Raw genomic sequence first — 115,343 nt, 5'->3', positions numbered from 1 at the left:
AGTTGGTCGGTTCGTTTCGCTGCCGGCTTCAAAAGAACCCGCTCGGCCGCGCGAAGGAGGTCTCTGGCCAACCTCGGCGCAAGGGTGCCCTGACCACGTTCCACGATCAGCCCGAACGTACCGGTGAGACCCGCGACCCAGCGCACCTGAGTGAAGAACTGACAGTTCCGGGCAAGGGTGAGCAGAACATCGTCGTACTTAAGAAGAAAGGTGTTCACAGCGTCGGCCAACCCTGGGTTCAGCGGTCCGACTACTATTTCCCCCAACTGAGACTCGACGGAGAAGCAGTCACCGTCCAGCACCCTGAGCGCGTCGTCCAAAGCCATCCGCGGAAGCACAACCCCGCCGTTGCCAGCATAGGCTTCTGTCGCGGAGTACAGGTCGTCGAGAGCTACCGGCCGTTGCCCGAAGCTCGCCCGGACGAAGAGAACCGCTCTCTGCAACGGGGTGAACTGATACCGGATCGCATGTCGCCAGAGCTCTTCCGGGTCTCTTAGCGCCGCTTCGATCCGGGCAGGGACGTTGATGTCGAGTTCGGGGGCAGGCTGCGGATCGAAGGGGTCGCATAGAGTTCCCGAGAAGAGGCTCCGGTTAGGCTCCAGTCCCAGTTCGCGAACCATAATCGCGATGGCCGTCTCAGTGAGGCGCGGATTGAAGTAAGAACGCCTGACGATCGAGAGGTAGCGCCACGAAGGCGAGCTTCTGGCAACCGGTCGCAGCGCCGAATAGTACAGCTGGTTGTAGAGGATGTTGCTTTTTTCGAACTCGGAGAGACCGGTCGAGCTGACCGAAACCTTGACGACGTCGAACGGCTTCCGATCGAGCTTCTCGTAATTCTGCTGAGCCTGCTTCAGGATGTAGTCGCGGGTAGTCAAGATGAAGACTTTGTCCCGGTCCGCCTGAACGGCCGAAATCAGGCCGAGGAGTTCCGACTCGCCACCGGAACGCAGCTTCGCTTCGAGACTGTTCTGCCCCAGGAAGTCGTCCAGGAATAGAACCTGCCGCTTGCCCCTCACCATCTGTGCTTCAATCTCCCGTACGTCCGCGACGCCCGCGATCGGCTCCCAGCCTTGGGCCATCAAGCGCAGGATCAGAAGACGCGCTGTCGTTGTCTTTCCAACTCCGGGAGGCCCAGCGAGAACACAGACTCCGTATCTCTCCAGCCGATCCATCGCCTCATGAAGGTAGACCGTCTCAACGAAGGTAGCACTCAACCTCTCGATCTCCGTCTTCAACGAGTCGGAGCGAAGATTTTCCATCTGGCGCAGGAGAATGGAGAGGGTCTCGCCGCTCGAAAGCCACAGTTTGAGATGTGCCCGCTCGACGGCGGGGTGTTTACGGAGTAGCCGCGCGATATCGTCCCGGCCTAGAATGTCCCGCTCGCTCACTCTTCCATTGAAGAGCGTGACAATGCTCTTCTTGTTAAGCCGAGTCAATCGCGCCGAGGTAACCACGACATATCTGGCCGCGGTCTGGACGATCGGCTTCCCCGCCTCCTTCTTAAGGTCCTGTTTCAAAGCTTGGTAATTTGCGTTCGGACGGTGCTTGCACTGAACGACCAATTCTTCGCCGTCACGCAATTCCACCTCGCCGCGTTGTGGACCCAAAACCCGCAGATCAACTCCGCCGTCCCGGCCTCGGGGGAAATACTCGACGGTTGCATCCCACTCCGCCGAAAGAAGGTCGGCCATCACCTGCTCGAAGTCGAAGTCAGAAAGCTTCTCGAAGTTTTCCACGCAAGCACACCCCAGCGAAATCCTCTGTCCCCGGCAGCGCCCAGACTACCGGCGCCTTCGTTCACTCGGACAGGTCGGGATCTCCGCCCAGTACATGCAGGGCCGCCGGCAGGGCCGACCGATTGGCACGGCTGCATTGATGGAACGTCCAAACGATCGGATCAGCCGCCGGCCATGCGTGTCGCCGGTGACGAGCTGTCACGCTTGGTATCCATCCGCGATCGCCGGTGGCATCCTGAACTGCCGCTAAGAAGGCGCGGCGGTCGGAGTAGGTCCGACACGCCCATCTAGTCCTGCCGGCTCCGCCGGCCAGTCTTCGATTCTAGGAGGCTGCTTCGTAACAGCGACCCCCGCCGCGACGAGACGGCCGAACGTGCCTGCGAGCGGCGATACGGTCCGGGCGTCGCGCAGGCTGAAGCGCCCGAGGTGGAAAGCCTTGTCAACGCCGGCTGAACTTTGACCCCTCTGTTCCGGGCGGGTTCCAGGGCGGGTTCCAGTACTTGTCGCAACACACCTGATCATGTGAGGCGTGTTGATGGGACGACGAGGACGGAAGCGCCGGCTCGACCTGGAGACGGAGTGCTGGCGGCTCCTGCAGTCAGGCGTGGGGACGTTCGAGGCCTGCCGGATTGTCGGGATCGGCCGCAAGACCGGCTATCGGTGGCGCGCCGAGAATGGTGGCGTGCCGCCAGCCCGATTGGGCGAGGACGTCCGGTCAGGCAGGTACCTGTCGTTGTTGGAACGGCAGCGGATTGCCACCCTGCGCAGGCAGGGCCTGACGATCAGGGCGATCGCGGAGCAGTTGGGCCGGGCGCCGTCGACGGTGAGTCGGGAGTTGCGCCGCAACGTGCGTCCGCACGACCAGGGCGTCTATGACGGCGATCTGGCGCACGCCCGGGCCCGGCAGCGGGCTCGGCGCCCGCGTGGAGGCCGCCTACTCGCCGACGCCGGTCTGCGGGCCATTGTCCAGGCCAAGCTGGAAGAGGATTGGAGCCCGCAGCAGATCGCTGCTTGGCTTCGGCAGGCATATCCCGACCAGCCCTCGTGGCACGTCTGCCACGAGCTGATCTACCAGGCGCTCTACCGCGCCGGTGGAGGTGGACTCAGCCGCCAACTTACTCGCCGACTTCGCACTAGTCGGCCGCTGAGGAAGCGGCGTCGTCGAGCCGATCAGCGCCGCTGCCGCTTTGTGGCTCCCACGCTGTTGATCGACCATCGGCCGGCCGCCGCCCTGCACCGCACCCGCATCGGTGACTGGGAGGGAGACCTCATCGTCGGTCGGCAGAACCAGTCCGCCATCGCCACCCTGGTCGACCGCACCAGCCGATACCTGCGGCTGGTGCACCTGCCCGTCGACCGCACCGCCGAATCCGTCCGCGACGCACTCCTCGCCGTACTGGCGGGACTTCCCGAGGCCGCGCGCCTCACTCTGACCTGGGACCAGGGCGCAGAGATGGCCCACCACCAGCAGATTGCACCGCTGCTGCGTGACGGGGTGTTCTTCGCCCACCCCGGCCGGCCATGGCAGCGTGGCACGAACGAGAACACCAACGGCCTGTTGCGTCAGTACTTCCCCAAGCGCACGGACCTGTCGCAGCACACCGCCGCCGATCTCCGCACCGTCGAGCAACGTCTCAACAACCGGCCCCGCAAGACCCTCGGCTGGCGCACCCCGGCCGACGTCTTCCACGCCGCTCTGGCACCCTGATGATCGTCACCGTTGCGACGACTGCTCGAATCCGCCCGGAACCACGGGGTCAGTTTTCAGGCGGAGACGACAGTCAGCGGCACCCCTCGCCGAACTTCGGCCTACGCGCGAGTTCAGTCACGTCCTCTCCCCCGGACGGACGGTGGTTCGCCCAACGACGAGACCGGCATTGGTGGATCGGCGACCTCACCGGGACCACCGATCGGGCCGCCCCGCTAGGGTACGAGCTGCGGCAGTGGTCCACCGACGGACAGGCGCTGCTGCGCGTCGGCGTCGACTCCACGATCGGCCGCGCCCATCAACACGCGGCGCGCCTGGGGTCCCCCGGATCTTGGTCATTCACGTACCGTGGTCCTACCTCGCGTGGCGGGAAAATCACGGAAAGCGTTGACCGAGCAGGAAGCCGGGGGGCGAATGCAACAGAGCAGCAGGCGTGAACGCCTCAAACTCGCGAGTCTGGGCTTCCTGGGCGACGATTCCGTCTTACGTGAACAGGCTGATCGTGCGCTGCGCGAGACGGGACGTGAACTGCGACCCGAGGAGTGCTCCGGGGCGGACCGGACCGGCTCCGTCCGGGTGGTGGTTGACACCCAACGAGAGGTCTCATCTATCGCGATCGCTCGCGACTGGCGCAGCCGGCTCGGCCCCAGCGGGTTCGCCGATGCGCTTTTCGAGGCGTACGCCGCCGCCGTGCAGGCTGCCCTCGAACTGGCGGCGCTCCTGCGTATGCAGACGGAGCAGCGAGGTCCTGCAGCGCCGGAACGGGAGCCGCTCGGCGCGAGCTCCGATCGGGACGTCGACGAGCACACCTGGCTGCGCGACACCTGGCGGACGCTCAACGGCCTCGACGCGGATTTGGACGCTGCCGCTCGCCTCACCAGGCGGACGGACGAGTCGAGCATGTCGAGCCCCAACGGCTGCCTGACGTTGCGCATCCGCGGAGGCGGCATCACCGGCATCACCGGCGACGTCCGGCGGATCGCACAGACAGACGCGGGTCAGCTGCAGTTCGAAGCCCGTTCCCTCTTCCGCGCGTTCGCGCTGACCCGCTCCCGACGGACTGGATCGTGAGGTAGCGACATGGTTGACCTGAACGTCATCACCGACTCGCTCCGCGATGAGGGAGGTAAATGGCTGACGCTGTCGGACCGGGTCGCCGCCATCAAGGTCGCTGCGGAGCAGTTGCATCTCGACCCGTCGGCCTTCTTCATCGGTGATGCGAACGTCATCGTCCACTCGCTGGCATACAGGGATTTCCACACCTTCATGGTCGGCGTCCTGAATGGGGCGGTGACCGAATTCGAGCAGGTGGGTAAGGCCCTGCGGCATATCGCCGACGAGTACGACCGGGCCGACGAGATCGTCTCATTGGACCTCAACAAGATTTACAAGGTCTAGCGACCCAGCGCGCGACGTTCGGAGAGGGCACGGAGCACCCCATGCAGCCAGGCACCAATGATCTTGAGTACGGGGAACCGTTCAACAAGGCGTTCGACCACATGCGCGCCGGCATCGACACGGCGATCGGCACATTCAACGAGATCGTCGAGCAGGTACAGCAGTGGAAGTGGCTCCTCGGACCCGCAGCACTCTTGTGGATCAAGCACAGCCTGGAGAGCACCAAAACGTCACTGAACGCCGTCCTCGACCGCGTCGAGCAGGCCTTGGAGCATCAACTGCCGGTGCTCTCGCTGATCGAGGTCAGCTTCCGCTGGGTCAACGACGTGAAGACCCCGGTCTCCGAGCTGTCCTCTGCCACCACCGATCCGGCGAACGAGAACCTTCCCAAGTGGACCGGCGACGCGGCGAGTGCCTACAACGCCAAGGCACTCAAGCAGAAGGCCGCGGTCGACGAGGCCGTCGTCAAGTCGGAGTTCATCAGCCAGTGGCTGTTCACGATCGCCAAGGCGAACGTCGACTACGCCGTTGAACTCGCGAAGATCGTCACGGGCCTGGTCGGCAAGCTGGCGCAGGCGGCGAGTGAAGGGGTGACCGTCATCGACCTACCGTGGGCCATCTCCACCCTCGCCGAGTCGGTCGGAGACATGGTCACCGCTGGCCTGGACGTTCTGCTGACCATCGGCCAGCGTTTCGTCGACGCACTGGGCAACGTCCGGGACATCGCGACGCAGGTCGGCGATCATTCGAAGCTACCTGGGGGGCGGTGGCCGGAGGCCGTCCGGGGATGACCGACGGGGGCATCACACCGTGGGTACGGCCACCTGGGTCGCCTTGAGCACCGTCAGTGCCTTCGATGCGAGTGTTTCGGTGGCGGCGTACGAGGTTCCGCCGACGGCCAGCCAGACCTTCACCACCAGGTTGCCTGTGCGCGCGCGGACCATGTACTCGGCGTACTTGAAGCCCGGCTCGGAGCGTCTGGTGAAGGCTTCGGCCTCGTCGCCCACGCCGGTGATGACGCCGGCCGGATTCATCACCGTCACCTGCGCCGTGGCCCGGTAGAGCAGCCGAGCCTCCTGCTCGCTGCCGGGCGTGGCCGCCTCCACCCGCAGATTCGCCTGATACCCGTCCTTCGTCCGCATCTCGAACAGACACGACGCACCAGGCTGCCCCAGCGGCGGCTTCGGATCGGTGCGGGTCACTGTCAGGAACAGTTCCGCCAACGGCCGAAGATCAGTACGCTTGCACAGCTCCAGATCCTGGGCTCGATAGATGGGGCCTGCCGAGGCAGTAGGCGCGGTGGAGGCAGCGCTGCTCGTGGCCGGCCCGGCGGTCGGCGCACTCACCGGGGCCGAGGCACCGTCGCAGGCGGCAGCGGCGAGCACCGCAACGAGCGCCACGACAAGACGAGGAACACCGGCCAGCGCAGACACGTCTCGAACATACCGGCTGGGCGGCTGGCAGACTGCCCGAGCGACGAGCCACTATGGTGCCGGGTATGACCGCCGAGACCCCGGAGCACATCGCCCGGACCCGCATGGTCACCGCCCGGGCGGTCCTACAGGGCCAAGCTGATCTTCGGACGTACCCCTATCGTCTCTTGGCGGTGGTCTCCCATCACGGCGTCAGCGGCGAGAAGGTCAGCGAGGCGGTCGCTGCCGCCGAGGTCCTCGGCCAGTTCGGCTGGGACCTCGTCAACATCTCAGAGTTCGCCTCCAACAAGATCGTCTACGCCTTCCTGCGGCGACGGTGACGATGACTCCCGGACCCTGCTGACCTGACGCGGCTGAGCAGGTGACCGCCACCGGACCGTAGCGTTCCGTGGATCTGCTGATCGCACTACTGGCGTGTCGAGCCGCCCAGCGATCTACAAGAGGCTTAACGGCGTCGTTGCGTTTACTGGATCGTTGTGCGCGTTGAACCTGGTATCGGGTCGGCGGTCAGATCGCGTGGGCGAGTTCGGTGGACGCTGCGGCGGTCCGCGTTGTCGGCCGAGCGTCGACGGCGAGTTCGTAGTGTCCGCGTCGTAGGTTCTGCATGAAGGCGTGTCCGGCGATGATCACTTGTGCTGTCTTGTCGGTTCGTAGCCCGCGCATCGATCGCAGCCGGTGTTTGAGCCGGCTGTGATCGGCCTCGATCGGATTGTTGGCGTACTGCTCGACGTGGTGCTACGAGGACGGGATCAGTTCGTCGAGCACGCCGGGGTAGACGGCGGCGGCGTCTGTGACGACCTCGCTGGGTGTCGCCTTCATCGTCGATAGGGTCCGGCGGAAGAACCTGCGGGCCGCGTCGGCGTCGCGGCGCGTCGAGACGAGCACGTCGATGACCTGCCCGTACTGGTCGATCGCCCGGTACACGTAGCGCCATACCCCGTTGACCTTGACATACGTCTCGTCAACGAACCGCCTGTCGCCGGGTGAGTGGCGGCTGAAGCGGGCCGCGTCGGCCAGCAGCGGGGTGAACCGCTGTACCCATCGGTAGACGGTGACGTGGTCGACCTCGACGCCACGTTCGACCAGCAGCTCTTCAACGTCCGGAGAGGACAGGTTGAACCGCAGATACCAGCGGACCGCGAGGACGATCACCTCGGGCGGGAACCGGAACCCGGCGAACGCCGACTTCGGCGGCATCCACGGGCGAGAGCGGATCGACGAAATCACCGCTCAAGCCTGCCTCGGCCCTGCCCACGCTAAATGCAACGGTGCCGGCTGATGTCGTGCGGAAGGCCGGGTCCGGCCGCCTTCCGCTGGGACAGCTATCGAGTCACGTCGGGTCGTGGGCGGCGTTCGTTGGCAGTTCGTCCCGGGTCGGTTGGGAAGGTATCGAAGAGCCGCCTGGCTGCGTCGTTTCCCCTGCGTGCGCGTCGGCGGGCGGTCCGGTCCACACCTGGCATATGTGTTCTGTCAGTTCCGCTGCCCGCGCCTCGATATCGGCATCACGCCACGCGTCAGGATGGTCCTTGATCAAGTCCTTCGACAACACCAGCAGGCTGTACTTCTCTAGGAGACTGCGCTTGCCCGAGCCGACCTCACCGCCGGAGGTCATGCCCGCAGCCTCCGTGTCGGTCCACGGTCGATTCGACAAGGCGCCGTTGAGACTTTTCGCTACCAGGGTGAGGTTGCCAAGGGTCTGGATGCGTCGGTTACGGTCCGCCGCCTGCTCGGGCGTGAGCCGCGGCTCGGGGTTCCAGTGGGTCTGCCACGACTGGGGCATGACGTGTTCGATCTCGAGCTTGGCCGGGAGTGTGATGTTCTCGTGGAACTTGGTGCGAAGCTTCTTCTCGATCGCCTCCAGCACCACACGCAGACGCGACTGCCGCAGGTATCCGTAAAGCTTGAGCGAGGGAAGCTCAGCCTTCATCGTGGCGTCGGTAGGCCACAGACGCGCATCTGCCCGCTGGTCCGCCAGGAAGTTCCGAACGGTGTCGCCCGCCGTGTCGATCGGTGACCGGTCGAGGAGCTTAAGGATGGAGACCATGGTCTTGTTGACGTCCTTCATCGTCATCCGAAGCAACGTCCGGCGCATGACCCAGCTCTCCAGCGCCCCGAGGGCAATCTCTATCTGCTTCTCGGGCACCTTATGGTTGTCCGACAGCAGCCACAGCAGCAGCGGGCTTGTCGCGGCGAGCCCCATCGTTTCAATGACCCGGGAGTAGAAGGATCCCTGTGCCGTGTCCTCGGGGAGATTCGCCAAGGCACGGTAGGTGTCAGCGTCCTTTCGGAATTCACTCAGGAGCTTGTTGGCGCCGTCAGGGCTGGACATGTAGGGCCCGGCGTGCTCGGTGAACACCCGGAAGACTTGCTCGGTCTTCACCTCGTCTCGCAACCGCATGGTGAGCCAGTACTGCACGAAGATGTCGATGCGGGACCGCTGGTGGCGGCCCTGCACGATCTCAGCCCGCCACCAGTCATCGTCGAAGTCGACCCAGTGTGTCTCCGACCAGTCCTCGACGTCAGCGCCGACCTTCACACCCCGCTGGAACACCCAGTTCTTGATCAGGTCGGCTTTGAGAAGCGGCGTCCCGCGGTCATTCAGTGTCTCGAAGATCAGTTGGGAGTCGTCGTGGCCCGTCAGATTGATAGCGACGATGTATAGCCCGTCTCGCAGCGTTGCCGATAGCGCTTCCGCACGCGCCTGCTCGGAGCCCGGTGGGGTGTTGCCATCGTCGTCAGGCGTTCCGGTGAGCCAGGCGTGAGCCTCGTTGGAGAAGAACTCGTGGGCAGAGATGATCCGGTGCTCCCCTGCCCAGCCGGGCTTAGGGTCCATCGCTTGGGCGAACGCAGGTCGGTCATGCTTGGACGGCCATAGCTTGAAACGCTCGGGCTTGCCCTTGAAGGCCGACGAGCGGTTGAGAATGAGCTCTTCGAGGTCTTCAGCGAGGAGGTCGTGCCCACGCTCGGCGACTGCCGCCTGGACGGCATCGATCATCAGTTGGATCGTGGTCATGCGCTGCTGCCCGTCGATCACCATGTGTCGAGTGACATCCCCGACGACCGGGGGCTTCGACTCGTAGACAACCGCGCCTAAGAAGTGGTGTGGCACAGTTGGCTCGGCACCGGCGGCGACGACGCGACTCTCGGCGACCCGAACCACGTCGGCCCACAGCGGCGCCCACTGATCTTCCTCGTTCCAGACATATGGCCGCTGGAACGGCGGGATCTCGTAGTGCATCTTGCCGTCGAACAACTGACGGGGACTCAGCGCGTCTGCCTTCACAGGTGCCACTCCACCCACTCAACCACTACGGGGACAGACGTCATCCTGCCAAAGGGCACCGACAGCGTGTGCCCATGTCGGTGGGCGGTCACCGCAGGTTAGCTCAAGTGTGCAGAAGCTGACGACCAAGAAACCCTAGCCCTGAATCCAGCGAACCTGGATTTCGAGGACGTTCGCTGGGCTGGTGCGGGAGTTGCTGCCGCTCACAAATGTGACTGTGCCCGGTTCAGCTGAACCCACCCACATGCCCAACGTGAGGTCGCAGAGGTACTGGTCCAGCCCGATGGCGGTGTGTCGTACATCCGTGTATCGAAGGGTGAACGTCTGCTGGGCGTTGCGGCACCGCTCCGCCCCGACAGCCTGCAGGAACTTCGCGGGTACGACGAGGACGTCGCCTGACTTCCTGATCAGCCAGTAGGCGGCAGTGGGGCTGACGGCGAGCAGGTCATGCAACTGCCTTACCTCAATCCGCCAACTGTCGTACTGTCCCGTCCGGCGGATGAAGAGGTTCGTCTTCTTGACCTGGACTACCTCGCCGAAGCGGACGTGTAATTCGCCGCCGACGCTGACGGTAACCAGGATCCCGAGGTCCGCGCCGATCCGCCGCTCCTCGCTCTTCGGCACGGTTCGCTGCTTGATCGAGATGAGCGCCTTGTGGGCACCGTCACCCAGAACAGCGAGGGTACGTCCTAGCTCGCTCAAGTGCCGTTCGAGCAGCGCCAACAGCCGCTGTGTGAGGCCCTCCTCCTCAGCAGCGCCCTGCGCATCGACAACTTTGGTGAAATTCCGGAGAGCGGCCTTGGCGCCCCCGCGTACCAAGTCTTCCAAGTCCATGTCCGCGAGCCAGGTAGCTGCCGGTCCAGCCAGGGGCCGCGGAAAGACGTCACGGTGACGGTCCACTTGCATCGCAAGGACGTTTGCCGCGCATGTCCCAGCGTCCTGGTAAGCACCTTCCAAGCGTGCTTGCAGGCCACGCGCTCGGAGGCTGACGCGGGGCACTGGGATGGTGGCGGCTACATCTAGCGCAGCTACGACCTGTGAGTGCTCCTCCGCCAACCAGGCGGTCATGGTGATATCGAGATCATCGACCTCCGGCCCGACAAGAAGTAGCCAGGGCAAACAGCGCGCCCACTTTTCAGCGTTGTCGCGGGCGAAGTTTTCGATCCCCCTGAGCGCCCCGCCGCGCTCGATGCGCCGGTCATGGCCGAGCTGCGCCAGGAGCGTGAGGTTCCGCCACAGGTCAATCTCAATCTGCGCGACCGGCGCTGTTGCGACCGGGACGTCAGGGACGGCGACCCTGCCATGGTGTCGGATGCTTTGTCCTAGCTGACGCAACGCCTCCTGCCCACCAAGAACGCCAAGGTTTATCCGAGCCGCTGTCAGCCGCTCCAAGGCGAGCTGGAGGATCGGACCGTCGCACTCGGAGAGACCACTGCTGCCGAAAGGCAGGCCACCGGCTGTCAAGATCTTGAAGGAACCGCACTGCCGTAGAAACCACTGGTCAACCTCGGTCGCGTGTGCACGGACCAAGTGCTCAAATATGCGTTTGTCCGTTGTCGTTGGACTCCAATATCCGCCCGTCGTAACTGGGCAACGCGGGTCACAGCAGTCTTCAGCGTCTGACACGAGCGAAGCATAAGACAGGGACGGAAGAGCTGGTCTGATCCTGCGTCGGCGTCCTTGATCGATAGATAGCGAGGTCTCCGGTAAAGGAAGGCGCTGGTATAGCTGGTCCAGAAGGCGGCGGAGACCGGGCGGGTGGCGCGCGTTGCGGTCGCGTACGCGGTGATGGCGCGTCGGTCGCGCAGCGCGGCTTGGATCGCCTGCCGGGGCCAGCTCGGGTGTGACCGAACGGAGCGCGTGTACTGCCCGGTCGAGCTGAGGCAGCAGGCTGCCCACCGTGAACAGCCGAACGCCGGGGATGTGGCCTGCGGTTGGCTACGTGATCCCGTCATGCATCGCGCCCGCGCTCCGCCAGCCGTTCGCGACCGAGGTCATCGAGCAGCACCGGCATACGTGGACCTCGGGCGTGTGTGCTCAACCGCCCCGACGCGAGCCTGACTCATTCCGCTCCGGATGTCGCCCCCGATGGATACCTTGGGAGGCCGGCACGTGCGCCGATCGACTTCGACGGCAGATCCGCCACTAGGGGGAACGAGTGACCCGCCCTGTCTGGGAGCAACTCAACCCGCTCGACTTCAACGACGGTGTTTTGTACTTACCCGCCATGGTGGAGTTGCAGCCTCGCCTGCCTCTCTGGGGGCACCCTGGCCAGCCCGGTCTGCGTGAGCGCGTGGCCACCGATCGTCCTCACGGGATCAGTGGCCAGAAGCTGCTGTGCCTGCTCTGCATGCACAGCCGAGCCCGGAAGGGCCTAATTCCGGCACCGGTGTGGATGACCCTCGTCGAGGGTCCCTACGGGGCAATCTTCCGACACGAGGACGGCCGCTCGCCGCACCCGGAGCACGAGCCCGAATCCGACACCCACAAGGCGCTGAAGGAGCGCAAGGCCCGCACCTGGCAGTCCGTCGGCGGCACCGTCGAGGTCGAGGTGTGGCGGCCGCGCGCCCACCGACGCCCGGACGTGGTGGCCGCCGGTCCGGTCCTAACCGTGGCAGGCGAGGTCCAGCACTCTGTGGCGACCCGTCAGACCATTCAGAGCAGGCAGAAGGCGCTCCGCAAGGCCGGCGACCGAGTGGTATGGACTACCGACCGCGGTGCCGGCGACATCACCTTCCTGCACCCGGTCCCGCACCTGTCTGTGCCCGCGCTCAGCGATCATCGGCTGTACCTGTCCGAGACCCGGCTTGAGATCGGCGCGGGCGCCATCACGTTCGAAACCCAGAGGTGCGGCTGGGCGGACCTCTGGACCGGCACGAGCCGCTGCCCGGTCACCCGCAGGACCGTACCGTGTGGCAGCCTGCACCAGTACCCGACGTTCAACCCGCACAGCTACAGCAGGGAGAAGGTCGCCACGACTGCGGTGTACCCGTGTGGTTCGCGCCTGCACCTGGACCATCTGCTGGAGGGCATCCTGCACGGGTCGTGGTTGCCGTACAAGAACCGCGACCGCATTGCGTGGATCCCGGCCGCCGCCCACGAGGACGTCGCTACCGAACGAGGCGGGACTGTGGAACTGGCGGAGAGCGGCATCGCCGAGCGCCGGGACCGGACGACCGAACGAGCCTGCGAGCGCCGAGCCGGAGCGGTCGTCGCCCAGGCTGAGGCACCCGAGGTGGAGAACCTGACCCCGTGCTGCGGCGAGAAGCGGCCCGGCCGTGCCGGACAACCATTGGCTCTTGCCTGCAATCTCTGCCGCAACTCCCCGACCTACTACCGCCGAGACCAACTCGACCGCGAAGCGGCACAGGACTGACGCCACGAGCTGTGCCGCCTCCGCTCCACCGGGTGGCTCAGCGATCGCCGTCGACGAGCAGCAACGGCACGTCGTAGACGGATAGGTCGGCCCGTGGCCGCAGGTACCGCACCCAATGCCGTCACCGATGGTGCGCATACGCAGGGCCGACGTCGATCTCCGCTGCCCAACAACAAGCAGAGCCACCCGGCCTGCCCCATGACTCACCGAGCACGTTCCGAGCGCTACCACCATTTCCGTTCGTTTAGGCGGTGGGGCGTGACAGGCTGCCGGCCGTCCGAGAGCATCGCGATCCCGTGGCCGCAAAGAGTGGAGACTCAGTCGATGGCACCTTCGATCATGTCGGTCAAGTCGAGGATGTCAGGGACGGCGCCTAGAACGGTGACCTCGACCAGTGCGCCATCGCGGCCGAACCGGCGGCGGTACTCGTCATAGGGGTAGTCGCCGATCGGCACCCAGGATCGGTGTCCTCGCATCGGGTGGTTCTTCTGCGTCACCGCCCCAGAGTTGAGCCGGCAGAGTTCGATTCGTGAGCCGTATCGCTCGACGAGGGCGCGGGTGTCGACGTGCAGGACGACTTGGTCCTCGGCGCGATACTCCTTCGCTTGACGCAACCGGTCCAGTCGCTCCGCGCTGGCCCAGAAGAAGACCCGAGAGTTGATGGCGGCGAGGTACTCGGCCAGCGACGAGTCAGGATCGATCTTCTCCGCGACGAATTTCATCGGCTTCTGATCGCGGATCACGGCCGGCGGCAGGCCGGACGCGCGCAGAACGGTGGACCGCTTGCGAGGTGCGCTCAAGAGTCGCTCACGCTCGCCAGCGTCGAGGCCGTACAAATCGATCAGTTGCCGCGTGGACAGCAGGCCGTGTCGTTGCACCGATGGCCATGCAGTCGCCGACATCGTGTGGAAGACCTGCGGATGGCGCGCGATCAGTTCCTCGACGTCCATGCCGCCGATGATGCCGCACGTCTGCGAGTACGTGCATCTGTGATCCGGTCGAGATCCTCCCATCACCCGGTTGACGGGCGGTCTGCAGCGCTGGCGGTCTGCGCCGTTACCCCTACGCTTGCCGAGACACCGCTATCCGTAACGACCGACCCGCGTCTATGGGCGGATGCTCAGGGTCAGGAAGGCTTGAGCGGCTGCTCGCGAGTGGTGCCTGGGTTGGCAGGGTATGAAAGGTGTCGGTTGGCCGTGGGAGACTCTCGCACCGTGGATGTTGACGAGTTTGGGCGGTCGTGGAGTCGGCCGGAGCGGGTCTCGACGGGCAGACCGGCGACGATGGTGAGGCCGTTGCCGCGGCACTGGTGACCCGCTTGGCCGCAACTCCCCTGACGGACTGGCTGACCATCCCGCGGTACCACAAGCCGCGGCCGAGGAAGACGACGGCGCGCTGTTCGCCGAGTCGGTGAACTACGTAGCCAGCGAGGCCTACGAACAGGTCACAGGTGGTGACGACGACGCCTTCTACGAGGCGATGAGGGCCCGCCAGCCCGTTGCGGTCGGCATCGACGAGGCCCGGGAGCCCGACATGGGTGAGGACTTCGACTTCGACGATGATGACGAGATGCGGCGTCGGCTGCCCCGGCTGGCCGAGTTGTTTCTCGAGCCCAGCGAGGATTGATCTCGGCAGCTGCGGCCTGGAGAGAAGCTTTCAACCACGAACAAGGACCGTTGAAGCATGCGTTAAACACGCCCTGGCCGGGATGAAGTTATTTTGTCGTGTTCACTGAACTTCCTGAACGATCTGATCAGTTCCCGCGCTGACGCGGCCCGAAGTGCTCATCGGTCCGCCGCCAACGCAACAGCGCCTATCAGGCCGATTTGTGCCCACCAATTAGGCCTTAAGTCGACAACCGGTTCGCCTGATCTTTGAGTCGCTCGGCATGCTCATCCCGCTCGGGGCCAAACGAGAGGAGATCTGCCGCCGCTTCCCGTAAAAGTTCTGGATCATCCGGGCGCTGGAGCGAACGGCCACCTTTCACACTCCACGAGCAGGGCAACCTCCAGGACGACCAAGGATCAAGCCTGAACACGGCTCTCGGCGGCGCAGCCGCCCGCTCCGCAGATGCTTCTCTGCCCTGAACTGCTCGCCGCTGCGGCATGCACGGCACCGTGCACGCTCAGCCTTGACCACCTACTGCGAAGGCCGCCCATCGGAACGACTCACCGCCTGGCGGTACGGCAACTGAGCTCCCCCGCGCGACTACTCCAGCTCTCCTACGAGCTCTTACTCGGTTGGCAGAGCGTGGTGGTTGGACTCCAACTGCGCCGCTACGTCGACCGCGGATGGCTGCAGTTCAGGCAGGGAGCCGATGCCCAGGAAAGCCGCGAGAACCGGGAGCGGATCCATCCGCTCGACGTGCATCAACAGAGCTACCGCAATCTCCTGAGGGCTGTGGGCGTCGCCGGCTATTTGGTTCATCTGCGCCGCGACGTTCGCCATGGCCCTCTCGTCCGGATGGTCTATGGACAGCGGACTGAGCAACCTTGCGAGAGTATCTTCATGGAGGTAGACAGCATCACGGGCCATCTGGGCCAATGCGAGCTGGCGGTGGCGGGGACTGGGGTGGCTCAAGGCAACCTCGTACAGCCGCTCCCGGTCGATCGTCTCGTCTCTCGACTTCATCGGATTGAGGAGCAGCTCGAACAGCCCACCGGCAGCAGATTGGAGCGTGTGGTGCTGAATTGACAGCGAGGTGTCGCCGCAGTGACGCCAGTAGGGTAGCAACGGGTAGAGGTGTTCCCGGACGTCAATCGTGGTCTGTACGAAGGCCGAGCGACGCAGGGCTCGTCCCATCTGGGAATCGCTGTCTAGGCCGACGTTCTCCACGCTGCTCATCAGGGTTGGGTCGGGCCGGTCGTCAGCTGGCCAGGGAAGGGATTGAAAGACCCCGACCGGCGCGCCGTCCTCGGTGCGCACCATCAGCTTCGTGGGGTTCGTCGCTAGGTCCCACTCCACTCTCAGCGTCTGCCACAAGCGCTTACGGTCCTCCGGATCCAGCTGGCTTTGCCACAGTAGCGCCTGCGCCCGCCACCGCACGGCCACTGGGTCCCCCACCAGCTCCATGGCGTCCACTGGATCGTCCGCCAGAACAACCGCGAAGCAGACGAGGTTGGCTGAGTAGGTGGCGTGCCGCGCGGCCACCGGCTTGCGGCGTGGTTCGTATCCGGCGAGCGACCAGCGTGGGTGGGAGTAGCCGGACTCGACGAGCAGTTCGAGCACCAACTCCCGGCACCGATGGCGCGAATCCGGGCCCAATCGTTCTAGGAGTCCGCGGCTGAACTCCCACAGGGGCGCTCGGCGGGCAACGGTGATGAACGACGTCGCGGCGTATAGGAAGCCGGCGTCGAGGCTCACGCCGGGCCGCCGACGCTGGCGGGAACGGTCCTCGGCCAGTTCAGTCAGCGCGTGAACGATCTGGCGGGCGGCCAAAAACTCGCCGAACGTCGCATGCAGGAACTCAAAACTGCGCTCCACGGCTTCGACGCCGCGGCTGACCTGGGACTCATGGATGAAGAAGAACCGACCGACGAGCAACTGCCCGACGCTCAGCGCCTTCCGCAGGGACTCGGGCCGCGCGGGCCCCAGGTCCTCCGGATCGAGCAGGTGCACGATGTCCGCCTCGAGCTCCGCCTCGGAGATGACATCGCTGCCTCGGTTCAGCATGGCCAGAGCCACAGCACACAGTCGCCGCCACTCCCGCTCGATCTCCACACCTCGCTGTTCGGGGCTGAGACCGACGTCATGCTTGTCGACCTCCCGGGCTACGAAGTCGGCGAAGAGCCGCTCGTAGAGGTCAAGGCGGCCGATACCCCGGTCGGCAGCCTGCAAGGCGTTGGCACCCGCGTCGTAGAGGACGAGCAGCAGCAGCAGCAGCGGCTGCCGAGCCAGCTCCCCGTACTGCACGACATTTTCCGCCGTCAGAACGTCTAGGCCGCGTTGCTGCAGGCCGGCGCTGTTCACGGCGTTCCACATGGCGAGCCATGCAGTGAGTTGCGCATCGTCGAAGGGTTCGAGACGCACGACTACGGTGCCGGGCGGGAACCGAGCCCGGTCCGCCACGACCGTCCGACTCGTCACCAGGACGGCGACCGGTCGCTGTAGGTCCGCTTCCCGAAGCTGGAACTCCTGGAGCTGTTCAAGGTAGTCGGCGCGGTTGACGCCGGTGGCTTGGAGCAGCTCGTCAAAGCCGTCCATGATGACGACCGGCAATGCTGATCCCGATCGCCGCACCAGCTCTGGCCAGCTCACCGCTTCCCCAAGGGCCTGGTAGAGAGCGCGTTCGATCTGCTGCTGGACGGACGAGTCTGCGTGGACGTTGCGCAGCTCGACCCGGACGACGAGGAACTCTCTCTCGGGCAATTCGGCGGCGAGCACCTCGGTCAGCACCGACTTACCCGCCCCGGGCTGCCCCAGGATCACCGCCGGCTGCTCGATCGCTCCGTGCCCGGTCAGGTGCCCCAACAGGAAGTCCGGCACATCGGCGACCGCCGGCTTGTCGCGCCACCAGGTCTCGGTGGCAGGCAGATCAGTCGGGCCCGCCACGGAAACCAACCCTCTAGGCTTTACGTACGCCCGCTCAAGCGAGGGGAAGGTGACATGAGCGGGAGCATCCGAGGAACTGAAAACGGAACGCGCGAGCCGAGCCCGGTGCCGTGCGCCGAGGCCTGCAAGGACGCTGTCGACGGCTACGTTCCCCGCCTCGCGCAGCGCGCTCAGCTCCGCCCGCAGGACCGCTACGCCCTCGGCCAACGCCGCACGAGTGGCCTGTGCCTCGACCATGCCCGACCACACCCGGAACTCCGGTGCCTGCACCGCGAGCATCCGGTACGCCTCCAGGTACCGGTCTCGCGCCACGCCGGGCAGCTGTTGACGCATCAGCCGTGCTGCCTCGTGTAACGGTGCTCGGTCGTACGCGCGCAGGCCGGTGAGAAAGGCGTGCACACGGCCTGTCACCGTCCGGTAGTGCTGTTCCAGAGCCGTCAGCGTCGATTCGAACGGCAGATGTGGGGCAGGCATGGGCGGCGGCTGGTCGATCAGAGCCGTAACCATCTCGGCGTACTTCTGTGCTGCTGGCGTCTTGGTCGCAAGAGCGACCTGTTCGTCTCCGGTCAGCTTCGCGCGAGCCGGATCCAGCTCTGGCAGCTCGCTCAGAACCTGGTCCAGAGCCTCGAAGAACGAGGTCACCACAATCACCGAGTGGGCGGCGACCAACCGCTGCGTTCGGTCGAACCGGCTCAGCCCATGTGCCCGCTCCTGGATTCGACCTACCACTGCATTGCCCCAGGTCTTCAGCTCATCGCGCAGCGCAAAGAGGTCGACACCACCCACCGTCGCGACCGTAACCGCTCCCGCAGTGACGCCGGCCAACCGACTGAGCCAGCCCACCTCGTCCGTCTCGCCGCCAAGCAGCCGAACCGCGTCAACGAAGGCAAGTTTCTTGGCCGCCATTCACCGAAATGTAGCCGTGTGAGTCAAGTCTGGAAGAGTCAGTCGCCAACTGGTATCCCTGCATGGTCGCCCGTGCGGGCTAAGCCGAGACAGGCTGGTGTTGCGGCGGGAGTTCGACAGCGAGCCCCAGGGCACTGGCGTTGGTGCAGCGTCTCCTCGCCGCCGACTCTGGAGGCAGGGGGCGCGAGCAGCTCGGTGACGCGGCATCTCTCCCGCCCCAGTGGATGGCGCCACCCGGCGGGCGGTCCCGTCCCGCAGGGCGGGCCGCCCGCCAGAACCGCACGGTCAGGAGCTGCAGGTGTTGAGCATGCTCTGCAGGGCGGACTTCTCCGACGTCTGCAGGGTGAGGCTCCAGTTGTACTTCACGGTGATCCACATTTTGCTGTAGGTGCACCGGTACGACGACAGCGGCGGCTGCCAGGTGGAGGGGTCCTGGTCGCCCTTGGACTGGTTGACGTTGTCGGTCACTGCGATCAGCTGCGGGCGGCTCAGGTCGTTGGCGAAGCTTTGCCGACGGCTGGTCGTCCAAGAGCTGGCGCCGGAGCGCCATGCCTCGGCCAAGGGGACGACGTGGTCGATGTCGACGTCGGAGGCGGCAGTCCAGGTCGCGCCGTCGTAGGGGCTGTACCAGCGGCCGGAGGTGGCCGCGCAGGAGCTGTCGACGACGACGGAGGTGCCGTCGCGCTTGAGGACCTGCTCGCGAGTGTTGCAGCTACCGCTGATCGTGATCCAGTGCGGGAACAGGTCGCGGGAGTAGCCACTGGTCGAGCCTTGGGTTGCCACGGTCAGGGCGTTGAGCTGCGACTGGGCCGTCGCCTTCGACGGGATCCCGGGCGGCGTAGCGGACGCGGGCTGCGCGCTGACGCCGACCAGGGCGGCGACGGCGGCGAGGACGACCACGGCGCCGTGGCGCGTGACGCGTGGGAAACGGGCTGAGACGTGGGTTACCCGCATGGGGGCCTCCTCGGCGCTGGGTGGACGGCAACCGTCTCTGACGATCATGTCCATCGAAAGGCGTGTTTGTGAAGAGGCGAGAAGCAGCTACGAAACTTCGAAGCACTTCACCGGTGTGCGGGCACGAGCTGGGCGGACCCAGCGGGGCATGTGCCCGCCTTCTGTTGCGGATGCCGCCATCGAACTCTCGGCATCATCCAGCGCCGCCGCGGGGATCCGCCTGCTCTCAGCCAGCCGCGCAGTGCGGCGGCGTCCATCGGGACAACACCGCGGATGGTCGCCAAGGCGGGACCGGCGGGCTCCAGGATTGGCGGCTTGCTGATAGTTGCTGCCCACTTGGGCGGGTGAACCGTATCGTCAAGCTCATCTAAGAGCCGATCCGTGGACAGTGGAAGCGGGCGGTAGATGTGAGGATCGCGACGTTCAACGCCAACAACCTGTTCTCCCGCTGGTCGTTCCAGGCGGAGCTTCCCCGGACCGTAGCGAATTCCCCGCTCGCCGAGATCGCTACCGACGCTACGCCCGACGCAGGCGGGCCGAGCAGGGAACAACCGTCAGTGGTCGAGGTGGTCCTGCCGGACGGCACCCACCTGAGCGGGATTCTGTGCACCTTCCGCGGCAGACTCGTGAAGGGCAAGGACCCAAAAGCCCGGGCGTGGATCGCACGACGCATCGCCGCCCTGAACGCCGACGTGCTGTGCCTGCAGGAAGTCGAAGACCAAGACGCCCTTGACACGTTCCACCGCGACGACCTGCGCCCGCTGGGCATCGACTACCGCTACCGGGTCGTCGTGGAGGGCAACGACCCCCGCCGCATCGACGTTGCCATCTGCTCCCGCCACCCGATCACTCGTATCATTTCCTGGCGGTTTTGGCCCAACCCCGCCGGGGAACCGGTGTTCGGCCGCGACCTCCTGCAAGCCGAGATCGCTGCCCCGGACGGCAAACCGTTGCACGTGCTGGTCAACCACCTCAAGAGCAACTTCATCACTGACGAACACACCCTCAGTCCCGCCGAGGTCGCAGCCGCTCGAGAAGCGATTGCCGAACGACGCCGCGACCAAGCGACGGCAATCGCCAAGATTTTGCGTCGGCAGCGGCTGACCCGCCGCGTTGTGGTCACTGGCGACTTCAACGACGCCCCTGCGGCCGCAACCCTCGCCGCCCTGCAACAAGCGAACCTCACCGAGCACATCCAACGGGGCACCACGATCGCCGGCCCCAACCGCAACGGGGCCCTCGTCGACGACAAGTTCGCCGACTTGTTCCCCGCCATGTGGACACACCGGCACCGGGCAAAGGGCGTCACCACCTTCGCCCTCTACGACCAGATCTGGACGACCACCGACCTGACCGTCACCGCCGCGCACGTGATGCGCCGCACCCAGATCAGCGGTGACGGGTCCGACCACGATCCCGCATACATTGACCTTGTCTTCAGCTGACGCTGAACCACTCACCGGAGGCCCGCCACTGAACGGCGAGCGACGGGCCGCAACGTCGAAAGCTGCACCCGCTCGGCCGAGTTCGATCCACGCTGCAGCCCGCCTGACTGGAAGTTGTCCCCGTCGGGGGTCACCGGGATGTACCGGTCGGCGCCACGGTCCTGCGGACGTGACAGCGGCATCGGTCGAACTGCTCACCTCAGGGTTGAGTGAGGGCTACCAGCACGCCGATGGGCATCGACGGTTGGGGCGGGAGAAGGCTTGTGCGGTGGCTTGCCAGCAAGGAGCGAGGTGCCCCAAGATCACCAGCGGCAACGGGAGCAACACTCGGCGTGTCGCGGCTTCTGCGCAGCCTCGGCGGCGTAAATTGCATACGTCCGATCGCCCAGGGCGGATTGGGAGTTGCGGACGGCAAGTGCAGACGGCACCTTGCTAACCCCTAACAGACATAGGAGGAGCGCACTCATGGTGCGTTCACAGGAAGTAGCGACGGGCCACGAGCTGGTAGTGGACCTCGCGCCTCCGGCACAGGTCGTGACCGTCGGCGAGACGGACGGAGTCGGTTCGGCCGGGTGGCCCACCTACTCGGTCGGCGGCCGCGGCCGGTGTGGGTCGTTGGGCGCCGTCGTGGCCGTGGCGGTGTTTGTCGGCACGCAAGTCGATGACCTGAAGGTGGCTGGCCTGGTAGGTCTGCTGGCCGTCATGGTCGAGTGGCTGCCGGCGCACCGGCCCATCGTCGTCGCGCAGATTCATGTCTCCGCCGCGCTGGGCAGGAGGCGGCTCAACCAGGGCGACCCGGGTATCGACGGTTCGCGAGTTGACGTGCCCAATCCGCGGCACTCTCGGGAAAGCTAGGCGGGTGCCTGCTCCCGCAGAGAGGCACCGATGGTCTCGAGTAGGCGCCGAGCGTCGTCGCCCGCCGCCGCCTGGCGGTACAGATCCTCGAAGGAGCTCTTATAGCCGGCGACCACCGCGTGGTCCTCGACGAGTGCGACGTCGTCCGGCAGGTTGTCGAGGTAGACCACGTCTGGATCTACCTCTGACTCGAACTCATGCAAGGAGAACGGGCCGACAAGGACGGAGTTGGCGGCCGTGTCCCGGCGGAGAACCACGAGGTCGAGCTCCGGCAGTCGGGACAGCACCTGTTCGATCTGTTCGAGCATGAGGTCGGTGTTCTCCACGGACTTCAGGGCACGTTCGTCGAGGACGATCCGCACCTCACATCGCCTCGACCGGGCGAAGACCCGACTCTGACGCGCCATGCGCAACTGCGCCCGAGCGTCTGCCGCCCGATTATCGACGCGGTATTGCGGTCCTGTGGTCACCACCAGCCGGGCGTAACGCTCCGTCTGAAGCAAGCCCGGCACAAGGAAGGGATGGTATTGGCTAATGCGCCACGAGTCGTCCTCGTAGCCCAAAAAGTCCATATAGGACGGGGATACGAAGTCTCGATACTCTGCGGCCCAGTGACGCCGGCGCGCCAACCTTGCTAAATCGAGCAGGTTGCGCACTTGATCAGCGTCGCGCACCTGGTAAAAGTCAAGCAGGGCTCGCAGGTCGTTGACGGAGATGCTGACCGAGCCGTTCTCGATCCGTGTCACCTTTGACAGCGACCAGTCCATCTCTTGGCGTACGTCCTCAAGCGAGAACCCGCGATCGAGGCGCAGTTGGCGAAGCACGAGGCGCAGGCGCCTTCGATTCGTGGTAGGCCCTTGCCCGCCCGTCGTCACGTCTACGCCCTCCAGTCAGCAACTGCAAAAGGCAAAATGGATGAGGAAAATTGCCTAGAGCAATTCTCTTCAGGCTGTCGGCTTGCCGCTGAGGGAAATAAGCTATCAGACCAGCCCTTCGGGCGCCGAATCGGGTGAAAGAGCCAGACATTCATGGCCGAACTGGTCATGGCCCTGCTACCGTACTTACATAGCGCGACACAACCGAAGACGGTCAGTAAAGCCCTCCTCGCGTCCGAGACTCGGCTCGGAACGCCAGCAAAGGCGATTTCCGCATAAACCGTCATCAGCACCGCGCTTCCACTCGTCGAAACCCTCAACAACAAACCGTCGACTCCAGGAGAATCGGAAAATGGAAGAAGATCGCAACTCCCACCCCATCTGGACCCGCCGCAGCTCCAGGTGCCAGAACGACCACTGCGTCGACGTATCTCGTTACGCCACGACGGTTAAGGTGTGCAACTCGGCCGCCGCCCACACGCTCCTTTCGTTCACAGACGATTCCTGGCGAAAGTTCCTCCACGCTCTTGGAAACAACACGCTTCAACTGCCAAACACGTAGCCGACCAAGGCCAGCATTTGCCACGATCGGCGCCACGAATACCTCTCAGCCGCAGCAGTTTGTCGGGAAACCGACACCTGCCGTGCCGGAGCTCGGGAAGCCTCACTGTGCTAGCGCCCGCCTCCCCGGCCTGCATCTACTGCGAACCGGTAGCGGGCCCGGGAAACCAAGGCACACCAGCCCACCCTGTCTCGTTCTGCTGGTGGGACTGTACGAAACCCCGAGCCGTGGGTACAGGCGACACGGCGAGTCCTCAGCGCCTCACCCACTCAGGCGCCACCTCCACGTGACCTGCAGGTTGACGGCTCGCTCGCGCATTTTCCCACTAGTAAAGGCGCCTCACGCATGCCTATACCAAAACGGCTCACTCCTTCGAGCGAGCTTGCGTAGATGCCATATCTGCCGTCTAAAATGGTGGAATCCGCCTGCTCGGCATCAGGGTGGTCATCCGCCTAATCATCAAGCAAGCGGGTGATGAAAGGCGGCCGACACGACGCGCGTGTTCCCTCTCGGCTGTCTGGCGGCCACGGTGGCCTGACAGGTGACCGCCGAGATCATCCCGGCGACGGTCACGGCTGCCAGCCGAGTGTTCGATTCTTCGGACGCCTGCCCTCGAGTTAGGGGGCGATCTCCTGGCCGAAGGACCGGGAGCCAGTGTCGGTGCCGGGTGTCCTGCTCAACACCGCCGTGCGCCACACGAGGTCACCGCGAGACTTTTCGACGCCGCCAGCGGCGTACTGGCCTTGGCATCCTTCGGTGCGGGCGAGTCGGGGCCGCTGCCCGACCGCGTTCTCGGTGCCGACCGTAGAGGTAGAGGTCCGCTTCTGTGTCAACCGGAGCCCCTCCGGCCGTCTTCGACGACTTGCTGGTTACTAGCCTTGCCTCCCAACATTCCCGACAGGAACAGCGTTCTGCGCGGCGGCATGGCTTCAAGACACTCTGGCGGAGCGCATGGCCGTCAATTGAGGGCAGCCTGTGTGGAGGGCCGCGGTCCGACGAGATCACGCGCATCCAATGCTCCTACCAGCCGTTGACAGAAGAAGTGCCACTGTCGAGTGCCGACCCACTCCGGCCCGACGGTGCCCGGAGGAATCGGGAGACGGCAGGATGAGAAGCCACAAGGCGCGTCAGGGCCACCTCGCGACGTTGGCATTAATGGGCGTGCTGCTCAGCGGATGCCCGACGCAGGGCCACCAGGAGGCAGCAGGGCCAAGGGCGCCGGTCACGGGCACCACGGGGGCCGCAGTGTCGTTAGCGCCGGAGATGCTGATCGGCTCCTGGACGCTCGTTGACGTCGCCGACCCCGGCGCGGGCAAGATCCTGCGCCTCGCAGACAGTGAACTGCACGTGATCGGCAGCCACTGCGGCACTCTGGGCGGGTCCTGGCGGGCCAACGATGAAGGTGTTTTCCTCGCCGACGTCTGGTCGGCTTCCGCGGTCGTCGTCGAGAGCACGCCTGGCTGCGAGAAGGCCAGTCTAGAGACACCCAGGTGGCTGCGGAACGTGACCACCTTCCAGTTCGACGGGGCGGGGTTGCCCGTACTCCTAGACGGACGAGGGCAAACTGTCGCCCGGCTGATCCCCGGGGCGGCACCTACCCCCGAACCCGACAAGGCCGACTCCGTGCTGGAACAGCCGGTGGTCACCGACAAGGCTCGACGGGCCCTGGCACCAGCCGTCGCACTACCGGCGAAGCTCGTTCCCGCCGATCAGCGCCTGTTGATAGGCCGTTGGACGCCCAAGAGCGGACACAACGCGGCCTACCTGGAATTCACGGCCGACGGCGAGTGGCACGGATCCGATGGCTGCAACGATGAAAGCGGTCGGTGGATCACCGCTGCCAGCGGCACGCTGCTCGCCACCGCAAGAATAGCCACATTGGCGATCTGCGCCGCCAGCGTGCCGATCGGACAATGGGTCACAACGGCCAGACGAGCCGGTCTCGACGGCAAGGTCCTCGTGCTACGGGATGCCCACGGCCACGAAACAGGCCGGCTATCCCCCATGAACTGAACGCCGTCCTGTAGCGGCCGTAGGCGCAGCAAGCGGTCCGCATGCCACGGCGTCGTTCTCAGCGCGCCTACACGAGGCTCGGGCGATGTCGTCCCCGCCGCCCACGCATGTTGATTGGACGGCATCGAACGCGGCTCTCGCTCGGGTCCAGCCGCTGGGGCCACCGAGCGTCGTGCATGCCACCCTCAAGCCGCACCCGGCCTTCTGGCGCATCGGCGGCACATCGGCCGCAACGAGTGCGGCCGCTGCCGTCACGCCACGTCTACGAGATCCGAACCACGCCTGCCTGGACCTGGGACCTGGCCTGATCTTGACCATGGGAAGTCTCTATTCCCCAGTTCACACCTGTCCCGGACAGGTACAGGAAAGCTCTCCCCGGACCCTGTCCTGAAGACCTGTCCTCCCCCTTCCCCCTACGAAGTGGGGGAAGGGGGAGGACAGGTCCAGGAGGGGCGGAGCTGGCCAGAGAAGAACAAACAAGATCCACCCCCGAAACGGCAGCCAGAGGAGGAGTCCTCCCTGGCCGCTAGGCCATACGCTGGCCGCCTGATCTAGCCAGTCCGAAGGAGACAGACCGAATGACCGATCCCATCGTGATCTCCGTGTCTAAGCCGCTCTGGACGTCCTGGGGGACGGACCGGAAGCTGGCCAGGCTGAGCCGGCAGGGGCTGGCTATGCGGTCCAGAGACCAACTCCACGAGGACCTCAGGTTCATGGAGGAGGGGGCGGAGGTCACGAAGGCAGAGGTGGTTTATGGCCTCTGGATGGACGACTCGCAGGACCTCCCCCGGCCCATCACGAAGGACGGCCTGGTGGCCGAAGATGAGCTATACGCCCTGGGCGAGACGCCGGAGGAAGCCCTGAAGAACGGCCAGGAGATGCGGGCCCGCCTGGCGGCGCGCATCCAGGGGGTACTGGACCAACTGACAGCGGGCCGCTGAGCCCCGTCTGGCCGCCTGAGCTGAGCCAGCACAAAGGAGCCCCCCGTAGCGGGGGCTCCTTTGCGTCAGACCTGGCTACCCCTGGTTGCCCCGTGGGGCAACGGATTCCCCAGGCCAGGGGCCATATTCGTCTCGTTGCCCTGGTTGCCCCGGTGAGAAGGCCGCCGGAGCCAGCGAATGGATCTGCGCAGGCTGTCGTCCGCGTTGCCGAAGTTGCGATTGTTGCCGGAACCGGAGATGAAGTTCCGAATCAACGAATGGATCTCCAGGAAGTGGCGGCCTTGCCTGTTGAAGTCGTGGGTGAAGCCGAGGCCGGAGATGAACTCCGGCCCCGACTCCGTGCTAGCTGCGGCGCCGGGCGGGCCGCTTGCGGAGCACCACCGCGATGGCGCTGATAGCCGCCAAGGCAACCCCGCCGATCGTGGTGATGGCCACCTGGGCGATGCCGCCCATGTCCGGCCCGCTGAGCTGGACGATGTACACCAGCGCGCCCATGGACAGCGCCGCGATCAGCACCAGCGCGCCGATCAGGACGTGTTCCACACCGCCGCCGGTCTCCCCGGTCTGGCGCTGCCGGGACCCTCTCGTTACCGTGGTCACCTGGTGTCGTTCTCCTTCATGTAAGTCCCTGCCAGGACGTGGTGGGTGCGACCGTTCAAGGCGGCCCCTGGGTTGCACCCCAGGGGACCGCCGCCTTGACCCAGACATGCAGGCCGGTCGCTTTCGCAGGACTGTATATGGGCGACAGGACAACTGCCCCACTCATCGGTGGACACGTGTCGGGACACGACGTCCACAGAGTGCGGGCCGCCCAACATGCTCAGTCCCGCTGTTCTCGGGGGACTTTATCGGCGGCGTACCGGCGGCTCCACCGTCCGCGCCGTCCGTCATCCGGCCCGGGCCGCCTCAATCAGTGCGGTTGGGCTCCCACCACACGGCATCGGCCCTGCTCAGCGGCGTTTCTTCTGGCTGCTCCGCCGCTTCAAGTGCTTGCCGAAGATCTCCCGGTAGCTGACGGATTCTCCTTCTCGGCGACCAGAACCGTGTTCCAGATCCACCGCTTCAATGAGGGCGCGGAGGTCGACCGTCTTGTGCACGAAGTGCCGGCCATCGGCGTGCTAGTTCCGGTAGGGCCGGCCGTGAGTCCTCACAGAAGAGGTTGGCGGCGCCCAGCCCCACCTGGAGATTCAGGTTGCCGGAGACGTCGTTGACTAACTGTCCATCCGGGGCCACGTGAGGTGGTGCCGCTGCACCCGAAGTTGCCGCTGGCGTGCACCGGGGGCAGCACTGGATCTCCCCGGCGGTCGTGTTGCATGCCGCATCGGTTCTTCAGGACCTGCGCGTTGTGCGCCGACCCCCTGTACTTGATCTCCTCGTCGCGACGGCCGCACCAGCCCACGGATGTGCTTTGCGGACGCCTGCAATACCGGTTCCACCACCTGACGCTCATAAGGGTCACTATGGTGTTCCCCCTCGGGGGCCCTCTACTCAAGGACATCAGGCTTGGTGCCTGCACATCCACGGCCTCGGGAACCACGTGGGCCCAGCACCGCGGCGACCATCCATGACTGCAAGGCCCACAACTCAACTGGTCGGCGACTTCGGTCAGGCGCCTACACGCCACCTGCGGATTCGACGCCGCCAGTTGCCATCCTCGCTCGGTTCGAGAGCGAGCGCAACGCCGGACCGGTGACCCGACCGACCCAGCCGCAGGCATTCGATCTCGCCCGGCCTGGGAGTCGGGCACAGCCTCAATCGCCCGACCGTCGAACAGGTCGCCGCCCTTGTTTGCGATCCTCGCCCGATCCGGGGCCCGGGCTCAGCCTGCGTGTGCTCGAATATTCCCAGCGTGACGTCGGCGATGCAGTCCTCACCCGTCCGAAACCCGGACGCAGCCACGGGGCTGGTCCGATCACCCAGACTCGACGATGTCGCGATCCTCACCCAATCCAAGGGTCCGGGGACCGGGCGCAGCGTCGCGCCCGTCAGCCACTCGCGGTCGGTCTTGCCCTTGTTGCGATCCTCGCCCGGTCCGGGGACCGGGCGCAGCGCAACGCGACAGGATCCGGCATGCCGGCGAGGCTAGCGACGTTGCGATCCTCGCCCGGTCCGGGGACCGGGCGCAGCAGTTACTCAACAGCATAGGTTCATCAACTTTGAGGTTTATCAGACGTCTCGGTCGCCGAAATTGACTAGATCGCCCGATTGTCAGCTTGGGAACCACACGCTCAACCGACGATCACCAGAGGTTCCTAGATCAACTGATGCCCCTGTGCCACGGCGGGCAGTTGACGGCACCGATACCCGCTGCAGCGGTCCTGCCATCCCCGAACGAGCCGTCTCCCTGGCCCGGAGCGCTGGTCGTACACACCGACTCAACGCACCCAGACAGTCGATCGCCGGTGCCCCCGTTCACAGTGGCAGGCCGGCGATTGACGGGGCGGGCGGAGGGGCATGCGGGGACCGGACACCGACCGACGCGCTAGCAGCGACCTGCGCCGACAGTGTCGGCAAATGCCGCTATCAAACTCCGACAAAGCTCCGACATTGTGGTCCTGCCACGGGCTGCCGCCGCTATCGACAATGGGAACCTGACGATGCCGCCCGATCTCACAACGGCCGTCGACGGGCCGGTGCTCGCTCAGATGCTCCGCGCTGATCGACCGACCCGGAACGATTTTCACAGGCAGCAGCTATCGTCTGCACACATCGTGACCGCAAGTCTGCAGTAGACCGGGGGGTTAACAGCGATGGCTGACAGCGACGAGACCAAGGCCGCCCGCCGCGAGCTCGGCCGCCGGCTCGCGCAGTTGCGCCGGGCTGGCGGTCACACCCAGCACGAATTGGCGCGGCTCGTGCAGTACGGCCGCAGCTCCGTGGCGAACACAGAGACCGGTCACCAACACCCGGACCGTGCCTTCTGGGCGCGCTGCGACACTGTGCTGCAGACCGGTGGCATCCTCGTCAGTGAGTACGACCGCATCACTGAGCTGAACCGTCAACGACGACGCTCATCGGCGATCCAAGAGGCCATGAGCACGTCGGGGCCGGCGACGCCGACCGATGCTGGCCACCACGCCTTCGGAGCGAATGGCGGTGCTCTTCTGTGGGAACGCGAGGACAGCATAGATGCCCGCCGGCTGGCGCTGAAGTCTTCCGTCGATGACAACATTCGTCTCGCATATTTGGAAAACGAGGTCCAGCAGGCGATCGCCGACAACGAGCGCCTCACTCCGGTAATCCTTATAGCGCGTATGCGACCGCTGCGCTCCTACGTCGACCAGCTCATGGAAGGCCAGCAGCACCCACCGCAACGCGCCCGGCTCTACGCCGTCGCCGCTCACCTGTCCGGACTTCTCGGCGCACTCGCCCTTGACCTCGGCGTATACGGTACGGCGCACGCCTATGCCGCCGAAGCGTTCGGCCTCGCCGAGGCTGCCGAGCAGCCCGACGCGCAAGCCTGGGCACGGGCCACGCAAAGCCTGATCGCCTTCTACGCCGGTGAGTACCATGACGCGCTGGCCTACGCCCAGGACGGCCTGCGCCGTGGCGGCACCAGCGGGCACCGCATCCGCCTCACGATCAACGGTCAGGCGCGAGCCCTCGCTCGTCTCGGAGACCGGTACGGCGTCGACCGCGCCGTTGACCACGCATTCACCATGCTGTCCGACTACCCGGCCGGCTCGTCGGTCAGCGCTAGTCTCGCCCTCGGACCGTACTGCCCGGCCAGGACCGCGGCCAACGCGGCGACCGCCTACCTGGCGCTCGGCCGAACCGCAGGCGTCACCAACCATCTCACCACCGCGATCGCCGCGTTCGACACCGCAGGTTTGGCTGGCCCGCGTGCACTCTGCCGCCTCGACCTGGCCACCGCGCACCTGCACGCCAACAGCCCCGACCCGGAGGCAGCAGGCGCACTGGCGGCGGAGGCGCTCACCCTCACTGCGGACCAGCGTTTCGAATCGGTCAACCAACGCACCCGTCAGTTCCTCGCCGCTGCCCACCCCTTCGCTTGCCACCCGCAGCTACGGCAGGTCGCCGACCTGCTCGCCGACCGCACACCGGTCGCTGGCACCGGACAGGCCGCTCTACCATCGCTGTCATGAGCAGCCGGGAACTGGCCAGCCAGCACCAGCGTTGGACCGCCTACCAGGACCTGCCCAGACTCACCAACCACTGGTACTGGCGCCCGGGCTGGCGGGCCGACCGCCAGTTCTACACCTGGCACCTCACCTTCGAACATCAACCTGAACTCCATCACCTCGTCGCCGACCTGCAACGTCAACTCGCTTTGCCCGGACTGGACTTGGTGCCGCTCGACGGGCTCCACCTGACCATGCAAGGTCTCGGCTTCACGGACGAGGTCACCAACACCGACGTTGCAGCGGTAGTTGCCGAGACTCGCCGACGCTGCGCCGGCCTGCCACCGCTGGAGTTGTCGCTCGGGCCGGTCGACCCCGACGCCGAAGGAATCGGCTTGCTCGTCCGTCCCTGGGACCGCCTCGAAGACCTCCGCGCCACCATCCGGGGTGCCATCGGCGCGGTATGGCAGACCGTGCCGGAGGCCTCAGATGGATTCCGGCCACATGTGACGATCGCCTACAGCGGCGGTCAGGCACCGACCGGACCAATCCGCACCCGTCTTAACGACCTCCGCCACCGGCAACCCGCCCGGGTCACCATCCGACAAGCATCGCTGATTGCGCTACGTCGCGAACACCGCAGCTACCGGTGGACAACAGTGGCGACTACCCCCCTTGGCTCGTGAGGCGTTCGACGCGGGCGGCGAGAAGCCGTGGCAGCACGGGGCGATGAAGTCGACCCGGGACAGGCCGGACCCGGCGGCATTCGAGGAGACGAAGCAATGTGCGCGTGTAGGTTGCACGGTTCGGTGAACTGCACTAACGCCTTGCGCCCGTCGCCTCCGACGGAGGTGCGGAAGTAGCAGGACGAGGCGTGAGTGTGGACGACAAGGCGCTACACGAGGATCTTCCTGTAGTAAGTGATGGGCGGCCGGCGCTAGTGGACAGCGGTACTCCAAAAAGGCCCACCGCGCCCTGCAGTTGCCGGAGGACGACTTGGCTATTGCGCAGATCGGCGGAGGCAGGGTGGTGGCCAGCGGCGGCGGTCGTGAGTAGCCACCCGGCCGCCCACACCCGGTGCCAGCCCAGCGCCCATCGGGCAGCGGGAAGCCCGCCCCGGTCCGCTTCGGCGTCGGGGTGGCCACCTGCGGCGACGTAGGCGTGGATGATCTTGGTGAGGAGTCGGGGGTCGGTGGGTGTGCGGGTGCCGAACCAGGTGGCCAGGTCGAACAAGCCCGGTCCGGTGAATGCCTTGGCCCAGTCGATGAGACGACAGCCGGTGCGGCTGACGTGCAGTGAAGTGCGGTGAAATTCGCCGTGGCACAGCCCGAACGGTGGCCGCTCGGCACCGTCGGCTCTGTGTCGTGCGGTGGCAGCGAGTCGCTGCAGCACCGCCTCTATCCCTTCCGCGTCGCGGGTGAAGCGCCCTTGCCGACGGAGCTCGTCTAACGCATCGAGTCCTTGCTCTGGTAGCCGCGCCAGGCCCGCTTCGTCGAAGGTCGGGAGGTTGGGAATGCCCGCAGTGGCGTGAACCCATCGGGCCGTGGCGGCAGCCTCCGCGAGCGTCGCGGTCCGACTTGCCTCGCCCAGGTCCTCCATCAGCATGCCCAGACCGTTAGGGCGCATCGTGTAGCCGTTCAGCAGCGGAACTGGGGCTTGCTGATTGTTGAGCGCGCGAAGGACGGTCGCTTCGCTGGTGAACGGTGCAACGGCGATCTTGCAGATCAGGCTGCTGCCGTCGGGGTAGAACCAGCGCTCGACCGAGGACAGCTCCCATGTCTGGATGAGGTGTCGCCGCGCCGGTACCCGTCGCGATGCGGCAAGCAGGTCACCTCGTAGCTGCGTGCAGAGCTGCTCATCGGGCTCGTCGCTACTCACCGCGCACCCACTCGCTGTGCAGCAGCAGTGGCGCGCTCGAGCGGCGTGAGGGCGGCGTCGAGATGCGCCGACATGCTGGCGGGCAGCCGAGGATGTGCGGCGCGTTGGAACGCCCGAAAGTGCGGCAGTAGCCCGCACAGCACCGGACGCCGTTCAAAAAAGTCCGGTGCGTTGCCCGTGCTTTGGGCCCGGCGTAGCAGCGAAGTCAGCGCGACGATCTTGTCGGCGGTCGAGGCAACTAGCACCGGTTGGTCATCGACGCGGATGGGCGGGTCGGGTTCATCAAGGGCGCGGTGTTCGACCTGAAGGGCGGCGATGATCCGAGCGACCTCGCTCCCGTAGTTGGCGGTAAGGGACTGGTAGACGTCCGCTTCCGCCGCGGCGAATTCCGGCGCGTCGTGCAGGAGCGCGGCGACGATGACGTCCTGCGCCGGAGAGGGGACGTGTTGCTCGATGGTCACAGCGACGCGCAGCGCGTGGACCAGGGCCGGCCGGTCGTCGATGGTGTGCCCCGCGCACCACGTCCGAGCGTCGCGCAGGGCGCGCTCGATGTCGGTGGAGCGGGGAGGCGATAAGACCGTCATACCCTGATACCTCCTGGTTGCCGTACGATCGGCGGCATGTCGGGGCCCCTTCCGCAGTGGCGTGAACAGACCTGCGTGGTGTGTCCGGCTCAGCAACTCGGGCCGGGCCAGTTCGATGTCATCGACCGGCCGGGACCCGAATTCGCGTACCGACCTGACCTGGGATGGCGGGCAACCGCCGACGGTGTCGCCGTTTGCGTTCATCCGTTCCGGGTGGGCCTTCCCGCCGGCCGGTACGCCTCGCAGGGGGAACTGGTCCCCGAGCAGGCGCCCCGACCGGCACCGACGGCGGCGGCGCTGGAGTTGCCCGCCGACGTGGTCGATCTGGATGGTTGGCTCGTAGCCGTCTTGCGGCAGGCACCCGCCGAAGGGATCTTCGCCGCTGTCGCCCAAGCCGAGCGGCTGGCCGCCGAACGGTTCGGAGCGAAGGAAGCGGTGACGGCCCTGCGGCGGGTGCTGTCGGTGGAGTTGGTTAACCGCTGACCCCGGCGGCGAGCGGCTCGTCCCGGTCGAAGTCGAAGTCGTGGCTGCGTCCATCCCGGCCGAGACCAGCGGCCTGGTAGCGCTCGTTGAGCAGGCCGAGACGTCGATTCACCTCGGCCGAGTCCAGCCAGTACCGCAGTGGCTGCTCTCCCCACCCGGCGGCGGCGTAGTAGGCGTCCGTGATGCCCCCGCGGATGTAGGTGAACTCCTCCAACTCGGTGGCATGAGGGAAGGTGACGCCCAAGTCCCTCTGGAGGCGCGTCATCAGCGTGAACTGGGCCAGCACGGCGTGGATCATCTCGTCCACCGGCGCCGGCACCAGCAGTTCAGCGGCGTGCTCGTCGCCGCCGGAAAGATCGAACACGGCAGCTTTGAGCGCCAGCACGCGCAGCGCTTCGTCCAGCAGCGGAGCGGCATCGCGCTCCAGCGACCAACGGCTGATTGCCGGGTAGCCGGTGAATGTGGCCCAGCAGGTGGAGTACTTCATCGACGAGCTCTGCAGACGGCCGTAGGCCGGGTGCGCCTGCATCTTGTCGAGGATCTCGGCGGCCCGACGGCCAACCTCTCCGACCTCCGGCATGGATGAAATGGTCATGGTGCATGCCCTCCCAAGGGGTCGTGGACACGGCAGACCGTCAAGCCGCATCGCGGCTGCGGTCCCTCATCGCCAGCGACGTCGACGCGGGCGCTGACTCAAACATCAGAAGCCGTCGGTGGTCGTGTCGATAAGGGCTGCCGTTCATCTCCGACAATCCGCTGACATGTATCTACGGCGAATGTTGGCGATGCCGGGATTGTCAGTGGATTGTCAGAACCGCTTGGCAGGACTGGCCGACATTGATCAATTTCGTCTTAGGTCGCTCTATGTCCGCGCCATCGCCGCCGCTGCACTGTAGTCACCAGCCAGCGATGCCAACTCACCGAGGGAAGGTTCGCCGTGCCTTCTGCCGAGAGGCTCATGCCCCTCCTGATCCCACCGCTGGTTTCGGTCATCACGCCGCAACTGCTGGCGTCGATCGGCCGGCAACTCTTCGCCGACGGGCCTGTCCACGAGCAGGTGCATCGATGGCCTGCTCCACTCGGTCGGCGTATTTGGCAGACGCGATATTCCGTTCACTGATTATTGAGACCCGCGGAGGATGTTGTGTACGAGCAGGATTTGGCCCGCTATGGATACCGCCAGGAGTTGTCTCGTCAGTTGAGGTTCCGGGATCTGGTCGCGTACGGGTTGGTGTACATGGTGCCGATCGCGCCGATGGCGATCTTCGGCAGCGTCTACGCCGGCTCCGGTGGGCTGGTCGCCTTGGCGTACGCGGTCGGTGTGGTGGCGTTGGTATTCACCGCGTTCTCGTACGCGCAGATGGTGAAGGCGTTCCCGATGTCGGGAAGCGTTTACAACTACGCCGGGCGCGGCATCAGCCCGCCGGTAGGGTTCCTCGCCGGCTGGGTGATCCTCCTGGACTACGTCCTCGTACCAGGGCTGTTGTACCTGGTGGCGTCCGTGGCGATGCACGCCACGATCCCAGCGGCGCCGGTGTGGCTGTGGCTACTCGGGTTCGTCGCGGTCAACACGATCGTCAACTCGGTCGGCATCCGCATGACCGCGGTCGTCACCCGGGTGATGCTTATCGGCGAGCTGATCGTGCTGGCGGTGTTCCTGGCCGTCGCTGGCTGGGCCCTTGCCTCGGGTAGGGGCCGGTTCAGCTGGGCGGCGTTCTACAGCGCTGACACGTTCACCTGGTCGGTGCTGGCCGGTGCGGTGTCGATCGCCGTGCTGTCTTTCCTCGGTCTCGATGGCATCTCGATGTTGGCCGAGGAAACCAGGGGCGGCTCCCGGCAGATCGGCCGCGCGATGGCCGCGGTTCTCGTCTTGGCGGGGGTGCTATTCGTAGCGCAGACATGGCTCGCGGCGATGCTCGTCCCCGACCCGGCCGTGCTTCTCGCCGAGGGTGATCCGAACGGGACCGCCTTCTACGACGTCGCTGCCGTGGCTGGCGGGGGGTCGCTGGCGACGCTGTGCGCAGTCGCGACAGCCATCGCGTGGGGGTTGCCGAACTCGATGGTCGCGCAGGTCGCCACGTCTCGGCTGCTGTACGCGATGGCCCGGGACCGGCAGTTGCCGGCGTTCTTGGCGAGGGTGTCGATCCGGCGCAACGTGCCGATCAACGCGACGCTACTCACCGGCGCGGTGTCCCTGGCACTGGGCCTGTACATGGCGACCCGTGCGGATGGGATCACCCTGCTGTCGTCGCTGATCAACTTCGGGGCGATGGTCGCGTTCCTGGTCCTGCACGTCTCGGTCGTGGTGCATCACCTCATCCGGGAGCGCAGCGGGAACTGGTGGGCGCACCTGGTCATGCCCGCCGTCGGCTTCGCCATCCTGGTGTGGGTGGTCGTCAACGCCAACATCGCCGCCCAGCGCCTCGGCCTGGCCTGGCTCGCCCTCGGGATGATCGTCCTGGCCGGCCTGTACCTGTCCGGCCGCCGCCCTGCCCTCTCGGGGTTGGCGCCCGCGCAGCCGCAGGCACGTCACGTGGAGCGGGTGTGACCAGCATGGACACCTTCACCTACCGGCCCGCCCGAGACGAGCTGGCATACACCTTCGGCGGTCGGATGCCGGTCGCGCACCTGCGCGGCGGGGACGTGTTCACCGTCGTAACGGAGGACTGCTTCGGTGGTCTCGTGAGGGGGCCGGCGGACCTGCCGTCGCAGGTGTGCCGCATGCCGTACCTCAACCCGGTGTCCGGGCCGTTCTTCGTAGAGGACGCCGAGCCCGGCGACACCCTCGCCGTCCACCTCGCCGCCATCACCCCGGCCCGCGACTGGGGCGTGTCCTCGACGTTCCCGCACTTCGGGGCACTGACCTCCACCTCCCATACCGCCACCCTGCAGCCTCCATTGGAGGAGCGGGTGTGGGTGTACGGCATCGACCGGCGCGCCGGGACCGTACGGTTCGAGGCCACCCGCAGCGACCACAGCGTGGACCTGCCGCTGGACCCGATGATCGGCACGATCGGTGTCGCCCCCGGCGCGTTCGAGGCCCGCTCCACCCTCGTGCCCGACACCCACGGCGGGAACCTCGACACCCCGCACCTGCGCGCCGGCACCACCCTCTACCTCGGGGTGAACGTCCACGGGGCGATGCTGGCCCTCGGCGACGGGCACGCCCGCCAGGGCGAAGGCGAGGCCTGCGGCGTCGGCGTGGAGATCGCCACGACCACCACCATCGCCATCGCCGTCATCAAAGGCGTCACCACACGGTGGCCAAGGTTGGAGACCGACCGGGACATCCTGACCATCGGCTGCGCGAGGCCCCTGGAGGACGCCTACCGCATCGCCCAGCACGACCTCGTCGGCTGGGCCAGCGCCCTGACCGGCCTGGAAACCCTAGACGCCTACCAACTCGTGTCGCAGGCGGGACGGGCACCGATCGGCAACGTGTGCGACCCCAACTACACCGTCCTCGCCACCATCGACAAAACCCTGCTTCCCGCCGCCGGACCCGCATACGGCGGCGCACACGAGCGGCTCCGGCGGCTCACCGCCGGACTGCGGTAGGAACTCGCCGATGACCGCGTCGATCCCGCGCCTGCCGCTACGCGATGACCTGTTCCTCCTCGGCCACGACGACGACACCGGACACCCCCACCTGCACCGGCAGACCCTCACCCTCGGGCTCGCGGGCGCGGTCCTGATCGACCTGTACCTGGCCGGGCGGGTGACCCTCGACCCGAACGACGACACCCGCCCGGCTAGCCACCAACGGATCCACCCGCACATCGACCGCCCGGTCGGGGACCTGATCGCCGACGCCGCGACCGCCACGATCCGCCACACCCACCCACCCCTACGGGTGTGGCTGCGCGGGTTTTCCGACGACCTCTACGACCGCACCCGCGCCGGACTCGTCGCCGGCGGAATCCTGCGCCACCACACCCGACGGCGCATCCTCGGCCTCATCCGCGCCGACGCCTACCTACCCACCGACACCAAATGGGCCGTCATCGCCCGCTCCCGCCTGCGCTACCTCGCCACCGGCCACGAACAACCCGACAACCACACCGCCGCCCTCGCCGGCCTCGTCGCCGACCTTCGCCTCACCCACCACCTCTACCTCGACGACGACACCACCACCCTGACCACTCGCCTGAAAGCCATCGCCGCGCAGCACTACCAACCGGTACGCGACATCACCGCCGCCGTAGACGCCGCCGTCGGTGACCTCGCCACCGCCACCTACCGCTAGCCCATCCACCGCATCTCGAGAAAGCTCACCGTGAACAACCAACCGCACGCGCGACCCGCGACCCGCGACCCGCGACCCGCGACCCGCGACCGACAAGCCTCACTCGGCGGTCGGCGAACCGTGAGCAATACCGCTGCCGTCAGTGCGCTCGGCCTTATCGCCAGCGTCGCAGCTACTCCGAACTCGGCGAGTGCCACCGGGCGGAGCCAATCACTACCCATGCCTTTCACCACTGCCACGTCTCTGCCGACGGTGGGACCGACAGAGCAGGGCGAAGCGGCATCGGCGCTACTGCCACCCACAGCGCCATCCGCGGCCCAATGATCCTCCACGCGACGTCGGCGAACGATCGAGCGACGCTCCATCGCCACCACGCAGCGAGCGGACGGGCTTCGTGGTCAGCGACCACCACCCGGTCCTGTGCGCACCTGTACCGCCAGCAGTAGCAATTCCTGAACTCCGCCCACCCCAAGCTAGAGAGAAACCGCCATGGCCACTGTCCCGCGCATCCGTGCCGCCCGCTGGGCAGACAAAGACACTGTCGCCGCCCTCATCGCCGACGCTCTGGCCCCGAGCCCTCTCGCCATGTGGCTGATCCCCGACCCAGGACCACGCCGGCGGATCCTCACCGACGTCCTCGGCATCTGGATCGAACACGCCATGTTCTACGGCGACATCCACCTCACCGACGACACCACCGCCGCGACCGTCGGCTTCCACCGATATAGGCCCCTCCCGCCACCAGCGAACTACCCCACCCGCCTGAGCGACACCGCCGGCCCCCACGCCGCCCGCTTCGGCCTACTCGACCGACTCCTCGCCGCAGAACGACCCGACGAACCCCACTACCATCTCGCGTTCCTTGCCGTACAAACCGAAGCCCGAGGCACCGTTCACGGCACCGCCTTGCTCAACCACCACCGCAGCCGACTCGACCACGTGAACCTGCTGTCCTGGACCAGCACCACGACCGACACCCAGAACACGTACCTCCGTCACGGGTACACACCACAACCGACCATCAACCTGCCCGATGGCCCGGCCATCTACCCCATGCGGCGCAACCCCCGCTTCACCACGCCCGGCCAACCGAACCCAACCCCGACCTCGCGCCAGAGACCCAACGCCTGTCCATCGAATCCTCTGGGCATGTGATCCGTCGGCCAGGCCGCGACGGATGGAGAGAACGGCTGCCACGCCTACCACAGCGTTGGGCCGGCCAGCCGCACCTGCTCAAGCCGGTTACGACGACTCTCCATCCAAGCCGCCTCCACTCCTGGATCGCTGATTGTCAGCGGCGACAGCCCTGCGACGCAGGCGCAACGGCGAAACACACGTGCCCTTGAGGAAGCTAGCCGCCATCACCGTCAGCGCCGCCGCTTTGATCAACGCGGGCAGGAAATCGGTCGCCAGCCGTTGAGCGCAACCGAGGCCTCTACAGAGGAACTCACAGCACGAGGTCCGCAGCGTCGCTACCGAATCGAATGGCCCCCTGGCCACAAGCCGAGAGACCGCCGATCTCCGCCAACCAGCCCGAGGGAGGCCCGCACCGAAACCCATATCCCCGACCATCGCAACGACCGCCGCACAACCGGGCTGCGGACCGCTGCTCCCAATCTGCTCCCAATGTAAGCCGCCCAAACGGGGAAGCCCGTTACCAGTTGAGCTGGTAACGGGCTTCTGAACTGCACAAACTAAGGGTGGGCGATGCTGGTATCGAACCAGCGACCTCTTCGGTGTGAACGAAGCGCTCTCAAGCAAGCCGCTTTAGGAGCAGCCAGGTGAGCGCGTGCTGGGGTGCCGATTCGTACCTGCAGCGGTTGGTGCCGGCGTACGGGCGCGCTCGTCGCGTTATCCCCACCACCGCGGCGGTTGACGGGGTGCCAGTGCGAGCACACGCAGACAGGCTGATGTGCCGCTACGACCAGCTCGGCACCAGTACGGTTGCCGACGTCGGAGGATGCTGTCCTCACGGATCGTCTTCGTGGGCCAGGTCGGTCGACGGATTCTAGTGCTCTAGAGATCGTCGGGCCACCAGTGTGGATCGAGGCTCTTGCCGTGGCCTTGAGGGCAGGTTCCGTAGCCGGTGCTGGAGACGTTCCAGTGGTGATAGCAGAACGGGGCGTCGCATTGACCGCAGAATCCGGCGTCGTCGTAGAAGCCGGCTCCGGTAACGGCGGCGTACCGGTACGGCTGGGTAAAGGCGACGGCGATCCGATCCGCATGCGCCAGATCCACCGATCGACCGAGTCCGTTGCCCGCCTCGATCCCAGAGAACAGCAGCCACCACTGCTGGCCTCCGTCGCGCTGTCGCGCGGCGTTGTAGGCGTCGCGCTGCGCCGGTGACCAGCGCGGCCAGTCTGCGGGCTGAGTACCGGGTGCGACGAGTTCGATGTGTGCTGCCGGTCGTCCGCAAACCGCGCACGGTGGCTCTGCTACGAAGGCCTCGGGCATGACTCATCTTCTCCTGCCTATTAGTTGGATACGAGCCGTCTTGGACGATCAGGCGTCGATGCCGGCGGCGGGACGGACGGAACCGTGCCACCGCCGACATCGCCATCTACTTGCGATCTTGGGGTTTGGGTTGACGGCTGCTGAGCATGCGTACGGTGGTGCTCAACTTGATCGGCGCATCGTCGGGACCCCTGAGGAAGGGGTGGATGTAGACGGGGCGGCGCAGCGATCGGCCAGGGCCGTGGGCTTGGTTGCGCCAATGTCCGGAGACCCAGGACCGACTGGCTTGAGGGCCCCCAGGGCTGCCTGGCACCTTCTCGGCGTCCGGCCTTGGACTGGTGCGGCGGCCGCGTATCCGCACGATGCGCACCTCGGGTACGGGTCGGTTGGTGCGGGCGTAGGTCTTGGCGACGGCTCTGTCGACTCGTGCCGTGGTGACGTCTGCGGTTTGCTGGGCGATCAGCAGCCACGTCGCGACCAGCGCTGCCGCCGGATGGTCAGCGGGTGTCGAATGCTGTTCGGGGAGGTGGATTGCGCTCATCGGTGCGAGCCAGCCGACCTGTTCGCGTAGCCGTTGCAGCGGTTTGCCGTGCAGTCCGCCGCCGATGGTGCGGTAGAGGACTATTGTCCGGCCGTGAGTGGTGGTGGCCCAGGATGCGGCAGTGAGTTGGCGGTGTGTCACTGGCCGGGGCCAGATGAGCATTCCGTCGGCCGAGGGGATGAGGTCGCGGCTGATGCGTACGTCGGGCAGCTGTCCTGCGGCGTGCTCAGCCAGGTCGGTGAAGTCGTTGTCGATCCAGTACAGGTGTGATCGCTCGAGACCGGTGGCTATCTGCTGACGTGTGTCGGTGATTCCGAGCGTGGCGGGCAGGTTGTCCGCGCCTCGATAGAAGCGGGTGAGCCGGTCACGGACCTTGGGCAACTCTGCGGCGGTGATGGTGGTTGCCGGCCACGCTGTCGTCGTGATGAGCGTTCGGCCGGCGAGTCGGGCGTTGAGGAACGCTTGATGCAGCTGCTCGATTCGAGTTCGTACGTGAGGATGGTTGGCGAGGCCGAGCGCCCGAACCGCACGGTCGATGACCTTGTCGCTGCGGCCCTCGTCGATGTGGATTTGGCAGGCCGCGCAGGCCGCCCAGGAGTCGCCGAAGTCTTGGACCAGCCCTGCGGTGGAGCCGATGGCGATGGCGGTCACCTCGCCGCCGCGCAGCGTCCAGATGGGGTGCGGGTCGCCGCAGAAGTCGCAGCTTCGGCGGACGGTGTCGAGCTGGCTGACCGGGACGGGCGCTGGTTCGTGTCCGTCCGTGGCGAGGTGGGTCGGGTGTGCGTAGGTGGGGGGTATGCCGAGGGTGTTCAGCGGGGAGAGGCAGGTCTGGCAGGCCATCTCGTCGTTCGGGGCGGTCATGCCGTGGCCTCGCCGGTCGGCTGGCGCTGGTCGCGGAGGCGGGGTCCGCGACGGTGCTGTGCGGGCGGCATAGTCATGCCGGGCTGGTAGATGGCGTGGCGGTTTCGGCCGTTTCGCTTGGCGTGGTACATGGCGATGTCGGCGCGGTGCAGGGCCACTTCAGCGAAGGGGTCGCTGGTGGTGACGAGCGCTAGGCCCACGCTGGCGGTGATGGTGACCGTGGCAGGGCTGCCCTCCGCGGAAAGCGCGACGGGCTGGGCGATGATCGTGGCGATGGTGTCGGCGATACGGTCCAGGTCGTTGATGCGGGCCGGCAGGAGTGCGGCGTACTCGTCGCCGGCGAGCCGTGCAGCGGCGCCTCCGTGAAGAGCGGCGATGTCGGTGATGCGCCCGGCGACTTGGATGAGGAGGTCGTCTCCCTGGTCGTGGCCGTGGGTGTCGTTGACGCGTTTGAAGTCGTCGAGGTCGATCAGGGCGACGATGACGGGCTGCGCGGGGGTGGTTGTGGCGAGGGTCGCGTGTGCGGCCTGCAGGCCGGCGCGGTTGAGCATGCCGGTGAGCGGGTCGTGGAGCATCGACCAGGTGGCGTTGGCGAGTTGGGTGCGGAGGCTGTGAATCGTCGGCCAGGCGGTGAGCCTGCCCAAGGCGAGCGCCACCACCGTGGTGGCGATCATGATCAGTGGTAGGGACACTGGGTTCCTCCTTTGCAGGAGAACCCGGGACGCGATCGTTTCGAGGCGGCGCGTCCCGGGTCCTGATACGAAGACGGCCCGCCTACGGCGGGCCGGGTTACGGGTTCGTGCCGCTCGGGCTCACGGCATCGGTGATGACGACGACCTCGGCTCGGAGGCGTCATCGGGGCGGTTCAGTCAGCAGTGCTCGTGATGGCGTGCTTGCGAGTTGGTTGCCGCCGCTGGCGCGCGATGCGACGTCAAGCGACCGGGAGTTGGTGTCAGCGGCGCACCGGATGAGCGGCCTGGTCGGCGCGAAGTCTGGCGGGTAGGTCAGCTGGTATCTCGGCGTAGGGCGCGACGGCTATAAGCACCTCGGCCGGGTCGAGAAGCGTCTCGATCCGGCCGAGGTGGATGGTGTCGGGCTGGTGGTGGGGTTCGGTGACCGGGTCCCAGGTGAAGTCGACGACGGTCGCGAAGTACGTGCGGTGCGGGTTCCAGCCGACCTGGATGGTGTACCGCTCGAACCCGGGTTTGGGTGTGAGGGTGTACAGGCTCATCAGTGCCTTTCGTGGGTTTGCTGCCCATGCCCGGCGCAACCTGTGTCCGAAGCAGGTCCTGCTGCGGTGGGCCGCTGGTCTGGGTGGATGTGCCGGGCTGCGGGTTGCGTCGCCGTGGCTCACTCCCCCGTCGTGGCCGACACTGTCGGGCGCCGGCGGGGTCTGCTCCGCGGCAGTCGAGGAGGGTGCAGCGTGTGTTACTGCGCCCCTGCCCGAAGGGCAGATGGGGTGCCGGCGGCGGGGGTGCCGATGCTCATTCCGGGAGGTGGCGGGAGCGTTCCTCCGCCACTTCGATGATCTTGTCGCGTCGCGCGGCGGGCAGGTCGACGAGCAGGTCGACGTAGTGCTGCTCCTGGGCGGTAAGTGATTCGGCGAACGCCGCTTTGTAGGCCAGGCGCGCGGCCTCGTGTGCGGCCTCGATCGGGCCGCTATGGTCGTAGGCGGAGGTGACCTGGCGAAGTTGTGCGGCTGCCGTGAGCGGGTCTCGGGACAGCGTGGTGTCGTAGAGGCGGAAGTTCGCTGGAAGGTTGGCCGCGGTGATCGCGGTGATCAGGCACAGGTTGGCTTGGGCGTCGTAGGCGAATGCCTCGTCGCGGAAGGGCGTTTCTCCGCGGGCGCGCAGGGCGGCGCGGTTGGCGTTCCAGCGCAGTCGGGCTTCTTCGGCGGTGCGGGCGAGTGACAGCAGGATGCTGCGAATGGGATCCACCGTGTTACTCCTGTTCGGTAAGGGTGTTCGGGCTTGAAGGGCTGGGCTGGTTGCTGCTAGCCGCCTGCTCGAAGTCGGAGGGCGGCAGACCGACGTGCAGGGCCTGCAGGAGCAGGTCGGCGAGCTGGTAGTCGGGGTCGATCTGCAGGGCACGTTCGGCGGCCATGAGGGCTAGAACGCCGTCGCCGCAGCGCCATGCGGTGAGCGCGAGTACGGTCGCGGGCGCCGGCACGAGCGCCTCGTCGGCGCGGCGGGTGACCTCGGCCCAGAAGGTGACGTGCTGGTCGTGCGGTTGAGTGAGATCAACGGCGAGGTCCCGCACGGGCCGGTGTGTCAGCAGCACGGTCAGCCAGGCCACCTCGTCGTCGGTAAGACCCCTGCCGTCGTCGTTGTGTCGCAGCGCGCTTCGGACCGCATGCACGCCGGCCTCGTACACCGCAGCGCTGCCGCTGGTCTCCAAGGCCGTCATGCGGGCGGTCGCCTCGGTCGTGGCGTGTCGGATGCCGTCGCCGGTGCTGTCGACTGTGGTGAAGCGGCTGGCCACTGCCGCCCGATCCGGCCTCGCGACGAGCCCGGCGACGGTCGCGTGCACGGCCAAGAGCGAGGTCGTGGGTTCGACGGGGGTTCCCTGCGGTGGGCAGCAGCCGGGATCGCCGCAGGTGAGGCTGAAGATGCGGCTCTCGGTGACCCGCAGCAGTTCCCGCACGGTCAGGCCGGCGGCGGCGAACGCGTCGCCGACGCCACGCAGTGCCGGGTCGATGTGTCCCTGGGCGCCGTAGCCGACGATAACGAGGTCGGTGATCGGCTGCTGCCGCTGCACGACCGGGACGAGGTGAGCGGCGAGGTCGCGCAGGTGATGTGCGGGGGATCCGAGGGCTGGCAGGTCGCCTCGGGCGGCGAACACGATGCGCCGGTCTCGGCAGGCGATCACGACGATGCTGCCGTCGCTGGGATGAAAGCCGATGAGGTACGGCACCGCGGTCGCCAGGTCAGCTGAGGATCGGACCGTCAGTTTGTTGTCGGGGAACGACACGTTGATCTCCCGTCAGTGGGGGGGGTCGGTAGAGGGGTGGAAAGCCGGCGGGAAGGCGCAGTCGTCGCACATAGCGCCGATCCGGAAACAGGTGCCAAGCGAGGGCGGCCCGTGGGAGGCAGTCCGTTGGCGTCTGCTCAGGGACGTAGAGATTCGGCGGCAGACGAGTCAGTCGCTGTCGGGGTCCAGGTAGAAATCGATGCCCTGGCTCTCGACGCTGGCTGTCACCGTGACCAGGTAGTGGTCGGTTCTGGCCAGTGCCCGGGTCAAGTCCGCGTGGACGAGGGCTTCGGCCGCGGTGGTGGCGTCGGCGGGAGTGTCGTGTCCGCGTAGCCACATCTCGTACTCGTGCCGCCAATGAATTCGCCATCCGTCCTGATCGACGGTGGCGTTCTGAGGGATGCTCCAGCCGTACGCGGTCCACGGCCGTGCCTCGTCCGGGTTGATCGTGGTGGCGGCGCGCATCCTGTATCGCGCGGCGTCGCCGGCATCCTCGGCGGTGCCGTCGCCGACCGGCAGTGTGAGGTCGGCGATCACCGTGATGTGGTGTGCTTGAGGCAGGGGGTCGAGGCCGAGACCGACGAGGAACTGGTTGACCCGCTGAGCCGCGTGCTGGTGTACGCCGCCGAACTCGTCGTCGACCAGGGCGCGGATCGCACGAGCCCGGATGCTTCGCCGCAGGCCCGCGAGGGCCTGTACGGCGGCATCACGCGCCGCCGTCGCAGCGGCAAGCTCATCGCCGCCTGTTAACTGGACCGCGCCGTCCGCGGGTTGCGCATGTATGCCGACGGGGTCCGGCGTGGCCTCGTCAGGGCTGTCGGTGCACTGCCAGGTCGGCGTGGCCAGGGTGATGCCGGCCTCAGCCAGCGCCCGCAGATGGATGTCCATCGTCGTGCGAGCGATCTCGCGCGCGTCCGCCTGCCGGACCGCCGTGGCCCAGGTGTGGAGCATGACCTGCACGGTGGTGCGGTACCGCTGCCGCCCAGGTGCGTCGCCGCCGGGCGCGCGTGCAACGTCGATGACGTGTTGGGGGTAGACGGCAATCGCCGGCTGCAGCTGGCGCAGTTCGTCCGGTACACCCCAGCGCGCTTGCTCGCGGGCCTCGTCATGGTTGGTGTGCGACCGCGTGTACGACAGCTGCGCTTCGCCGGAAATGGTCCACCGTTGCGGCAGCGGATCCAGGCCCCATGTCGCGAGAGCGTCCTCGCATCCCGGCCGGCAAATCAGCCTGCTGTGGAATGCGGCGATGAGGACGGACCGGGCCTCGACGGCCAGCGCCGTCCGCTGCTCGATGGCAGCCGTCGTTTCGGCATGCAGAGCACGGGCCTGGTCCGCCGGGCTTCCGCCGGTCATCGCTGCACCGCCCGGCTGCCGGTAGTAACCGAGGGCATGCCCGTGGCCAACCTGGCGCGTGCAGCCACCTGAACAGGGGGCATGTCGTGAGCCGGATGCACGTCGGCGGGTTCGACGACCACCGCGATTGTGCTGCATAGGAGGTCGGGCGAGGTGGGGTGACGGAGGTCGGCTTGGACCTCGCCGTCTGTCAGGTGTCGGGTGGGACGACGCATGTTGTCCTCCGTAGGACAGCAAGAAGGCGGCCACCGGTTGGTGGCCGCCTGAGGGATGGATGAGCCGCACCCTGGTCCCGAATGGGCGAGGGCGTGGGGTTGGTGCGTGCCAGGTCCGAGGCTGGCGGCGGCGGCCGACCGTTGCTGGTGGGCGCGATGCCGTCGCGCGAGGCGTCAGATCAGAGGCAGGTGAAAGTAAGGAGAGCCCTCAAGCTAGCCGGTCCGGGAGCGCCGGCGGCGGGGCTGTCAGGATCGGCCTACTGGCCGAACCTGACAGCCCCGCAACCTGCGACCTCGTGTCGGGTCTGCTGACTCAGCAGGACTTGCCGGGACGGGACTGAGGCCAGACAAGCTGATCTCGTCAGCGGCTTGGCCAAGCCCTCATCGGCGTCGGCCTTGCCAGGTCCGATAGTCCTGAACCTGGTAAGGCTCCTAAGGACGGCGGAGGACCAGCACATCTTCGTGCGCAACCAGGTGCACGGGGATACCGTCGTCGCGGCTGCGGCGGACCGCCATCATTCCGAACATGCTGGCCCGGTGCACAACCTGCCCGTCGCGGACGGCGGCGAGCATCGCCGCCGTCCGCTCCACCGGGACCAGCCCCACCGATTGCGCGGCGGCGAGCAGCTCGCCGGGCAGGTCAATCAGGTCATCGCGTTGCCGACGTACCGGCCGGGAGGTGATCACCACGATTCCGCCGGGACGCAGCAGCTGGTAGCTGGCCGACAGGATGGAGGCGAACCCGCCGAGCAGGCGGGACCACCCCGCATAGGCGAGATTGCCACGCTCCCGGTCCCCATACAGGTGGTCCCGCTTGCGTACACCGGTCCTCGACGTCTGTACGAGTCCATGCGTCCCGCGCCCGTACGGCGGCGAGGTAAGCACGAGACTCACCCTGCCGACCGCCGACGCGGGCACTAGATCGAGCAAATTGGTGGCGTCCCCGGTGATCACCGTGGCCGTGCCGGCGGCGCCGTGCGACGCGGCGAGGGCGACGTTGGCCTCGGCGAGTGCCGTGTAGGAGGGCTCGATGTCGATCCCGATGCCCTGCCGGCCGACGTGCATGGCTTCCACCAACGTGGTGCCGCACCCGCACATCGGGTCAAACACCACGTCGCCCAGCGCCGTGTATTTGCCGATGGCGTGCGCGGCCAGGTGAGGCAACATTTTGGCCGGATGGCTGGAGGTTTCCCGGACGTAGCGGCCTCTTCGCTGGTCGCGGGCGGGTATCTGGCAGGTCAGCCACACCGAGGTGATAGGCAGGCTCTCAGCCATCGGCGTCCCCGCCCCCTATCGCGCTGCGGGTCAAAATCAGCACGTCGGTGTGGATCGCCAGCTGCGCCTGCTGACCACGCCGGGGTGGCCGGTCGGCCGCCACGATGTGCTGCAGGTACGCCAGCCCGGCCCGCTTCGCGGCGATGACGACGTCGACCGGCAGGGAGACGTCGCCGTGGGCCAGCAACACCGCCACGCAGCCGCCCGGCGCGAGATGGGCGCGGCAGCGGAGGAAGAACTCGGTCGGAGAGGCGTCGGCAAGCGGCCAGCCAGTGACGATCAGCGTCGCCGACTCGCGGCCCCAACCGACCGGAGGGCGGGCCGCCTGCAGATGACTACGTCGGTGTGCCGCAATGATCGCGCGCGCCAACTGCGGTCCTTCGACCAGGTCGATGATCAGGTCAGACGGATGGGTGAGGTTGTGGACCAACCGCACGCCCATCGCATTGGACATGGCCTCCCCCTCGTGCGGGGCGGGGACCGGCCAGACAGTGATCGGCACGGGTGGGTCGCCGGGCACCACGTCCCCCACGGGAACCGGCGCACGGTGATGATTTTTGTCGGTCATGGGCGTGGTGGCCCCCGGGCCGGCGGGCGTACTGACGATCCCCAGTGCGCTGCTGACAGGCCGATCGAACCCACCCCTGACCTGACAGCTTCGGTCAATCGGGCCGATCTGACAGCCACGTCAGCGTGCCGGCGGTGATGAAGACAAGGGCGAACCTGACACGACCGGTCACGACCTATCCGGGTCTGACAAACGCTCGTGCTGTCAGGCCGGGCTGTCCCAATCGGAGGTCTCGGATCCTTCGCACCGGGCGAAGCGGCCCCGTAAGGGAGACATCACCATGGCAACGACCACCCGCGTGAGAACGGCCAACACGGCGCTTACCACCGCCGAGAAGGCTTTCGATCTGCTGACCTGCGAACCCGCACCGCTGGTGTTCGACGCCCGGCCGGTGCCGGGCCTGCCAGACACCACGATGCCGCTGAACGAGCTACGCAAGCTGCTCATGTTCGGGCGCTACGACAGCGAATGCACCGACGAGTTGTGGCGGCAGCTGGCCCACCACGCCCGAGAATGGGGACCGGCCTGGGTCGTCGGCGCGATCGGCGTGGCGCTGCCCGCGCTGACGCACCTCGCGGCGAAGATCAGCCGCGGTTACGCGCGGCACGCCGACGACGTGGACTCCGAAGTCCTAGCCGGATTTTTGCAATCTATGCGCAGTGCGGATCTCGATCCGCCCCGGCTGTGGCTGCGGCTGTGCTGGGCGGCCTGGCGCGCCGGCGCCGCAGTCGTTAAAACCGACCACGGCGAGGAATTGCCGCTGGACCTGTCCACCGGGTCGCGGTCACCAAGGATGCCTTACGGGCATCCGGACCTGCTGCTCGGTCGGGCAGCCGCCGCCGGCCTGATCACCGCCGAAGCCGCTGAACTGATCAGCGCCACCCGATTTGGCAACGCGTTGATCGAGCAGCTGGCTGCCGAGAGCGGCGTGACCGCACCAGTCCTTCGAATGCGCCGCCGCCGCGCCGAACGCATCGTGGCCGACGCGGTCACGCGCGGCGACCTGTCCGGCCCGACCCCCTCGTCCGGCCGCTGCGAAGTCGCGATGGCGGCCTGACAACACCACCAGCTCGGCGGTTGCCCAGGGGTTCGGGCCGCCGCCGTCCTCACGAGCTGCCTGGGGAAGTGTGTTGACGGTTCGGTCGCCCAAAGGGGATGCGGTGGCGCGGGTGGGACAGGCACAGTGGCTGCGCGACGCGCTGTGAGATGAGGTTGCTGTGACGCGAAACGATCCCAACGTCGAGTTCCTGACGCGGGCGAGCCGGTTCTGCCGGGAGCAGGCCGACGACCTGCAGGGGCTCCTCGGGCCAATCCTGGCTTCCACCGCGCCGGCCAGCGCGCCGGCCACCCGGGACCATAAGGAGCTGCTGTCGTCGGTGCGCAGCGCCGACCGGCAGGAGTTGTGGAGCCGGGCCGCGTTTGCCTGTCTGCACATGGCGGTGCACGTGGCAGACCATGTGCGCGCTCTCGGCGTGCTGCTCGCTCAGCCGCAGGTCGGCGTGCCCGTGTATGCCCACGCCAGTCTGGCCCGTTCGGCGGTGGAGGCTGCAGCGCTGCTGATGCACGTGCTTGCCGAGGGGCAGCCGTTCGAGGTGCGGCTCTCCCGGGGTGTCGCATTGCTGATTGCGGACGCGGGCATGGCGGCGAAGTCAGCGGCGCGGGTGCCGGGCAACGCGTACATGGCCTCTCCCGAGGCTGCGGTCGCCAAGGAGAAGGAGCAGTTGCTGACGCTCATCAAGCGTGCCGGCATTGAGCTGGCGTCCAACGGAAGCGGTGCCCGTGTGAAGGGGGTGCGGGTTACTGCCGGCGGGCCGGAGACGCCCGTCGAGGTAAAAACGACGGACTTGGTGCAGCGGGCATTTGCGGATCTGCCGGAAATCTACGGGATGTTGTCCGGAGTGGTGCACGGCCTACCGTGGCGGCTGGGCGACAGCGCCCAAGTGCATGGGCGACAGGCGGTATGGCAGGCCCACCCAATGGAGGTCGGCGGGTCGGTGCTCGCGGCAGTTACCGCGGCCGGGCGAGCTGGTGGGTCCTTCGCCTGGTATCGAGGATTCGGCCCTGAGCCGGCCGTGGCCAGAATGCGGGCGCGAGCAAAGGCGTGCGACGAAGCGTTGCGGCTGTATGCGGAGAGGCGAGGCGTCCTGGCGGGGATGCGGCCGTCAATCGCCCGTTTCCTGACGCCGCAGTGACCAGTTGCCAGGGGAATTGGCGGTTGACCTCAGCGCGGGTGACCACCTCAGCCCGCGCGCCGGGGGCGGGCGAGAGCCGTGGACCGGAAGAATGGGGGCCGTGACCAAGCGTTCCGCCGAATCGGACAAAACGATCGAGCACCGTGTGCCCACGCCCGGCACCGTGCGGCAGCTCTACGGCACTGCGTTCGCGTGCGCGAAGCCTGGGTGCCGTGCCGGGCTGTACACAGTGAACGCATCCATCGGTCATCACGTTCTCAACAGCCACGTCGCCCATATCCACGCGCGCAGCGAAGGCGGCCCTCGCTGGGACCCAGCCATGAGCGAAGCTGACAACCGCGACGTCGGCAACCTCCTCCTGCTGTGCTTTCCCCACGCGTGGGAGATCGATCAGGTCCCAGACGAGTACCCCGCCGAGATGCTGCGATCCTGGAAGCGGGATCAATTGGCCGACGCTGAACGCGCGCACCATAGCTGGCAGATCAGCGACGAAGAGGCCCGCGAGGCGGTCACACCCTTCGACCTCGACGCGGTCATCGAGAAGCTCAGCGCAGTCCTGCCGTTCAACCCGCGGATGCGCAGCCGGATCGAGACGTGGCAACTGGCTATCCGGCGAGGCCATGCCATGCGGGTATCCCGGCTGACACCGCTCGTGCCGCCGGAGCGGCGGCCGGCGGTACTCGCGTGGATGGCGGCGCGCCAAGAACCGCTCGTTGAGGTCCCAGTAGGGCAGGTCCGCGTTCTAGTGGGCCGGCTTGGGGCCGGCAAGTCGGAACACGCACTCCGCTGGTGGGGGCAGGCTGTCCAGGCGGCGGCCAACGACCCGGACATCGAGATTCCGCTGTTTCTTCCCGCTCGGCACATCACTGCCAGCTTGGAATTGGCGATCGCCAATGAACTTGGCCGCGACCCCTCCGCCCGCTGCCACGTGGTCATCGATGACCTGGACAGTGTCCCGTTGCGGGAAGCCGCCCGTCTCCTCGCCGAGGCCCGCCAACTCGTCCACACGTGGCCTCAGGTCAGCGTGCTGGCGACCGCGCGGCCGGGGATCCCCGTGCCCGACGAGGAGAAGATCCTCGTCGAGCCTTGGCCGGCCCAGCGCGGCGCTGAGCTGGCGAAGTTGGCTCTCGATGACGACATCCCCTGGCACCTGTGGAACACCGAAACGGCTGCCCTGCTCACCAGTCCGCTGACCGCTCTTGGCCTGGCGGCCCGATTACACGCTGGCCGCGACGTCAAGGTATCCCGGGCTCAACTCCTGGCTGATCTCGCGACGATGGTCATCGACTCGCAAAGCGACGAGGTTGCTGATGGCACGTGGCAGGACCTGGCTCGGTTGGCCGTTCGGATCCTCGGACAGTCGCAGCCGGTTACCGGGGCCTCGTTCGGGTCGTTGCCCCTCGTCCGTCGCCTCACCGCAACCGGCCTCGTTGTCGGCGACCACACGGAGCTGACGTTCGCGTTGCCAGTGTTCGAGCAGTATTTCGGGTCCGAAGCCCTCCGGATGGGCCTGGCTGACCTGGAGACGATCGCGGCGGCCAGTTCGTTCCCCCGGTGGCGATACGCGCTCGCATTCGCCGTCTCCACCGCCATCGACCAGGATCAAGAACGCCTCATCGCCGGCCTTGCGACGGTCAATCCGGCGGCAGCGTTCTGGATCCTCGATGAGATCACCGACGCAAGTACGGACCGCACCCATGACGGTCCATCTGATGAGGCGATCGCGGCACTCATCAGCCGCCGCGACCCCACCGGCGAGCTCACCGCCGAGCCCGACCTTGCCTTGCGCGCCGGGCAGTGGCTGCGCGGCGCGGAACAAGCCCTGCTGATCGGACTCGGACCCCTGGCCGAATCATTGGCACGGCACCGCGACGGTCGCCTCGTACAGTGGGGCACCTGGTTGCAGAACGGCCATCTGACGCTCGCTCGCTCGCGCGACCAGCTGCCGCCGCCGGACCTCGTCAAACTTCCCGAAATGTTCCCCAGCCTCGCCCGATGGCACCGCGTTGAAGGGATGCGCTTTCCGACCTCTGACCTTGGTCGCTGGCTGCGCGCCCAGGCGGCGCTGCAAGAACAGCTCCAGAACGTGATCAGGAGACGGACCCTGCCCGTTCCCCGCACATCATGGCTGGCACGCGAACGGCTCTACCTACTCGCCAATTTCGTCTACAACTACAGCGCCGCGCGCCGGCGCCGCACCATCGGCCTTGCCGAACTGCGTGACACCGTCGCCGAGTGGATGGAGCGGGCGAACCGGTCGGTGCGGTCGACGTGGCAGGGGACAGGCCGCTCCGTCGACTCGGACGACATCCGTTGGCTCGCCGCTCAACTGGACATGGAGGACGGCGATACGCTCCTGCCGCCTTGGCCCGAAGGCGATCAGCCCGGGACAGGCAGGTGGCGCTGGCAGACGTACTCACCGGAGCTAACCTTGACCCTGGCGACGGACATCGTGCGACAAGCCCTGATCGGCTATCGGCAGCTCGTCGAAACCTCGTTCCCTGCCTTCGGGGACGCTTTGGGGCTCTACAGCATGCTGCCCCTCCAGGTCGAAGGACTCGTCCGGCGACCCGTCAACGACGCGAACGCGCACACGATCATTGTCAGCCTGAGCCCAGAAAGCGGTGCGCAACGATCGGACGTCCCGTCAGTCGACCTGCGGCTCGTACCCGACGACGGCCATGGGTTCTGGACGTTCATCCAGGAGCGCCGCAACGCCGCCCGGACGACGTTCGGCCAGAGTCCGCTCCAGGACGTAGACCTGCCACTGGGCAACATGTGTCCGGCAACCAGCCTGGCGTACCGGTGGCTCGTCCAGGATCTTGCCGCAGTTGGCTGGCTCAACGATCACCACGGTCTCCTCGATTGACGCCGGTCGAGCGACCAGAAGACGAGACGGCTCCCCACCTGAGCATCGGCAGCTCTTCCTGGTGCAGAATCACGGTATGAGCCTCACCTTGGTTGAACTTGATCGTCCAGTGGACGAGCGGTTCTGGTTCCCGTTCACGTACGAGGAAGCAGGCCTCGGGTTCAACAACCAATGGTGGTACCGCGGCCCCGTCTATCCCCATTCCAAGAGCATCTTTCTGCGATTCCTAGAGAACAACAACGAGGTCGCGCGGGTTCATCTGGACACCGAGGTCGGGATCGATCATTACGCCGAGGTTCCGCCACTTGGAGCCGCCGCACTCGAGATCCAGTTCATTGAGGTGCACGACGATCACCGCGGCCGCGGCATCGGCCGCGCTGTCATCGGCCTCCTGCACAACCGCTACCAAGACCGTCGGCTCGTGGCCTTCTCCGAGGGCGCCGACGGCTTCTGGTCAACTCTCGGTTGGCGTCGGCACCTTCACGCCGATCCCGAAGAGGCGTCGTACTTCCGACCACTCTTCATCCAGCCACAGGCGTAAGGCCTGCCGCCGCACGGACGAGGCTCCCGGAACCTACCAGCCTCGTCGGCTCGTAATGAGTCTGGCGGGGAGTTGCCGCTGCCCCTGCCGGGGCGCGATTATCGGCATGAGCGGACGTCGCCCGACTGACAGCCGCAGCACATGCTGACATCGTCGGGTCCGCTAAAGAAGCCTTCAAGCCCAAAGGGCCTGGTTTGAACGATGCCCGTGGGATCGGCGTCCCGAATGACGGCACGGCCGGCGCACGACTGGATAGCCGTCCGGCGAACTGGTTGCGAACCCAGGGAACTACGTGAGCTGCTGACCGATCTTGTCAGGTCATGACAGGCGTGAGACGAGTTCGATCGGCCTGACAGCGGAGTTCTGGACGGTGCATGTCAATCACGGCATGTCCGCCCGGTGGGGACCTCCCATCCGGTGAGGCCAACGGTCCGGCACGGCTGGCACGGCGTACTGACACCGCAACCCTTCGCCCAGAGCAAGGGAGGAGCGCCCCCACCGGCCCTGTCGAAGCCTCGCCTTGGTCCCCACCGCGGCGGCCCCGCAAAAGTCCTGTGGAGCGTCGCAATGCATACAACTCTGTCAGTGTTGGCCGACCTCGCCGCCGCCACACCCACGCCCACGCCGGCCCCGACACCCAAGACCATCAACGACGTCATCTCCTCGATCACCGCGTGGATCATGGGCATAATCGCGCTGGTAGCGACAATGTTCCTGGTCATCGGTGGCCTCCGCTACATGGCCGCTGGCGGTGACCCGGCCCAGGTCGAGCAGGCGAAGGGCAACTTCAAGTCCGCCTTGATCGGCTACGCCTTGGCGGTTCTCTCCCCCGTGATCCTGCAGGTGCTGCAGGGCATCATCGGCGGCTGAGGGCAGCGGTCATGGTCGACTGGATGATGAATGGCCTGGTGGAATGGCTCGCCGATCGGCTGCAAGACCTCCTCGGCGGACTCCTGGCCTATCTGACGTCGTCGATGTTCCTGTCGCCGGACGTCACTGTCTTGCCGCAGGTGCAGACCATCGCCGCGAAGAGCACACTGGTCGTCAACGCCTGCTACGTCCTCGCGCTGCTGACCGCCGGCGTCGTGACGATGACCAACAGTTCGGTCGAGGTCCGATACGGCGTCAAGGAACTCGTGCCACGCCTCGTTGTCGGGTTCATCCTGTCGAACTTCGCGGTCCCGCTGTGCGCCGTACTCATCGATGTGGCCAACGCGTTGACGGTGGCCATGGTCGGCACTGCGGCGCCGACCACGCAAGCGGTCACGATGGCCCGCACGCACGTGGCCGCCGCCCTCATCGACCCTGCCAACGCCCTCATCGCCCTGGTCATCGGATTGTTGATCGTCGGGCTGATGTTCACCCTCGTCACCGGTTGGGTCGTACGCGTCGCGGTGCTGGTCATCCTGGCCGGCCTCGCCCCGCTCGCGCTGGCCTGCTACTGCCTGCCCTGGACGCAACCCACCGCCGACCTGTGGTGGCGCAGCCTGCTGGGCTGCCTCGGCACCGCCGTGCTGCAGGCCATCGCGTTCTCCACCGGCATCCAACTGCTCACCGACCCGGACGCGAGCATCCCGGTCCTGATCGGCCTGCCAGGCTCGGACGTGTTGAACCTATTGCTGGTCGCAGTGGTCCTGTGGATGACGGTCAAGATCCCCGGGATGATGGGCCGCTACGCCACGGGCAAGGGGTCTCCGAACATCGGCGGGATCCTGCTGCGGGCAGTGGTCATCCAGAGCATCACCCGCCGTCTACCGCTCGGCGGGCTACGACGCAGCGCCTTGCGAGATGGGCGATGACGGTCGAGGACAGCGTCCCGCGCGCCGTCGTCCCGGCCAACGTCAACGAGCCTGACCGCATCGCGTTCGGGCTGACGTTCCGGCAACTGGGCATCGTCGGCGGTGCCGGCCTCGTCGGGCTCGGTGTCTACCGCACGTTCGGGCATCTACTACCGCAGGTGGCCTGGATCGTCGCCGGGGCGATCGTGTTCGCCGTAGCGGTCGTGGTGGCGCTCGGCCGCCGTGACGGCCTGCCGCTGGACCTGTGGCTGCGGCACGGGTTCGCGCTCAGCCGAAGGCCGCGCACCCTTACGCCGGGTAAGGCTCGGGCCAGCTCGGTCGCGGTCGTGGCCGGCCAGCCGAGCCTTCCGGCACCGCTGCAGTCTCCGGTCACGGCGGTCAGCCCGAACGGAGTCCTGACCAGTGAGGGCAGCCGCAGGGTCCTGATCGCCTGCGGCACGACGAACATCCACCTGCGCACCGGCGGTGAGCAGGGGGCACTGTTGGAGGGGTTTGGTCGGTTCCTCAACAGCCTGACCGGGCCGGCGCAGATCGTCGTGGCTGCGCAGCGCCACGACCTGACCGTCTACGCGCAGGCGACTGTCGACCATGCGCCGCGGCTGTCGCACCCGGCGTTGCAGGCCGCCGCCGACGACTACGCCGAGTTCCTGCTCGACCTCAACAGCCAGCGCGATCCGCTGCGCCGCCAGGTCCTCGCCGTGATTACCGGAGAGCTCGGGGCCGACGCCGCTGTGCGGGCGCTGTCCGGGCTCGGTGTCGAAGCCGCAGCTCTCGACGGACCGGCTGTCGCCTCCGCGCTGGCCGGCGCGGTCGATCCGTTCTCCCCGCCTGTGCCTGGCCCGCGTGCGGTACCCGGCACCCCGATCACACTGCGGAGCACATCATGAACCTGTTGAAAAGGCCCAAGACGAGTATCGCGGCCGGGGAGGGGATGCCCTCCCCCGCCGCGTTGTCGGTCACGCCGTGGCACGTGCAGGTCGGCGACGGTTATGCCGCCACCTACGCGGTGTGCGGGTATCCGGCCGAGGTCGGCCCAGCCTGGCTCGACCCGCTGCTGTCCTACCCCGCACGGGTCGACGTCTCGGTGCACCTGGACCCGGTGGCGCCGCAACTGGCCGCGCCGCTACTCAAGCGCCAGCGCGCCCGCCTCGAATCCTCGCGCCGCCTCGATGCCGATCAGGGACGGTTGGGTGATCCCATGGTCGAGGCGGCCGCAGCGGATGCCGCCGACCTGGCGGAACGCGTCGCCCGCGGCGCAGCGAAGCTTTTCGACACCGGCATCTACATCACCATCCACGCCCGTACCCTCGACGAACTGCGCACCGTCACCGCGGGTGTGAAGTCCGCCGCCGCCAGCGTGCTGCTGGACCTGCAACCGGCCACGTTCCGGCACCACCAGGGCTGGATCTCCACTCTGCCGGTCGGTGTGGACCCGCTACGCATGCGCCGCATCCTCGACACCACCGCCCTCGCGGCGGCGTTTCCTCTTGCCTCGGCGGACCTCGCCGCCCCGGCCCCCGGCACCGTCGCTGCGCCCGAGGGGCTGCTGTATGGGGTCAACACGACCAGCAACGGGGTCCTGATCTGGAACAGGTGGGCGCAGGACAACCACAACTCGGTCGTCCTGGCCCGCTCCGGCGCGGGTAAGTCGTACTTCGTCAAGTTGGAGGTCTTACGGAACCTCTATCAGGGCACCATTGTGTCCGTCATCGACCCCGAAGACGAGTACGCGCCCCTGGCCGAGCACGTCGGCGGCACCGTCGTGCAGCTCGGCCAGCCGGGCGTCAGAGTCAACCCCCTCGATCTGCCCGCCGACCACCGGCCCGACACCCTCACCCGACGCGGCCTGTACCTGCACACCTTGATCTCGGTCATGCTCGGGGCGGCCCCGCCGCCCGGCGAGCGCGCCGCGCTGGACCGGGCGATCACCGCCACCTACGCCCGCGCCGGGATCAACGGCGACCCGGGCACCTGGACCAAACCCGCGCCGCTGCTGCGGGACCTCGCCGACATGCTCGCCGCCGACGACGACCCCGCCGCCGGGCAGCTCGCCGCCCGACTCGCGCCCTGGACGGTCGGGAACTTCGCCACCCTGTTCGACGGGCCGACCACGACCGTCCCGCGAGGGCACCTGGTGGTGTGGTCGCTGCGGCACCTGCCCGACGAGCTGCGCACGGTGGGCACGCTGCTGGCGCTCGACTCGATCTGGTGTGGCATCGACACCCCCGCCACCGCCGCCCGCGGGCGGCGGCAGCTGGTCGTGGTGGACGAAGCCTGGCTCCTGATGCGCGACGGCGAAGGCAGCCGGTTTCTGTTCCGGATGGCCAAGGCAGCCCGGAAGCGGTCCGCCGGCCTGTGCGTGATCACCCAGGACGCGGCCGACGTGCTGTCGACCGACCTCGGCCTCGCCGTGGTGTCCAACGCCGCGACCCAGGTCCTGATGCGCCAGAGCACGCAGTCCATCGACGCGGTGGCCGAGGCGTTCGGCCTGACCGCTGGGGAGTCGCGGCTGCTGCTGTCGGCGCCACGTGGCGAGGGCCTCCTCGTCGCCGGTCGTAGCCGGATCCCGTTCCGCGCGGTGGGGTCGGCGGCCGAGCACAGGCTTGCCGTAACTGGGATCGGGGAGGCCGACTGATGACCACCCCGACCTGGCCCGCCGACCTCGGGCATTGGATCATTGCCCGCCCATGGCTCGGCTTCGTCGCCGCTGCCGCGATCGTCACAGCGGTGTTCGGCCGCGACCAGCTACTGGCTTGGCGGCACCAGCGGTTCGCGGCTGGCGGGCGGTGGCTGACCATCGCCGCACCGCCGGAGGTTACCGCCGAGGCCGCCGCCGCGTTCTGGACGACGCTGGTCGGCGTGCTGACGCCGTCGGTGTGGCGACGCAGGGTGTACGGGTACCCACACGTGGGGTGGGAGTACACGTGGACCGGCCGTGCCCTGACCATCCGGGTCTGGGTGCCGGGCACGGTGCCGCCCGGCGCGGTCGAGGCCGCCGTCCGGGCGGCCTGGCCCGCCGCGACCCTCACGACCGCGGATGCCGCCGCGCCGATTCCCGCCCAGGTGGGCGAGCAAATGGGCGGGGCGCACTGGCCGCAGCACACCGACGGGCTGCCGCTGCGCAGCGAGCACGACACCGACCCGCTTCGGGCGTTGCTTTCTGCCGGGGCCGAGGTCCGATACCGCGAACACGCGTGCGTGCAGATCCTCGCCCGCCCGGCACCCGCCCGCCGTGTCCGGGCGGCCCGCCGGGCGGCGGCCACCACCAGCAATCCTCCCCACGGGCGGCCCGACATGGCGGCCCAAGCTGTTTCGGGTGCGGCGCGGTGGGTCATCGAGCCTCTGCTGTGGCTCCTGGAGGTCTTCATGCCCGGCCCGTCCCGGCCGCGCGGCCCGGCACGCGCCACAGTGGCGAGGGCAGCCGAACGGGATCCGGTAGCCACCGCCGACGCCCGCACCATCGTGGACAAGGCCGTGCGGGTGCCGCACTTCGAGATCGCGGTCCGGTTCGCCGTGGCTGCGGACCCGGACAAGACACCGCCGGACAGGCAACGGGCCGACCAGGTCCGTGAACGTCTCGCTGGGCTCGGGCACACCATCGCCTCGGCCGCCGCGGCGTACACCGGCCCGAACCGGCTGCGCCGGATGAAGATGCCCCACCCGGTGGCCACGATCGCCGGACGACAACTGCGGCGCGGCTTCCTGGCCACGGTCCCGGAACTTTCGGCCCTGGCCGCGCTGCCGCAAGACCTCGCCGTTCCGGGCCTGGACCGGGCGAGGGCCAAGGCCGTTCCGGCGCCCGTGCAGGTCCCCTCCGGCGGGCGGAGCGTGAAGGTGCTGGGCCGCTCACAGATCGGCCACCACAGCATCGGCCTCACTGTCACCGACGCCCGGCAGCACGTGCACGTGGTCGGCAAGACCGGCGTCGGTAAGTCCACGTTGCTGCTGAACATGATCCTCAGCGATATCAAGTCCGGGCGCGGGACCGTGGTCATCGATCCGCGGGGTGACCTGATCACCGACATCCTCGACCGGTTGCCCGCCTCCTACGCCAAGAAGATCGTGATCATCGACCCGGACCAGGAGAACCCCGGCTGCTTCAACCCCCTTGATGACGGCGGGGATCCGCACCTGGCCGTGGACAACCTCGTCGGCATCTTCGCCAAGATCTTTCAAGGGCAGTGGGGGCCGCGCATGGATGACACCATGCGCGTCGCCTGCCTCACCCTGATGCGCCATGCGAAACCAACCCTGAGCCTGGTCCCGTCGTTGCTGCAGGACCGGGACTTCCGGGCCCGGTTCACCCACGGCCTGGACGACCCGGACGGCCTCGGCGGGTTCTGGCTCTGGTACGACGGCATCAACGAACAGTTCCGCGGCCAGGTCATCGCACCCGTCCTCGCCAGACTCCGGGCCTTCCTGCTGCGGGACTTCGTGAAATCGGTGATCGGTAACGCCCACTCGTCGTTCGACATGGGTCGGGTACTTGACGGCGGGGTGCTGCTCTGCCGGCTACCCAAAGGCATCCTCGGCGAGGAGACCAGTCGCATCCTCGGCTCGATGATCGTCGCCCGGGTCTGGCAGGCGGCCATCGCTCGCGCCAGCGTCCCCGAAGACCAGCGAAGAGACGCCAGCCTCTACGTGGATGAGTGCCACAACTTCCTCACGCTGCCCGGCAGCGTCGGGGACATGCTGGCCGAGGCGCGGGGCTTTCGGCTCGGGCTCGTCCTGGCGCACCAAGACCTAGCGCAACTGCCCAACGACATCGCCGCAGCGGTGTCGGCCAACGCGCGGACGAAGCTGTTCTTCAACGTCGATCCCGCTGACGCGCGGGACCTGTCCCGGCACACCAAGCCCGAGCTGGACGAACACGACCTCGCCCACCTCGATGTCTACACCGCTGCAGCCCGGCTGCTGGTCGGCAACCGGGAGCTACCCGCGTTCACCTTCGTGACCAACCCGCCGGTGCCGCCGGTGGGTGAAGCGACCGCGATCCGGCAGGAGTGCGCCGCCGCCCACAGTCGCACCAGCAGCGAGCCGCCGATGCAGCAGCTCGCCCGTACCGCGATGAAGCGGCGCCTGACCGACCGCGAACGCTGAGCGCTCGGGCTCGCATCGGGGCTCGGCTGGGTGCGGCACCGGGGACTCGTCTGGGGGGGTCCGCGACACGAGACCCCACACGAGTTCCGCACCCCTGGTCTGTCAGGTGCCTGACCTGCCCCAACCCGCGCGACGCCAGCACCGAGATAGAGATCAACTCATCCAGACTCCCTACGGGACTCTCTCTCCAGGGGTGTATCCACCTATGCCGCAATCGCGATCGGTCAGCCTCCTGTCCATCTACCCCCACATCACCAGCCGTGACCGTCGGCTTCTCCAGCTACTCGACGACCACCAAGTCCTCACCACCGATCAGATCCACCGCATGCTGTTCCTCGCCCGACGGACCTGTCAGATCCGCCTCGGTGAGCTGACCGCACTGGGCCTGCTCGACCGGTTCCGGTTCGCCCGCGCCGGGGGTGGTAGCCATCCGTGGCACTGGACGCTCGGCCACCAGGGGCACCGGTTCCAGGCCGCCGCTCACCGCCGGCCCGAACCCACCGTGCGCACCAGCCGCCAAAGCGTCGACCGGCTCTCGGCCAGCCCAAACCTGACCCACCTGCTCATAGCCAACGAGTTCTTCGTCCGGCTCACCGTGCACAGCCGACGGCACCCACAGGCGCAGCTGGACCGGTGGTGGTCCGAGACGATAACCACGAAGCAGTTCCGCACCATCACCGCCGACGGGCACGGCCTGTGGAGCCTCGCCGACGCCACGGTGGGGTTCTTCCTGGAGGCCGACACCGGCACCGAACCCCTCGGCCGGGTGGTGGCCAAACTCGACCGGTACGCGCAGCTGATTCGCCGCGGCGGCCCCCGCTACCCGGTGCTGTTCTGGCTGAGCAGCGAGCAACGCGAAGAGCACCTTCACCAACTCCTGCGCGGCCAGCGCGGCGACGTACCGGTCGCGACCGCCACCCACGACGCCGAACCGGCCGAAGCCGTCTGGCTCCCGGTGGGCGCCACCGGCCGAGTCCGGCTCACCGAGTTGCCGAGTGACCACGGGCAGCCCGTGGCGGACAACCCCAACTACGACGACGGCGTCTTCGCGCCCTGACAGACCCTGGCACGCCCACGGCGAATCCTGTCAGCGCAGCTCACAGGCATGGTCGAGGTTCCTGACAACGTCGGCGCTGTCAGGTCACGCAGCTACGGTGCAGCTTCTTCTTTCTTTGCTCGCACCGCCGCCGCCTCTGGTCCCTCCTCGGATCTGCCCGCGCCAGCGGGATCATCCACAGCCCACCCTCGGTCGGCTCGTGATCCACGCCCCGCGCCTTTCACGGCAGCTCTCCCGGTCCAGACGCCGCGCTTCGGTGGCACCACCGCGCATCCCACCCCACGCCCACTGCTTCGCGAAGGGAGCACCCCGCCATGCCCACGCCCACCCCGCTCACCGCTTCGGTGATCACCGTCTGCTTCGGCCCCGGCGAGGACGCCGACTGGTTCGCCGCCTCAGAGAAGGTCAACGATCTCCTACACGCCAACGGCACCCCCGCCCGCCGCTACCACGTCCGCCACCGCCACCTCATCGGCTGGCTGACCCGCTTCCTCGGCTACTACCTCCTCGACGCCGCCCGCCGCTTCGGCACGGTCACCGTGGCCGCCGGAGGCCGCAAGGGTCGCCTCGACCTGACCGGCACCGCCGCCAAAGCCTCCCACCACGCCGCGCTGCGCTGGCGTGCCTGGAACACCCACATCGCCGCGACAACCCGTCCGGCCCGCCCCTTCGAGGACTACCTCGCCCAGCACCACGCCGACCCGACCAAGGTCAGCGTGGCCGAGGCCCGCCGCCGCTTCGAGCAACAGCCACGCGTCCTGGCGATGCTCGCCCTCTCCTTCGACCCGTACGAGCTGTCCGTCTACCAGGCCAGCGAAGCCACCTACGTCGGGCTGCACTGGCGCATCGCGCTGATCGGCGACGCACTGATCACCACCGAAGGCCGCCTGCTCACCCCGGCAAGCGACTCCGTCGCCGACCGGTTCCGCTTCCTCAACGAAGCCTGCGCCTACCTGCGTGGCCTGCGCTCCAGCGCACGACTGTGCGCCGTCGCCATCGCCTAACCGCCTGAAGTATCGAAGGCCGGTCGCAGCCCCGCTGCGACCGGCCTTCCCCATGCCCACAGCCCGACCGCCGGCAGAGGAGAACCCTCATGTTCCTAACCGATCCCGCGCTGCGGCGCATCGCCGCCGACACCAACGACGTCCTACCCGAGCACCTCTGGCGCCACGACACCGCCACCACCGAACCGATCGGCGACCTCGCCCGCATCCTCCACAAGACTGCCCGCGACTTCACCGACAGCACCACCAACCTCGACCAGGCCCTCACCCGGGTGGGTGTGCTGGCCGAGACGGCCCGGCAAGGGTTGACCGCCCGCGCCGACCTGCACATCGCCGCATACCACCAGACCCTCATCGACGGGCTCGTCGCCCGCGAACGGCACAACGTCCTCGGGGCCGCGCTCGTCGCCTGCTACCACGCATGGCGCAACCACCGGCCGATCGGCGACGGCGACGAGCGGTACCTGCTTCTGCGGCGCTGCGACCCGTCGCGCGGCGTGGCGACGCTACGGCGCAAGGACCCGCATACCTGGCTGGTGGTGCCCGACGCCGAGGCCGCTGGCGCGTTCGACATCCCCTACCCGGATCGCGTCGTCGGCGAGGTCACCGAGACCGAGCACCGCTGGACGCCCACCGCCTACATCGCTCGGCCGCCTCACCAAGCCCCGCTCGCCACGGTGTATCAGCTACCCGCGTGCGGTGACCTCGCCTCGGCCTGCCGGTCGCTGCTGCGCTGGTGGCACCTGCGCCACTCCGACGCCTGGCGCAACCGCACTCCGAACCAACTCGACCCCGCCGAACTCGCCCACCTCACCAGCTGAAGCGGGGGACCTGATACCGACTCCTGCCGCCGACAGAAACTCGTCGGACACGCCACCCACGTCAAGGTCGACACGTCCGACGCCAGGCTCCGCCCGCCCGGCAGCGTCAACCCGCTGTGGCTGTCCCACCCCGACGCCGGGATCTACCGCGACCCGACCGAGGACCGCCTCTACATCCTCCAGCCCGACGAGGCCGTCCCGGCGACTGACCGGCTGACGCGGCACCACCCACCGCCACGACCACCGGGCCGCACCCCTCGGCAGCGCACTACGTCACGCGCCTGCCGCACTGACCGCTGCCCGCGACCCGGCGCACCATCGCCCGGCACACCACCGTGCCAGGCGTCCCCACCACATCCCACGAAAGGAGACCCCGATGAAACACCTGTCCCTGACGCCTGCCACGCAGGCCGTCCTCGACGCCCTAAACGACCTCGGTCAGGGCGACGTCCACGAGTTGGCCGACAAGTCCGGCAAGGCCCGCTCGACCACCGACAAGGCGATCAAGACCCTGGCCGACGCCGGTGTCATCGTCCCGGTGGACCCCAACGCCGACCCGGCCGAGGGCATCCCCGCCCGGTGGACCCTCGCCACGCCGAGCGACGCCGATGCCCTCTTGCCCGCCGACGCGGCCGGCGAGACCGACATCGGCGACCCGAACGCCGACAACGCAGCCCACCAGCCGCACACGGAGATGGGCCACCAGCCCACCGATGCGGTCCACGACGCCGTCGCCGAGAACGACGGACCGGACGACGGCAGCGATGACGCCGCCGACACGCCGCACACCGAGACGGCCGGCCAATCGGGCAGCCAGCTCGACAGAGACGGCGCGACCGAGCCCGACGGCATAACCGTGGACGACGCCGACCGCGGCGAGGACGAGCAGGCGCTGACGGTCGCGGCCGTGCAGCCCGCTCGCCCTGGTGACCGCAAGGTCATGGCCATCAAGGGTGTCCTGGCAGACCACGGGGACATCGGCGCCACGCTGGACCTGATCGTGGGCGAGAGCGGTATCAGTCACCCGACCGCCTCGCGGCTGCTGACCGCGATGGAGCAGGCCGACGCCGCCCGCCGGCTGCCCGGCCTGCCGCAGCGGTGGATCGCCGGCCCGACCAAGGCCAGCGAGGTCGACCCGAACCCGGAGCCGCCCCGCTGCCCGCTGTGCTACCAGGTCATCCGCGGCCTGGCGACCGCGCCGAGCGCCACGGCGGCGTTGCTGCCCCTGATCCGGCCGGGCGGCACGCTGCACGTCGTCGCATCGGACGGCGAGACCCACATCATCGCCCTGCCCCAGAGAATGCCGCCGCGCGCGACAGGCATCACCGCGAGTGTGGGCCGCAGCGACGCGACCGCCAACGCCGACGGCAGCCAGCCGTTCGGCCGGGGCGAGTTGGAGAAGCTGACCCTCGACGTCCTGGCAGCGAGCCCGGGCCGGGCGATGAGCCCGCAGGACATCGCCACCGCCATCAGCGGGCAGCTCGGCCGCGCGGTCAGCTCCGGGGCGGTGCGCAACAACTGCACCAAGGCCGCCGCCGCCGGCCGGATCCTCCTGGTCTCCGATGCGCCGCTGACCTTCATCTACCCGGCCCAGGCCGACCCGAGCCCCACCGCGAGCACCAGCGTGGAGCAACCCCAGCAGGACGACAACGACGCCGAGCAGTCCTGACCCGCACCATCCCCAACTCATCGCGGGGGCCGAGCGGATGCGCTCGGCCCCCGCGCACATATCGAGGAGAACCCCATGCCGCACGAACTCGAGACGTTCGCCGACGGAACGACCGCTTTCGCCAGCGCCCGCCTGTCGGCCTGGCACCAGCTGGGCACCGTCACCCAGGACACGATGAAGGCCGAGGAGATCATGGCCGCCGCCCGACTCGGCGACTGGGGCGTACGGACCATCCGCACCGTCGGAATCGACATCGTCAACGGAGTCGAGGTGCAGATCCCCGCCGACGACAAGCGCATGACCGTCCGCCGCAACCCGGTCACCAGGGCAACCGAGTACCTGGGCATCGTCGGCACCGACTACACCGTGGTCCAGAACGAGCAGTGCGCCGAGATGCTCGACCGCCTCGTCGATCAGGTAGGCGGCGCCCACTTCGAGACCGCGGGCAGCCTCCGCCGCGGCAAGTCGGTGTTCGTCACGATGAAGCTGCCGACGGCGATGGAGATCGCCGGGGTGGACCGCTTGGACCTCTACCTAATTGGCACGACCTCGCACGACGGCACCGCCGCCCTGCGGGTGGACGCCAGCCCGATCCGGGTCGTCTGCGCCAACACCCAACGCGCCGCCTTCGCCCACTCTGCCGGGCACTACACGTTCCGGCACACCTCCAACGTCAACTCCCAGATCAGCCAGGCTCGCGAGGCGCTGGGCCTGATGTGGAAGTACATGGAGACCTTCGAGAAGGCCGCCGAGCGGATGCTCCAGACCGAGCTGACCATGCGCGAGTTCGAGAAGATCGTCGGCCAGGTGTGGCCGGTCAAGAACAACGCGTCCGAGCAGACCCACAACAACGCCAAGCAGCGCCTCGGCACCCTCAAGTACCTGATCCGCGAGGCCGACACCCAGAAGGCCATCTCCGGCACCCGGTGGGCCGGCTACCAGGCCATCACCGAGTACCTCGACCACTACCAGCCCGCTAAGAACGAGTTCGCCCGCGCCAACCGGGTGCTCACCGGCAACGTCGGCGAACTGAAAGTGGCCGCCTTCGACCTACTGAAGGTCTGACCGCACCTCGACCCCTCGGGGCGGCGGTCCACCGACCGCTTCCCCGACCCGCACAGAACGGACACGCCCATGGCAGCACCGAGCACCCGGCGGCGCGGATCAGACGAGACAGCACGCCGATGATTCGCCACATCCGTCACCCACGCGAACTTCGACAGTCGGTGTGCGGCCTGCCCGCTGCCGACGTTCAGCGGTGGGAGACCGAAGACCCGCCGAGAGTCGAGTCCACCTGCGAAGACTGCTACACCCTGCTCCCCGAAGCCGCCCGACCCGACGACGCCAACCACCCAGCCGGAGACGCGACCCTCATCGACACGCTGCGGCGCATCATCGCCAACCGGCAGCACGCCAAGATCGACGGCGTCCTCGTCGACCTGTGGTCGGCCAGCGTCACCGTCCTCATCTGGGACCAACTCCGCGACGACAAGCGGCAACAGCTGCTGACCCTGCCGTCACACGAGCTGATCCTGCGCTGCATCGCGATCTACACCAGCGTCACCGCGATGAAGGACCACCAGTGACCGGCTCCGCCTACCTCAGTGGTTCCACTTCGGGCCGTGGGTGTTCTCGATCGACACCGCGCAGGCGCTGATCGCGGCGTCGCGCCGCGACACCCGACCCCTTGGACGTGCCGGCGTGGGCCGTCGCATACGGCCTTGCCCATCTCGACAACCCCAACCCGTGGGCAACCAACCTCATCGGCCCGACCAACACCGCACTCAACCGGACCTACGCCATGACCACCGACCTGGCCGAGCCCCTGATCGTGGCGCAGATCAGCGTCAACGAACAGCCGCCCGCCACGCTACTCATCGACGGGACCCACCGCCTCTACCGCGCCTGGCGCGAACACATACCGCGGCTGCCGGCCTACGTGCTCACCGTCGAGGAAATCCGGCAGGTCCATGACGACCTGCTCCTCGGACCAGGCAGAACCTTCGCCATCCCGCCGTCGAACCCAGGACGGCCTGACACAACCCGATCCCACCGCGTACGCCTCGGAAGCCGCCCCAACGCTGGCGGTGACCGAGGCGTACGCGCATTCACCCCTTGCGGAGGAACCCGTGACGCACACGCCACCGTGGCGCAGGGTCTGCGACTGCCGCTGCATCATCCACTACCGCCTGCCGCGCACCACCTACAACGAGCCCGGCTGCGCCTGCACCATCACCTGCGCCACCCAACCCCTCACACTGCTGGCCCATCAGCAGGGCCGCGCATTCTTCCTCGACCAGGACGGCGACCTCTGGCACATCCCCGCCATGGCCAACGGCACCTGGGACTGGGACAACGCCACCAAGATCGACACCCGCGCCGACGTCTACGACGCCGGCCTCGTCATCGAGCACCTGCTACGCCAGGCCGCCAACGTCCTCGACACGTCCACCGACTGACCCGACCACTCAAGGTGGGCCGCCCATGCGGGCGGCCCACGACCCTTTTCGTGCTTCACGACCAGAGGAGACATCTATGCACCGCACCTACCGCAACGCCCGCGAGCTCGCCTGCGACTGCCGCTGCCCGATCCACCACGGCCAACCGCGCTCGACCTACAACAATCCCGACTGCCACTGCCTGGCCACCTGCGCCAGCCAACCCATGACCCTGCTCGCCCCACAGATCAACGGCGCCGTGTTTCTCGATGCCGCCGGCGCCCTCTGGTACGTAACCAGCTTGGAGCCCGGCCACTGGGACTGGCGCCACGCCACCCCGGTCGACGTGGGCCACCCGCTGTTCCCGGCCAGCACCCTGATCACCGGTCTCCTGCGCGAGACCCACGCCGCACTGCTCCCCCTTCTCTACCGCCTCTAGAACGCACGTCGCGGCGTCCAGCCGCGCACCGCACGCAGACCGACCCCTTCTCGCTATCCCAAGAGGTCACCACCATGACAAAGATCATCGTCGGCGTCGGTACCGTCGTCGTCATCGCCTGTCTCGGCCTGCCCCTCCTCCTGCTGTCCTCCGTCACCGGCGGCGGCCCCGGCCGATGCGCCATCGCCGCCCCACCCGGCCTACGCCCCTCCGGGCAGCCGCCCGGCGCCAGCCGTTGGGACACCGAGCAACTCGACATCGCCGCCACGATCATCGACGTCGGAGTCACCAAAGCCGTACCCCGCTGGGGCTGGATCGTCGCCGTCGCCACCGCCATGCAGGAATCCGGCCTGCGCAACCTGCCCCACCTCGGCGACCGCAACGATCACGACTCCATCGGCGTCTTCCAGCAACGCCCCAGCCAAAGCTGGGGCACTATCGCACAACTGTCCAAGCCCGCCTACCAGGCCGGCACGTTCTTCGACAAGCTCCAGACCGTGCCCGGCTGGCAGACGATGCCACTCACCCAGGCGGCGCAGGCCGTGCAGGTGTCCGCGTTCCCCGACGCCTACGCCACGTGGACCGACGACGCCCTGCAACTCGTGGAGCAGTTGACCAGCACCCTCGCCGACTGCGCCACCGATGCCCTCGACACGCTCCCCACCGGGTTCGCGTTACCCGCCAACACCCCACCCGCCGTAAAGACCGCCATCACCTGGGCCGTCGACCAACTCGGGACGCCGTACCACTTCGGCGGCACCTGCACCGACCCGCACTCTGGCAACCCCGACAAACAATGCGACTGCTCCTCGCTGATGCAAGCGGCGTACCTGGCCGCCGGGATGTCCATCCCGCGCGTCACGGCGGACCAGGTCAACGCCGGAAAGCCGGTGGCCAACCCGGCGCTCCTAGTACCCGGCGACCTCGTCTTCATCCCCGGCAGCCAAGGCACCATGGCCAACCCACGCCACGTCGGCATGTACATCGGCGAAGGACTCATCATTCAAGCCCCGAGAACCGGCGACATCGTCAAGATCACCTCTTCGAGCAGCTGGATCGACGAGATCGCGGCTATTCGCCGTATCGAGGCTCGCTGACCGCCGGTCGGCCGAATCACCGCTCTCGGGTGTCATGGGCTTCTCAATCGCTATTGCGGACTTGCTAGGTTTGCGAGAGGTAAACGACACGGCGTCTCCGGATCGCGGCCAGGCGAGGCTCCACAAAGGCCGACTGCCCCGCCAACGTCGTGTGCGGCAGGTCACCGAGCATGGGTTGCTTCGCCATCACCCCCGGCGGATGCGACGCAGTAGGCGCTTTAGCCGTCCGAGCGGCCGGCGTACTGACTCCACACGGCCCTCAACAACCGGCGGAAGCGTGTCGTTTACGGCGTCGTCCAGGGCGAGTCGATCCCTGCGCCGACCAGCCGCAATCCTGCCCTCACTCCATGCGTCAGCCCAGAGGACGCGGTTGCGATTGATCCAGTAGTGGGATGAACACGGCAGGTTCCAGTTGCCCACTGATGGGTCAAGTGAGATGGACTCGCCGTCGAACGTTAGCTTCCACTGAGCCGGGTGAAGAGGCGTAACGACTTTGTGGCCGCATCCGCAGCAGCAGGCGTGTACCGAAGTGCCGTACTCGACGCTGATGTAAATCGTCCCGTCAGCTAGTTCAGACGGGACGTAGTCGACGAACTCGTGCCTGACGATGTCATGGCGCGTCACCGGTTGTCCTCGTTGGTGATGTGATTGCCGTCGATGGTGTAGGTGCTGAAAAAGTCCTCTTCAAGATCTGCATAGAAGCCCACGAGCTTCTTCCACCTGATGACGGCCATGGCGGCGTTGAGCATGTTGAGGTCGGCGATCTGGATGTTGCGGTTGTAGTCATTGTCATCATCGTCCGAGCACGGGATGCGTCGCTGGTCGGCCGGATGTTCCGGGGTGCTGGTGGTGACTCGCACGATGCCGCCCAGCGTGCCGCCTACGGACTGGTAGACGCCTAGACCAACGTCGATGAAAGGGCAACCGTAATCTCTGAGCTGGCTGAGGATGTTCCGCTTGGTGGCACCGCCCTCCATGGTCAGGAACACGAAGTCCATGTCCTGCAACTCGGCGACAGTCTCAGAAGTGATGTGGTACTCGTGGGGCGTGATGCCGGAGCGCATTCGAGCGTACCGCTCGTGGTGGTAGGCGACCTTGCTGGGCTTGCTGCGCAATTCCTCGATCGACGCAGCACCGGGTGCGCGGAAGGCGTTGTGCTGCAGGAAGGTATCGCCGTCGAAGAGGTGGATCTCGCCGATCGGAGTCTTAGCTAGCAGGTCAAGCACGTAGGCGCCGGTGCCTCCCAAGCCAACGATGGCAACCTTGCCGACTTGCAGGGTCGCGGAAATGGCGCTGATGCCGGCCCGACTCGAGGCTGTGTCCTCATAGCAGAAGACCGATTGGTCTACGGCGGCGTCGATGACGGGGAAGGTGCTGGCCGTGGCGTGCGGTTCGATGGCCTGGGCGTGCCCGGCGAGCATTCGGATGTAGCTGGTCATCTTGTGGTGATAGTCGGTGTACCCCGCGGCGGGCTTGCTAGAGAATAGGTGCTGCGCGGTGATGCCGGGCGCGAGGGTGAACCTCTGGCTGTTGTTGATGACCTTGCGTAGGGGTTGCCCATGCTGGTCACACGGCGTCGCGCCGTCGAAGTAGACGACGTGGTCCTCCGGCCTGACCGTCACGTCGCCGGCTAGATTGAGCACGGAGATCAGCTTGCCGTAGGCGACCGTTCGGTCCGGCGTCACGTACGGGACGTGGGAGATGACGAGGTGGCCGTTGTCGACGGCCACCTCGTACCCCTCGTTACGCAGGCGGACCAGGTCGACGCTACGAGCGAGTCGTCGAAGTGACATTGAAGACGGTGCCGTTCTTGACCTTGACCATGCCGCCCTCGACCAGCGTGCCGTCGTGGCGTGCGTTGTCCGACTTGCGGTACGTGATGGTGAAGGTCTTGTCCGGGTCGTCGCTCTGCGCGCCGAACGCCAGCTTGACGATCTGCGCGAAGGTCACCTCGTGGGTGGCGACGGTGAACGGCTGCGCGTTCACAACGATCGCGTAGTTCTTGTCCTTCTCGCGAGGCACCGGGACGGCCTGCTGTTCGGTGGTCATACAGGGGCTCCTTGCGTCGTGGCGGACCCGGCCGCCGGTTTCATCAGGATCATTTAAACAGATGAGGCGAGGGTCCGCCACCCTCGGTGCGGTCTGCCCGGCCATCCGGCGAGCCGGTTAGCCCGCTAGGCGGTGCGCCTGGGATGCTGATGTCGTGCTGATCGATCTCTCCGGCCGACACCCCCTCCTGCGATCGGAGATCTCGGCGAGCTCGGTCGAGAGCGAGCAACTAGTCCTCGACGCCCGACGATTACGATTCGCCGGCCCGCAGGAGCTAGCTGCGATAGTCACGCTCGCGTCCAGTGCCTCCACCGATGGCCGTGAAGTCGTCCTACGGATGCCCGATGATGGGGACGTCGCGTCGTACCTACAGCGGATGAACGTAGTAGATCTACTCGCGCCCATCGCGACGATCGAGGGCACTCTTGCCTCACAACGCCGCGTGGACTGCTCTAGGAATCTGCTGGAGGTGACGGCGCTGTCTCCTACGAACGCCGACAGCCTCGCCGAGGGCCTCGGACGCATGGGCGAGTCGCAGCTCAGCAACCGAACCGCCATGGCCGCATTCCACGGCATCGCGGAACTCATCGACAACGCCGTGACCCACGGGCTGGCAGGGTCTAGCGGCGCCTTCGTGGCGGCGCAGGCGTACAGCGGCCTAACCAGCAAGCGACCGGGTCTCGAGTTTGCTGTCTGTGACACCGGCATCGGCATACTGCCGCACCTTCGGCAAAACACCGCCAACGCCAACATCGCTGATGACGAGACCGCGCTCCGTCGCGCCTTGGTCGCCGGAGTGACCGGGACCCAGCAGGTGCGGGGCTACGGCCTGAGCGACCTTCTCGACGCCGCCAGGCGAGGTGGGGTCGGCAGACTCGTGCTTCGTAGCGGCAGCGCGATTGCCAGCGTCGTCGTTCGTCAAAGGCGGATCATCACCTGCCGAAGTGTGGCCACTCCGGTCAAGGGTGCCTGGGCATGGCTGCGCGTTCGGGTTCCGTAACGGTGCGCAACGTGTTTCAATGACGCAGGTGAAACCGGATCCCGCGCTGCCGACCACCTACGCCGTTCGCCGGCACGGCACCTTCCTCGCAACCAGGGCGCTTGCAAAGACTGCACTGCGCGAACTTGAAGACACCCTCGGTGCCGCCACAGCTGACGGCACAGTCGCCATCGACTTCACCTCTGTTGTAGCGATGAGCATCAGCTTCGCCGACGAGTTCCTCGGTCGGTACTACGGGATGTTGAGCACGTCACTCGACGCACCACCCGTGGTCGTCCTGCTGACCGGCCTCAACGACGACAACTTCGAGTCTATGACCGTCTGCTTGCAGCGACGCGAACTGGTAGCCGCCATGGCGAACGCCGAGGGCGTCAGCCTGGTCGGCGCCCCGGCCGTGCTAAACGAGACCTACCATGCCGCCGGCGACCTGGGCAGGTTCACTGCGGTTCATCTGGCGGACCGGCTAGGGATATCAGCACCCAACGCCAACAACCGCCTGAAGCGGCTGGTCGCAGCCCGAGCACTCATCCGTTATCGAGGCGTTGCCGAACGCGGCGGCAAAGAGTTCAGTTACGAAATACCGCCCCCACCTGCAGCGATGGCAAGCGCTGCGTGACATCCAAACGTTCCGTGCGATTCCCAGGGCACCCGCCGGGCAACGACATCGGCGGGGACTCGATAGGGTCGGCTGCGCAGAGCGCGAAGCAACCGCTGGGCTAATCGAGCTGTAGGGGGTTGGTGGATGCAGGGAAGCGCTGAGATCTATGAGGAACTGATTAGGCAGGTCGAGGAGCGCGCCGCCCCGGTGGCGACCCAGATTCGCGAGGAAGTTGCCCGGGGACGTTTGGTACAGGGATCGAAGCTGCCCGAGGGTGAACGACAGGAACGGCAGTTCCGGCTAACAGAGGCAAGACTTGGTCGGATCGGGAAAGATGAGATGGCAGTACTTCCCTACACCGGCGACGAACGTCTAGCCCTGCTCTGCCAGACGCTTCTAACGCTGGCGCAGACGATGACAGAATCCAGGCGGGCAGTGCTCGAACTGGCGACGAACTACGAATTAACCCATACGCAGATACGGTTCACCGAGCCGGACGAGGCAGAAGCCCTAGAGTTCGACCTCGCCATCGAACTAGCGAAGGCTGAGCAAGCTTCCGGGCAAGTCAGCAACCTTCTTCAGCCGATTCAGCAAGAGGTCGGCAGATGGCCCTGACGCGAAGCGAGCTCATCGATGCGGTGGAGAGGGCAATCGGCGCACTCGCGCCGGTTTACCACGGTGCTGCCGCGGAGTCTGACCTCTACGAGGCCGCGCTTCTAACGATCGCGGTTCAAGCCTCCGAAGCCGCCGGCGGTACTTGCCTCATCACCAACGACGGGCGCAATAGATCATCGCTGCTTACCTTTCGTCGATCACCAGGAAACCTATGGCTGGGCGACTTCACACACATCGTGGTGAACTTTCCCGACACCCCGCGACGCCTTGAGATCCATCTGGGCATCTACGTCGTCGGCGGCTCCAAGGTTCCCCATGAGTGTGACGTCGCCGTCATCGACCAGGAGGAAGCTGAACGCAGCCGCCAAGGTCTCGTACATCCGCGGCGCCCCAAGCTGGTCGCATCCATCGAGGCGAAGAATTACGCCGCCTCCCCCGGCATAGGAGTCGGACGTGCCTTCATTGGCCTGTCCGCAGAACTGGGACAGGCCAAATGCGCACTTGCGTTTCCTGCCCGCCGCTCATCGAGCGTCGCTGCGCTCCTTGCTGCACGGCCCAGCGAATGCTTCGACGAACTCGTCCCCAACGGGCCAGCCGCCCAGCGCCTGCGCTCTCACCTTGACCAGAGAATCAGGAACTGGATCGCTCGTGGCTAAAGCAGCCACTATCCGCATGAGTCTGCGGCCCGCCACTTCTGGCTGTCCGGCGCACCTTGCACGTAATGGCACAGCGGACGATCGGCACGAGCGCCAGCAGGCGTAGCGAACGTGCGCGGCGGCCTGGCGGGGACAGTCAGTTCTCGTCCAGGCTGTCACGCAACTGGGCGGCGAGCGCGATTGTGTCCTCCTGTGGTTCGGTGTCGAGGTCGGCGAGGGCTTTGGTCAGGGCGCGTAGCAGGGTACGGATGCCGTCGGCGTCGCCGAGGGCGTGTCGGGCGTGCATCGCCTTGGTGTAGAGGGCTTCGTTGTAGTGGTCGAGCCCAATGGCCTTGGCGAGTAGGTCGGATGCGGCCTGCGGATTGCTGTCGAGCAGGTCGTCGGCCAGGAGTAGGTGGGCTTCGGTGCCCCACCGGCGGACCGTCTCTCGGTGTGGCTGTAGCCACTCGTAGTCCTGGCCGTCCGCGAGGGGTGCGGTGTAGAGGTCGCAGGCGGCGGTGAGAAGTTCGCGGCGGCGCGGTTCGGCGGCGATGGTGGCGTTACGCATCAGGTCGCGCAGGGCCCATACGTCGACTTCCACGGTCGCGGGGTCGAGCAGGTACCGTCCGGCGGACTTGATGACGTAGGCGTTCTTCGTCTCAGCGGTGCCGGCGCGACCGAGGACGTGCCGCAGGTTCGAGGCGTTGGTGTGGACGCGTTGGTCGGCTTGGCTGATGCGGGCGTCGGGTTCGAGGTATTCGCCGATGTCGCGAGTGCCGGCTCCGTCAGGGTGGACGGCGAGGTAGACCGCCAGTTCCAGGGCTTTGGCTCGGAGCGGCCGACCTTCTGCGGTGATGCCTTCTATGCGCGGGGCGCCCAGCACGCGCAACCGCGCCCGTCCCGGCCGCGTATCGGGGGTGTGGTTGACGACGGTCGGGGTAGCCGGGTCCGTGGCGGTGGGCGTGATGTCGGTGCGGCTGCCGTGCAGGGGCACGATCGTGACCGGGACGGCTGGTGAGGAGATCGCGGGCGGTTCGCCGGTCTGCGCCTCGCGGAGCGTGGTCAGGATCTGGAGGGCGGCGGCCGGTTCGAGTACCGGCAGCCGCGGTGGCACCGGCTCGGCGGACTGCCCGGAGATGAGCGTGGTGTATCCATCCGGGCTGATCTCGACGGTTGCGCCGTGGGCCCATTCACCGAGTAGCAGCGCGGGCACGTGCAGACCTTCGCCCAAGGCGAGGGCGACCTTGGTGCGCAGGTGGGCACTGGCGGGTGGGGTCTCGGTGATGAGCATGACGGGCGGTAGGGCTTCCTCGTCGGGCACTGTCCGCCGCAGCTCGTCCAGGTCGGTCAGGGCGTGGTCGTCGAGGATGCGGCTGCGGTGCAGCAGTCGGGACTCGATGACGGTGAGCGCGTCGTTGATGCTGTCGGTTACGTGCAGGCGCGGCCATGGGCTGAGGGTCACCGCGTCCGGGCCGAGCAGCGTGGTCAGGGTGGTGGCGTCGATGACGACCTCGCTGCGGGCGTCGGGGTGGTGCGGGTCGCCGGAGGCCAGCACGGCGACGAGGGCGGCGCGGGCGGCAGCGTGTGCGCCGTCTCCGACGATCCCGGTTCCGCCGGCCGTCAATAGCCCGAGGTCGGGTACGAGAGTGAGTGGAGGGCCACCGTCGCTGCTCGCTTCCGACGGCTCGGGGTTGCGGGCGGCCACAGCGCGGCGGACCTGGACCACGGTCGGGGGCAGTTCGGTGGGCGGATCATCGTCAGGCTTGGCGGTGTATCGACGGCGGCGTTGGAGCCAGAGCATCGCGGCGGCGGCGCTGATCGCGGCGGCGAGCGACCAGGGCAGCCAACCGGAATCCGACAGGTCAACGCCCTGGTCGTCTGTGGCCGCCCTAGGACTGTTTGTGGCGGGTGGCGACGTGGCGGGGTTGGGGATCTCCGACGACGGTGCTGGCGACGAAGCGAGCCCGCTTGGGGCTGCGGACCGCGTGGTGATGGGCGTGGCGGCCGATTGCTGGGGCGCAGGTGGCGGCACCGTGGGATCGGGCGGGTCCGGTGCGACGCTCGGCGAGGCGGGTGGTGTCGCAGGCTGGCCCGACCGGGGGTTGGGGGGCCTTGCTGGTGTGGCGGCTTGTGGTCGGCGGGCGTCGGCAGGAAGGCGAAGCTCCCAGCCGGGGTAGATGAGGTCGCAGTCACGCAGGACACCGCCGACAGGAAAGTGGCGGTGCTTGTTCAGGCGGCAGACCTCCGGCCACCGACCCGCGTCGCCGAGCCACTCCTTCGCGACCTTGGACAAGGTGTCGTGTCGCTCGACGGTGTAGAGGTAGCGCTGATCGGCGACGTGGATGATGGCGGGCCCACGGGCTGCGGCTTGCCGAGGAACATCGGCGTGCTCGGTCGCAGTGGTAGGCGTAGACGGCCGATCGGTCTGCACCGCCGCGTCGAGGGCGCCGGCGGGGGTGACGGCGAGCGCGGCGGTGCCTGCCAGACCGAACACGAGCCTGTGCAACGGCGCCGGCAGCCGGAGTATGGGGATGCGCCACCGGGTCACTGCCGCGAGGATCTCGGCGAGCAGGAGCAGCGTGAATATGCCCCACAGCAACCACATCGCCCAGAGGGCCGCGCCGATGAGGAAGTCGGGGGTGAACCGCCCGCTGGAGCGCGCGAACCAGTCGGGGATCTGCGACCAGGCCGGCAGCCGGCGGAGCGGGTTCCCACCCGCGGCCCACAGCAGCACCGGAACGGCGACTAAGAAGAGTCCCGCGCCGATGACGCCGCGAACAGCCCCGCCGAGGGACGGTCGCGCACGCGGTCGCGAATCCGCTGGGATGCGGACGGTGGCGCGTGCACCGTACTCGGCGAGTTTGTCGTCTCTGCCTCGGTGCGTCTGCGGCACCTGTCCCCCTGCCGTTGATCCCCGATCTTCTTCAAATACACGAGGGTGAGTGCCTTCGACTATCCCATCGGGAGAGATTCTCACCATCCGCGTACAACGAGTCACGTTCTGCGGATCACGGTTGACAGTCGGATGCCTTCAGGGACGAGACTGCCCCTCATGCCAAGCGGGGGCACTGTCTTGTCGATCGACTTAAGTTCGTCGGCCATCGCCGCCACTGTCAGCCGGCAAGGCCTCAAGATCCCCATCCTCATCGACGGTCGCCTCGTCATGCCACCTGGCGTCGTTATCGGGCCCGCAGGGGAAATCTACGTCGGTCTCGACCCAATGGCCGCGACGTCTTTGCCGGTAGACCACCGGTTCGTCGATAACCCGACGGACCTCCTCGGCCGGCCCATCAACACCGCCGATACGACGCAACCCGACCCGGTGGATCTACTCGCCACCGTGCTGCGGCACGTCACCCATCACGCTGCCGTCCAGGTCAACGGGCCGATCACCGCGCTCACCGTGACCGTTCCGCCGAGTTGGGGACCACGCCGCTGCGGACACGTCAGCGAGGCAGCAACCCGCGCCGGCTTTCCACCTCCCGCCCTGGTCACCGCACCCGCCGCTCTCGCCGCCTACGCCACAATCCTCGGCGTCACCGTGCCAGCAGGCTCCTGCGTGCTGATATGCCAGGCAGACTGCGAACCGGCGACCCTCACCGTCTTGCAAACCGCCGCCGACGGCTACCGCGAACTGGCGACACAGCAGATCAGCCTTGCCCATGACCTCGACCACCTCATCGCCCACCACGTCGTCCGGACGGCCACCACAGACTCCGACCCGCTCCAAGCGATCATCACTGCGCCCAAAATCGACCAGGCAGACGTCGGACGTGCCCTCCTGGAATCTGTCCGCACCGCCAGGCAGCTACTCACGACCCAAGACCAAGCCCCGATCCTGCTGCCCGCGCCCCGCCAACCCGCCGTCATCACCCGTCACGACGTCACGGCCGCCGCACAGCCCCTCCTCGACCAGATCCCCGACGCAGTCGACGGACTCCTCGACTCGGCCGACGTCGACAAAACGCACCTCGCTGACGTCGTCCTCAGACCAGCCCCCGGCGTACCCGCGCTGGCCGAAGCGCTCGCCGCGGCCACCGGCAAAACCCCCACACTCATCGACCACCCCCACGCCCTCGCCGATGGGGCCCTTTCGCTCACCACGCAGCAATCAAGCTCGGCAGGCGCCGCGCGGCTACCCCGCGTGCGCCTACGTATCAGCGACCTCACCGGTGCCCTGCTCCTCGGTGCCTGTTCCCTGGTCCTGCTCCTGCAAGCCATCCTCAGCGCCTACATCACCACCTTCAGCACCTGGGTCGTCGGCGTCCGCACCTCCTTACCGCAACTCGGCACCGCCGGCGCACTCGTGATGCTCACCGCATTCGCCGTTGCGCACCTCGCGCCCACCACCTTGCTCGCCGGGACACCCACCGCATCAACACCCGAACCCACCACAGGCAGCCTCATTCGGCGCGGATACCTCACCACCGCCGTCGGCGGCGCCATCACCGCAGCGCTCTACGGCCTTGCCACCGGCACCGCCGTCGAATACGACTACACCCCATATCTCAAATGGACCCTCGGGGCAGCCCTACCGTTGGCCGCTTGCGCCGCCCTCATCGCCGCGACCGCACCCCGCATCCCCGCCAACGCGCTACCCACGTGGCTCGCCATGACCCGCCCCGCCGTCACCCACGCGATCACCGCCACCGCCGGCATCTACCTCATGCGCGCCGCAATCACCCTCACCACACCCATCTCCACGAACGCCGTCGCCCCCATCGTTGGCAGCATCGGCGCAGCCCTCGTCGGCATTGCCACCGCCCTCACCATCAGCCGCCGCCGTACGATCCGCGCCATCACCGCACCCGGTCTCGCCATCGGCTACGCCCTCGTCTTCACCGTTGACACCACCGGCGCCCTCATCGTGGGCTACCTCGCCGCCCTCACCTGGTGGGGCATCCGACTCACCGCACACACCCTGCGGCTCGCATTCCCCCAGCCAGGAACGGCACTGCGTCGCCTCGCCGACCGGACGGGCGGCTGAAGAACCGCGAAGCCCCTCGGGCTGCTACCACCGCACCTACAACGCCGATGACAACGACGCCGGGCGCATCGACCATCCGCGCCGCATCTACGTCGGCCAGCAGCAGATCCTCGCCCAACTCGACCCATTACTCGCCCCTGCTCTCCTACCTAACCGCATCAAGGCAACTGAGCCAGCAGTCACCAACGTCAACACGCGACTAGAGAACGCCTGACACGCCCGCCGAGGAGGAGGCAGGCCGAAATGCCACACCTACATATAGCGATACGTATAGCAGCAGACGAGTGCCGGTTGAGCGAAGGCTCAGCCGGCACTCGCATTTTCGGAAGGAGTTCCAAAATCGCCGAAGCCATCAACAGGCCTGGCCATCCAACTCGGCCACCGCGATGACCCACTGAGCCCCGAGACCGAACAACTTCGAGTGACCCAAGCGCCACGAGACTTCAAGCCGGCCAGCCCCCCCCAACGCACAGGCCGGCAATCCGGCCAGCACGCCGATCTCAGGACCTCCAACTCAGCCGCGCTGGCAGACACGCGAACGCCATTGTGGAGAAACTCCACCGAGCTAATGCGGCCACCGAACCTCACCGAAGGGCACAAACATGGGAACGTCCCAGAACTTCCGGATCCGCATTGATGTCGAGCAGGCCAAGCGGACGCGCGCTACAACCTGCTCAACAAACTCCTACGCACCTCAGCCTCGTATGAGATCCCGCAATGCCAAACCCTCACTGACCGGAAAGTCAGTGGGCTCCCACCGATCGCCGGCGTCAAGCTTCGAGATTCAAAGCAAGCATTTCCGCCAAGACGAGCCGCAATGCCCACAACATCTTGCGGTAACAACAATCAACGAGAGGCTTGACACTATACGACCAAACCGGGTGGATAAGAAGCCACAGTCGATAAGTCTCACGACCGCCTATGGCAGTGATAGCGCCAAGGACCCCCGATACCAATCATGCTGGAATCCTGAAAGGACATCCGATCCGTGCCCGCCCCACCCCCGCACCGCAGCCGGTTCCCCACCGCCCGGTGGCCGGCAGCCTGCCGGCCGCGTCACGCCGCGCCGACTGCCCGGCTCCACCAACATGTTGGGTCGCCGATGAACGTCTCAGCCGCCCCGGAATGGCGGCCAGACCCTCTCCTGAGCATCGACGACGTCGCCGCCTGGCTGGGCAAGCCCAAGAACACCCTCTACGCCTGGCACAGCCGAGGCAAGGGACCCCGCGCCATCCGCGTCGGCAACACCCTGCGGTACCGGCGCAGCGAAGTCGAACGCTGGCTCGACGACCACACCGATGCGGAGCGCTGACCCCATGGCCCGACCTGAACTACCCATCGGCACCTGGGGCAAGATCCGCACCCAGAAGCTGGGGCCCAATCGGTTTCGCGCCCGAGCGCGGTTTCGCGACTACGACGGCAAGACCCGCGACATCGAGGCCACCGGCACCACCGGCCCGGCCGCGGAACGGGCGCTGAAGGTCAAGCTACGTGACCGCACCACCCCCAACGACGACGAGATCACCCGGGAGACCCGCGTCAGCAGACTCGCCGACCTGTGGATCGAAGAGATCACCACCGAGGAGCGGATCGCAACACAGACCATCCAGCGATACGAGACCAGCACTCGCAACGCGATCCTGCCCGCCCTGGGCAACCTCCGAATCAGAGAAGCCAGCGTCGGGCGCCTGGATCGGTTCCTGCGCGACATCGCCAAAGACCGTCCCTCGGCAGCCAAGGGCGCGAAAGTTGTCCTGAGCCAGATGTTCGCCCTGGCCGTTCGCCACGGCGCGATCCCCACCAACCCCGTACGCGACACCGGCCGGCTCCGTAAACCCCGCCGCACGGTCGTCGCCCTCACCGACGAAAATCTCCAGGCCGTCCGCACGGCGATCCGTGACTGGCAGCGACCGATCCCCGGTAAGCCCGGACCGCGGCACAGCGGCGACCTGGCGGACGTCGTCGACCTGATGCTCGCCACCGGCGCCCGCATCGGCGAGATCCTTGCCCTGCGATGGGAGGACCTCGACCTCGCCGCCGAACGCCCCACCCTGACGATCTGCGGCACGCTCGTCTTCGTCAAAGGCCAGGGCTTCTTCCGCCAACCCTGGACCAAGAGCGACGCCGGCTGGCGAATGGTCGTGCTGCCCCGGTTCGCCGTCGGCATGATCATGGCCCGCAAGCTCGTCGCCGCCGACAACCCCCAAGACGCGATCTTCGCCTCCCGACGCGGCACCTGGCTCTCGCCCAACAACGTCCGCCGCCAGTGGCGTGAGGCTCGCGCCGACACCGACCTCGCCTGGGTCACCCCCCATACCTTCCGCAAGACCGTCGCCACCCTTATCAAGGAAGAGACCGACACGAAAAGCGCCGCAGCACAGCTGGGACACTCCAGCGAGGAGGTCACCGCCACGTACTACATCGCCAAGCCCGCCCAAGCCCCGGACGTCTCGGACATCCTCGAGCGACTCGGCGACGACCGCGGGCGACGTCGCACACCCGCATTGCCCAACGATGCGCAGGGATGACGAACCTGGTCGCCGACCCCGGTAAATGGGGGGTTTTCGGGGGGCGGTTCAAAACCTCATAGACAAACTTAAAGCCCTGACCAGCGTCTCCGCTGGTCAGGGCTTTTTCTCTGTCGGGACGGCCGGATTCGAACCGACGACCCCTTGACCCCCAGTCAAGTGCGCTACCAAGCTGCGCCACGTCCCGCCCCCGCATGGTTTCCCCTGCGGCAGCCGGTACAGCTTAGCGCAGCAGCTCCGAGTCGTCCGCACAGGCCCCACCGGCGTCCTGACTGACCGAACCACCACACAACCCCTACAGCGTCCTAGGAGGGTGGGGTTGGAGAGGCAAATGCCGGATGGGCAGAGGCGCCCATCCGGCATTTGGCAGAACTGGACCGCGTCAGCCGTGCGCCTTGCCTCGGCCGCCGGGGCCGAGCTTCTTGCGCGGGCGGACCGAGATCTCGATCGGGCTGCCCTCGTACCCGAATTCCTCGCGGAGCTTGCGCTCGACGAAGCGCTGGTAACCGGCGTCCAGCGGACCGGTGGTGAAGAGCACGAACCGTGGCGGCGCCACACCGGCCTGCGTCGCGAACAGGATCCGCGGCGCCCGCCCACCACGTACCGGGTGGGGGGTGGCCTGCACCAGCGCGGTCAGCCACTGGTTGAGGTGCGCGGTCGGCACACGGGTTTCCCAGCTGGCCAGCGCCTTGTTCAGGGCCGGGGCCAGCTTGTCCACGGCACGGCCGGTCATCGCCGACAGGTTCAGCCGGATCGCCCAGGGGATGCGGCGCAGCTCCCGGTCGATCTCCTTGTCCAGGTAGTACCGACGGTCGGCGTCGACGAGGTCCCACTTGTTGAACGCGATGACCAGCGCCCGGCCCGACTCGGTCACCATCGACAGGATCCGCTGGTCCTGCTCGCTGATCGGCTCGCTGGAGTCCAGCAGCACCACGGCCACCTCGGCGGCCTCGATCGCGCCGGCGGTACGCAGGCTGGCGTAGTACTCGGTGCCGCTGGCCTTGCCGACCCGCTTGCGCAGCCCGGCCGTGTCGACCAGTTGCCAGGTCTGACCGCCGATCTCGACCAGGCTGTCCACCGGGTCCACAGTGGTGCCCGCCACCGAGTCGACGACCGCCCGCTCCTCGCCGGAGAACCGGTTGAGCAGGCTCGACTTGCCGACGTTCGGCCGGCCGACCAGCGCCACCCGGCGCGGTCCGCGCGGACGGTTCTCCACGATCGCCGGTGCCTCCGGCAGCGCGGCGAGGATGGCGTCCAGCAGGTCGCCGGAGCCGCGCCCGTGCAGCGCGGACACCGGGAACGGCTCACCGAGGCCGAGTGACCACAGCGAGGTGGCCTCCATCTCGATGGAGTTGTTGTCGGCCTTGTTGGCCACCAGGATCACCGGCTTGGCGCTGCGCCGCAGCATCTTCACCGCGGCCTCGTCCACGTCGGTGGAGCCCACCATCGCGTCGACCACGAAGAGCACCACGTCGGCGGTGACGACCGCCGTCTCGGCCTGCGCCGCGATGGCCGCAGCCCGGTCCTTCGCGTCCGGTTCCCAGCCGCCGGTGTCCACCACTGTGAACGCCCGGCCGTTCCACTGCGCGTCGTACGGGACCCGGTCGCGGGTCACGCCAGGGACGTCCTCGACGACCGCCTGCCGGCGGCCGATGATCCGGTTGACCAGCGTCGACTTGCCCACGTTGGGGCGGCCGACCACAGCCACCACCGGCTGCGGGCCGGTCGGTTCCTCGACGGCGACGTCGGGCTCACGCAGCTCGACCCACCCCGCACCCTCGCTCATGCCACGCCTCGCTCGGTGAGTAGGTCGCGCATCCGCGCCACGACCTCGTCGATACCCAGCTCGGTGGTGTCCAGCACCACCGCGTCGGGCGCCTGGGCCAGCGGGTTGACCTTGCGGGTCGAGTCGAGACGGTCCCGCCGGGCCAGGTCGGCGGCCGTGGCCGCCACGTCGGCGGCGTCCTCGGCGCTGCGCCGGGCGGCACGGGCCGCCTCGGAAGCGGTCAGGAAGACCTTCAGGTCGGCGTCCGGCGCCACGACCGAGCCGATGTCGCGACCCTCGACCACCATCCGACGAGCGTTGGCGATCATCTCGCGCTGCCGGGCGACCAGCAGCTCGCGGACCGCGGGAATCGCGGCGACGGCGGAGACCGCCCCGGTCACCTCCGGGCCTCGGATCTCGGCGTCCACGCCGACCCCGTCGATTGTCACGGCGTACCCCTGCGGGTGGGTGCCGACGCGCAGGTTGACCTCGCCGGCGACCTTGACCACCGACGCGGCGTCGGTGAGGTCCACGCCGGAGCGCAGCACGGCCCACGTGATCGCCCGGTACATTGCCCCGGTGTCCAGGTAGCGCGCACCGATGCTCGCGGCGAGCCGCCGCGACACGGTGGACTTACCCGAACCGGACGGCCCGTCCACAGCGACCACACATCGCCTGGTCCGTACGTTTTCCTCCACCGTGTCCTCCTCAGCCCGTACCTCACGGATCGCCCGGTGATCTGGCGCCGCAAGCGGTTGTCAATCGTCATCAATCATGCCCGGGTGCGTTGACGAACTCGCGCGCGACGCCGCCGGAGGCGACCCACGCCACCACCCGGGCGGCCGCGTCGCGGCCATCGGTGGAGCCTACCGGCTGCCGTACCCCGAACTCGGGGGTCAGTCACCCACCGCGTTGAACAGGGCGGCGACCTCGGCGTTGGTCAACCGCCGGATCCGCCCGGTGCGCAGGTCACCGAGCCGGATGGGCCCGATCGAGGTACGCACCAGCCGGGTGACCGGATGGCCGACCTCATCCATCAGCCGCCGGACGATGTGCTTGCGGCCCTCGTGCAGGCTCAGCTCCACCTGGGCGGATTTGCCGAGAGTGTCCACCACCTTGAACGAGTCGACTTTGACCGGCCCGTCCTCCAGCTCGACGCCGGCCAGCAGCCGCTTGCTCAGGTTGCGCGGGATCGGCCCGACCACCTCGGCGAGGTAGGTCTTCAGCACCTGGTACGACGGGTGCATGAGCTTGTGCGCGAGGGTGCCGTCGTTGGTGAGCAGCAGCAGGCCCTCGCTGTCCGCGTCGAGCCGCCCGACGTGGTAGACCCGCTGCTCCAGCCGGGCGCCGATGAAGTCGGCCAGCTCGTTGCGTCCCTTTTCGTCCGCCATGGTGGTAACCACCCCACGCGGCTTGTTCATCGCCACGTAGACCAGGCGAATGTCGACCTGGAGGCGCTCCCCGTCCACGTGGATCACGGAGGTGGCCGGGTCGACCTTGTCGCCGAGCTTGGCGACCCGCCCGTCCACGGTGACCCGGCGGCGGAAGATCAGGTCTTCGCAGGCACGCCGGGAACCCACGCCGGCGGCGGCGAGCACCTTCTGCAGGCGCTCAGCCCCCTCGTAGACGGGCGCGTCGGGTTTCGGGGAACGGTTATCGGGTCGCATCAGCAAGCTCTTCTACGTCGTCGGGCAGGAAGGGTGCGAGGGGCGGCAGCTCGTCGACGGTGTTCAGCCCGAGCTTCTCCAGGAACAACGTGGTGGTCCGGTAGAGGAACGCCCCGCTGTCCGTTTCGGTGCCGCACTCCTCGATGAGGCCGCGGGTGACCAGCGTACGGATGACCCCGTCGCAGTTCACACCCCGGATGGCTGAGATTCGTGAACGGGTCACCGGCTGCTTGTAGGCGACCACGGCGAGCGTCTCCAGCGCCGCCTGGGTCAGCCGTACGGACTGCCCGTCCAACACGAACCGCTCAACGTACGTAGCGTATTCCGGGCGGGTGTACAGCCGCCACCCGCCGGCCGCCCGGCGCAGCTCGAACCCGTGCCCGGCCGCGGTGTAACCGGCGGCGATCTCGTCGAGCATCGGCCCGACCCGTTCGGCGGGCTGCTCCAGCACCTGGGCCAGTACCAGCTCGCTGACCGGCTCGTCGACGACCAGCAGGATCGCCTCCAACGCGCCGCGCAACTCGGCGTCGGACAGCTCGGGCGCGGGCTCCGGCGCGACCGTCGCCCGCCGCCGCCCCGCCAGCTGCCGCCGGGGTACGTCCCCAGCCCCACCCGACTCCCCCGCCGTGCCGTCCGTCACCCCGCCGAGGTCCGGCCCGGCCGGGCCCACGTCGTTCGGGGGCGCCTCAACGGGATCTGGCTCACCCGGGCCTGCCTCGTCCGAGGCCACCTCAACAGGGCCTGGCCCACCCGAGCCCACGTCGACCGGGCTCGGCCCATCCGGGTCAACGTGCGCAGATCCCGACGCGACCACGTCCGGCTCGGCGGAATCGGCGGCAGCGTCGATTTCCGGTCGGCGCGCCGCCGCTTCGGGCAGCGCCTCGGCCAACGCGGCCCGATCGGTGGTCGGCTCGGCCAGCTCTCCGGTGTCCGGTGGCGCGGCTGAGTCGTCCGGCGGCGTGGGGGTGTCGGCGGCGGGCGGGCGGGGGCGGTCCCACGGGGGAACCCAGGCGGCGGCTTGGTCGGCCAGCGAGTCCCCACGTTGCTCGTCACTCATCCCGCGCACCCTCCGTCGTTCCGGCCCCGTCCGGTCCGCCGGTCTCCCCCGTCAGCACAAGGTCAGCCCCAGCCGGCTCAGGCTCTGCCCCTGCCAGCTCAGGCCCAGCCCCCGCAGGTTCTGCCCCCGCCGGCTCAGGCCCGGCCCCCGCCGGATCAAGCTCAGCCCTCACCGGCTCAAGCTCAGCCCCCGCCAGTTCAGGACCAGCCCTCACCGGCTCAGGCCCCGGCGACTGCGGGTCGGCCGGGGTGCCGGCGTACTCGTCGACGTGCAGCTCGGTGTCGCCGTCGGTCGGGCCGGTCCAGCGCACTGTCAGCTCCTCCAGGGCCTGCTCCTGCACGAACGACACCAGGCCCTCCCGGTACAGCTCCAGCAGCGCGAGGAACCGGGCCACCACCTCCAGGGTGGCCTCGCAGTCGGCGCAGAGCAGCGAGAACGTGGCGGTGCCGGCCCGGCGCAGCCGGGCGGCGAGGATCGCCGCGTGCTCCCGGACACTGACCCGGACCATGTGCACGTGGGCGATGGAGACCTCCGGCACCGGCTTCGGGGTCATCGCCTTCACGGCCAGCTTCAGCAGCCGCTGGGGGCCGATGCCGAGCACCAGGTCGGGCAGCGCCTCGGCGTAGCGGGGCTCCAGGCTGACGGCACGCGGATAGCGTCGGCCGCCGACGGCCTCCAGCTCCGCGATGTGCGCCGCCGCCTCCTTGTACGCCTTGTACTGCAACAGCCGGGCGAAGAGCAGGTCCCGGGCCTCCAGCAGGGCGAGGTCGGCCTCGTCCTCCACCTCGGCGGCGGGCAGCAGCCGGGCCGCCTTCAAATCGAGCAGGGTCGCGGCGATCAGCAGGAACTCGCTGGCCTCGTCCAGGTCCCAGTTGTCGCCCATCGCCCTGATGTAGGCGATGAACTCGTCGGTGACCGTGTGCAGGGCCACCTCGGTGACGTCGAGTTTGTGCTTGCCGATCAGTTGCAGCAGCAGGTCGAACGGGCCGGTGAAGTTGGCCAGCCGCACCGTGAACCCGGCGGGCTGCACACCGTCGACCACTGCCGCGTCGGCGGTCTCGGGTGGGTCGAGGGGTGGCGCGGTCACCGGACGACCGTAGTCCACGAGGCGGGCACCGGGCGTTCCGGCTACCGCTCCGACTGGGCGGCGATCACCTCGCGGGCCAGCTGACGGTAGTTACGTGCCCCGGAGGAGGCCGGGTCCATCGTCGTGATGGGGGCACCGGCCACGGTGGACTCGGGGAACTTCACCGTCTTGGTGATGACCGTCTGGTAGACCTTGTCGCCGAACGCCTCCACCACCCGCTGGAGGACCTGGCGGCAGTGCGTGGTGCGGCTGTCGTACATGGTGGCGAGGATGCCTTCGAGTTCCAGGTCGAAGTTGAGTCGCTCGCGCACCTTGTCGATGGTGTCCAGCAGCAGTGCCACACCGCGCAGGCTGAAGAACTCGCACTCCAGCGGGATGAGCACGCCGTGTGCGACGGTCAGCGCGTTGATCGCCAGCAGGCCGAGTGACGGCTGGCAGTCGATCAGGATGTAGTCGTACTCCTTGCGGACCGTGCGCAGGACCCGGGCCAGGGCCATCTCCCGGGCGACCTCGTTGACGAGCTGGATCTCGGCGGCGGAGAGGTCGATGTTGGCCGGCAGCAGGTGCAGGCCCGCAACGTCGGTCTTGATGAGGACGTCCTCGGCGAGCACGTCGTCCTGCATGAGCAGGTTGTAGACGGACAGGTCGAGGTTGTGCGGGTTGACGCCCAGCCCCACCGAGAGCGCGCCCTGCGGGTCGAAGTCGACGAGCAGCACCTTGCGGCCGTACTCGGCGAGCGCCGCGCCCAGGTTGATGGTGGTGGTGGTCTTGCCGACGCCACCCTTCTGGTTGGCCATCGCGATGATGCGCGCGGGGCCGTGCCGGTCGGTGGGCATCGGCTCGGGAATGGGCTTACGCATCGTGTAGGCAGCCGGGTCCGCAGGACCCAGGTCCGCGCCGAGCGTCGCCTGCTGCTCGCGGAGCTCCGACGTCCAGGTCTCGGCACGGTCACCGTTGCCAGCCATGTGCTCGTTGCCCCCTCCCGACGACCCACCCGGCGCCGGAGCCCTCCGACGTCCTTCGCGGCGCCGCTGCGCACCCCGGTCGTGTCGCTCCAGGAGGTCCGCGCCGATGCCGACTGTACGCCACCGACCAGCAGGGGGTTCGGCACCGGCCCGGCGTGTCGGCGTCGACAGCGACCGGTTCAGCCCTGGGCGCGCGGGTGCGCGGTGGCGTACACCTCGCGCAACCGCTCCACGGTGACCAACGTGTACACCTGGGTGGTGGTCACCGACGCGTGGCCGAGCAACTCCTGGACCACCCGGACGTCGGCGCCGCCGTCGAGCAGGTGGGTGGCATACGAGTGGCGCAGGGTGTGCGGGGAGACCGCGGCCGGCCCGTCGACGGGCAGGCCGGCCCGGTCGGCGGCGCGGCGCAGGATGCCCCAGGCGCCCTGGCGCGACAGCGCGCCGCCGCGGGCGTTGAGGAAGACCGCCGGGGTGCCCCGGCCGGCGGCGACCAGCCCGGGGCGCGCCCGGACCAGGTAGGCGCGGACCGCGTCGACGGCGTACCCGCCGATGGGCACCAGCCGCACCCGGCCGCCCTTGCCGCGCAGCAGCACAGTGCCGTCGGCGGTGTCGAGGTCGTCCACGGCGGCGCCGACCGCCTCGGAGATGCGCGCGCCGGTGCCGTACAGGAACTCCAGCAGCGCCCGGTCGCGCAGCGCGAGGGGCGCGTCGTCGCCGGTCGCGGTGATCGGGCCGGCGGTTTCCAGCAGCCGGATCACGTCGTCGACCGGTAGCGCCCGGGGCAGCCGCCGCGGCGGTGTCGGCGGGCGGACGTCGCGGCTCGGATCGGCGCCGGCCAGCCCCTCGCGCAGCGCGAAGCGGTGCAGGCCGCGTACCGCGCTGGCCGCGCGGGCGGCGGAGGAGACCGCCAGCGGCGGGTGGACGTCGTCGCCGGCGCGCAGCCGCGCCAGGTGCGACTCGACGAGGCCGGCGCCGACCGACGCGAGGTCGGTGACGCCGGCATCGGCCAGGGTGGCGAGATAGCGGTCCAGATCCCGACGGTACGAGGCGAGCGTGTTCGCGGAGAGGCCCCGTTCGACGGTCAGGTGGTCGAGGTAACCGCGAACGGCACGGCGCAGCGCCGGCGTGGGTGGTGTGCCCACGCCGGCGGAGTCCGTGCCGCCGGTCAGCCCGCCACCGTTCAGGCCAGCGCGTCGGCCAGCGGGAGCACGTCCATGCCGTGCGCCTCGGCGACCGGGCCGTAGGTGACCTGCCCGGCGTGGGTGTTGAGGCCCAGCGCCAGCGCCGGGTCGTTGCGCAGCGCCTCGCGCCAGCCCTGGTTGGCCAGCTCCAAGGCGTACGGCAGGGTGACGTTGGTCAGGGCGTACGTGCTGGTGTTCGGCACCGCGCCGGGCATGTTCGCCACGCAGTAGAAGATCGACTCGTGCACCTTGTAGACCGGGTCGGCGTGCGTGGTGGGGCGCGAGTCCTCGAAGCAGCCGCCCTGGTCGATGGCGATGTCGACAAGCACGCTGCCCGGCTTCATCCGGGAGACCAGCTCGTTGGAGATCAGCGTCGGGGCCTTCGCGCCGGGCACCAGCACCGCGCCGATGACCAGGTCGGCGTCGAGCACGGCGCGCTCGACCTCATACGCGTTGGAGGCCACGGTCTGCAGGTGCCCCCGGTAGATCGCGTCGGCCTGCCGCAGCCGGGCGACGTTCTTGTCCAGCAGCAGCACCTCGGACTGCAGACCCAGCGCGATCGCGGCAGCGTTCATGCCGGAGACGCCGGCCCCGATGACCACGGTCTTGGCCGCGTACACGCCGGAGACACCGCCGGGCAGCACACCACGCCCACCGCCGGTACGCATCATGTAGAAGGCGCCCACCTGCGGGGCGAGCCGGCCGGCCACCTCGGACATCGGGGCGAGCAGCGGCAGCGACCGGTCGGGCAGCTCGACGGTCTCGTACGCGATGCCGGTGACCCGGCGGTCGATCAGCGCGTCGGTGCACTCCTTGGAGGCGGCCAGGTGCAGGTAGGTGAAGAGCACCTGCCCCTCGCGCATCCGGTGGTACTCCTCGGCGATCGGCTCCTTGACCTTGAGCACCAGCTCGGCGGTCTCCCACACCTCGTCGGCGGTGGCGAGGATCTTCGCGCCGGCGGCGGCGAACTCCTCGTCGGTGATGCTGGAGCCAACCCCGGCGCCGGACTCGACGAAGACCTGGTGGCCGCTGCGGGTGAACTCGTTGACACCCGCTGGCGTGATCGCCACGCGGTACTCGTGGTTCTTGACCTCGCGTGGGATTCCGACCTTCACGATGCAGACACCTCTCTTCGGGGCTGCTCTCCCCCGACTGCTCGGTGCCACGACGGCCCCTTTGCCATCGCGGTACACCGGTCCTGCGGCGGCAGTCTAGGCGCGCCCGGTGCCGCCGCGAGCCAGCACAGTGGCACCCGGTGCCCGGGTGTCCTGACGAAGTGTCAGGGCGGCGCCGACATTCGGCGGTCGAGCGTCACCTCAGCCAACAGGACAGTGTTTCACCATTATCGTCCCATCTGCCGGGCGGCGGTGCGGACAGCCGGCGAGTGGATCACTAATGTGTCCGCCCATGACCACTCCTCCTTACCAGCCCGGTTACCCCCAGCCGGGGTATCCCCAGGGCGTCTCCGACAAGAGCAAGATCGTCGCGGGCATCCTCGGCATCCTGCTCGGCACCTTCGGTGCCGGTCGGTTCTACACCGGACACACCAAGATCGCCGTTCTCCAGCTCGTCGTGAGCCTGGTGACCTGCGGCGTCGGCGCTCTCTGGGGCGTCATCGACGGCATCCTCATCCTGGTCAACGGCGGCACGGACGCGCAGGGCCGTCCGTTGCGCGACTCCTAGACCAACCAGTGAAAGGGGCCCCGCGGCTGACCGCGGGGCCCCTTTCGTGCGTACTCCCCCACCGGGCTGGACCGACGGCGACGCTCAGCGCGGCAGCGGCGCGTCCGCCCGACGCAGCTGCGCGAAGCCGGTGTCCCGGGCGCGGGCCGCGGCCAGCAGCCCGGCCACCGCGGACGCGTTGGTGATCTCGCCGGCCAGGACCATGGCGACCGCCTCGTCCAGGTCGATCCGGACGACCTGGAGGTCGGCCTCCTCGTCGTGGCGCTCGTGCCGCTCATCGGCCGGCACGTCGGCGAGGTCGCGGGCCAGGAACACCCGGACGATCTCGTTGGTGAACCCCGGCGAGCTGTGCAGGTCCACCAGCACGTCGACCCGCCCGGCGGTGAGGTCGGCCTCCTCGGCCAGCTCCCGCAGCGCGGCCACCGGCAACTCCTCGCCGGAGACGTCCATCAGACCGGCCGGCAGCTCCCACAGGTGCCGCCCGACCGGGTGCCGGTACTGCCGGATCAGCACCACCTGGCCGGCGTCGTCGAGCGCCACCACGGCCACCGCACCGACGTGCCGAACGAGGTCCCGCAGCCCGGTCCCACCGCCGGGCATTGTCACCTCCTCGGTGACCACGTCGAAGATCCGCCCCCGGTACCGCTCCTCCCGGGAACGCACCTCGTAGCGGTGCTCAAGCTCGCTCACGAGGTGGACGCGGCCTTCGTCGCGGCGCCGTTGCGGGCGGCCTTGCGCGTCGTCGGGGCCTCCGCCGCCGCGTCCAGGTCGACCGGAAGCTGGTCGGCCTGCGAGTACGCCACAGCGGCCTTGACGAACGAGGCGAACAGCGGGTGCGGGCGGGTCGGGCGGCTCTTCAACTCGGGGTGCGCCTGGGTGGCCACGAAGAACGGGTGCAGGCTCCGGTCCAGTTCGATGAACTCGACCAGCCGGCCGTCCGGCGAGGTGCCGGAGATGTGCAGGCCCGCCTTGGTCAGCGCGTCCCGGTAGGCGTTGTTCACCTCGTACCGGTGCCGGTGCCGCTCGCTGATCTCGGTGCTGCCGTACGCCTCGGCGACGATCGAGCCTTCGGTCAACGTCGCCGGGTACGCGCCCAGCCGCATGGTGCCGCCCAGGTCGCCCCGACCGGCGACGATGTCCTCCTGGTCGGCCATCGTGGCGATGACCGGGTGGGCCGCCTGCTCGTCGAACTCCAACGAGTTGGCGCCGTCCAGGTCGGCCAGGTGTCGGGCCACCTCGATGGTCATGCACTGCAGGCCGAGGCAGAGGCCGAGCAGCGGGATGCCGGCCTCGCGGGCGTACCGGGCGGTGCCGATCTTGCCCTCGATGCCGCGTACGCCGAAGCCGCCGGGGATGAGGATGCCGTCCACGCCGGCCAACGCCGCTGCGGCGCCGGCCGGGGTGACGCACTCGTCGCTGGGCACCCAGCGCAGCTGCACCCGGGCCCGGTGGCCGAAGCCCGCCGCCCGGATCGCCTCACTCACCGACAGGTACGCGTCGGGCAGGTCGACGTACTTGCCGACCACCGCCACGGTGACGGTGTGCCGGGGGCGGTGCACCCGCTCCAGCAGGTCGTCCCAGCTGGCCCAGTCCACGTCCCGGAAGGAGAGGCCGAGCCGGCGCACCACGTACGCGTCGAGCCCCTCCCGGTGCAGCACCTTCGGGATGTCGTAGATGCTCGGGGCGTCCGGGGCGGCGACGACCGCCTCGGCGTCCACGTCGCAGTAGAGCGACAGCTTCTCCTTGAGCTTCACCGGGATCTCCCGGTCACAGCGGAGCACGATCGCGTCCGGCTGGATACCGATGTTGCGCAACTGCGCCACCGAGTGCTGGGTCGGCTTGGTCTTCAGCTCACCCGAGGGTGCCAGGTACGGCACCAGCGACACGTGCAGGTAGAAGCAGTTGTCGCGGCCCAGGTCGTGGCGGACCTGGCGGATCGCCTCCAGGAACGGCAGCGACTCGATGTCGCCGACGGTGCCACCGACCTCGGTGATCACCACGTCGGGGAGTTGCCCGTCCTCGTCCGGGTCGGCCATCGCCAGGATCCGCGACTTGATCTCGTTGGTGATGTGCGGGATGACCTGGACGGTGTCGCCCAGGTACTCGCCGCGCCGCTCCTTGGCGATCACGTCGGAGTAGATCTGACCGGTGGTGACGTTCGCCTTGCCGGACAGCGCCCGGTCGAGGAACCGCTCGTAGTGCCCGACGTCGAGGTCGGTCTCGGCGCCGTCCTCGGTGACGAAGACCTCACCGTGCTGGAACGGGTTCATCGTCCCCGGGTCGACGTTCAGGTAGGGGTCGAGCTTCTGCATCACCACGCGCAACCCGCGCGCGGTCAGCAGGTTGCCGAGGCTGGAGGCGGTGAGGCCCTTACCCAGCGAGGAGGCGACGCCCCCGGTGACGAAAATGTGCCTGGTCGTCCGTGCTGATGGGGCCAAGGCCTGCTCCCGTGTCGTCTGTCGCGGTCATGCAGACCGCCGTGCTTGATCAGCAAAGTGATCACGCGATCCACGGGATTCGACGGTAACACCTCCCGGGCGGGTACCCGCAGGCCGCACCCCGGCTGCGACACCTCCGGGCCATCCGGGCGAGGCCCGGCGCTCAGGACGCGGCAACCTCCGTCGATGACCGGGAGACCTGCCGGGGCGCTACGGGCACCGTCGGCGCGGCGTCCGGCGTCGACAGGCTCGCGGTCGGCTCGGCCGGTTCGTCGGCGTCCCCGCGGCGCTCCCCCGCAGTGTCCGACGCCGGTTGGGCGAGGGTCGCCGGTGCGCTCGGGGGCGGGCCGGCGATCGGACGCGGGTGCACGGCACCCAGTGGCCCACCGCCGCCGGTCGGACCGTCACCCCCACCGACCGGGCCGACCCCGCCGGACCCCGAGTCGTCGTCGGCGCCGTTGGCGCGGGAGCGGCCCGCTGCCGGGCGGGTCCGGTCCGCGGCGTGCCCGAGCACCCGTAGCGACGCCAGGGCCGCCATCGGCACCACCAGGGCGGCGGCAGCGCCCATCACGTCCAGGGCCGCGCCGTCGAGCACACCACCGAGCACCGCGGCGACCACAGTGCCGGCCAGCGCGGCCCGGACCGCCGGGTAGATGCCGAACAGCCGCATCAGCCCACCCCACGGCTGCAACAGGGCGAACCACACCAGCAACCCACCGGCCAGCGCCAGCACCGTCAGCGGGCTGTTGACCAACGTCTCGAAGTTCTCCGTGCTGGACCGGTGCACGGCGAAGCCGCCAGTGCCGTCACCGAGCGCGGAGAGGAACCGACCCAGGCTGCCCCGCTCCCCCGGCGGACGCCGCAGGTCCACCACGGCGAACCCGATACCGACCGCCAGCGCGGCCATGGCGGCCCAGGCCAGCCGGCTGATCGTCAACCAGCCACCAGCGCTGATCACGGCGGCGGCGCTGACCCCGGCGGTGAGCGCGATCGCGCCGACCGGGTCGGCGCCCAGGTACGGGCTGCCGACCACCACCACCGCGAGGCCACCCACAGCCACCATCACCGCCGGCCGCCAGCCCCGGTGCACCCGTTGGGCGAACCAGCCGCCGGTGACCAGCGCACCGGCGAGGAACACTCCCAACCCCACAGTGCTCAGCCCGGCGTACCGGCCGCCCTGCAACGCGGAGTAGCCGACCACGCTGTTGAGCTGGAGGCGGGACCCGGTGAGCACGTCCAGCCCGACCACGAGCGTGGTGAGGCCGGCCACCGCTCCGAGCGGGCCGAGGGTGTTCGCGTACCCGGGGGCGAACCGCACCGCCGCGGTGCCCGCGGCCACCAGCAGCGCTGTCACCCCGGCGAAGATCCACCCGGGGTGCTCGCCACGCCACCAGGGCACCGCGTCGGTCAGCAGCGCCGCCGGCACTGTCAACGCCGCGGCGACCAGCAGCAGCTCCATCACCGCCACGATCCGCCCGGAGACGGGCGTCGGACCGGCCGGGCCGGCGTGCGGACGGGCCCGGCGCAGCAACGGCAGCATCGCGAGCGCCAGCAGCACCTGCACCCCGGCGAGCAGCGCGAAGAACACCCCGGAGACGGAGCGCTGGGCGGCCGCCTCCCGGTCGGCGTTCGCCGGCGCGTTGATGGCCTCGGTCAGGTCGGCGGGACGACCGCCGGTGCTGATCGCCGGACGGCCGAGGAAGAGCCGCTCCGGCATGGGCCGGCCCAACGCGGCGAGGGCGGTCGGCGCGAGGTCGACAAGTTGCAGGTACCCGTCCCGGCCGGTGCTGGCCGAGGTGAGCCACCCCCGCTCCCAGCCCGGCCCGTCGGCGACCGCCACGTGCAGCCGCGCCGGCTGGGTGGTGTCGGAGATCCCCGCAACCAGCACCAACGACCGTGGGGGTCGCGCCGCCAGCACCCGGGCCAGCTCGGCGTCCGCCGCGCGGGCCTCCTCGGCGCGGGTGGCCGGGTCGGCCCCCTTGACAGTGCCGAGGTCGACGATGCTCAGCACACACGAGCCGAGCAGCGGCCGCGGGTCGGCCGGCAGCCCCGAGGCGTACCGGTCGACGCGGCCGAACGGTCGGGCGGCGGCCACTGCCGCGCCCGGGCCGACGGCGACGGAGCACCGCACCGACTCGGACAACGAGCCGGGCATTGCGCCCCAGGGCAGCCGCTGCTGGTTGTACTGGACCACGCCCTCCTGGTCGGGCAGGTTCGCGCCGATGCCGTCCGGTTGTTCCACCGTCACCGCCGCCGACGGGCAACCGTCGACCGACCGGCTGCCGTTCCACGCGGCGAAGCTGCCCGCGCCGAGGGTCAGCCAACCGTCCACCGGGCAGGTGGGCCGGTGCGCCGAACGCACCGACAGTGAGCCGATCGAACCGTCCTGGGCCATCCGCCACAACGTCGGGGTGCTCTGCGGATCCACATCCTCCCAGCGCAGCCCGGCGATCCCGGCGAGCACCACGAAGTCGGCGCTGCGTTGCGGGGCGCCCTGGGGTGGGCGGGCGGCGAGCGCGGTGACACCCAGCGCCACCACGAGCAGAGTCAACAGGGCGGGAGCGATTCGGCGCAGCATCACCGCTGTCCCGTCCTCGGGGCGTCGGAGCCCGGGGCGACCGCCGGACCGCCGGGATTCCCGGCCAGCTCGGCGTAGAGGGCGGCAAGCGTGGCGACGGTGTCCGCCTCGGTCGGCCACGTCGCCGCCTGTTCGGCGCCACGCCGGCCCAACTCCGCCCGCGCCGCCGGGTCGTCCAGCAACGCGCGGACGGCCGCGTCGACAGCGTCCACGTCACCGGCGGGGACCAGCGTGGCCGCGTCACCGACCAGGTCCGGGAGCCCGCCGACCGCGGTGGCCACCAGCGGCACCCCGGCGCGCAGCGCCTCCTGGGCGAAGAGTTGTCGCGCCTCCCAGTCGCTGGTCACCACGGCCAGGTCGGCGCCGGCGAGCAGGTCGGCCACGTCGGTGCGGTGCCCCAGCAGCGTCACCGGGGCGCGGGCGGCCGACGTCCGCGCGGCGAGCGGCAGATACGCCGGCCCGCTGCCCGCGATCACCACGACCGGCGGCGGGGTACGCGTACGCCAGCGGGCCGCCGCGTCGATCAGCACGTCGTAGCGCTTCTGCGGGTGCAACCGACCGACCGACACGATCAACGGCTGGTCCGGGCGGACGCCGAACTCGGCGCGTACCGCCGCCGGGCGACGACGCGGCGCGGGCAGCGTCGGCGCGGCGACCGGGGCGAGCCGGGCGTCGACGGCACCCACCTCGGCGGCCCGTCGCACCAGGTCCTCGGAGGCGCCGAGCGCCACCCGGACGCCCCGGGCGACCACCCGTTCGACGAGCCGGGACACACCGCCCCGCAGTCCCCCCGCGAGCACGGCGTTGTGCCAGGTGACGATCAGCGGGGCGGCCGGACGGGCCAGCACGGCGACCAACCCGGCGCGCAGGCCGTGCGCGTGCACCACGTCGACGTGAGCGGCAGCGAGCGCCCGGCGCAGCGCGAGCACCGCCCGGGCGTCGGCCGGAGTCGGGCTGGCCGGGATCTCCACCGGCTCGAACCGCGCACCGACACCCGTGAAGTCGAACTGCTCCTGAGTGGCGGCGGGCCCGCAGACCAGGACGGTGGTGCCGTCGGCGACGAGGCCCCGGGCCACCGAACGGACGTGCTGGCCGACCCCACCGGTGCTGGACGCGAGCACCAACGCGACGGTGCCCGACCAGTTGGCAGGCTGAGCTGGCTCAGTCATCGCGTCGCCGTCTCCTTCCCGTCGCCCCGCTCCGCGGAGCCCGCGCCCGGTGTCGGCGCACCGCCGGACGGCCCCCGCCGGCCCAGACGCCGCAGCACCCCGGCGAGCAGTGGCTGTACGTCCCGCCGGTCGACGAACCAGACCACGGCGAGGAACACAACCCCAACCAGAACCCCGGACAGCATGCCCTGACCGAACGCCGCCGCCGTCGTCGGGGTGCCGCCGTCCAACTGGTCGAGCCACCGGCTGAGGCCCCACCCGGCGAGCCCGGCGAGCACACCGGCGAGGCCACCGGCCGCTCCGGCCCGTGCCGCTCCCGCGAGGGCGCCACGGCCGGCGCTGCGCCGCACCGCCAGGAGCAGCAGGGCGCCGAGCACCAGCATCCCCACCGAGTTCGCGGACGTCACCGCGAGCACCCGGTCCCGCAATGGCAGCACCGCGCCGAGCAGCAGGACGACGGCCGGCACCACCAGGAAGCCGACCGCCGTGGCGAGCGTCGCCGCCCGGGTCTCGCCCCGCGCGTAGAGCGCCCGGGTGAGCACCGCGAAGAGGCCGTAGCCGACCAGGCCGGGGGCGTACCCGATGATCGCGGCGGCGGCGGTCGACGCGGTGTCCGACGGGAAGAAGAAGTGCCCGACCGGCCCGGCGGTCCCGATCAACGCGGCCGTGCCGAGGCAACTGAACAGGAGCACACCGCGGACGGCCGGCGCCAGGGTCGTGCGGTAGGTGCGCTCGTCCCCGGCGGCCCGCGCCGCCGCCAGGGTCGGGTAGGCGGCGATGGCCAGCGGCACCGCCAGCACCGCCCACGGCAACAGGTAGACGGTCTGCGCCAGGTTGTAGACGCCCGGGTTGCTCCGCGCACCGGCGGTGACCTGGTTCAGGCTGACGATCAGAGCGATCTGCTGGGTGGTGACGGTGACCGCTCCGGCCACCGCCAACCCGCCGACCCGGGCCCGCGCGTCGGCGGGGAACCCGAAGCCGGGCCGCAGCCCGAGGCGCAACCGGCGGACCGGAATCAGCAACGACAACGACAGCACCACCACGCCGAGGGTGGTGCCGCCGGAGAGCAGCAACTCACCGCCGGGGCTGACCCCGCCGACCGTGGCGTACCGGCCCTGCGTGACGGTGAACCCCAGGTACACGAGGATGACGGTGAGGCTGGACAGCAACGGGGCGAGCACCGGCCAGGCGAAACGTCGGTGTGCCTGGAGCACCCCGGTGAGCACGATGCCGACCCCGTACAGCGGCAGTTGCGGCGCGAAGACCCGCAGCATCCGCACCCCGCTCTGCTGCTGGGCGGTGGTCAGGTGATGGCCCAGCGACTCGACCACCGGGCCGGCGAGCAGCACCACGAGCAGCGCGAGCGGGACCAGCAGGGCCAGCGTCCAGGTCAGCAACGCGCCGGTCGTCCGGGCCACTGCCGTCCGGTCGCCCGCCGCGACCGCGCCGGCGAGCAGCGGTACGACGAGGCTGGCCAGCGCTCCCCCGGCGACGATCTCGAAGATGAAGTTCGGCACCGCGTTGGCCACCACGTAGGTGCCACCGAGGTCGGTGGGCGCCAAGCTCCAGGTGAACACGGCGGTGCGGCCGAAGCCGGCGAGTCGGCTGGCCACGGTGAGGACGGCGATGAGCGCGGCTGCCCCGGCCAGCCGGCCGGCGCCGGCGAGGGGTGCCGGTCTGTTCACGTCAGTCGGCGCGTCGGCCCAGTGCGTCGAGTTCGCGGAGCCCCGGGGTCCGCTGGATCACCGCGGTGAAGCTGACCTTCTCGCTGGCGGCGGTGAGCCCGGCGAGGACGGCGAGCAGACCGGCCCGGCCGAGCGGGCCGGTACGGGCGGCGAGCGCGACGCCGAGCACCGCCCCGAGCGCGTTCGCGCCGCTGTCGCCGAGCATCACGTCCTCGGCGAGGTCGTCGCGGAGCAGGCCGGCGGCGGCGCCGGCCGCGCCCGCGGCGATCCCGCCCTGCGGGCCGCCGGTCAGCGGCGCCGCGAGCAGCAGCCCGGACTTGAGGGCCCGGCCCGGCCGCAGGTCGAGCAGGTTGAGCAGGTTGGCCGTGCCGGCGATCACGCCGGCGCCGAGCAGCACGTCGACACCCCGGCCGAACGCACCGTGCCGCTGCCGGCGCGGGTGCGCGGCGACCCGGGGGTCGGCGGCGAGCAGCGCGGCGGCGCCCAGCCCGGCGGCGCCCACCCCGACGACCTTGACCAGACCGGCGGTGACCCGCCCCTCACGCAGCGCGGCGAGGTGCCCGGCGAAGCCCTTGGCCGCCTTCTGCTCCGGCCGCGCGCCGACCACGTCGTCGTACAGGCCGACGCCGCCCGCGCCGAGACCGGCGACCAGGGCGGCCCCACCGGCGGCACCGCCGGTGGCACCGAACGCGCCGGCGGCGGCCGCGCCGGCGGCGAGCGCCGGCCCGGCGGCCAGGCTCACCGTGCGGCCACGGAAGTTGGTGCGCTCCAACGCGGGCCCGGCCGGCGAGGTACGCGCCTCCCGCAGCGCGTAGCGGGCCGCCGCGACGCCCGCACCGGCGATCAGCAGCCGGCCCAGGGCGCTCACGCCGTCACCTCGCTGGCTCGGTCACGCGCCACCTGGTCGGATCCGGACACGGGGGTACGTCGTTCGCTCACTGGGGCAGTCTAGGCAGCAGCGACGCGGCGTTGTCGCCGACGCCGTACTGTCCGGCCTTCTTCTCGGTGAGTTGCTGCACCAGGGCGAGGGTCGTGACCACCTGGCCCTGCACGGTGTTGGCGTTGTCGACCGTGGAGATGGTCTGGGCGAGCACCGGGTCGCCGCGCACCACGCCGACCAGGTTGCCGCCGACGGAACCGTTGCCGGCCACCACGATCGCCCCGGTGCGGTCGAACTGCTCGGCGATCTTGACGACCGACTCGTCGCGCTTGTCGGAGTCCTTGTCGACGTACGGCTGACCGCTGACCACGACGACCGCCTCCGCCGAGGCGGTGACCTTGTTGCTGTCGGTGGTCAGGTAGCCGGCGTTGTTGTAGGCGGCGAGCACCGCCCGCCGGTCGGCGTCACTGACCGGCGCGACGCCCTGGGGGCGGTCCAGCAGGACGCTGGCCAGCAGCGCGCTGGAGGTCTCCACGCCGTGCCCGTTGCCCGGCAGGCCGGTGGTCTGCGCGGTCGGGCGGGCGGCGGTGACGGCCAACTCCAGCAGGTTGGAGTTGTTGTCCGGGTTGATGAACTTGTCCTGCAGGTCGACCTGGCCGGTGATGGTGGCCCCGGCCTGCTGGAGCTTCTTGAGCACGCTCTCGGTGTGGTCGCGCCCGTTGGGCAGGCTGAGAACCGCGACCCGACGCGCGGTGAGGGTGCCGGGCAGGAGGAGCTGGGAGGTCTCCTCGGCGAACTCCTCTTCCAGCGCGAGTTGCTTCTCCATGTTGCTGACCGTCTGACGCCACTGCTGGTTGTCCTTGCGTAGCCCGGTGACCTGCTCCTTGAGCGAGTCGGCGACCGGGCCGTTGAGGGCGGCTGTGCCGACCACCAGGCCGATCGCCAGAGCCAGGAAGACCGCGGTGAGGGACACCACGTGGTAGCGGAAGTTGATCACGCTTGCAGCCTCTTGATCGGTCGGGAACTAGAAGAGCCGGTACAGCTGGAACACGAAATTGTCCCACCACTCGGCGACCACGCCCAGGTACGCCTTCCCGACGGTCGACACGGCCACCGCGGACGCCATCGCCGCGATCGCCGACAGCACCAGCAGCAGCAGCGACGAGCCGGAGATGCTCTGCCGGTAGAGCCGGCTCACCCCCTTGGCGTCGACAAGCTTGCCGCCGACCTTCAGCCGGGTCAGGAACGTCGACGCCATCCCGCCGCGGCCCTTGTCGAGGAACTCGACGAGGGTGGCGTGGGTGCCGACCGCTACCAGCAGCGAGGCGCCCTTCTCGTCGGCGAGCAGCATGGCCAGGTCCTCGCTGGTCGCCGCAGCCGGGAAGGTGATCGCCGGCACACCGAGGCCGTTGACCCGGGGCAGGCCGGGCGCGCGCCCGTCCGGGTACGCGTGCACGATCACCTCGGCGCCGCAGCGCAGCACGTCGTCGGTGACCGAATCCATGTCCCCGATGATCATGTCCGGGGTGTAGCCGGCCTCGACCAGGGCGTCCGCGCCGCCGTCGACGCCGATGAGCACCGGCTTGAACTCCCGGATGTACGGGCGCAGCACGTCCAGGTCGGCCTTGTAGTCGTAGCCGCGCACCACGATCAGGCAGTGCCGACCCTGCATCTGGGTCTCGATGTCGGGCACCCCGACACCGTCGAGCAGCAGGTCGCGTTCCTGGCGCAGGTAGTCCATCGTGTTGGCGGCGAACGCCTCCAACTGCACCGACAGACCCTCCCGGGCGTCCGCCATCGCCTTGCCGACCGACTCGGCGTCCTGAAGGTTGCCGTGGGCCACCGGCTCGTCACCGGCGAAGACCGTGTTGCCCTCGATGCGCACCTGGTCACCCTCGCGGATGCGCTCGAAGACGCCCTCCCCCAGGTCGTCGAGGAGCGGAATGCCGGCGGCGATCAACACCTCCGGGCCCAGGTTCGGGTAACGGCCGGAGACTGAGGGCTTGGCGTTGAGCACCGCCGCGACCCCGACGGCGACGAGCGAGTCGGCCGCCACCCGGTCGAGGTCGACGTGGTCGATGACCGCGATGTCACCGGGGCGCAGCCGACCGACCAGGCGTTTCGTCCGGCGATCAAGGCGCGCGGTGCCGAGGACTCTGCCCGGTTCGGAGTTCCGGTTCCGGCGCAACGTGGGTAGACGCATCGTGACCATCCTGGCATGTGAGGCAGGCTTTTCTGTCGCGACATGCCTGAGCAGGGCCGCCTACCCAGGGAAGCACACACCGGCACAAGCCGGTGTGCTTGCGCTCACAATACGCGGCGTCACAACCGCCTTTCCTTGGCGGCCACTGCCAAAAGCTCCTCGGCGTGGGCGATACCCAGATCCGAATCGGGCAAACCCGCCAGCATGCGCGCCAACTCCCGAGCCCGCTCGGTGTCCTCCACCACCCGCACACCACTGGTCGTCACGGCGCCGCCAGTGTCCTTCGCCACCACCAGGTGCCGGTCGGCGAACGCGGCCACCTGCGGCAGGTGCGTGACCACCAGCACCTGGTGACTGCGGGCCAGCCGGGCCAGCCGGCGGCCGATCTCCACCGCCGCCTGCCCACCGACTCCCGCGTCGACCTCGTCGAAGACCAACGTGGGCGGGCCACCGGAGCCGGCGAACACGACCTCGATGGCGAGCATCACCCGGGACAGCTCACCGCCGGAGGCGCCGCGCTGCAACGGCAGCGACGGCGCGCCCGGGTGCGCCAGCAACCGCAGCTCCACCTCGTCACCGCCGTCCGAAGTGACACCCACCTCGACGCCGTTGACCGCAAGCGTCGGCTCGGCACGCCCGGCCGGACGGGGCAGCACCGCCACCTCGATCCGCGCGTGCGGCATCGCCAGCCCGGCCAGCTCGACGGTGACCTGGTCGGCGAAGCGGATCGCCGCCTCCTGTCGGGAGGTGGACACCCGCCCGGCCAGGTCGGCCACCTCGACGGCGAGCCGCTGGCCCTCCCGCTCCAACTCCTCGAGCACGTCGTCGGACATGTCCAGGTCGGACAGTCGGGTGCGCGCCCGATCGGCCCAGGCGATCACCCCGTCGACGTCGTCGGCGTACTTGCGGGTCAACGCGCGCAGCGCCGCCCGCCGCTCGTAGACGTGCTGCAACCGGGCCGGGTCCGCGTCCAGCGTCGCCAGGTACGCCGACAGCTCCGCGGACACGTCGGTGACCAGGGTGGCCGCCTCCTCCAGGCGTGCCGCCAGCTCACCGAGCGCCGGATCGGTGCCGGACTGCGCCTCCAGGGTCCGCCGGGCGGTGCCGAGCAGCGCCGCCGCGTCCGGGGTCTCCTCGGCGGCCTCCGCGCCACCGGCCACGCACTGCTGGGCGATCTGCGCGGCCGTCCGCAGGCCCTCGGCATGCTCCAGCCGCTGCGCCTCGGTCTTCAGCTCGTCGTCCTCACCGGGCTGCGGATCGACCCGGGTGATCTCGTCGAGGCCCAACCGCAGCAGGTCGGCCTCCTGGTTGCGCTCGCGGGCGTTGCGCCGACGGTCGGCCAGGTCGTCGACGACCCGACGCCACCCCGTGTACGCCTCGCGCAGCGCGTCGAGCAACTTCTCGTGCGCGGGGCCGGCGAACCGGTCCAGTGCGCCCCGCTGCTCCGCCGGGCGCAGCAGCCGCAGCTGGTCGGACTGGCCGTGCACGGCGACGGCCTGCTCGCCGACCTCACCGAGCATCGACACCGGCATGCTCCGGCCGCCGACGTGGGCGCGCGAGCGCCCCTCCACCGTCACCGTGCGGCTCAGCAGCACCGAGCCGTCCTCGTCCGGTTCGCCGCCGGCCTCGATGATCCGCGCGTGCACGGCGTCGGCGATCCGCCCGTGCAGCCGCAGCCGCCCCTCCACCACCGCACGGCCGGGTTGGGCGCGGACCCGCCCGGCGTCGGCCCGGCCGCCGAAGAGCAGGCCGAGGCCGGTGACCACCATCGTCTTGCCCGCACCGGTCTCGCCGGTGATGACGTTCATGCCGCCGGTCAACGGCAGCGTGGTGTCTTCGATGACGCCCAGTCCGGTGATGCGCAGCTCTTCCAGCACAGCCACCGACAGTAGACGCGAGGCCCGACACTTGACCAGCCGACGGGCCCGGGTACGGCCCGTACCCGGCCGACGTACAGTTCTGCCCCGTGTTGGACGTGATCGGCCTGACCTCGGCTGAGGAGGAGCTCTACCGCTGCCTGCTCCAGCTCACCACGGCCCGCATCGACGAGTTGGCCGGTCGCCTGCACCGGCCCCGCGAGCAGGTCGTCGCCCAGGTCGAGGCACTGCGCGGCAAAGGCCTCGTGCAGCGCAGCGACAACGACCCGGACGCCCCGCTGCGCCCGACCGCCCCGGACGTCGCCCTCGGCGGGACGCTGCTGCGACGTCAGGAGGACCTGGAGTCGGCCCGCCGACTGGTCACCCAACTGGCCGAGGAGTACCGCTCCGGGCTGCGCCGACACCACGTCGACCACCTGGTGGAGGTGATCACCGGTGCCCGGGTGCTTCGCGACCGGCTGCGTGACCTGCAGAACTCCGCGCGGGCCGAGGTCCTCTGGTTCTGCCGGGCCAATCCCCTCGCCATGGCCGGCCCGGAGAACGTCGAGGAGTTCGACGCGCTGGCCCGTGGGGTGAGCTACCGGGCCATCTACGAGCGTGACCTGCTGCTGGAGCCGGGCGCGTTGGCCGACCTGGCCAAGGGGGTCGCCGCCGGGGAGCAGGCCCGCGTCCTGGACCGGCTGCCGGTCCGACTGGCCATCGTGGACGCCCGCACGGCCATCTGCCCGTTGGTGCCCGACCGCGACGGCGGCGAACCGAGCGCCGCCGTGATCGGCCGCAGTCAACTGCTCGACGCGCTGCTCGCCCTCTTCGAGAGCCACTGGCGGGTGGCCACCCGGCTGCGCCTCGACGACCCCCTCGCCGTCGCGGCCCCCGAGGCTCGACGGCCGGAGCCCGCGGACCAGCCGGGCGACGGTTACCAGCCCGACGCCGACGAGGCCCGGCTGCTGTCGCTGTTCGTGGCGGGCGTACCGGACAAGTCCATCGCCTCCCAGCTCGGGGTGAGCCGGCGGACCGTGCAACGGCGGATCGCCGACCTGATGGCCGCCGCCGGCGTGGACACCCGACCCGGGTTGGCGTTCCAGGTGGCCCGACGCGGCTGGCTCTGACGCGTGAGGGTCCGCCGTCGGACGACGGCGGACCCTCAACCGGCGGGGCGGAACGGCCAGGCCGCCCCGCCCCGCCCGATCAGCGCAGCCCGTACGCCTGGAGCACCGTCTGGTCGACGGTGTTCCCGGCCCGGTCGGCGGCGTGCACCCGCAGCGACACCGTTCCACGCCCCGCCGGCACGGTCGCGGTGTACCGGGTGTTCGACCCCGTGGTCGGCGCGTTACGCCAGGTGACGCCCCCGTCGAATGAGACCTGCACCCGGACGCTGGCACCGGTCGGCGCCGGCACCCCGGCCGGCTGCCGCAGGGTCAGCCCCAGCTGGTGCGGCCGGTTGCCGCGTACCGTGCCGCGCAGGTCGGCCGGCACCCGGTAGTCCACCTGGAGCAGCGACAACGGCTTGGCGGCGTCGCCCGCCGGCCGGGCCGAGGTGAACTCCCAGGCCGTGTCGGTCCGCGTGCCGTAACGCCAGTCGGCCGAGGACCGCTGGGTGGTCACATCCAGGCGGTAGCGGGCGGCCCCGGCGGTCGTGGGCACCGACGCCCAGCCGTCGGAGAGGTCCGCGATCTGCTGCCCGTTGCGGCTGACCCGTGCGGTGACGGTGTCCGACTCCTCGCTCTCGCCGGCGACGCTGTAGTGCCCCTCGGCGTCGACGAACTCGGGCACCCGCAACTCCAGGTTGTCACCGGTGCGGGTGGGCACCGGCACCCCGCGGGCCGGGACGGCGGGACGGAGCACCGGCGCGTGCCAGGTCTCGGTCACCCGGTCGTCGGCCGCGTAGCGCCGGGGCTGCTGGGTCAGACCACCGGCCAGCTGCCCCCACTGCATGAACATCTGCTTGTGCAGCACCCGTTGCTGCCACCAGGAGTCCCCTGCGCTGACGAACTCCTGCCGGGTGGTGCCGTTGCGGACCATGCGCTGGTCGTCGTTCCAGGCGTACTCCTGCCACGGACGCCAGCCGAACCGCTCCTCGGTGGCCCAGCCCGCACCCATGTCGCCGTAGCTGGCGGTCACCTCGGCGGTGTTCTTCGCGGTCACCGTGTGTACGACACGCTCCGGCACCCGACCCTTCGACACCTGCCACACGTCGTACAGGTAGGGGCTGTCCACGGTCAGCGTCAGGTCCAGCGTCGCCCGGCCCTTGCGCGCCGCAGCGATCAGCCGCTGCCCGTCGTCGTACGCGACCACCATCGACGGGATCGGCAGCCGCTCTCCGGTGGGCCGCCAGACCGTCCACGCGCTCTGGTCCTCTGGCCGGACGATCAGCACCGCGGCGGCGCCGGCTGCCGCGGCGGCGGCCACCTGCTCCTCTTCCGAGCGGTTCGGGTCCGCACCGAGCAGCACGGCGGTGCCCCGCGCCCGGGTCAGCTCGGCGGAGGTGCCGGTGCCGGCCCAGACCAGCGGCAGCTTCCGCCGACCGGTCGGCGCCGGCGACGTGCCCAGCAGGTTGATGTCCGACGGACCGGACACCCCACTGATCTTCGCGTCCACCATGGGCGCGACGAGCTGCCACCGTGAGGCGAACTCGAACTCGCCCTGGCGCACCTGGCGGGTCGGCGTGACGTTGACCTGCTGAACGGTGCTGTAGGCCATCACGCCGTGGTCGATCTGCCGGCCATTGCCCAGCACTCGGTGCACGTAGTAGCTGAGCGTGGCCCGCTGCTCGCTGGGCTTCGGCGTCTCGATCCGCACCGGCGTGCCCTTGCGCGCGTCGAGCACCACGGTCAGGTCTCGGTCGACGGCCACCTCCGGCTCGATGATCTGGGTCATCTGCTCGTCCAGGGGGACGCCGTGCGTCACCAGCGCGGTCAGCACGTACGTGCCCTCCTCGACCTCCAGGGTGCCCTCGCCACCCCACATGCCCCAGAAGTCCGACTCGGGCTGCTCACCAAAGACGGTCAACCCCGGTGAGAGGCCCGGCTGACCCTGCCGGTCCAGCAGCTTGATGGTGAGTTGGTGCACGGGACCGCTGACGGTGAGCCCGACCGGGGTGCGTACCGCGACGCCGTCCGTGCCTGTCGCCACCAGCCAGCCACCATGCGGTCCCCGGCCCAGCTTCGCCGGGTCGGCGCGCAGCGGCACGGCCACGCTGCCGCCCGCCGGCACTGTCACCTCGCCAGAGGTCACGGCGACCCCGTCGGGCTCGGCCACGCCGGTGTCCAAGTTGCGTAGTTCCAGGGCCAGTCGCAGGGTCTGCGCGTTCCTCGTGCCGTTGGTGTACGTCACGGTCCGCTCGACCGCCGCACCGCCGGTGGAGATCCGGCCGAAGTCTGCGGTGGCCGAGGCGTAGACCTGCTGGCCGAGCGCCCGAGCCACGTCGACCCGACCGCCACCCTGCTCGAAGACGGTCAGCGCCGGGTTCGCCTTCGTGGTGCTGACCAGCGCGTCCTTGAGTTTCGCGGCCGGCCAATCGGGGTGTTCCTGGGCGAGGATCGCCGCCGCTCCGGCCACGTGCGGAGTCGCCATCGAGGTGCCGGACGCGGTCGTGTACGCGTCGTCCACCGGCGTACCCATGGCGGTGCCGGCGGCCCGGGCGGCGACGATGCCGACGCCCGGCGCGGTGATCTCGGGCTTGAGGCCGTTGTCGCCGAGGCGCGGGCCCCGGCTGGAGAACTCCGCCAGGTTGTCGGCACGGTCCACCGCGCCGACGGTGAGCGCCGCCGCGGCCGCGCCGGGCGCGCCGACGGTACGCGCGGCGCCCGAGTTGCCGGCGGCGACCACGAACAGCGCGCCGGTCTCAGCGGTCAGGTCGTTCACCGCCTGGCTCATCGGGTCGGTGCCGTCGGTCGGGTCGCCACCGAGGCTCATGCTGACCACCTTCGCGCCGGAGTGGGCGGCCCACTCCATGCCCGCGATGATGGACGAGCTGTAGCCGGAGCCACCGTCGTCGAGCACCTTGCCGACCAGCAACCGCGCGCCCGGGGCGACGCCCTTGCGTAGCCCGTCGGACGCCGCCCCACTGCCGGCGATGGTGGCGGCCACGTGGGTGCCGTGGCCGTGCCCGTCGCGGGCGCTGCCGCTGCCGGAGAAGTCCTGCGCCTCGGCGACCCGACCGGCCAGGTCGGGGTGGGTGGCGTCGACGCCGGTGTCGAGCACCGCCACCTTCACGCCGGCACCGTCGCGCCCGGCCGCCCAGGCCGTCGGGGCGCCGATCTGCGGCACGGAGTGCTCCAGCGCCGGGCGGACCCGCCCGTCCAGCCAGACACGGGCGATGCCAGCACCCAGCCGGGGCGCGGCGGCAGTCGTGGTCCGGCTGGCCGGCGTACCGGCGAGCGTGGTCCACAGGGTGCCGAGGGCCCCCTTGCCGACCCGCAGCGCCGCGCCGTTGATGCTCTCCAGCGGCCGGGCGTCGGTGGCACCGGCAAGCGGCTTGACCCGCCCGGCCGCCTGCTCCTGGTAGCGCACGATCAGTGGCAACGCGCCCTGCGCGGCGTCGCCGTACCCGTCGGCGGCCAACTCCTGCACGTCGAACAGGTTGGCGTCGAGGACCCCACTCGAAACGTAGGGCAGGGTGTCGCTGGGCAGCACCCGCAGTCGGCCGTCGACCTCCAGGGTCTGGAAGATGACGCGCTCGCGCCCGGGTCCCGGGCGGACAGTGGCGGCGACCCGGCCCGGCCCCGCGGGCGCGAGCTCGACCTGGTCGCCGGTGATCAGGGTGATGCGGACGGGTGCGTGCTGGGCGGGCGTGCCCGACGTCGGGCCGGTGGGCCGGGCGGGCGGGTCGGCGGACGCCGGTGCGGCGACGCCGACCACCAACGCGCCGACCGCGCCGACAGCGAGCCAGCGGGGGGACCAGTGCATGCGATGCGCTCCTCTACTCCTCCAGGCCCGCCGTCCGTAGATGGGGGCCGATCGGAGTCTGCGTCGGAGCGTGTCACCAGGTCACTAGTCTCCGGCCGCCGCAGCGGTGACATGTCGTCAGGTGGACAACTCACATCCACCGACGGTGTGTGCCACGGTCACCGGCGGCTGCCGCGCCACCCGTGCACGGGGAGGTCGAACTTGGCCACCAGCCGGTCGGTGAACGGGCGGGGGCGCAGCCGCACGATGCGTACCGGCAGGGCGCCCCGGCGCACCGTCACCCGCGCGCCGGGTGGCAGGTCGTAGACGCGCCGGCCGTCGCAGGAGAGCACGGCGAGGGTGGTGAACGGGTCGACGGTGATCACGAAGGTGGACGTCGGGGCCGTGACCAGCGGGCGGCTGAACAACGCGTGCGCGCTGATCGGCACCAGCAGCAGCGCCTCCACCTCCGGCCAGACCACCGGGCCGCCACCGGAGAACGCGTACGCGGTGGAGCCGGTGGGGGTGGCGCAGACGACACCGTCGCAGCCGTAGCGGGACAGCGGTCGGCCGTCGACGTCGACGAGCAGCTCGAGCATCTGGGCCCGCTCACCCTTCTCGATGCTGATCTCGTTGAGCGCCCAGGACTCGATGGTCGGCCCACCGTCGAACTCGGCCGTGACGTCCAGGGTGAGCCGCTCGTCGACCGTGTAGTTGCGGCTGACGACGTCCCGGACCGCCGTGTCCAGGTCGTCGATCTCGGCCTCCGCCAGGAAGCCCACCTTGCCGAGGTTGATGCCGAGCAGCGGCACCTTCGCGGGCCGGGCCAGCTCGGCGGCGCGCAGGAAAGTGCCGTCCCCACCGAGCGCGAAGACGATCTCGGCACCCTCGGCGGCCTGCGGGCCGGCCTCCGGCACCACGCCGGGCAGGTCGAGGTCGTCGGCCTCGTCGGCGACCACCCGTACCTCGAAACCCGCGTCGATCAGGTCGGCGGCGACCGACCGGGCGTGCTCCGTGCTGCGTCGACGGCCGGTGTGGGTCACCAGCAGCGCGGTCCGGCTCATCGGGCCGCCCGCCCACGCCGGACCGGGCGGCGTCGCGCCACCGGCACCGTCACCTCGGCACGGCCGCGTGTCACCGCGCGACCCGTTGCGGCGCCCTCACTGCGCGCGTTCACCCTGCGACCTCCTCCGCCGCCACGTCCGGCACCTCGCCGGCCGTCGTCGAGCCGTCCGGCCCGGCCACCACCACGGCCCGCACCCGCTGCGGGTCGGCCGCTGGTGCGCCCCGGCGCAACCATACGAAGAACTCCACGTTGCCGCTCGGCCCGGGCAGCGGGCTGGCCGCCACGTCGGCCAGCCCGAGGCCGAGCCGCGCGGCCGCCGCGGCCACGTCCAGCACCGCTTCGGCGCGCAGCTCCGGATCGCGGACCACACCGCCGGCGCCGACCCGGTCCTTGCCGACCTCGAACTGCGGCTTGACCATCAGTGCCAGGTCACCGTCGTCGCGGGTGCAGCCCGCCAGCGCCGGCAACACCAGTCGCAGCGAGATGAACGACAGGTCGGCCACCGTGAGGTCGACCGGGCCGCCGATCGCGTCCGCATCGAGGGTACGGACATTCGTGCGCTCCAGGACGCGGACCCGCTCGTTGGTACGCAGCGGCCAGGCGAGCTGCCCGTAGCCGACGTCCACGGCCACCACCTCGGCCGCGTCGGCACGCAGCAGCACGTCGGTGAACCCACCGGTCGACGCTCCCGCGTCCAGGCAACGCCGCCCGGCCACGTGCAGCCCACCCGGGGCGAACGCGGCCAGCGCGCCGGCGAGCTTGTGCCCACCCCGGGAGACGTACTCCTCAGCGGGGTCCGCACCGGTCACCAGGAGCGGGTCGGCGGGGTCGACCATCGCGGCCGCCTTGCGGGCGACCACGCCCCGCAGTTGGACCCGGCCGGCCTCCACCAACGCGGCGGCCTGCTCACGGGAGCGGGCCAGACCGCGGCGGACGAGTTCGGCGTCCAGCCGGTTACGACGTGCCATGGGTGGTTCTCCGGTCTGCTCAGGCCTGGTCGTCCCGCTCAGGTCTGGTCGATGGTGGCGAGGGTTTCCCGCAGCGTCTCGTAGGCCGCCTCGTACTGGGCGATCTGGTCGGCGGGGGCGAGCGTCGCCGCGTTGGCGATGGCCCGCACGGCGGCGTCCACCGCCGGATGCCGTGTCTCGTCGTCCCCGAGATCCGGCGGCGGCCCGGGGCGGGCGCCCGCCGGCGGACCGGGCCGGGCCGGGAACGAACCGCCCGCCGGCGGACCCGGCCGGGTCATCCGGCGTCGTCCGGCCGCTGCTTGCGAACCGCCGCTTTCTTGGCGGGCATCACGGCCGGCGTCGGGACGTCCTCGTCGGCCGTCCGGCTGATCGTCGCCGGCGGCTTCTTGGCGATGGCCTTCTTGGCGACCGCCTTCTTCGCGACGGCCTTCTTCGCCACCGGCGCGGAGACCGGGGCACCGGCCGACGCATCGGACGGCACGAGACCGGTGCCGGGCCGCGCGGCCACGGTCGGGTCGGGTTGTGGCGTGGGGCCGACGGTCGGCGCGTCGGCCGGCTCGGCGGACCGCGCCTCCCGCAGCTGCCGTTCCAGGTCGTGCACCCGCCGGGTCAGCTCGGCCACCTCGTCGGCGGTGGCCAGACCGACCGCGCCGAGGGCCCTGTCGACCTCGAAGCGGACCAGCTTGGTCAGCGCCTCCCGGTTGGCGGCGCCGGTGGTGACCAGTTCCTCGCCGAGGGCCTGGAGTTGGGCGGCGGTCGCGCCGCCGGAGCCGACGAGGCGACGTGCCACGTCCTGGGCCTTCTTCCGGGGCGCCTCCGCAAGGCCCATGGCCAGCTCGAGGTAGGCGCGCCACGCGTCCTGCATGCCTGAGTCCTTCCACGGGGCGGGGTGTGCAGGTGTCACGCTACCGGGCACCCCGGACCGACCCGTGCGGTACGGTGCCGAGGACGGCGTGGCGATCAGCAAGGGGGAGATGTGGCCAGCGTGGACGAGTGCCGGCAGGCGTTGCAGGAGCTGGCCGCCCGGTTGGATCGCAACGCCGAGACGGTACGCGAACGGATCGACCTGGACCGGACGCTGGCCTGCCGAATCACCGACCTGGACACCGCGTTCCACGGCCGGATCATCGGCGGCCGACTGGTCGAGCTGACCGACGGCGACGACCCCAAGGCCAAGATCGCGCTGAGCACGTCCAGCGACGACCTGCTCGCCCTGGTCCGTGGCGACCTGGACGTCACCAGCGCGGTGGCCTCCCGCCGGGTGTCGATCAAGGCCAACCCGTTCGACCTGCTCAAGCTGCGCAAGCTGCTCTGACGGCCGCCCGGCTCACGCCGCCGCGGTCAGACCGAAACTCTCCACCGCGTGGGCCGCGTCCGGGCCCACCGGACGGATCTTCGGCAGCGCCGGCACCGACGCCGACCAGGCCACCGCGCAGAGCGCCGCCAGGGCGTCCAGCGGCCGACCGGCCCCGGCCAGCTCCAGCGTGCCGTCCCGGTCGGTCACGGACCAGCCGCCGGCGTCCGCCGGGCCCGGGACCCGCACGGCGGCAGCCGGGTCGAAGAGCCCCGCCAGGTCTTTCGCGACGTACGTGGGACGGCGCCGCGGCTCGGCGGCCAGCAGATCCGGTACGCCGCTGACGCCGGTGAGCACGAGCAGGCTGTCCAGCCCGGCCCGGCGGGCGCCCTCGATGTCGGTGTCCAGCCGGTCACCCACCACCAGGCTCCGCCCACCGCCACTGCGCTTGGCGGCGGTCTCGAACAGCGCCGGCTCCGGCTTGCCGACCACCACGTCGGGGTCCCGCTCCAGTGCCGTACGCAGCACGGCGACCAGCGAACCGTTGCCGGGCAGTGGTCCCCGCCCACTGGGCAGGGTCCGATCGGTGTTGGTGGCGATCCAGATCGCGCCCGCCCGCACCGCTACCGACGCTTCAGCCAGCTCGGCCCAGCCGACCTGCGGGCCGTACCCCTGCACCACCGCGGCTGGCTTCTCATCGGCCTGGGTGACCGGGTTCAGACCGACCGCGCGCAGCTCCGCGCGCAGCGCCTCCGCGCCGACCACCAGCACCGACGCGCCGACAGGCAGCCGGTCGCGCAACAACTCGGCCGAGGCGGCGGCTGAGGTGAGGACCTCCTCCGGTCGGGCCGGCACGCCCATCCCGGTCAGCAGGTCCGCGACCTCGCTGGACCGGCGGGACGCGTTGTTGGTGGCGTACGCCACCGCCCGTCCCTCGGCATGCAGCCGGGCCACCGCATCGACGGCGCCGGGGATCGGCCGGTCGATCAGGTAGATCACGCCGTCCAGGTCGAAGACGACCAGGGTGTACCCGTCGACCAGCCGCTCCCCCACGCCCGCGCTCACCGCTGCGTCGACCCCGACTCGTCGTCCCGGGTCGACACGGTCCCGTCGGCGTTCGCCGCGTTGCCGTTCGCCGCGTCCCCGTCCGTCACGCCGCTGTCGCCAGTGGTGGCCGCGTCGGCGTTGCCGCTCTCGGTGGGGTGACGGTCCTCGTCCTCGTCGTCGAAGCCGTCGTCGTCAGCGGGGCGGCCGACAGCGTCGTCCTCCTCGTCGTCGTCGAAGTCCTCGTCGTCGTCATCGTCGTCGTCGTCGTCGACATCTTCGTCGTCGTCGTCATCGTCGTCGACATCTTCTTCGTCGTCGTTCGTGTCCCTGGCCAGGTCGGCGTCGGGTCGGGCCGGCACCGCGCCGGGAGCGCCCGGGCCAGCGGCGATCTCCTCGGCGGCCTCGTCCTCCTCGTCACCCTCGATGACCACGCCGTCGAGTTCGAGCAGCCGCTCGGCCGCGTCGGTCTCGCCCTCGGTGTCGACGTCGGCAGCGCGGGAGAACCATTCGCGGGCCTCCTCGCGCCGGCCCACCGCGAGCAGGGCGTCGGCGTACGCGTACCGCAGCCGGGCCGTCCACGGCACGGTGGCCTCGTTGGTGAGGTCCGGAACCTGGAGCATCGCGACTGCGGCGTCCTTCTGTCCGAGGTCACCCCGCGCGCCAGCGGCGACGATCAGCAGTTCGATCGCCACGGCCTGGTCCAGCTTCTCCCGGTCCGCGCCACGGAACAGGTCAATGGCCCGCTCCGGCCGGCCGAGAGCCCGCTCGCAGTCCGCGAGCACGGCCAGGTGGCTCTGCAATCCGCTCATCCGGTGGTACGTGCGCAGTTCGGCGATCGCCGACTGCCACTCCCCCGCGCGGTACGCGGCCAGGCCGACCGCCTCACGGACAGCGGAGATGCGCGACGCGAGCCGCCGCGCGGCCAGCGCGTGCGCCAACGCCTCGGCCGGGTCCTCGTCGATCAGCTGCCCAGTGGCAACCAGGTGCCGGGCCACCGTCTCGGCGACCGGCTTGTTCAGCGAAAGCAGCTCAGCGCGGACGTCCTTGTCGAGGTCGGTCGCGACAATGTCGTCCGGCAGCGCCGGGGCCGAGCTACGCCCACCCTCGGACGACTCGGAGCCACCCGTGCGGTCATCGCGACGGAACTCCCCGTCGCGGCGCGGCCGCTCGTCGGACCGGAAACCCCCGGTACGCTCTCCGCCCCGGTAACCGCCCTCGCGGTCACCGCCACGGAAACCACCCTCACGCGGCGGGCCGGAACGAGTGCGGTCGCCGCCCTGGTAACCGCCCTCACGGCGGTCACCACCACGGAAACCACCCTCACGCGGAGCGCTGGAACGCGAGCCATCACGGTCGCCGCCCCGGAAACCACCCTCACGCGGAGCGCTGGAACGCGAACCGTCCCGGTCGCCGCCCCGGAAGCCACCCTCGCGGCGGTCGCCGCCACGGAAACCGCCCTCGCGGTCACCGCCACGGAAGCCACCCTCACGCGGCGGGCCGGAACGAGTGCGGTCGCCGCCCTGGTAACCGCCCTCACGGCGGTCACCACCACGGAAACCACCGTCGCGGTCACCACCGCGGAAACCACCCTCACGCGGAGCGCTGGAACGCGAGCCATCACGGTCGCCGCCCCGGAAGCCGCCCTCACGCCGGTCGCCGCCCCGGAAACCACCGTCGCGGTCACCGCCACGGTAGCCACCCTCACGCGGAGCGCTGGAACGCGAACCGTCACGGTCGCCACCGCGGAAACCACCCTCACGGGGGGCGCTGGAACGCGAGCCATCACGGTCGCCGCCCCGGAAGCCACCTTCACGACGGTCGCCGCCACGGAAGCCACCGTCGCGGTCACCACCGCGGAAACCACCCTCACGGGGGGCGCTGGAACGCGAGCCATCACGGTCGCCGCCCCGGAAACCACCTTCACGACGGTCGCCGCCACGGAAGCCACCGTCGCGGTCACCACCGCGGAAACCACCCTCACGCGGCGGGCCGGAACGAGTGCGGTCGCCACCCTGGTAACCGCCCTCACGACGGTCACCACCACGGAAGCCACCGTCGCGGTCACCACCGCGGAAACCACCTTCACGCGGAGCGCTGGAACGCGAACCGTCACGGTCGCCGCCCCGGAAACCACCCTCACGGGTAGCGCCCGAGCGCGAACCGTCCCGGTCGCCGCCCCGGTAGCCACCTTCACGGCGATCGCCGCCCCGGAAACCACCCTCGCGGTCGCCGCCACGGTAGCCACCTTCGCGCGGAGCGCTGGAACGCGAACCGTCACGGTCGCCGCCCCGGAAACCACCCTCGCGGGGAGCGCCGGACCGGAAACCGCCCTCACGCGGAGCACCCGAGCGTGACCCATCACGGTCGCCGCCACGGTAGCCACCTTCACGCGGAGCGCTGGAACGCGAACCGTCCCGGTCGCCGCCCCGGAAACCACCCTCGCGGCGGTCGCCGCCACGGTAGCCACCCTCACGGGGGGCGCTGGAGCGCGAGCTGTCCCGGTCACCACCACGGGAGCCAGAGTCGCGGCCGCCGGCGTATCCGCCGCGGGCGCCACCGCTGTCGCGGTCTCCCCGGTACGGGGGCCGGCCTTGGTCATCGCGGCGTGGGCCGCGGTCGCTTCCGCCCGCACCGTCAGTACGGTCTTCGTAACGACGGGGACGGTCTCCGCCCTGCGGTCCTGAACTCACAGGTACATCCTTCCTGATTGCGCCACCAATGGCGCTACGCAGTCGAGGGCCGACCCGGATGGGGCGGCCCTCGACTGGAAGATTGTCCGGCGGCGTCCTACTCTCCCACACCCTCACGAGTGCAGTACCATCGGCGCTGGAGGGCTTAGCTTCCGGGTTCGGAATGTAA

At 68.9% G+C, this 115,343-nt stretch carries 97 protein-coding genes, 1 tRNA gene, 1 rRNA gene and 1 pseudogene (1 of these 100 running past the window's edge); 48 read left to right on the top strand and 52 right to left on the bottom strand.

The genetic code is table 11. From position 1 onward, the window contains the following. Positions 1–1,736: the 5' portion of a restriction endonuclease gene (locus ACIA47_RS17360; protein WP_396709001.1), read on the bottom strand. It extends 622 nt beyond the left edge of the window; 1,736 of the gene's 2,358 nt are visible here — the first part of the coding sequence; its start codon is at positions 1,734–1,736; its stop codon lies off the left edge, out of view. A gap of 682 nt (positions 1,737–2,418) precedes the next feature. Between ACIA47_RS17360 and ACIA47_RS17355 the strand changes: the two genes are divergently transcribed. The 4 genes from ACIA47_RS17355 (at position 2,419) to ACIA47_RS17340 (ending at position 5,633) form a co-directional block, all read left to right on the top strand. Further along, positions 2,419–3,444 (top strand): IS30 family transposase, encoded by a 1,026-nt coding sequence (locus ACIA47_RS17355; RefSeq protein ID WP_396708999.1) that lies wholly within the window; start codon positions 2,419–2,421, stop codon positions 3,442–3,444. A 387-nt stretch (positions 3,445–3,831) separates the two neighbouring features. Then, positions 3,832–4,515: a hypothetical protein gene (locus tag ACIA47_RS17350; protein ID WP_396708997.1), complete on the top strand. Its 684-nt coding sequence runs from the start codon at positions 3,832–3,834 to the stop codon at positions 4,513–4,515. Positions 4,516–4,524: 9 nt separating this feature from the next. Next, positions 4,525–4,842, top strand: coding sequence for a hypothetical protein (locus ACIA47_RS17345; protein ID WP_396708995.1), 318 nt, complete (start codon positions 4,525–4,527; stop codon positions 4,840–4,842). Between the two features lie 41 nt (positions 4,843–4,883). Further along, positions 4,884–5,633 (top strand): hypothetical protein, encoded by a 750-nt coding sequence (locus ACIA47_RS17340; protein WP_396708993.1) that lies wholly within the window; start codon positions 4,884–4,886, stop codon positions 5,631–5,633. Between the two features lie 12 nt (positions 5,634–5,645). Here ACIA47_RS17340 and ACIA47_RS17335 read toward each other — a convergent pair whose 3' ends face one another. Continuing rightward, on the bottom strand, positions 5,646–6,275 hold the full coding sequence (locus tag ACIA47_RS17335) for a hypothetical protein (protein WP_396708991.1): 630 nt from the start codon (positions 6,273–6,275) through the stop codon (positions 5,646–5,648). Positions 6,276–6,340: 65 nt separating this feature from the next. Here ACIA47_RS17335 and ACIA47_RS17330 point away from each other — a divergent pair, with 65 nt between their 5' ends. Next, the gene (locus tag ACIA47_RS17330) at positions 6,341–6,595 is read left to right on the top strand and encodes a transcriptional regulator (RefSeq protein ID WP_396708989.1); all 255 of its coding nucleotides are present in this window, start codon (positions 6,341–6,343) and stop codon (positions 6,593–6,595) included. 187 nt (positions 6,596–6,782) lie between these two features. Here ACIA47_RS17330 and ACIA47_RS17325 read toward each other — a convergent pair. The 3 genes and pseudogenes from ACIA47_RS17325 to ACIA47_RS17315 form a co-directional block, all read right to left on the bottom strand. Next, a pseudogene (locus ACIA47_RS17325) lies at positions 6,783–7,472 on the bottom strand (IS6 family transposase). A 133-nt stretch (positions 7,473–7,605) separates the two neighbouring features. After that, positions 7,606–9,558, bottom strand: coding sequence for a DUF262 domain-containing protein (locus ACIA47_RS17320; RefSeq protein ID WP_396708987.1), 1,953 nt, complete (start codon positions 9,556–9,558; stop codon positions 7,606–7,608). Between the two features lie 135 nt (positions 9,559–9,693). After that, positions 9,694–11,088, bottom strand: coding sequence for a hypothetical protein (locus tag ACIA47_RS17315; protein ID WP_396708985.1), 1,395 nt, complete (start codon positions 11,086–11,088; stop codon positions 9,694–9,696). 628 nt (positions 11,089–11,716) lie between these two features. Here ACIA47_RS17315 and ACIA47_RS17310 point away from each other — a divergent pair. Further along, positions 11,717–12,934 carry a hypothetical protein gene (locus ACIA47_RS17310; RefSeq protein ID WP_396708983.1) on the top strand — a complete coding sequence of 406 codons (1,218 nt, stop codon included), beginning with the start codon at positions 11,717–11,719 and terminating at the stop codon, positions 12,932–12,934. A gap of 317 nt (positions 12,935–13,251) precedes the next feature. On the opposite strand, the gene ACIA47_RS17305 is transcribed toward ACIA47_RS17310, so the two are convergent. Further along, positions 13,252–13,884 (bottom strand): DUF7002 family protein, encoded by a 633-nt coding sequence (locus ACIA47_RS17305; protein ID WP_396708981.1) that lies wholly within the window; start codon positions 13,882–13,884, stop codon positions 13,252–13,254. Between the two features lie 460 nt (positions 13,885–14,344). Between ACIA47_RS17305 and ACIA47_RS17300 the strand changes: the two genes are divergently transcribed. Next, positions 14,345–14,560, top strand: a complete 216-nt coding sequence (locus ACIA47_RS17300) for a hypothetical protein (RefSeq protein ID WP_396708979.1) — start codon at positions 14,345–14,347, stop codon at positions 14,558–14,560. 606 nt (positions 14,561–15,166) lie between these two features. Here ACIA47_RS17300 and ACIA47_RS17295 read toward each other — a convergent pair. Together ACIA47_RS17295 and ACIA47_RS17290 are read right to left on the bottom strand one after the other, a co-directional pair. After that, the gene (locus ACIA47_RS17295) at positions 15,167–18,391 is read right to left on the bottom strand and encodes an NACHT domain-containing protein (RefSeq protein WP_396708977.1); all 3,225 of its coding nucleotides are present in this window, start codon (positions 18,389–18,391) and stop codon (positions 15,167–15,169) included. 285 nt (positions 18,392–18,676) lie between these two features. Next, a complete protein-coding gene (locus ACIA47_RS17290) occupies positions 18,677–19,345 on the bottom strand; it encodes an HNH endonuclease family protein (RefSeq protein WP_396708975.1) in 669 nt (222 codons plus the stop codon). A gap of 407 nt (positions 19,346–19,752) precedes the next feature. Here ACIA47_RS17290 and ACIA47_RS17285 point away from each other — a divergent pair, with 407 nt between their 5' ends. Then, the gene (locus tag ACIA47_RS17285) at positions 19,753–20,790 is read left to right on the top strand and encodes an endonuclease/exonuclease/phosphatase family protein (protein WP_396708973.1); all 1,038 of its coding nucleotides are present in this window, start codon (positions 19,753–19,755) and stop codon (positions 20,788–20,790) included. A 465-nt stretch (positions 20,791–21,255) separates the two neighbouring features. Continuing rightward, positions 21,256–21,645 (top strand): hypothetical protein, encoded by a 390-nt coding sequence (locus tag ACIA47_RS17280; RefSeq protein ID WP_396708971.1) that lies wholly within the window; start codon positions 21,256–21,258, stop codon positions 21,643–21,645. On the opposite strand, the gene ACIA47_RS17275 is transcribed toward ACIA47_RS17280, so the two are convergent. Beyond that, a complete protein-coding gene (locus ACIA47_RS17275; RefSeq protein WP_396708969.1) occupies positions 21,642–22,469 on the bottom strand; it encodes a helix-turn-helix domain-containing protein in 828 nt (275 codons plus the stop codon). The two genes, ACIA47_RS17280 and ACIA47_RS17275, sit on opposite strands and share 4 nt — an antisense overlap. Before the next feature lie 403 nt (positions 22,470–22,872). Here ACIA47_RS17275 and ACIA47_RS17270 point away from each other — a divergent pair, with 403 nt between their 5' ends. From ACIA47_RS17270 to ACIA47_RS17260, 3 genes are all read left to right on the top strand, one after another. Next, positions 22,873–23,082 carry a DUF397 domain-containing protein gene (locus ACIA47_RS17270; protein ID WP_396708967.1) on the top strand — a complete coding sequence of 70 codons (210 nt, stop codon included), beginning with the start codon at positions 22,873–22,875 and terminating at the stop codon, positions 23,080–23,082. Positions 23,083–24,189: 1,107 nt separating this feature from the next. Next, positions 24,190–25,095: an META domain-containing protein gene (locus tag ACIA47_RS17265; RefSeq protein ID WP_396708965.1), complete on the top strand. Its 906-nt coding sequence runs from the start codon at positions 24,190–24,192 to the stop codon at positions 25,093–25,095. 578 nt (positions 25,096–25,673) lie between these two features. Beyond that, the gene (locus tag ACIA47_RS17260; protein ID WP_396708963.1) at positions 25,674–26,036 is read left to right on the top strand and encodes a hypothetical protein; all 363 of its coding nucleotides are present in this window, start codon (positions 25,674–25,676) and stop codon (positions 26,034–26,036) included. A gap of 342 nt (positions 26,037–26,378) precedes the next feature. Here the strand turns inward: ACIA47_RS17260 and ACIA47_RS17255 are convergent, their stop codons facing one another. Next, positions 26,379–26,636, bottom strand: coding sequence for a hypothetical protein (locus ACIA47_RS17255; RefSeq protein ID WP_396708961.1), 258 nt, complete (start codon positions 26,634–26,636; stop codon positions 26,379–26,381). Positions 26,637–28,786: 2,150 nt separating this feature from the next. Here ACIA47_RS17255 and ACIA47_RS17250 point away from each other — a divergent pair. After that, positions 28,787–30,142, top strand: a complete 1,356-nt coding sequence (locus ACIA47_RS17250) for a helix-turn-helix domain-containing protein (protein WP_396708959.1) — start codon at positions 28,787–28,789, stop codon at positions 30,140–30,142. After that, on the top strand, positions 30,139–30,804 hold the full coding sequence (locus tag ACIA47_RS17245) for a 2'-5' RNA ligase family protein (protein WP_396708957.1): 666 nt from the start codon (positions 30,139–30,141) through the stop codon (positions 30,802–30,804). The genes ACIA47_RS17250 and ACIA47_RS17245 overlap by 4 nt, the downstream gene beginning before the upstream one ends. Before the next feature lie 133 nt (positions 30,805–30,937). On the opposite strand, the gene ACIA47_RS17240 is transcribed toward ACIA47_RS17245, so the two are convergent. After that, complete coding sequence (locus ACIA47_RS17240; RefSeq protein WP_396708955.1) at positions 30,938–31,996, bottom strand: aminoglycoside phosphotransferase family protein; 1,059 nt, start codon at positions 31,994–31,996, stop codon at positions 30,938–30,940. Beyond that, positions 31,993–32,580 carry a metal-dependent phosphohydrolase gene (locus tag ACIA47_RS17235; RefSeq protein ID WP_396708953.1) on the bottom strand — a complete coding sequence of 196 codons (588 nt, stop codon included), beginning with the start codon at positions 32,578–32,580 and terminating at the stop codon, positions 31,993–31,995. The genes ACIA47_RS17240 and ACIA47_RS17235 overlap by 4 nt, the downstream gene beginning before the upstream one ends. A gap of 36 nt (positions 32,581–32,616) precedes the next feature. Here ACIA47_RS17235 and ACIA47_RS17230 point away from each other — a divergent pair, with 36 nt between their 5' ends. After that, the gene (locus tag ACIA47_RS17230) at positions 32,617–33,063 is read left to right on the top strand and encodes a hypothetical protein (RefSeq protein ID WP_396708951.1); all 447 of its coding nucleotides are present in this window, start codon (positions 32,617–32,619) and stop codon (positions 33,061–33,063) included. Here the strand turns inward: ACIA47_RS17230 and ACIA47_RS17225 are convergent. Next, positions 33,053–33,643, bottom strand: coding sequence for a hypothetical protein (locus tag ACIA47_RS17225; RefSeq protein ID WP_396708949.1), 591 nt, complete (start codon positions 33,641–33,643; stop codon positions 33,053–33,055). The two genes, ACIA47_RS17230 and ACIA47_RS17225, sit on opposite strands and share 11 nt — an antisense overlap. Positions 33,644–34,207: 564 nt before the next feature. On the opposite strand from ACIA47_RS17225, the gene ACIA47_RS17220 reads away from it, so the two are divergent. From ACIA47_RS17220 to ACIA47_RS17205, 4 genes are all read left to right on the top strand, one after another. Next, positions 34,208–35,611: an APC family permease gene (locus tag ACIA47_RS17220; RefSeq protein ID WP_396708947.1), complete on the top strand. Its 1,404-nt coding sequence runs from the start codon at positions 34,208–34,210 to the stop codon at positions 35,609–35,611. After that, positions 35,608–36,621, top strand: a complete 1,014-nt coding sequence (locus tag ACIA47_RS17215) for an acetamidase/formamidase family protein (RefSeq protein WP_396708945.1) — start codon at positions 35,608–35,610, stop codon at positions 36,619–36,621. Before ACIA47_RS17220 ends, ACIA47_RS17215 begins: the two co-directional genes overlap by 4 nt. A gap of 10 nt (positions 36,622–36,631) precedes the next feature. Then, on the top strand, positions 36,632–37,309 hold the full coding sequence (locus tag ACIA47_RS17210; RefSeq protein WP_396708943.1) for a GPP34 family phosphoprotein: 678 nt from the start codon (positions 36,632–36,634) through the stop codon (positions 37,307–37,309). 489 nt (positions 37,310–37,798) lie between these two features. After that, positions 37,799–38,464 carry an N-acetyltransferase gene (locus ACIA47_RS17205; protein ID WP_396708941.1) on the top strand — a complete coding sequence of 222 codons (666 nt, stop codon included), beginning with the start codon at positions 37,799–37,801 and terminating at the stop codon, positions 38,462–38,464. An 861-nt stretch (positions 38,465–39,325) separates the two neighbouring features. Here ACIA47_RS17205 and ACIA47_RS17200 read toward each other — a convergent pair. The 9 genes from ACIA47_RS17200 to ACIA47_RS17160 all read right to left on the bottom strand — a co-directional run bounded on the left by ACIA47_RS17200 (position 39,326) and on the right by ACIA47_RS17160 (position 47,432). Next, positions 39,326–39,763: a hypothetical protein gene (locus ACIA47_RS17200; RefSeq protein WP_396708939.1), complete on the bottom strand. Its 438-nt coding sequence runs from the start codon at positions 39,761–39,763 to the stop codon at positions 39,326–39,328. Between the two features lie 106 nt (positions 39,764–39,869). Continuing rightward, a complete protein-coding gene (locus ACIA47_RS17195; RefSeq protein ID WP_396708937.1) occupies positions 39,870–40,955 on the bottom strand; it encodes a hypothetical protein in 1,086 nt (361 codons plus the stop codon). Between the two features lie 206 nt (positions 40,956–41,161). After that, positions 41,162–41,839 (bottom strand): GGDEF domain-containing protein, encoded by a 678-nt coding sequence (locus ACIA47_RS17190; protein ID WP_396708935.1) that lies wholly within the window; start codon positions 41,837–41,839, stop codon positions 41,162–41,164. A gap of 278 nt (positions 41,840–42,117) precedes the next feature. After that, positions 42,118–42,396 (bottom strand): hypothetical protein, encoded by a 279-nt coding sequence (locus tag ACIA47_RS17185; protein WP_396708933.1) that lies wholly within the window; start codon positions 42,394–42,396, stop codon positions 42,118–42,120. A 253-nt stretch (positions 42,397–42,649) separates the two neighbouring features. After that, positions 42,650–43,102: a hypothetical protein gene (locus ACIA47_RS17180; protein WP_396708931.1), complete on the bottom strand. Its 453-nt coding sequence runs from the start codon at positions 43,100–43,102 to the stop codon at positions 42,650–42,652. A 4-nt stretch (positions 43,103–43,106) separates the two neighbouring features. After that, positions 43,107–44,135, bottom strand: coding sequence for a DUF4192 domain-containing protein (locus ACIA47_RS17175; protein WP_396708929.1), 1,029 nt, complete (start codon positions 44,133–44,135; stop codon positions 43,107–43,109). 168 nt (positions 44,136–44,303) lie between these two features. Beyond that, complete coding sequence (locus tag ACIA47_RS17170) at positions 44,304–45,488, bottom strand: hypothetical protein (protein WP_396708927.1); 1,185 nt, start codon at positions 45,486–45,488, stop codon at positions 44,304–44,306. 647 nt (positions 45,489–46,135) lie between these two features. Beyond that, positions 46,136–46,978, bottom strand: a complete 843-nt coding sequence (locus ACIA47_RS17165) for a TRM11 family SAM-dependent methyltransferase (RefSeq protein WP_396708925.1) — start codon at positions 46,976–46,978, stop codon at positions 46,136–46,138. Continuing rightward, positions 46,971–47,432 carry a hypothetical protein gene (locus ACIA47_RS17160; protein ID WP_396708923.1) on the bottom strand — a complete coding sequence of 154 codons (462 nt, stop codon included), beginning with the start codon at positions 47,430–47,432 and terminating at the stop codon, positions 46,971–46,973. The genes ACIA47_RS17165 and ACIA47_RS17160 overlap by 8 nt, the downstream gene beginning before the upstream one ends. 394 nt (positions 47,433–47,826) lie before the next feature. Here ACIA47_RS17160 and ACIA47_RS17155 point away from each other — a divergent pair, with 394 nt between their 5' ends. From ACIA47_RS17155 to ACIA47_RS17070, 18 genes are all read left to right on the top strand, one after another. Continuing rightward, complete coding sequence (locus ACIA47_RS17155; protein ID WP_396708921.1) at positions 47,827–48,603, top strand: hypothetical protein; 777 nt, start codon at positions 47,827–47,829, stop codon at positions 48,601–48,603. A gap of 160 nt (positions 48,604–48,763) precedes the next feature. Then, positions 48,764–49,738 (top strand): hypothetical protein, encoded by a 975-nt coding sequence (locus tag ACIA47_RS17150; RefSeq protein WP_396708919.1) that lies wholly within the window; start codon positions 48,764–48,766, stop codon positions 49,736–49,738. A 100-nt stretch (positions 49,739–49,838) separates the two neighbouring features. After that, positions 49,839–52,607, top strand: a complete 2,769-nt coding sequence (locus ACIA47_RS17145; protein WP_396708917.1) for a hypothetical protein — start codon at positions 49,839–49,841, stop codon at positions 52,605–52,607. Between the two features lie 76 nt (positions 52,608–52,683). Further along, complete coding sequence (locus ACIA47_RS17140) at positions 52,684–53,148, top strand: hypothetical protein (protein WP_396708915.1); 465 nt, start codon at positions 52,684–52,686, stop codon at positions 53,146–53,148. 567 nt (positions 53,149–53,715) lie between these two features. Continuing rightward, positions 53,716–54,018 (top strand): pilin, encoded by a 303-nt coding sequence (locus ACIA47_RS17135; RefSeq protein ID WP_396708913.1) that lies wholly within the window; start codon positions 53,716–53,718, stop codon positions 54,016–54,018. An 11-nt stretch (positions 54,019–54,029) separates the two neighbouring features. Further along, positions 54,030–54,947 (top strand): hypothetical protein, encoded by a 918-nt coding sequence (locus tag ACIA47_RS17130; RefSeq protein ID WP_396708911.1) that lies wholly within the window; start codon positions 54,030–54,032, stop codon positions 54,945–54,947. After that, entirely contained in the window at positions 54,944–55,834 is an 891-nt protein-coding gene (locus ACIA47_RS17125) for a PrgI family protein (RefSeq protein ID WP_396708909.1), read from the top strand. Before ACIA47_RS17130 ends, ACIA47_RS17125 begins: the two co-directional genes overlap by 4 nt. Beyond that, positions 55,831–57,582 (top strand): VirB4 family type IV secretion system protein, encoded by a 1,752-nt coding sequence (locus tag ACIA47_RS17120; protein ID WP_396708907.1) that lies wholly within the window; start codon positions 55,831–55,833, stop codon positions 57,580–57,582. Before ACIA47_RS17125 ends, ACIA47_RS17120 begins: the two co-directional genes overlap by 4 nt. Beyond that, complete coding sequence (locus ACIA47_RS17115; protein WP_396708905.1) at positions 57,582–60,047, top strand: type IV secretory system conjugative DNA transfer family protein; 2,466 nt, start codon at positions 57,582–57,584, stop codon at positions 60,045–60,047. The genes ACIA47_RS17120 and ACIA47_RS17115 overlap by 1 nt, the downstream gene beginning before the upstream one ends. 205 nt (positions 60,048–60,252) lie before the next feature. Further along, positions 60,253–61,104, top strand: a complete 852-nt coding sequence (locus ACIA47_RS17110; RefSeq protein WP_396708903.1) for a replication-relaxation family protein — start codon at positions 60,253–60,255, stop codon at positions 61,102–61,104. A gap of 314 nt (positions 61,105–61,418) precedes the next feature. Continuing rightward, positions 61,419–62,108 carry a hypothetical protein gene (locus ACIA47_RS17105; RefSeq protein WP_396708901.1) on the top strand — a complete coding sequence of 230 codons (690 nt, stop codon included), beginning with the start codon at positions 61,419–61,421 and terminating at the stop codon, positions 62,106–62,108. An 89-nt stretch (positions 62,109–62,197) separates the two neighbouring features. Continuing rightward, entirely contained in the window at positions 62,198–62,929 is a 732-nt protein-coding gene (locus tag ACIA47_RS17100; RefSeq protein ID WP_396708899.1) for a hypothetical protein, read from the top strand. A 376-nt stretch (positions 62,930–63,305) separates the two neighbouring features. Beyond that, complete coding sequence (locus ACIA47_RS17095; RefSeq protein WP_396708897.1) at positions 63,306–64,598, top strand: MarR family transcriptional regulator; 1,293 nt, start codon at positions 63,306–63,308, stop codon at positions 64,596–64,598. 75 nt (positions 64,599–64,673) lie between these two features. Beyond that, on the top strand, positions 64,674–65,663 hold the full coding sequence (locus tag ACIA47_RS17090; RefSeq protein ID WP_396708895.1) for a DUF932 domain-containing protein: 990 nt from the start codon (positions 64,674–64,676) through the stop codon (positions 65,661–65,663). 119 nt (positions 65,664–65,782) lie between these two features. After that, positions 65,783–66,184, top strand: a complete 402-nt coding sequence (locus ACIA47_RS17085; RefSeq protein ID WP_396708893.1) for a hypothetical protein — start codon at positions 65,783–65,785, stop codon at positions 66,182–66,184. 543 nt (positions 66,185–66,727) lie between these two features. Next, positions 66,728–67,057: a hypothetical protein gene (locus tag ACIA47_RS17080; protein ID WP_396708891.1), complete on the top strand. Its 330-nt coding sequence runs from the start codon at positions 66,728–66,730 to the stop codon at positions 67,055–67,057. 76 nt (positions 67,058–67,133) lie between these two features. Next, entirely contained in the window at positions 67,134–67,475 is a 342-nt protein-coding gene (locus ACIA47_RS17075; RefSeq protein WP_396708889.1) for a hypothetical protein, read from the top strand. A 74-nt stretch (positions 67,476–67,549) separates the two neighbouring features. After that, positions 67,550–68,572, top strand: coding sequence for a C40 family peptidase (locus ACIA47_RS17070; protein WP_396708887.1), 1,023 nt, complete (start codon positions 67,550–67,552; stop codon positions 68,570–68,572). A gap of 186 nt (positions 68,573–68,758) precedes the next feature. Here the strand turns inward: ACIA47_RS17070 and ACIA47_RS17065 are convergent, their stop codons facing one another. From ACIA47_RS17065 to ACIA47_RS17055, 3 genes are read right to left on the bottom strand one after another with little or no spacing between them, the layout of a single operon-like run. Further along, positions 68,759–69,196 (bottom strand): DUF6527 family protein, encoded by a 438-nt coding sequence (locus ACIA47_RS17065; RefSeq protein ID WP_396708885.1) that lies wholly within the window; start codon positions 69,194–69,196, stop codon positions 68,759–68,761. Continuing rightward, on the bottom strand, positions 69,193–70,365 hold the full coding sequence (locus ACIA47_RS17060; protein ID WP_396708883.1) for a ThiF family adenylyltransferase: 1,173 nt from the start codon (positions 70,363–70,365) through the stop codon (positions 69,193–69,195). Before ACIA47_RS17060 ends, ACIA47_RS17065 begins: the two co-directional genes overlap by 4 nt. After that, positions 70,340–70,621, bottom strand: a complete 282-nt coding sequence (locus ACIA47_RS17055) for a multiubiquitin domain-containing protein (protein ID WP_396708881.1) — start codon at positions 70,619–70,621, stop codon at positions 70,340–70,342. Before ACIA47_RS17055 ends, ACIA47_RS17060 begins: the two co-directional genes overlap by 26 nt. Before the next feature lie 154 nt (positions 70,622–70,775). Here ACIA47_RS17055 and ACIA47_RS17050 point away from each other — a divergent pair, with 154 nt between their 5' ends. The 4 genes from ACIA47_RS17050 to ACIA47_RS17035 all read left to right on the top strand — a co-directional run bounded on the left by ACIA47_RS17050 (position 70,776) and on the right by ACIA47_RS17035 (position 73,490). After that, positions 70,776–71,621: a hypothetical protein gene (locus tag ACIA47_RS17050; protein WP_396708879.1), complete on the top strand. Its 846-nt coding sequence runs from the start codon at positions 70,776–70,778 to the stop codon at positions 71,619–71,621. Positions 71,622–71,640: 19 nt separating this feature from the next. Further along, on the top strand, positions 71,641–72,237 hold the full coding sequence (locus ACIA47_RS17045) for a hypothetical protein (RefSeq protein ID WP_396708877.1): 597 nt from the start codon (positions 71,641–71,643) through the stop codon (positions 72,235–72,237). Between the two features lie 126 nt (positions 72,238–72,363). Beyond that, positions 72,364–72,834, top strand: a complete 471-nt coding sequence (locus ACIA47_RS17040) for a hypothetical protein (protein ID WP_396708875.1) — start codon at positions 72,364–72,366, stop codon at positions 72,832–72,834. After that, positions 72,825–73,490: a hypothetical protein gene (locus ACIA47_RS17035; protein ID WP_396708873.1), complete on the top strand. Its 666-nt coding sequence runs from the start codon at positions 72,825–72,827 to the stop codon at positions 73,488–73,490. The genes ACIA47_RS17040 and ACIA47_RS17035 overlap by 10 nt, the downstream gene beginning before the upstream one ends. A gap of 136 nt (positions 73,491–73,626) precedes the next feature. Here ACIA47_RS17035 and ACIA47_RS17030 read toward each other — a convergent pair whose 3' ends face one another. Continuing rightward, positions 73,627–76,203: a transcriptional regulator gene (locus ACIA47_RS17030; RefSeq protein WP_396708871.1), complete on the bottom strand. Its 2,577-nt coding sequence runs from the start codon at positions 76,201–76,203 to the stop codon at positions 73,627–73,629. Between the two features lie 339 nt (positions 76,204–76,542). On the opposite strand from ACIA47_RS17030, the gene ACIA47_RS17025 reads away from it, so the two are divergent. The 3 genes from ACIA47_RS17025 (at position 76,543) to ACIA47_RS17015 (ending at position 80,984) form a co-directional block, all read left to right on the top strand. Further along, a complete protein-coding gene (locus ACIA47_RS17025) occupies positions 76,543–78,456 on the top strand; it encodes a hypothetical protein (protein ID WP_396708869.1) in 1,914 nt (637 codons plus the stop codon). A gap of 1,102 nt (positions 78,457–79,558) precedes the next feature. Continuing rightward, positions 79,559–79,768: an AlpA family transcriptional regulator gene (locus ACIA47_RS17020; RefSeq protein ID WP_112584515.1), complete on the top strand. Its 210-nt coding sequence runs from the start codon at positions 79,559–79,561 to the stop codon at positions 79,766–79,768. A 4-nt stretch (positions 79,769–79,772) separates the two neighbouring features. After that, positions 79,773–80,984 (top strand): tyrosine-type recombinase/integrase, encoded by a 1,212-nt coding sequence (locus ACIA47_RS17015; protein WP_396708866.1) that lies wholly within the window; start codon positions 79,773–79,775, stop codon positions 80,982–80,984. 113 nt (positions 80,985–81,097) lie between these two features. Here ACIA47_RS17015 and ACIA47_RS17010 read toward each other — a convergent pair. From ACIA47_RS17010 to ald, 9 genes are all read right to left on the bottom strand, one after another. Further along, positions 81,098–81,171: transfer RNA gene (locus tag ACIA47_RS17010), tRNA-Pro, on the bottom strand. Positions 81,172–81,366: 195 nt separating this feature from the next. Next, positions 81,367–82,770 (bottom strand): ribosome biogenesis GTPase Der, encoded by a 1,404-nt coding sequence (gene der, locus ACIA47_RS17005; RefSeq protein WP_396708864.1) that lies wholly within the window; start codon positions 82,768–82,770, stop codon positions 81,367–81,369. Beyond that, on the bottom strand, positions 82,767–83,447 hold the full coding sequence (gene cmk / locus ACIA47_RS17000) for a (d)CMP kinase (protein ID WP_203124908.1): 681 nt from the start codon (positions 83,445–83,447) through the stop codon (positions 82,767–82,769). Before cmk ends, der begins: the two co-directional genes overlap by 4 nt. 198 nt (positions 83,448–83,645) lie before the next feature. Then, entirely contained in the window at positions 83,646–84,416 is a 771-nt protein-coding gene (locus ACIA47_RS16995; protein ID WP_203124906.1) for a pseudouridine synthase, read from the bottom strand. Next, positions 84,403–85,473: an SMC-Scp complex subunit ScpB gene (scpB, locus tag ACIA47_RS16990; RefSeq protein ID WP_396708861.1), complete on the bottom strand. Its 1,071-nt coding sequence runs from the start codon at positions 85,471–85,473 to the stop codon at positions 84,403–84,405. Before scpB ends, ACIA47_RS16995 begins: the two co-directional genes overlap by 14 nt. After that, positions 85,466–86,560 carry a segregation/condensation protein A gene (locus ACIA47_RS16985; RefSeq protein WP_396708859.1) on the bottom strand — a complete coding sequence of 365 codons (1,095 nt, stop codon included), beginning with the start codon at positions 86,558–86,560 and terminating at the stop codon, positions 85,466–85,468. Before ACIA47_RS16985 ends, scpB begins: the two co-directional genes overlap by 8 nt. Before the next feature lie 41 nt (positions 86,561–86,601). Beyond that, positions 86,602–87,525 carry a ParA family protein gene (locus tag ACIA47_RS16980; protein ID WP_203124903.1) on the bottom strand — a complete coding sequence of 308 codons (924 nt, stop codon included), beginning with the start codon at positions 87,523–87,525 and terminating at the stop codon, positions 86,602–86,604. A gap of 179 nt (positions 87,526–87,704) precedes the next feature. Next, positions 87,705–88,670 carry a site-specific tyrosine recombinase XerD gene (locus ACIA47_RS16975; RefSeq protein WP_396708856.1) on the bottom strand — a complete coding sequence of 322 codons (966 nt, stop codon included), beginning with the start codon at positions 88,668–88,670 and terminating at the stop codon, positions 87,705–87,707. A 38-nt stretch (positions 88,671–88,708) separates the two neighbouring features. Further along, positions 88,709–89,824 carry an alanine dehydrogenase gene (ald, locus tag ACIA47_RS16970; protein WP_112584275.1) on the bottom strand — a complete coding sequence of 372 codons (1,116 nt, stop codon included), beginning with the start codon at positions 89,822–89,824 and terminating at the stop codon, positions 88,709–88,711. Between the two features lie 280 nt (positions 89,825–90,104). Between ald and ACIA47_RS16965 the strand changes: the two genes are divergently transcribed. After that, positions 90,105–90,392 (top strand): TM2 domain-containing protein, encoded by a 288-nt coding sequence (locus tag ACIA47_RS16965; protein ID WP_396708854.1) that lies wholly within the window; start codon positions 90,105–90,107, stop codon positions 90,390–90,392. 84 nt (positions 90,393–90,476) lie between these two features. On the opposite strand, the gene ACIA47_RS16960 is transcribed toward ACIA47_RS16965, so the two are convergent. The 9 genes from ACIA47_RS16960 to recN all read right to left on the bottom strand — a co-directional run bounded on the left by ACIA47_RS16960 (position 90,477) and on the right by recN (position 103,222). Further along, entirely contained in the window at positions 90,477–91,082 is a 606-nt protein-coding gene (locus ACIA47_RS16960) for an NUDIX domain-containing protein (protein ID WP_396708852.1), read from the bottom strand. Then, positions 91,079–92,830 carry a CTP synthase gene (locus tag ACIA47_RS16955; RefSeq protein WP_355431872.1) on the bottom strand — a complete coding sequence of 584 codons (1,752 nt, stop codon included), beginning with the start codon at positions 92,828–92,830 and terminating at the stop codon, positions 91,079–91,081. The genes ACIA47_RS16960 and ACIA47_RS16955 overlap by 4 nt, the downstream gene beginning before the upstream one ends. Positions 92,831–92,993: 163 nt before the next feature. Further along, positions 92,994–95,408 carry a hypothetical protein gene (locus ACIA47_RS16950; protein ID WP_396708849.1) on the bottom strand — a complete coding sequence of 805 codons (2,415 nt, stop codon included), beginning with the start codon at positions 95,406–95,408 and terminating at the stop codon, positions 92,994–92,996. Next, a complete protein-coding gene (locus ACIA47_RS16945; protein ID WP_396708847.1) occupies positions 95,408–96,577 on the bottom strand; it encodes a glycosyltransferase family 4 protein in 1,170 nt (389 codons plus the stop codon). Before ACIA47_RS16945 ends, ACIA47_RS16950 begins: the two co-directional genes overlap by 1 nt. Beyond that, on the bottom strand, positions 96,574–98,262 hold the full coding sequence (gene murJ / locus ACIA47_RS16940; RefSeq protein ID WP_396708845.1) for a murein biosynthesis integral membrane protein MurJ: 1,689 nt from the start codon (positions 98,260–98,262) through the stop codon (positions 96,574–96,576). Before murJ ends, ACIA47_RS16945 begins: the two co-directional genes overlap by 4 nt. Position 98,263: 1 nt before the next feature. After that, entirely contained in the window at positions 98,264–99,130 is an 867-nt protein-coding gene (locus tag ACIA47_RS16935) for a hypothetical protein (protein ID WP_396708843.1), read from the bottom strand. Between the two features lie 67 nt (positions 99,131–99,197). Beyond that, entirely contained in the window at positions 99,198–100,139 is a 942-nt protein-coding gene (locus ACIA47_RS16930) for a copper transporter (RefSeq protein ID WP_396708841.1), read from the bottom strand. A gap of 27 nt (positions 100,140–100,166) precedes the next feature. Then, complete coding sequence (gene steA, locus ACIA47_RS16925; RefSeq protein ID WP_112584268.1) at positions 100,167–101,345, bottom strand: putative cytokinetic ring protein SteA; 1,179 nt, start codon at positions 101,343–101,345, stop codon at positions 100,167–100,169. Between the two features lie 119 nt (positions 101,346–101,464). After that, complete coding sequence (gene recN / locus ACIA47_RS16920) at positions 101,465–103,222, bottom strand: DNA repair protein RecN (RefSeq protein ID WP_396709344.1); 1,758 nt, start codon at positions 103,220–103,222, stop codon at positions 101,465–101,467. Between the two features lie 89 nt (positions 103,223–103,311). Here recN and ACIA47_RS16915 point away from each other — a divergent pair, with 89 nt between their 5' ends. After that, the gene (locus ACIA47_RS16915) at positions 103,312–104,331 is read left to right on the top strand and encodes a helix-turn-helix domain-containing protein (RefSeq protein WP_396708838.1); all 1,020 of its coding nucleotides are present in this window, start codon (positions 103,312–103,314) and stop codon (positions 104,329–104,331) included. Between the two features lie 79 nt (positions 104,332–104,410). On the opposite strand, the gene ACIA47_RS16910 is transcribed toward ACIA47_RS16915, so the two are convergent. From ACIA47_RS16910 to ACIA47_RS16890, 5 genes are all read right to left on the bottom strand, one after another. Continuing rightward, entirely contained in the window at positions 104,411–108,130 is a 3,720-nt protein-coding gene (locus tag ACIA47_RS16910) for a S8 family serine peptidase (protein WP_396708836.1), read from the bottom strand. 158 nt (positions 108,131–108,288) lie between these two features. Beyond that, positions 108,289–109,173 carry an NAD kinase gene (locus tag ACIA47_RS16905; RefSeq protein WP_396708834.1) on the bottom strand — a complete coding sequence of 295 codons (885 nt, stop codon included), beginning with the start codon at positions 109,171–109,173 and terminating at the stop codon, positions 108,289–108,291. Positions 109,174–109,282: 109 nt separating this feature from the next. Continuing rightward, positions 109,283–110,143 (bottom strand): TlyA family RNA methyltransferase, encoded by an 861-nt coding sequence (locus ACIA47_RS16900; RefSeq protein WP_396708832.1) that lies wholly within the window; start codon positions 110,141–110,143, stop codon positions 109,283–109,285. 38 nt (positions 110,144–110,181) lie between these two features. Continuing rightward, complete coding sequence (locus ACIA47_RS16895; RefSeq protein ID WP_396708830.1) at positions 110,182–110,421, bottom strand: hypothetical protein; 240 nt, start codon at positions 110,419–110,421, stop codon at positions 110,182–110,184. Beyond that, the gene (locus ACIA47_RS16890) at positions 110,418–111,008 is read right to left on the bottom strand and encodes a phasin family protein (protein WP_396708828.1); all 591 of its coding nucleotides are present in this window, start codon (positions 111,006–111,008) and stop codon (positions 110,418–110,420) included. Before ACIA47_RS16890 ends, ACIA47_RS16895 begins: the two co-directional genes overlap by 4 nt. 111 nt (positions 111,009–111,119) lie before the next feature. On the opposite strand from ACIA47_RS16890, the gene ACIA47_RS16885 reads away from it, so the two are divergent. Next, positions 111,120–111,458, top strand: coding sequence for an SCP2 sterol-binding domain-containing protein (locus ACIA47_RS16885; protein ID WP_396708826.1), 339 nt, complete (start codon positions 111,120–111,122; stop codon positions 111,456–111,458). Positions 111,459–111,470: 12 nt separating this feature from the next. Here the strand turns inward: ACIA47_RS16885 and ACIA47_RS16880 are convergent, their stop codons facing one another. Together ACIA47_RS16880 and ACIA47_RS16875 are read right to left on the bottom strand one after the other, a co-directional pair. Beyond that, positions 111,471–112,502 (bottom strand): HAD-IIA family hydrolase, encoded by a 1,032-nt coding sequence (locus ACIA47_RS16880; RefSeq protein ID WP_396708824.1) that lies wholly within the window; start codon positions 112,500–112,502, stop codon positions 111,471–111,473. Then, entirely contained in the window at positions 112,499–113,479 is a 981-nt protein-coding gene (locus ACIA47_RS16875) for a tetratricopeptide repeat protein (RefSeq protein ID WP_396708822.1), read from the bottom strand. Before ACIA47_RS16875 ends, ACIA47_RS16880 begins: the two co-directional genes overlap by 4 nt. Here ACIA47_RS16875 and ACIA47_RS16870 point away from each other — a divergent pair. Then, the gene (locus tag ACIA47_RS16870) at positions 113,468–114,838 is read left to right on the top strand and encodes a hypothetical protein (RefSeq protein WP_396708820.1); all 1,371 of its coding nucleotides are present in this window, start codon (positions 113,468–113,470) and stop codon (positions 114,836–114,838) included. The genes ACIA47_RS16875 and ACIA47_RS16870 overlap by 12 nt on opposite strands. Positions 114,839–115,258: 420 nt before the next feature. Here ACIA47_RS16870 and rrf read toward each other — a convergent pair. Next, positions 115,259–115,343 (bottom strand): 5S ribosomal RNA (rrf, locus tag ACIA47_RS16865); the annotation flags it as partial.

The organism is Micromonospora sp. NPDC051227 (genome assembly GCF_044455385.1).
Taxonomy (GTDB): domain Bacteria; phylum Actinomycetota; class Actinomycetes; order Mycobacteriales; family Micromonosporaceae; genus Micromonospora.
The sequence above is the reverse complement of the archived record's forward strand: the minus strand, read 5'-3'. Positions and strand labels throughout refer to the sequence as shown.

Bases quoted from the DNA above. Each gene is read 5' to 3' on its own strand.
- ACIA47_RS16945 (WP_396708847.1), bottom strand. From the start codon at position 96,577: ATGACTGAGCCAGCTCAGCCTGCCAACTGGTCGGGCACCGTCGCGTTG.
- ACIA47_RS16950 (WP_396708849.1), bottom strand. From the start codon at position 95,408: ATGCTGCGCCGAATCGCTCCCGCCCTGTTGACTCTGCTCGTGGTGGCG.
- ACIA47_RS16995 (WP_203124906.1), bottom strand. From the start codon at position 84,416: ATGCGACCCGATAACCGTTCCCCGAAACCCGACGCGCCCGTCTACGAG.
- ACIA47_RS16895 (WP_396708830.1), bottom strand. From the start codon at position 110,421: ATGACCCGGCCGGGTCCGCCGGCGGGCGGTTCGTTCCCGGCCCGGCCC.
- ACIA47_RS17105 (WP_396708901.1), top strand. From the start codon at position 61,419: ATGCCCACGCCCACCCCGCTCACCGCTTCGGTGATCACCGTCTGCTTC.
- ACIA47_RS16980 (WP_203124903.1), bottom strand. From the start codon at position 87,525: ATGGCTGGCAACGGTGACCGTGCCGAGACCTGGACGTCGGAGCTCCGC.
- ACIA47_RS17200 (WP_396708939.1), bottom strand. From the start codon at position 39,763: ATGCCCGAGGCCTTCGTAGCAGAGCCACCGTGCGCGGTTTGCGGACGA.
- ACIA47_RS17095 (WP_396708897.1), top strand. From the start codon at position 63,306: ATGAAACACCTGTCCCTGACGCCTGCCACGCAGGCCGTCCTCGACGCC.
- scpB (WP_396708861.1), bottom strand. From the start codon at position 85,473: ATGAGTGACGAGCAACGTGGGGACTCGCTGGCCGACCAAGCCGCCGCC.
- ACIA47_RS17060 (WP_396708883.1), bottom strand. From the start codon at position 70,365: ATGTCACTTCGACGACTCGCTCGTAGCGTCGACCTGGTCCGCCTGCGT.
- ACIA47_RS17190 (WP_396708935.1), bottom strand. From the start codon at position 41,839: ATGATCGCCACCACGGTGGTGGCGCTCGCCTTGGGCAGGCTCACCGCC.
- ACIA47_RS16965 (WP_396708854.1), top strand. From the start codon at position 90,105: ATGTGTCCGCCCATGACCACTCCTCCTTACCAGCCCGGTTACCCCCAG.
- ACIA47_RS16910 (WP_396708836.1), bottom strand. From the start codon at position 108,130: ATGCACTGGTCCCCCCGCTGGCTCGCTGTCGGCGCGGTCGGCGCGTTG.
- ACIA47_RS16905 (WP_396708834.1), bottom strand. From the start codon at position 109,173: ATGAGCCGGACCGCGCTGCTGGTGACCCACACCGGCCGTCGACGCAGC.
- ACIA47_RS17230 (WP_396708951.1), top strand. From the start codon at position 32,617: ATGTCGGGGCCCCTTCCGCAGTGGCGTGAACAGACCTGCGTGGTGTGT.
- ACIA47_RS17040 (WP_396708875.1), top strand. From the start codon at position 72,364: ATGCAGGGAAGCGCTGAGATCTATGAGGAACTGATTAGGCAGGTCGAG.
- der (WP_396708864.1), bottom strand. From the start codon at position 82,770: ATGAGCGAGGGTGCGGGGTGGGTCGAGCTGCGTGAGCCCGACGTCGCC.
- ACIA47_RS17340 (WP_396708993.1), top strand. From the start codon at position 4,884: ATGCAGCCAGGCACCAATGATCTTGAGTACGGGGAACCGTTCAACAAG.
- ACIA47_RS17110 (WP_396708903.1), top strand. From the start codon at position 60,253: ATGCCGCAATCGCGATCGGTCAGCCTCCTGTCCATCTACCCCCACATC.
- ACIA47_RS17085 (WP_396708893.1), top strand. From the start codon at position 65,783: ATGATTCGCCACATCCGTCACCCACGCGAACTTCGACAGTCGGTGTGC.
- ACIA47_RS17280 (WP_396708971.1), top strand. From the start codon at position 21,256: ATGGTGCGTTCACAGGAAGTAGCGACGGGCCACGAGCTGGTAGTGGAC.
- ACIA47_RS17035 (WP_396708873.1), top strand. From the start codon at position 72,825: ATGGCCCTGACGCGAAGCGAGCTCATCGATGCGGTGGAGAGGGCAATC.
- ACIA47_RS17055 (WP_396708881.1), bottom strand. From the start codon at position 70,621: ATGACCACCGAACAGCAGGCCGTCCCGGTGCCTCGCGAGAAGGACAAG.
- ACIA47_RS17185 (WP_396708933.1), bottom strand. From the start codon at position 42,396: ATGAGCCTGTACACCCTCACACCCAAACCCGGGTTCGAGCGGTACACC.
- ACIA47_RS17305 (WP_396708981.1), bottom strand. From the start codon at position 13,884: ATGGACGTCGAGGAACTGATCGCGCGCCATCCGCAGGTCTTCCACACG.
- ACIA47_RS17290 (WP_396708975.1), bottom strand. From the start codon at position 19,345: ATGCGGGTAACCCACGTCTCAGCCCGTTTCCCACGCGTCACGCGCCAC.
- ACIA47_RS17295 (WP_396708977.1), bottom strand. From the start codon at position 18,391: ATGGCGGCCAAGAAACTTGCCTTCGTTGACGCGGTTCGGCTGCTTGGC.
- ACIA47_RS17090 (WP_396708895.1), top strand. From the start codon at position 64,674: ATGCCGCACGAACTCGAGACGTTCGCCGACGGAACGACCGCTTTCGCC.
- ACIA47_RS17075 (WP_396708889.1), top strand. From the start codon at position 67,134: ATGCACCGCACCTACCGCAACGCCCGCGAGCTCGCCTGCGACTGCCGC.
- ACIA47_RS17205 (WP_396708941.1), top strand. From the start codon at position 37,799: ATGGCCACTGTCCCGCGCATCCGTGCCGCCCGCTGGGCAGACAAAGAC.
- ACIA47_RS17250 (WP_396708959.1), top strand. From the start codon at position 28,787: ATGGCTGACAGCGACGAGACCAAGGCCGCCCGCCGCGAGCTCGGCCGC.
- ACIA47_RS16890 (WP_396708828.1), bottom strand. From the start codon at position 111,008: ATGCAGGACGCGTGGCGCGCCTACCTCGAGCTGGCCATGGGCCTTGCG.
- ACIA47_RS17115 (WP_396708905.1), top strand. From the start codon at position 57,582: ATGACCACCCCGACCTGGCCCGCCGACCTCGGGCATTGGATCATTGCC.
- ACIA47_RS17155 (WP_396708921.1), top strand. From the start codon at position 47,827: ATGGCAACGACCACCCGCGTGAGAACGGCCAACACGGCGCTTACCACC.
- ACIA47_RS17265 (WP_396708965.1), top strand. From the start codon at position 24,190: ATGAGAAGCCACAAGGCGCGTCAGGGCCACCTCGCGACGTTGGCATTA.
- ACIA47_RS17125 (WP_396708909.1), top strand. From the start codon at position 54,944: ATGACGGTCGAGGACAGCGTCCCGCGCGCCGTCGTCCCGGCCAACGTC.
- ACIA47_RS17170 (WP_396708927.1), bottom strand. From the start codon at position 45,488: ATGACCGGCGGAAGCCCGGCGGACCAGGCCCGTGCTCTGCATGCCGAA.
- ACIA47_RS17020 (WP_112584515.1), top strand. From the start codon at position 79,559: ATGAACGTCTCAGCCGCCCCGGAATGGCGGCCAGACCCTCTCCTGAGC.
- ACIA47_RS17270 (WP_396708967.1), top strand. From the start codon at position 22,873: ATGGAAGAAGATCGCAACTCCCACCCCATCTGGACCCGCCGCAGCTCC.
- ACIA47_RS17235 (WP_396708953.1), bottom strand. From the start codon at position 32,580: ATGACGGTCTTATCGCCTCCCCGCTCCACCGACATCGAGCGCGCCCTG.
- ACIA47_RS17100 (WP_396708899.1), top strand. From the start codon at position 62,198: ATGTTCCTAACCGATCCCGCGCTGCGGCGCATCGCCGCCGACACCAAC.
- ACIA47_RS17345 (WP_396708995.1), top strand. From the start codon at position 4,525: ATGGTTGACCTGAACGTCATCACCGACTCGCTCCGCGATGAGGGAGGT.
- ACIA47_RS17130 (WP_396708911.1), top strand. From the start codon at position 54,030: ATGGTCGACTGGATGATGAATGGCCTGGTGGAATGGCTCGCCGATCGG.
- steA (WP_112584268.1), bottom strand. From the start codon at position 101,345: ATGCGTCTACCCACGTTGCGCCGGAACCGGAACTCCGAACCGGGCAGA.
- ACIA47_RS17210 (WP_396708943.1), top strand. From the start codon at position 36,632: ATGACCGCGTCGATCCCGCGCCTGCCGCTACGCGATGACCTGTTCCTC.
- ACIA47_RS17330 (WP_396708989.1), top strand. From the start codon at position 6,341: ATGACCGCCGAGACCCCGGAGCACATCGCCCGGACCCGCATGGTCACC.
- ACIA47_RS17160 (WP_396708923.1), bottom strand. From the start codon at position 47,432: ATGTCCAATGCGATGGGCGTGCGGTTGGTCCACAACCTCACCCATCCG.
- ACIA47_RS17140 (WP_396708915.1), top strand. From the start codon at position 52,684: ATGAGCCTCACCTTGGTTGAACTTGATCGTCCAGTGGACGAGCGGTTC.
- ACIA47_RS17120 (WP_396708907.1), top strand. From the start codon at position 55,831: ATGAACCTGTTGAAAAGGCCCAAGACGAGTATCGCGGCCGGGGAGGGG.
- ACIA47_RS17070 (WP_396708887.1), top strand. From the start codon at position 67,550: ATGACAAAGATCATCGTCGGCGTCGGTACCGTCGTCGTCATCGCCTGT.
- ACIA47_RS17245 (WP_396708957.1), top strand. From the start codon at position 30,139: ATGAGCAGCCGGGAACTGGCCAGCCAGCACCAGCGTTGGACCGCCTAC.
- ACIA47_RS17225 (WP_396708949.1), bottom strand. From the start codon at position 33,643: ATGCCGGAGGTCGGAGAGGTTGGCCGTCGGGCCGCCGAGATCCTCGAC.
- ACIA47_RS17165 (WP_396708925.1), bottom strand. From the start codon at position 46,978: ATGGCTGAGAGCCTGCCTATCACCTCGGTGTGGCTGACCTGCCAGATA.
- ACIA47_RS17015 (WP_396708866.1), top strand. From the start codon at position 79,773: ATGGCCCGACCTGAACTACCCATCGGCACCTGGGGCAAGATCCGCACC.
- ACIA47_RS17135 (WP_396708913.1), top strand. From the start codon at position 53,716: ATGCATACAACTCTGTCAGTGTTGGCCGACCTCGCCGCCGCCACACCC.
- ACIA47_RS17260 (WP_396708963.1), top strand. From the start codon at position 25,674: ATGACCGATCCCATCGTGATCTCCGTGTCTAAGCCGCTCTGGACGTCC.
- ACIA47_RS16900 (WP_396708832.1), bottom strand. From the start codon at position 110,143: ATGGCACGTCGTAACCGGCTGGACGCCGAACTCGTCCGCCGCGGTCTG.
- ACIA47_RS17045 (WP_396708877.1), top strand. From the start codon at position 71,641: ATGACGCAGGTGAAACCGGATCCCGCGCTGCCGACCACCTACGCCGTT.